The sequence below is a fragment of the Haloarchaeobius amylolyticus genome, from assembly GCF_042678045.1.
In the GTDB taxonomy this organism is placed as follows: Archaea; Halobacteriota; Halobacteria; order Halobacteriales; family Natrialbaceae; genus Natrinema; species Natrinema amylolyticus_A.
In genome coordinates, this window is record NZ_JBHUDI010000003.1 from 183023 (window position 1) to 294490 (window position 111468).

Genomic DNA, 111468 nt, shown 5'->3' on the forward strand with positions numbered 1-111468 from the left:
TGGAGACGCATTCGATCGTGAACGGTTTTGAGTACGTCCAGTGGCGGTACGACGAGCGACACGTACTGTTCGAATTCGTCCCGATACTTCGCGAATACGTAGGGATCCTCCGGTCGCGTCGGGATAATCGTTCGAACGTTCGGACGGGCGGCAATTCCTTTCAGCGAATCTTTGTAGGCGAACAGGTCATCGCTAGGTGCCGGAATTCGGACCCGTTCGTCACAGAATCGGGAGGTACCGGCCGGGACGCTCCTGTGCTCCGATGCGACGATCGTACGAACGCCGTGACGGCCCAGCGAACGCACGCACGGGTAACTCCAGGGAGTGAACCCTGTCGGAATAAGAACTGATACCCGATCAGCTGTTTTTTCGGCCATAGAGATCTGAATGATTCTATTGTCCAGTCAATACCGCGAAAAGGTATAGGAATGTGCTTCAGATAAACCAGACATTGTCAGATAAAAAGGAGTGCCATGTCGATGTAATTCTTTACGCATCGATGAACGTCGTCGGATCGACGCCGTCGGCGTAATTACAGCTCTATTTATAAATGAACGCCCATGTAACCATCAGTTATTCCTAACGGATCGACAAGAGATTTACGGTCATTGCCGTCGTTAGCACCGTATATGACGACGCGTCACCGGGTTCAGGTCGTGCGGAGACAAATCGGGTTGATGGGTGCAGTAATACTCATGCTGACCGCCCTAGAGGCGCTGTCGTACGGGCTATTTTTTGGCGTTTCACTGCTCGGGTTCTTGATCGTAACGGAGCTGTCAAGCTCGCAGGTCGTAACTGTACCATGGCGATCACGACTCCGGCGGCTCGGAGCGCTCGGTCTTTTTGTCTACGCGGTTATCGCGACTCTTCGGCTCTCCGACCTCCTTTCAGCCGTAACGCTTCCGTAGCAACGGCCGCCCGAATGGCCATCATTCTCGACGCGAACCCCAGTAACAGATCAGCTGCCAATCGCCTTCGTCGGCTCCTGGAGCGACCTCGAGATTGACGGGCTGATCTAGTCCGACTGCGAAGCCGACGGCGAGGAACGACGCAATGGGGTGATCGAATCGGTCGAGGTCGCCGAGGACACTTCCGGAGACGGTAACAGTAACAGATTCTTCCCCGATGTGATACGGCTCGATGGCGTCTGCGAGTTCGAAGACCTCCACGAGACCGCCGGCGAGCTGGGCTGTGAGTGGCTGCGGGTCGGTTGCCAGTTCGTCTTCGAGCACACGCTCGAAGTACCGAAAGAGGCGTCCGGCAGTTGGTTCGAACGTCAATTCGCGACCATGCCCGCTGGTGGTCGGACCATCGAGGTTTAAATTGGTAGATCTCGACAGCTGCAGGCGTGCCGACACGGCGCCGTCACTCGGTACATACGTCGGTTCAGTTCGCAGTCCGAGCTCGTCGGCAATCGTGACTTGGTTGGCGGCGGCTGCCGCAGAGATGTGATCAGCGACCGTTGCATCGACGACACGATCAAGTGAGAGGGTGTATGCAAGCAGCCCTCCGAACAGCCCCGTTCCAGCCAGCGCGAACAGAACTCGACGTGCATCGGGGAAGACGACGCCGGCGCCGGCGGCGATGAACCCAACGACGGCTAGTCCGAGCGTCGTCCGTTGGTAGCGAGACCAGGAAGATGATTCGTATTCGATCCAGTCTCGTTCGTCTCGAGACGGGACCCCGAATTGGTCGTCTCTTACCTCTCCTTCCTGAGGATCTGTTGTGGCTTCCGTCGAAACGGCGTTGTTGGAGTTTTTGCCGCTCATCTGTAGGTGATATCTCGGAACTGACCGAGAGAGCAAGCGAAAAGAACGACGTGAGGACACACCGACCGCTCTGTCGTGACATAGGGAAGAGACGAGGTGACTCGAGCGCTTTCCGATGGTGGCCACACAGCTCGGGCGCGCTCAGCAATCGATGTATACTGCATATCCGCGTAATATACTTGATTCGATTTGAAACCCACTGATGATCAAAACGAGTAAATCAGTATTAATTCGGCCGAGCGTAGCCTGTGACTAGCTCGCACCTCGAGATATTCGGCTGGTTTGACCTCCTCCACGCTCTGAAGGACGTGGAATCCGACCATCGGATTTCCGCCGAGTGTGGCGTTCAAGGTTCCAACCCGCACTCAAGGGGAACCAGCAACATACTGGGGGGAACTCTCGTTTCCTCCCCTGTCTAGGGCTGTGACCCGGTCAAACAGGCCCCATCGAATACCCTGTCATCGCCGTACGAACCACCGCTGGTTCGCTTCCCCTTGTGGTTCGGGGACGGCATCTCACGGTATTCGTAGCACTTTCTGCTACGGCGAGCCACATCAAAACGATCACGGTGGAAATCCTGTTCAGCCATCGATAGCGGTTGGAGAGTCGAGCCGATCGCTCGACCTCTGCCTGAAGACGGAGGTATGCGCTCAAAATTCATATCACGGACCCCGCGTGAAGTACCGCGGGGGCAAGCCCCGCGGCTTCACCGTTTTGACCGCACGTCCCGAAACGGGCCGTGCGGTCGCAGGCGAGTTTAATTCCCCTCGGACTTCCCATGACGAGTCGTCTGGAATTAATACCCGAACGCTCGGTGCGTCCGTGAGGGTCGGCCGCTCCACCACGGCCCGACAACTCCCGTCTCACCACGCCAAAGACGCGGGTTTTGAGAGGAGTCGCATTCCTCGCAACTGCCGGCAGTTGCTTCGGATTAAGGTCTTTAATCCATGTCGCAACTGTACTCTCCAATACGGTGGTATCCATCATATAGCTTACGCGATTCACCCTCGGGGTCAAGCCCCGAGGCACTCTCGCTGTATCTCTGTAGACTCTGTCATCTGTCGACCAATGATCGGCCGGGTCGAGCGCACTCTAGGCCGTGAAGGTGGGTTCCGACCAATCCCGTCAGATTCTCTTCGCGATAGGAACCACTGCACCATTCATTCACAGTGGCTGACTGACCAAACTTAAGCGTCGGACGTTGAATTACTGGTGATGGCCGACGCTCGTCCGTCGACGGTCTCCCGACTACGAGACATACAAGTCCCCCCAGCGGACCTCACAGCAGTGGTCGCGATAGTGGCCCTTGCTAACTTCATCGTATTCGCCCCCGTAATTCGAGAGACGCCGCTTCGGGTTCCGATCGGCATTGTGTTCGTACTCTTCGCTCCAGGATACGCCCTCGTCGCCGCGTTCTTTCCCGAACGTGGCGAGAGGGGTGCTGAGACGACTGCATTCGAGACGGACGCCAGATCCGAGAGTAACCGTCTCGACCCCCGGTTCTGGAATGCGCCGTGGCCCACGAGAATCGACGGGATCGAGCGTGTCGCCTACGCGGTCGGGACGAGCCTCGTAGTCGTTCCCCTCATTGCCGTCTCACTCGATCTCACACCGTGGGGGATTCGGCTGGTCCCATTTATGACCGCGGTCTCTATGTTCACGCTGATCACGACAGCCGTTGCCACCGCTCGTCGATGGACCGTTCCGGCAGCGGAACGGTTTCGGGTTCCGTACCGATCGTGGCTGGCAACGGGGCGCGCTACGCTGTTCGATACGCGCGCGGATGCGACATTGAACCTCCTGCTGATCGGGGCCGTCGTCCTCGCGATTGGAAGCGTTGGCTACGCCGCCACGGTTCTCCCGCAGGACGATGAGTTCTCGGCGATTTACCTCCTCTCGGAAGACGGCGAATTCGAGGCCGACGACTACCCGACCGACCTCGAAGCCGGTGAAAACGCTGAAGTTACCGTCGGTATCGACAACCGCGAGGACCGAACGGTAAACTACACCGTGGTCGTCGTGGAACAAGACATTGAGTCGAACGGAAACGACACAATAGTCGCCGACCAGTTGGAACTCGATCGATTCGACGTACGCATTGCTGCCGGCGAGAGCGCCGAGTTCGGATACGAACTCGAGCCGACGATGACGGGCGAGAACGTTCGAATCATCTGGTTACTTTATCTTGACGAACCGCCGGACGACCCGTCGATATCGAACGCAAACCGGTACGTCTCACTCACGATGGACGGGGAGGCGACCGCCGAGAACACAACGGAATCCGTTGCCGGATAAGAAACTATTTCTCACATCGCAGTTGCGACGGCGACAACATTCCAATTTATATCTGATATTGAACTCTGATACCGTCTTCTATTTAAAAGGAAGTCCACCCCGAGAGGGAGAGGTATGTCTGGCTACTCTGCTATCGTCCTCGCGGCCGGCGAAGGAAACCGACTGCGCCCGCTCACTCGGAACCGCCCAAAACCGATGCTGCCCGCGGCGACGAGACCAATTCTCGAGCACGTCTTCGATCAGCTCATCGACGCCGGCGTCTCGGAAATCGTCGTCGTTGTCGGGTACAGGCGCGACCGGGTCCAATCGTACTTCGGACCGACGTATCGGAACGTCCCCCTCACGTATGTTTCCCAGGAGAAACAGCTCGGAACCGGCCACGCCCTGCTCGCGGCCGAATCCGTCGTCGACGGGACATGTCTCGCGATCAACGGAGATCAGATCGTCGACAGTCGAATTATCCAAGATTCAATAGCGGGACACGAATCCGACTCCGCTGCGACTCTCGCGTTGCTCCAGCGCGCCGATATCAGCGAATACGGCGGCGTAACCGTCGACAACGGACGCGTCACGAGTATCGTCGAGAACCCAAGCGACGGTCGGGAGTATTATCTTAACGCCGGCGTCTACGTGCTTGAGCCGGCGGTGTTCGACGCCGTGCGAGCGGCGGAGCCGAGCGCCGGGGAACACCACCTAGTCGACGGACTGTCGACGCTCATCGATATCGGTGAGATCGTCCGCGGGGTCGTCTCCGACGGCATCTGGGTTGACGCGACCTATCCGTGGGACCTGCTTGACGTTTCGTTCGAACTGTTCGACGAAGGAATCATTGATGGAACACGATCGTCAGACAGCCATGAGGAGTCGGCTGTCCACGAGTCCGCAGCGATCCGAGAGCCGGTCGTGATCGATCAAGACTGTGTGATCGAATCGGGCGCAGTCGTAGGACCGTACGTGTGTCTCGGAGAAAACGTGACCGTCGGGCCGAATGCGGTCGTCGAACGGAGCGTCGTCGACGCCGATACGCGAATCGGGACCAACGCGATTGCGATCGAGTGTGTTACCGGGACCGGCGTTACGCTCGGAGCCGGCTCAATCGTTCCCGGCGGGCCAAGCGACGTTCGCGTCGGGGATCGGGTCTTCGAGGACGAATCACTCGGTGCGCTGCTGGCCGACCGCGTCAATGACCGAGGTGGAGTCACGTACGTCCCCGGAACGATCGTCGGATCCAACGCCACCGTCCACGCCGGTTCGACCGTTCGCGGGACGATCGCCGAAGACACGGAGGTGCAAGCATAATGTGTGGAATCATCGGCTACGCGCCGGCGGAGTCCAACCAAGACGTCATCAACGTGATACTCGATGGGCTGTCCGGGCTCGAGTATCGGGGCTACGACTCGGCAGGCGTGGCCATCACGGACCCGTCGGTCTCGGTGTTCAAACGAGAGGGTGAGCTGTCAGCACTCGAGTCGGCGGTTCCCCGAGACTCCCTCGATGGCGACGCCGGTATCGGGCATACACGCTGGAGCACGCACGGCCCGCCAACGGACGAGAACGCGCATCCGCACACCGACTGCAGCGGAGCTGTCGCGGTCGTCCACAACGGGATCATCGAAAACTATCGGCCGCTCCGTGACGAACTCGAAGCCACCGGTCACGAGTTCAAGAGCGACACCGACACGGAGGTCATCCCGCACTTGATCGAGACCGCCCTCGAGCAAGGAGCCGACGTCGAAACGGCGTTTCGGCGCGCGATCGGACGACTGGAGGGAAGCTACGCCGTCGCAGCGGTGTTCTCCGGCCACGAGGGTGTCTTCGCTGCTCGCCATCAGTCGCCGCTGGTCATCGGCATCGGCGACGATGGCTATCACTTGGCCAGCGACGTTCCCGCGTTTCTCGAGTACACCGACCGTGTCATATACCTGCAGGACGGGCAGTTCACGACGATCCGTCCGTCGGGTGTCAAGGTGACTGACGAGCGCGGATCGATCATCGACACGTCCGTCGAGACGATCAGTTGGGAACCGGAAGATGCCGGAAAGAGCGGCTACGACCACTACATGCAAAAGGAGATCAACGAACAGCCGCGGGCGATTCGTGACTGTATCCGTGGCCGACTGTCCGAACTGGACCGGACCGTCTCAGTTGACGAGCTCGCCGACGTCGATCGCCCGTCGACCGTTCATTTCATCGCCTGTGGAACGTCGTACCACGCGTCCCTGTACGCCGCACGGCTCTTTCGCGACCGCGGCGTTCCGGCGATGGCGTTCCACGCGAGCGAATACAACGCCGATGAGGTACCACTCGGCGACGAGACGCTCGTTGTCGCCGTCACTCAGAGCGGCGAAACAGCCGATACGCTGAACGCGCTTCGGGAGGCGAACCGGGCCGGTGCGGGAACGCTTGCGGTGACAAATGTAGTCGGCAGCTCGGCCTCGCGCGAAGCGGACCACGTGCTGTACATCCGCGCGGGCCCCGAGATCAGCGTGGCCGCGACGAAGACGTTTGCCTCCCAGCAAGTGGCACTGTCGATGCTCTCTATCGCTCTCACTGACACCTCCTCACGAGCATCCGTAGAGGCTCTCCGGGCGTTGCCGGATCAGATACAGTCAATCCTGGATGAGTCGCGTGCAAAAGAGATCGCCGAGTCGTACGCGGACGCAGAGGCGTATTTCTTTATTGGCCGCGGATACGGCGCACCGGTCGCGCTCGAGGGCGCACTGAAAATGAAGGAGATCACGTACAAACACGCGGAAGGGTTCCCCGGCGGTGAGTTGAAACATGGCCCGCTGGCGCTCGTGGGCGATCAGACGCCGGTGATCGCGATCGTCAACGGGAAATCGAAAGCCGAGAAGATGCTCGGGAACATAAAGGAGGTCGAAGCCCGCAGCGCGCCTGTGATCGCGGTGACCGATTCGGTAGACGAGGTCGAAAGCTACGTCGATCACGTCTTGCGGGTACCCCGGACGAAACCGCGTTTCATGCCTGTTCTGGCGAACGTACAACTCCAACTGTTGTCCTACTGGGTCGCTCACCGGCTCGGTCGATCGATCGATAAACCGAGAAACCTCGCCAAGAGCGTAACAGTCGAGTGACGTCCGTCCGATAAGGTCCGAATAGGTCTGCTATCCCTCCAACACATTTCAATAGTACGTCACCTGATCATCTGCTTCCGTATTGTCAGAGGTTAGTAACTGCGCATCCTCGCGATCGCTGCGTTCGTCGTATTCGTCGTCTCCGTCTCGTCCGTCGTGTTCGTCGTATTCGTCGTGTTCGTCGTCTCCGTCTCGTCCGTCGTGTTCGTCGTATTCGTCGTCTCCGTCTCGTCGATTACATCGACAGTTGGCTCGTTGTCGACATCAGCGGAGATGTTGCCTGCCGCGACGTGGTCGTCGCTCAACAGCGCGCCAGTTCCCGGCCCACCTACAACTGCAGCGCAGACCAGCGCCACACAGACGAGCAAGGTCGTGAGCCGCAGCGCCGAGGACATTTACTCCACCTCCTCGACGGAACCGCCGTCGGGTGCCGGATCGGGCGAGGCATCGTCGTCGGCTTCCGTCTCACTGTCCGGGTTTGGTTGCGATCGGTCATCCTTGGGGAACCGTTCGGCGAGCAACCGGCCACCCGTAGCGAGCGCCAGAAAGAGACTCGCGAACACGATCGAAAACGTCAGCGCGGTTCGTAACTGGAAGGCCACGTAGGCCGCATACGGCGTGACAAGAACCAGCACGATGGTCGTCATAGCCAGGTCAGTCGGATGAATCGCGAGCAGCGGTGGGCTGTCAGCCTGATCGGGTTCCGACTGGCTGTCTTCAGAAGATCGGTTAGTAAGCAACAGGCCACCTGTGGTGAGCGCCGTAAAGAGGCTCGCGAACGCGATTGAAAACGTCAGCGCGGTTCGTAACTGGAAGGCCACGTAGGCCGCATACGGCGTGACCAGCGCCAGCGCGATGGTCGTTATAGCCAGGTCAGTCGGGTGTATTGCGAGCGTCGGTGACGCGTCAGCTGGGTTGCGTTCGGCCGATCCGTCTTCGACTTCCTCTAGTGAAGAATCGTCAGTGCTGGCTCCTGCTTTATTGCGGTATCGCTTCGCGAACTGCCAGGCCTCGGACACCGCGAGCGCGCCCATTGGGAGGCCCACGAGCAGTACGAATCCAAGCGTGGTGTTCGCGAACTGGATTACGTACCCGATATAGGGGATCGTAAACAGTACGGTCCCAAGCACGTTCGACGACGGCACCGGCGCTGGGTCCGGCTCCTCGTTCGCATCACCTTTCGTCTCGAAGGCGACCTGCCCATCCCGGTGCTGGACGTCGACCACGCGGTGCGTTGTCGGGGTTTCGCCATCGGACTGGGCGAACGTGATGACATCTCCCTCCTGAATCGTCGCCGGGTCGGTCTCGTCAACGATAACGACGTCGCCGGTCTCGATCGTCGGTGACATACTCCCGGACAGGACGACGAAGCTATGATCGGCTCCAACTGCGCCTGGGACGGCGTAGATCACGAACGGGACGATGAGCACGAGCAGTGCGAGCAGCGCTACCGTCTTCGCACCCGTCCGCTTATCCATCGGCACTCACCTCGTTGCCACAGACGAATACTGTGAGGTTGCTTGTCCCCGGCCGTTGGCCGTCCGACTCCTCGCCTGGATCGTCCGTGTCAGTTGCAGCACACACCTCTCCGCGCGTCCGCGTCAGCGGCGGCTCGACGTCATAGTAGATAGTCTGGTTCCCACCCTTGACCGCCACCGTGCACAGTGGTGGTGCGGTCGGTTCACTTCCCTCCTTCAGCAGCCGCACGCTCGCACAGACAGTCTCGCGTTCGTCCTCGTCGATCTTGTCGGTCACCGTGAGCACCTCGAGTTGATACGTGCCATCTCTCTCGTCGTCGGTGTATAGCTCGTCAAAATCGTAGATGCCAGGTTTGAGCCGGTCTTCTTTCACCTCGAGCTTACCGAGTCTGACACAGTCCGAACACGTGATGGTCGGACAGTCTTCGTCCGAGAATGGGCTGGACCTGACCGCGTCCTCGGAGACGTGCCGGCACTGCTGGGCAAATAGTTCGAGAACGAGATCTGTCTCGGCATCGACAACCCAGGTCGCATCTGTGGGGAGACGATACTCGAGGTCGAGACACAGCTGCGTTCCCCCTGCCAGACAGGGGTCATCGGGATCGTCGAGCCGTATCCCGTCGTGCAACGCCCGTCGAAGCTCCGTGAACGATGCCCACTCGTCTGAGTCCCTGGGCAGGAGATGCCGCTTGTCCTCGTTACAGTCCGGACTAACGGAGAGACGAGTCTCGAGGGCCTCACCGAGCGGATCCGCGACCGGAGGACACCCGGTTCGAGACCACAGCCGAACCGAATTGGACCCGTCCGGGACGGTGAGTCGGACGGTCTTCGTCTTCCGCTCTCCGGGTGCGACTGATTCAAGCGCCAGTTGCAAGCGATCATCTACGACGTTGCAGCCGTCGCAATCTACATCGAGTTCAACGCGGCCGGCCTGCAAGCTGCCGGCGACCCCCGCCTCGCCGGAGAACGAGGCAACCGTCCTCGCACCAGCAGCGGCCGCGAGCCCGCCGACAGTTCCGAGGGCCGCGAGGAGCCGACGTCTGGTCGGCACCGAGTCGTCCGTCACGGTGCCAAACCCCCGGTTTCGGCCGGTCGATTACGACTCCCCTGGGTATTGACTCCGTCATGATAGGGCACAATCGGTTGACGGGCTTGCTCGAGGCAGTCCTCGTCGTCGATACCCCCTATTTCGCTTCGTGTGATGTCAATCATCATCGAATTCCCCTCCCGATCGCCCGGCTAGGACGACCCGGTTTCACGAATTCAGCACAACAGATACCGTTATGATAATTAGTCGCATAACAAACAGTCACAATTCCATACTGGTCAGTAACGACTGCATTCCGAGTGAAATCGGAAAACGATCGCCGAGAGCTGGCGTGACGAGGCGGGTCGCGTTCGTTCGTCGTTGTCCCGGACGACCGCTCCGCTAGCCGTCTCGAGTGTAAAGTAGATCGATGTGTAAACCGTACGCCGACGTCAGTGAGGTCAAGTGACCGTATCAGTCCAACCGATCTCGCCCGCTCAGAAGTTCTTCGACAATGAGGGAGCCACCGTCGAAATGAAGCCGGCGCACCGCGTCGATTCCTCGCCCTCGATTCCAGCCATCGAGAAACTCTCTTTTAGACCGATACATGTCAATTGAAACTAACGGCTCCGTCGTAGTTAGCTACCACTGGATGGGCCGGTTGGGTCCGGATTATGTCGACATTGCTCGGTGTAGAACCCGAGATCAAAACTCACCGAAGTGTTTTGGAGGTCGTTGACACTATCGACGACCCGACTCGCATCCGTCGGGAGACACCACTCGAACCCGATACAGAACGTCTCGTTTCCGGGGAAACAGAGGCCGGGCTCTCCTTCGCCGTAACAGTACCAGAATTCGGTGTAGCTGATCCCCCTATTGTCTTCATCCGGCGTCATGAAGTCGTCTTGACCGGTCGTACATGCTCCGTTTCGGAGGTCGAACTGTTGGATCGTCTCACCAGCTTTGACTTCTAACTGACACATTCCGAGATCGTGCGATTCGTACGTCGTTTCGCCTACCGTGTACTCCTCGAGAATCTCCCAGTCGAATTCTACGACGTCTAATTCGGCGAAATCATCCTCAGATTGTAACGTTTCCGTGGTACCGTTGGTTTTCTGTTCCAGTTCAAAGATCCTGAGGATTATCTGCGCCCCAGTCTCCGAATCTTCCATCTGGAAGACGTACGCCAGCGTGTCCTCCTCGACCGCCAAGAGTTCCCCATCATCCTCATCGTCTAAAGCGAGACCGTCGTTTGTCCACTCGATTTTTCCGAGGTTCAGACACTGGCTACCGGAACTCACGCCGTCGTCCCCGCCGACACCCGCGATTCCGTACGCCCCCGGGTTCAGCATATACCCGTCGTACCCTTCAAGCTCCTCGAGCCAGTTCGCGAGACTCGTCCGTTGATTAACGATGATCCGGTCCTCGTCGTCCTCATCCAGGTCGTTGTCACAGTCGAGGTCGTACCACGCCTGTACAAGAATCTCTTCTGCGAGTTCGTCGTCTATTTCCCCGGCTTCACCGAAGAACCAGACGTAACCCGGGTTGTCACACAGGTGGAAGCTGAATGTTACCTCACCACAGTCGCCGGGTTTGATGTCCTCGAGTTCGATGAGACTGTCCTGTGTCCGAACACCATTGTAGAAATCATCCGGGACCTCGTAGTTCTCGAGGGTTTCGCAGGTCAGGTACTCCTGGATGTTTGCACCCTCGTCGGAGTACGCGACGACGCCTTCGTTGGCGAACTCATCCAGCTCGTCAGTATCTAACGACTGTTCGCCGTTCGGTTCGTGATCCGGGTGTGCGTTGACGAACGGGTAGCCCGCGTCACCGTACGGTGCGTATCGATCGGTGTTCTCCTCCGGCCCGTAGTACAGCTGTTGCCAGTCGAGCCGGAGATCCAGTTCGCCAGCCGTCAGTGAGTTGTCGTCAAACGTCTCGCGATCGTTGAAGTACGCACTCGTCCCGAATCCGGCGCCCGCGGAGGCGATACCAATCGCTCCCAGGCTGCCGAGGATCTTCCGTCGTGACAGTCTATTTTCGTCGTCTGACATATTCGTTCACCCCCCTCCGGGGGAAGACCCACTGGCGGAATCGAACCGCCGTGCTCCAAGTGGGTCAGTTGATCGTCAACTGTGCTACTGGAGCGCGACGTCTACATAGGTGCTAGCGTCGTCGAACCCATCCGGTCCAAAACAGAACTCGGGTGTCAGATTGACAACGATGTTTCCGCTACCGCTCGGAGGCGTTTCGCTCGCAAAGCCGACCTTTCCGCCAACTGAGAAGTTGGTTCCCAAGCGACTCCGTGGGATCTCGATCGTGTACCGCCCATTCCCGTCGGCTGAACCGTTAATATCGCCGGGAAGACTGGAAATGGATCCCGAAGCAACTGGTTCTTCATATTCGAAGCCCGTGCCGGAAGTATACATGATCTGGAAGTCTCCTACATCGTCATCGTCAGTATCGAATGCGATTCCGAAGTTGTCCGGATACTGCCCTCCGACAAGTTCTTTCGCCAGATCGATACTGATCGCGACCGGATCGCCGTTCAGTGCGATATCCATCGTCTGTTCGGATCCGAGGCCTCCATAGGGCAGTTCGATCGGATCGCTGAAGTCACAGTTCTCGGAATCAGTGCCGCTGAATCCTCGTTCTATCCTGAACGTTTCGCTACAGGGATTCCGTGTACCGTCGTTGTGCCGGCACTGTTCCGCGTAGAACTGGAGATTGAACTCGAGGGAGTCTCCCTGGATCTCGTTACCGACCGACTTCGGAACTTCCCAGTCGAGACAGATGCACGGATTTTTCTTTTCCGTCTTGTCGCCGGTCCCGTCGAAGCACTCCTGACTGCCGGGTGCGAAAAACCCACCGTCAGGGTTGGGAGCCCCACTGTTGCCGTCGAGTGGGACGCCGTACCGAACCTTGGCCAGCAGGTCGGCGAGCGTCCCTTTCCAGATTTCAGTTTGGCTATCGACATCTTTGGGGTCAAAGCTGTCTCCAATATCGTTCAGGGTACAGTAGCTGACAGTGACGTCGATGTTCTCCTCCAATTCACCCTCGCCGTTATTGTCCTCCGGTTCGGGCTCGGTGTATCCATTCTCACTAGAATCAGTAAGTTCACCACATAACCACAGGTACGCAGGATTGGTTTCGATACGGGGACAGAACGCAATAATACCGCTGTCGCCTGGCTTCACGTCTGAAAGATCGCTGCTGACCGCTTCTCCATCAGCGGTTCCTGACACGTAGTCAGAGCCAGCTGACCCCTGATTCCAGTAAGAGTAGTAGTCGACCAGCAGGTCGAGTGTCCCTGCCGTCATGATGTTGTCGTCGAACGTTTCCTCGTCGTTGAAGTACGCACTCGTGCCGAACCCAGCACCCGCGGAGGCGACGCCGATGGCGCCGAGACTCCCGAGCACCTTGCGACGCGAGAGGTCGATGTGTGTATCGTCGGTCATTGTTTCCCCCCGGACGGGCTCTAATCGCCCCATCCGGTTGTTCCAGTCATGTCGAGAGTCCCGTATTGTTATACATCGACACGACAGGATCGAACAGAGCAATAGAGGACTCAAATGGGCCAAATAAGCGTTCGAACGGCCCATTTGACCGGGCACACAACCATCGAATCGATCGTTAGAAGTCTATAAGCACATATGAAAGATTAGTAATATTTACTTTCAGCCAAACAGAACACGTTCCGCAGCGCGTGAGTTACGGAACACGTTCTGTTCATGATCGTTCACGCGATGAGGATTGTCGAGAACGGAGACCAAAAACCTCGATCGCTCCTCTAGGGAGATGATATTAATAAAGAGATACTTGTGATATCTTTTCGGGGAAACCGTATGGGGATGTTCCGCAGAAATTCGTTACCGGAGGGAGAGATATACGAGATACTCGCCAATCAACGGCGCCGAGAGACCATCAGACATCTATCAGTCACTCCAGAGGGCGGCCCGATTTCGCTGCGAGAGCTCTCGGAAACGATCGCCACGCGGGAGACCGGCGAATCGCCGCCGCCCCGAACCACTCGTGAAAGCGTCTACAACTCACTACACCAGACACACCTCCCGAAGCTCGAGGAACTCGGCGTTGTCACCTACGACCGTGATACACGCGAAGTGAGGATTCGTGAGCGTGCTCGAGATGTGAATCGCTATATGGAGGTGCTCACCGAACACGGCCTTACATGGGGTGAGATTTACAGGTCTATCGGCGTCAGCGGGCTGACAGTCGTCGTTCTTGCGCTCGCAGGAGTTCCACCCTTTGGTTGGATCGCCCCTCTGCTGTGGGCGACAGGATTTCTCGTCGTGTTCGTCATTGCCACGTCCTACCAGCTATGGATGAATCGGTGGCTCGTCGTTCAGGCACTGCGAACGTGAATTACCCCGCCCTACTCGCTCGCGGCTAACGCCGTTCGCTCCTTGAGGACGGGGGCTTAGCGCCCCTCTCTTTCAGCTAACGACCCGCCGCCCGGTTCCGGAGGACGAGCTATAGGAACAGCTGAAACGATTTACACACCGATCACACAGCAGTCGTACGATCGAGTATGTCTTGACCTTCAGTGGCTACTATAGCCCTCGAGACCGGTAAGCACGTCCGCTACTCGAGCACGATGTAGGTGTTATCCGGGGCCGTACTGACCGTATTCGGCGTCGATTACGGCCACAGAGTCGGTGATCTCGATGAATCCAGCGAACACGTCCTTGGCGTCGAAGTTACCCGACAGCATCTCGAAGAAGCAGAAGCGTACGCAGAGGACCCCCAATCGGAGGTCACCGAAGTCATTCCGTATTACGAACTCAACGATCAACATCGACTCGACCTCGCAGGTGTGGATGCTGATGGCGAGATCATCGTCACAGCCGAGGTTGAACGTATCAACCACGACGTCCGGCGCGCAGTACCCGTCGACTTCGACAAAATGGCTGCGTGTGAACCCGAGGCTGCAATCTGGGTCGTCATGAAACAGGCCGATGGTCACAAAATACTCTCTGCGCTCAACGACCCACTCGAGGGGCCACCTCGAGTCGAGAAAACGTATGCAAAGACCACGCCACCCCAACAGTTCCGGATCGACACACCTAGCATGACGGCTGTCTATCCTGCAGAGTGGCTCCGGGATCGATCACCATATCTCCCGTAGCGTACCGGGCTGGGTAGTTCTCCTCTGCGGTGTCTCTCTATCGGAGTTCGGATTGTATTCTCGCTTCTTCCAGCGTTCCGTGTCTGTTCCGCTCTCGAGACGCTCTGTACATATCACAGGAACGTGATCCAATCGTCATAATCGGCTCTGCCCTCCGCAAGTGTTGCTGTGGGGGTCTCTCGAGTGAGAATCTAGGACGGTGATTGCTCGAGCGATGGATTGGCTGTTGAGGTCGTAGCTCGCACAAATCGGGCTTTCGTACTCGAGTCGAGATTGAAATCGGCTAATGGCTGTACAGACTCACACCCCAATCGCATGAAAACCAGTTGAATAGGCCTCTTCCTCGGGATTCTTTGTCTGGGTTTTCTCGAGTCGCTCTACGTATTGGGAGACCGCAGTCGCTCGCTGAGTGGGGGCACTCCCACTGGCTTCTCGAGTTGATGGTAGACATCGGCAGTTCAAAACCGATAGACGGGGGCCGGTTATGAGTTTTTAGCCACCCCGTTTCCGATCGTGTTTGCTGGCGCGACTACGCTTCTGGGATGCTCGCTTCGCTACACGACACGCGTTTCAGGGGATCTACTCGAGTTGGGAAATGATCTCGAGTCCTTCTTTTTTCTATTCCTAGAATTGCGTTCTATTGCCGCACAACACCACCTTGCGGTGGCTAGAGCTGATTATGACGACGGTTGGAGGCGTGACTCATCAATAGTCTCTATCTCCCTATCACACGACAATAGAGACGACCCCACCACCGACGATCGCGAGCCCACCGAGGCCGAAACAGACGACCCAGAACGGGATGCGGTCGACGATCCGCATGAGGGCATCGATGGTGAGATAGCCGATAAAGGAACTAACGCCGAGTGCTGCCAGCGCAGGCACAGGCTCAATACCGGGAAGACCACCAGCACCCGTGACGGTGAGGACAGCCGCACCGAGACTGGCAGGGATTGACAACAGAAAAGAGAGTCGGAACGCCGCCGGCGGCTCGTAACTCCGGAATAGCAACGCACTCGTCGTCACACCTGACCGGGAGATCCCAGGCAGGATCGCAACGCCCTGTACGGCCCCGACCAGAACTGAGTCCGGCAGCGTCGGCGCGTCGCGGATCCCCATCGACACCGACTCTGAGGCGAGCTGAAGGATACCCGTGAGCACCAGGAGGACACCGATAGCCGCGATGAAGATGCCGCCAGTGAGTTGGCCGGCAAAGTCGACTGCGTATACGTACAGTGGAATTCCCACGACGCCGGTCATCAGCGTGGCAACGACGACGTACGACGCGATGGCGTTCTCCCCAGTGTACGCACTGTCGGGTCGCCAGCCGGGCACTGCGAGGATAGCCGCCGCAATATCGTCGCGGTAGTAGACCGCCGCCGAGAGCGTCGTACCGACCTGCAAGAATAACGCCAGTTGCACCGCAACTGCAGGGTCGGTTCCCGCGATCGTCAGGAACAGTGCAAGGTTGCCCTGACTCGAGACGGGCAACCACTCGACGATTCCCTGGACGATCCCGGCGAGGATTGCGACGACGAGGTCGATTCGGCTCACTGATGATGATGCGACAGTGCGGCAACTTAAATGAAGCCGATTCGAGTCAGTGATCGAGCGGGAAAACGAATTATTCGACCGTCACGCTCTTGGCCAGATTGCGCGGTTTATCGATTGAACGTCCAAGCAGGTTCGCAACCCAGTAGGCGACCAGTTGTAACTGAACGTTCGCGAGCACGGATCCACCGAGATCGCTGACTGCGGGAATCTCGAGGACGTGATCGGCATACCGCGTCACGTCGGACTCGCCGTCGGTGATCGCCACGACAGGCGCGTCGCGAGCCTCGACTTCTTTGACGTTCCCGATGGTCTTCCGGGCGGTCTCATCGTCGCCGGTGACAACCGCGAACACGGGCGTGTCTTCGGTCACGAGCGCGAGCGGCCCGTGTTTCAGCTCGCCAGCCGCGAACCCTTCTGCATGCCGGTAGGTGATCTCTTTCATCTTCAGCGCGCCCTCGAGTGCGACCGGGTAATGGTATCCACGGCCGATGAAGAAGTACGCATCAGCGTCGACGTATTCCTCGGCGACTGCTCGTGCCTCCGTTGTCTCGAGGACAGTCCTGACCTGACCGGGAATATCCCGGAGTGCCTCGAGTTCCTCGCGAGTCGGCCCATCACTGAGTGTGAACGCAAGGAGAGCAAGTGCGAGTTGCTGGCTTGCGAACGTCTTCGTTGCGGCGACGCCGATCTCGGGACCGGCTCTGATATAGAGGGCGTGATCACACTCTCGTGCAGCCGAACTGGCGACCGTATTGGTCACCGCAAGCGTCGTCGCCCCGGCGCGGGCTGCCTCTCGAAGCGCGCGGAGTGTATCTGCTGTTTCACCACTCTGAGTGACGCCGACGACGAGGGTCTCGTCGTCGACGGGGACGCGATCGCTCGCGTACTCGCTGGCAAGAAATGCCTGTGCGCGTACCCCCGCTCTCTGGAGTCGCTCAGCACCGAACAACGCCGCGTGATACGACGTTCCGCAGGCGACGAACTGAATGGGCCCCTCGTGGTCGAGGTCAGCCAGATCCTCGAGATCGACCGTGCCGTCGAGGTCGTCGATTCGGCCCCGTAGGCATTGCCGCAGAGCTTTCGGCTGCTCGTGGATCTCTTTGAGCATATAGTGATCGTAGCCGCTCTTTTCCGCATCTTCGGGGTCCCACGCGACCGTTTCCGTTGGACGGTCGACGGGGTGGCCTTCCGCATCGGTGACGACAGCACCGTCGGCGGTCAGCCGAACGAAATCACCGTCCTCGAGATAGCAGACGCGGTCCGTGTGTTCGACGAACGCAGGGACGTCACTCGCGAGATACGTACCAGTTTCGCCGAGGCCGACAACGAGTGGGGAGTCCTGTCGGGTCGCATATACCGTCTCGGATCCGTCGAAGACAGCGGCGATCGCGTAACTGCCCTCGAGTTGGTCGATCGCCAGCCGGAATGCCTCCTCGGGGGCCGCACCGCGGTCGAGATAGTGACCGATCAGTTGCGGGATGACTTCGGTGTCAGTCTCACTCTGGAACGCGATGCCAGAGTCGGCGAGATCGTCACGCAGTCGCTGGTAATTCTCGATGATGCCGTTGTGAACGACGGCAACGCGACCCGCTTCGTCGCGGTGCGGATGGGCGTTAACATCGGATGGAGGACCATGCGTGCTCCAGCGTGTATGGCCGATTCCAGTCAGTGCACCCTCGAGGTCAGTCCTCGGAACCGTGTTCTCGAGTGCTGAGAGCTCACCTTCTGTCTTGTGGACCGTTATTGACGGTGTTGGCACAGCAAGGCCGGCAGAGTCATAGCCGCGATACTCGAGCCGGGACAGGCCGTCGAGGATGACGTCCACGGCATCAACACCAGTAGTCTTCCCAACGTACCCGACGATGCCACACATCGTCACTGCACCTCCGTTCCATCGTCGACTGTCCCGCTGACGGCTGTGCCGGCGGTAATAACAGCATCGGAGCCAACGACCGTTCCCGGTGCGTAGGTTACACCGCCCCCATCACGAACACGATCCGCGAGCACGGCTCCCAGCCGTTCGTTCTCGTGGATTCGATCGCCGACGCGGACATCGCCGGGGCCGCCGACGATGGTCGAGCCAGCGCCGATCTGGACGCCATGGCCGGTCACGCCATCGATGACCGTCGCGTTTTCACCCACACGTGTGTCTGCATCGATGACACTGTTCTCGACGACTGCGTTCGCTCCTACCGTCACGTTCTCGCCAAGCGCGACGTTCGGACCGACGACGCTCCCCGGACCGACGACGCAGTCTGCCGAAATCACGACCGGTTCGACGATCGTCGCAGAGTCATGAATCTGGGCATCAGCCGAGACCGTGCTTTCGACGCCGTCTGTACTCCCGAGGAGCGTCTCAGTCACCTCGAGTAAGTCCCATGGATACGTCGCGTCGTACCAGAACCCGTCGGAGGCGACACTACGGACGGTTTCACCAGCGTCGATCGCGTTTGCGATACCATCGACGAGCGAGTACTCGTTGAACTGCGGCTCTGGGCCGCGGAGATACTCGAATATCTCGGGTTCGAACGCGTAGACTCCCGCATTGAGATGGTAACTGCGATCGTCATGGGGCCGTTCGACGATCTCCGAGACATGCTCACCGTCCTCGACGATCACACCACCGTAGTTGGTGATGTCACCGTCTCGAACGAGCCCAAGCGTTGCGATGGCGTCGCTGTTGTGGATCTCACAAACATCCTCGATGATACCGCGTTCAACGATTTGGTCACCGTTGAGAACGAGCTGAGGCCCCGAAATCTCGGGTTCGGCTTCCAGAAGTGCGTGGCCAGTTCCAAGCTGCTTGTCTTGCACTACGTAGTCGATAGACGCACCACGGTACGTCGATCCAAAGTGTGACTGCACATGCGTCCGGCCATAGCCGACGACGACGGTAATTTCCGTAATATCAGCGTCGACAAGCGAATCGAAGACGTGCTCGAGAATGGGCTTGGTCGCCGCAGGAAGCATCGGTTTCGGCCGGTGGTTTGTAAGCGGCCGAAGACGGGCCCCCTCCCCTGCCGCGAGGACCACCGCGGAACGGATTTCCATGTCGATATTGACAGTAACGAACGCTTATTGTTCTTGCGGACTAGAGTTTTTCCATCACAAACATACTTATTAAATTATATTTAAATACATGAGAGAAAAGCCAGATGGCTGGATCACCGTTTTGCTTTCAGAATGATAGGTTTCTAACCTACTTCTGCTGCGGTTACCGCGTTCTGAAACAAGATATGGTTTCAAGAGCGTTCTCAACTGGGGTGACTACGTTTCAGGCTCTGCGAGTGTTGGCTCTTGGCCAGTAAGTCGTTCCTCAGCTCTGTCTCGATCTTCAGGATACCCTACGTCAATCCGCCAGCCATCCATCCGCAGTGCGTCAATGGTTCGTCCGGACTGGATAAGGAGGTCAATTGCGTCGGGCAGTTCGTACTCACCCCGGTCAGAGGGCTGGACGAGGTGGCACGCATGGAAAATCTCGGGCGTAAACGTATAGAATCCAGTCATAACGAGATTCGAGGGTGGATCGTCGGGTTTCTCCATTACTTCGACGATTTCGCCGTACTCGTTCGTGTCGAGGACGCCGTATCTCGAGGCCTCCTCATAGGGGACTTCCTCAACGAGGAATGCGGCATCGGCTCGTTCCTCTTGTTGGCGGTTGATCACATCACCGAGATTCGCCCGGAAGACGTTGTCTCCGAGCATAAGCATGAAGTCGTCGTCGATATGCGGTTCTGCTTGGAGGATAGCGTGGGCGAGTCCGAGCTGTTCACGTTGGTGGGCGTACGTGATTGGGATGCCCTCATACTCGTCGCCATAGCGCTCAATGATCTTCTCTTTCATGTAACCGACGACGAGGACGAACTCGGTCGCACCGACCTCGATGAGATTATCCATGACGTCCTCGAGGAGGGGTTTTCCGTCAACTTCGACTAGGACCTTTGGCTTATCTTCAGTAAGTGGCCGGAGGCGAGTTCCCTTGCCGGCTGCTAAAATGACTGCTTGCATGTTCCACATGGCTTTGCCGGGACATTATATACTTTGTGAGCGACCAGATCGCTAGGAAGTTGTTCGCGCCCCAGAAACGACGCCTATCGGTTATTTGCGCAAGCAGACCGTCTCGGAAGGCGCTCGAATAACGATCTCGGGAAGCACCGCAAATCAGTATCGATGTCGGCATCAAAAGTATCAGATATTATTGTCTCTGTACGGGCACTTGTGGCTGTCTTGCTATCTCGGGGGCTGAGCAAGGAGGGTATTCAGAACCGCCGAATGTAACGGCCAATCGCTTGCGGCGACGGAGTTTGCGGTGTCTAGAGTGATGTAGTCTCTCTCCGAGATGGATCATACAACCCCATCTGCGGAGGCCGAGAACGACAGTCGTCTTTGGGGCGCACTCACTTCGCTTGAGTCCGTTCTGCTGGTTCGCCTGGGGCTACCACTTCGGAATTACTCGAGCAAGTCTTTGGCTGAGAATCTCGGCGTCGGTCGGAAGAACGCTTGCGTTCGGTTTATTCAAAGCCGTTCTTGTGCTGATTCGTTTGCGAATCGCGAGACGATTGGACGTCATAGAGAGAGGGTCACTCGAAGCGTCGTCAGAGGTAACTCGTAGAAAGTTATTATGTTTGACTATCGATATCCGAGGTCCCGGAGATGTTCTTCGATTCCCATCTCGGTAGACGGATCGACCTCGATGTCGGGTTTTCGCGTGTGTTCATCGCGTGCTGTTGTCTCCACCCAAGGGACTTTCCGGATGACCGGATGTGGGAACCCTTCGGGATGACCGTAGGCTTTCCACTCGCCGAACGCTTCGCCGTGGTCGGAGGTGATGACGACCTTCTCGGCGTCGATGTTCTCTAGGAGGTCTTCGACGTCATCAAGCACCCAACGGAGTGTCTCCGCGTAAGCCTCATACACCTCTTCGGTGGACCCGCGGCCCTCTTCAAGGATTTCGTAACCACGATCTTCCAGTTCGGTGGCTTCCCGCCCCTCGCGGTACGCGGTTCCGATGTATGGGAGGTGTGGCTGAGTGTAGTGCGCGATGATACGGTTGGCGTCGCCGTTTCGCCCTTCCTCAATGGTGTGATCAGTCATCGGTTCGGGGAGCACTGATCCGTACGTCTTGTCGTGGTTCGTTTCCCATACCTCTACATGAGAGTTGAGTACAGATTCGTCGACAGTTGACCACGACGAGAAATCGACAGGAATTGTGTTGTTCGCCGGTGGGCGTTTCTCATGTTTCAGCACTCCACCACTAAATCCGTTCCCGGAGATATACGTCGTTCCCTTGATCTCGTCTTGCCACGACTCCGTAAACGTATTCGCCATCCATTCAGCGGACTGGCTGCCGACGGACCATATGCTGTCTACATCCTCAATAAAGTCGTATTCGTCGGCGACCTCGCGGAGCGTGTCCACGCGGCACGCGTCAAGGATGACGAGGAGGTCCCAGTCGGACTCGTAGACATTCCTGCCGAACGGCCAGCGAGACGTCAAGGTGTACCAGACGGTGAGATAAAGTGTGAACACGACGTACAGAGGCGCACGTTTCGGGTGCTCGCGGACATGCTCCCGTATTTCCGAGAGCCATGCACAGAGATTGGTCTCCATCACATCCTCGTAGCGAGCATCAAAATAAGAAGACAATGATATTCGCGTCTGAGAGTGACCTCAGAGGTATCCTAGCTCTTCAAGTTTCGACTCAACGGCGGCGTCAACATATGTAGTTTTCTCCTCAGTTCTAGCATCCTCAATGTCCGTCATGAACGGTGCGGTTGCGTTTGGGGGAACGAGTTCAGGGCCTCCTTCGCGTTCGAGCACGTATTCACCGTTTACTTGTCCGTAGTGGCGTGCGGTGCCCATGGAGTCCCAGACATACTTATCGGCGCCGTTGTTGAGGTAGACACACCGGGACACGCGGTTCCAGTAGTCGAAGTCCTCGTGGTCGGTCGGCGGATGCGCAACGCCAAGGCCAGCGACTTCGGCGGCGAGTGGCTGACATTTCTCGAACTCGGTTTCGGTGGCGATGGCCGTGACGAGATTCCCGAGGTCGAGGTGGGATATTGGCTCAGATTCATCCACGGCTAGGTCGGCGTTGACGACCGCGAGTGGCACATGTAGAAGCGCCTCTGCAGCGTCCGGCGTGACGTGACCGAAGCGGCGCTCACCAGTGCCGTCGTCCAACTGTTCACCGTGGTCTGCGGTGATGACAACAGCTGTGTCATCGTCTACTCGCCTGCAGAACTCGGCGACTCGTCGAGTGGTGTACTCTACGGCAGCAGCGTAGAGGTCTCGATAGGCAGCGATGTTCTCCTCATATTCGTCGAACGTTTCGTCCATATTCATTGCCAATGCATCGATATCCGGACTGCAGTTGCGATGTTCCTCCGCAATCAGTGACTGGTCGTAGCTGCGGACGTTCGTCAGCGGGCCGTGCGCGTCCATGACGTTCACGAACACGAACGTCGGCTGCTCGGATTCGTCCAGTATGCGCCGTGTACGCGACAAGATTCGCTTGCAACCGTCGTCGAAGGGCTTCGCCATCGGGAGTTTCTGGAACAATTTTTCCGTCTGGGATGCAACCCCGTTTGCGAGGCTCTTCATCGGATGGTTATGTCGAACACATGCCTCGAGGAACTCTATATAACGGGTCCAATCTTCAGTCGAGGACTCATGCCAGAACTTCGACGGTGACAGGCCCTCGGCGTACGGCATCGAGGATTCGGCGTGATAGAAGTTGTCGAAAAGCCTGTCGAAGCCGAATACCGGGCTCGCGTACGGGTTCGCACTTACGCCAATAAACTGGAATCTATCGAGGTCCGAGAGGAACGTGTCCTCCCGGTCAAGGTCACCAAACGTAGGCGTGGCTGAGTGAAATCCGTGCTCGTGCGGCAGGACTCCCGTGAACATGCTCGCGTGGCTCGGAACGCTCCACGTACTTGCAGTCCGGCACTCTTCGAAGGTATGATCGGCGATTGCTTGTAAGTCGTCAGCGTGTCGCTCGAAGTAACCGTAGCGGACGGTGTCTAGACAGAGGAGAACGACGTTTCGAGCCATCGCATTAGTGCTTCGCAGAGAGCATTAAGAATATAGCGGTGTGTGGACAACTGGACTTAAGAGTGCGGACTCGTTGGCTTGCGTTCGTTCAGTCGGAGACTTGTGTCTCTGACATTCTGTCCTTCTATCTCGTCGTTTCGACCACAACAGGTACAGATCCGACATGTTCGTCGCGCGATCCAAGCAAGTGAAACGCCGAATGGTCACTACTGGAGGATTCCTGAAAAGAAGATTATCATGGTCTATCTGCCAGTGAATACGGACGCTCGCTCGGTGACGCCGAAACCAGCGACTACTACCCATGTTCTCCTGGTTGGGTTGGTACAATAGTATCGACTACATCGTGTGGACCTCAACGCGGAACCAGTGATTGCCGGTGATGGCCCGAAATGCGACGAACTTGAACGCATTGCCGTTGAGAACGTCAAGTTTGCTAGCTACGTCAAGCAAAATAAAAAAGAAACTAATCACCGACGCGAAGAAATTCATGCTCAACGGATGGTATAAGGACTTCTCGTCGGTCGAAGTTCTCACTCTCGAGGAGGGAATGATGCAGTTTCAGGTGGTCGATGGCAAGAACGGGTGCCTATTTTATCAATGATCAAGATGGTGAAACAACCTAGGAGGAGATTCGATGATTTGAGGCCGACGGTGTAGACTGGGATGACACGGAGATCGGAATCTTCGCGAGCCCCTTCTCCGTGCAGGCATTCCATGTCGTGTTCAACGGATCTGCATACATGAACCGATCCAACGTGTAGTCGAAAAGACGGACGTAACTCCTGACTGGTACTCGGATACCAAAGGAGCGTTGGCAAACTTATGCCGAAAGTGGGAAGGACTAACGCGCTCTGGGAATCATCGAATGAACTGCTTGGCGAACGTCAATAGTCGTCCGTTCCTGTCGATGCCGAACAGCGCGATGACGAACATTACGTACGAGATGGGTCTGAACGGATAGCGGAGGATGGCGAGCCCAAGATGCTTCAATGCCTGCCAACGGTCGCCGTTCGATTCGTAGTCCCGGCCGATAACATGGTGGTGGTACGAAAAGATTCGACTACGGGTCGTGAAGTCAAGGTTCGACGCTCGTTTCCTGACCTTTTCGAAGACCTCGAGATCGCCTTCGATTCTGCTATCGAAGTCCTTCGAAATACTGTCCGGTTGCTCGCGTTTGTCCACAAGGATTTCGTCCACGTAATCGACCTTGTAGTGCTCCGTGATGCGAATCCAGAGGTCGTAGTCTTGACGACTCGGCAGTGACGGGTCAAACCCGCCGACATCCTCTAGAACGTCCCTCCGCACCATCACTGTGGAGGTCGGATGCACTCGGTCACGTTCAAGTTCATCTAAATAGATATTGCCAGACGCCTCCGGGTATCGGATCCACTCATTGCCGTCTGTCTCATATTGTACGAACCCCGTATAGACGAGTCCGAGGTCCTCACCACCACGTTCGAACGCATCAAGTTGTTTCTTGATTTTCGTGGGTTCCCAGGTATCGTCGGCGTCGAGAAATGCAATATAATCACCACTTGCGGCTTTGATACCGGTATTCCTTGCTTCGGCTGCACCACGGTTATGTTCGTGTTCGATCAGCCGGATCCAGTCGCCGAATCCGTCAATAACTTGGGTTAAGTCGACCTCTGACGCGTCGTCTACAACGACTACTTCCAGATTTTCAGCCGTCTGTTTTCGGACACCCTCGAGTGCCTCTGTCAAGAGTTCAGGTTGATTATATACAGGTATGACGACGCTTATCATGTGATAGTACCGATTTGTTCGAGCATCCGTGTAGATTCTTTGGATGAACGCTGCCTGTTTGAGGGAGGGGGATGAATCATCAACTCCCAAATCCGGTTCCAGTTGGCAGGGCTTTCCAAGCAATTATTTTGATCAGCAATAACAAACGAAACCCACAATGGATAACGCACCAGATATTCTTTGGCTGAGTTTGGAGAGCGTTCGTGCAGATCATACGCCTATGTATGGCTACAAACGCAATACGACGCCATCGCTTGACCGGTTTGCGAGTCAGCCGGCCACTACGGTGTTTGACAATGGGATCGCACAGTCTCTTTGGACTCCTGCCTCTTCAGCCTCAATGCTGACTGGGACGTACCTTTCTACTCATCGCGTCGGGCAAGACGGACGTGCAGAAAAAAAACTTCCTGCTGCTATCGACACGCTCCCGGAACTACTCAGTGATATAGGATACGAGACTGCACTCTTTTCTCCGAACCCATATATAAGTAAAGCAACAGGACTTGACAGAGGATTTAATCATACCACCTCTGTGAAGGCTGTCCCAGAAAGCTATTCACCGTTCCAGTCAGATGCGAGAATCTATTGGTCGGAAGGCCTGCGAAGGATTCTACGATCCAGAAAACCGAACCTTGCGCGTATCAAACACGAATTGAAGACCACAGAGAACGAGGTACTTGAACACCATGCGAAACAGTGGCTAAATTCAACGGGTGCAGGCGCTGATCAATTTTTTGCGTATATGCACATTCCCGGCCCACACCACCCATACTTCCCAAATACCGACTACTTGAACTGTTTTACCGACGAGATCTCGTTCTCCGCAGAAGAAGCGTACAATCTCGTAAAAGACATCTACTACGGAGGTTCGGTAGCAATTAAACGGGGTATGGCTGAAGGACTTGACCTGTCCGCCAATGAGTGGGAGGCGATTGAGGCAATGTATGACGCGACACTTCGACACATGGACGCCACCGTTGATGCCCTAATTTCAAAGGCGCGGTCCGTTTCGGATTCTCTCGTAGTTGTCATTGTCGGTGATCACGGTGAACTTTTTGGAGATCACGGCCTTATCGGTCACAATTTGGTTCTACATGACAGTTTGATTGAGGTTCCAATGCTCATTTCGGGAATACCAGACGCTGTCACAGATGAAACTACATTAACACAGCAAATTGACCTAACATACACTCTGGCAGAAATTACTGGTGTAACAACGGATCAATTTGAGGGACGAGATATTCGAGATACCAGCCGAAAGCATGCAATTAGTCAACGAGGTCAGGCAAATCTAAAATCCTATACTCAATATGATGATTCTTTCGACACCGAACGATTTTTTAAGGATCCGTACACTGTAGTCCGGAGTGAAGAATACAAATTGGCATCTAACCAGAATCAAACCGAACTCTATCGACTTCCAGATGAAGAGACAGATGTTCAGAAAAACTGTGACGATGTAATGGCGGAACTCAGTTCTGTCATTGACCGAGAGGGGATTGAATGGACAGGTGAAGACCAACAGCGAGGATCGCACTTTGACGATTCGCAACTGGAACAGTTGAAAGATTTGGGGTACTTGTCCTAACATGGTGGATGCGGTCACGACGCAGTATGCGGGCTGTGCGGAATCAGAGATCGCCGCCGGCACCGAATGCGCCTGTTGGTTGGCCCGTGACCGACTCACGCCGGCCATCAACGGGGCCAGACATTCGAATGTGATCCTTAGCGGTGCCGAAGTGATCGGCCTGAATGATAGATAATCGATAAAATAAACATCTCCCGTTACTATTTTTCTTTTATGAAGGTTACACGGCGCATGATTTCTGCCATTTTAGGGATCATAATTCTGTTAGGAGTAATTCGAACGGCACTCAGAATATTGGTATCTGGCCCATCATCCCTCTTTTTTGATTTTGGTGTATACTATCAAGCGGCTGAGTACGTCTTCAACGGAAAGTCGCTGTTTGCCGCAGATTACTCCAATATACCAAATACAGGTAGCCGGTGGCTCTATCTACCGATTTATGTAGTTCTGTTTATCCCGTTTACTGTGTTTCCATTTCCAGTTGCGGCAACCCTGTGGGTCGCAGCTACCGCACTTGTACTCGTTGTTTCAGTATCACATATGACAAATCGATTTTTCCCGTTTCTCACGACGTTGGAGACTGTTGTTCTCGGCGTTGCCGTACTATTATTTCCGCCGATCCTCTCTGCTCTCTTTTTAGGGCAGGTGACGCCCTTGATTGCTGCTGCATTGTGCCTCTATGCTGGCTCTCTCGCAACAGACCATGAAAACGACGCCGTGACTGGTGTGATTGCCACATTAGCGGCGATAACCAAACCGATCTACCTCCCAATCGGAGCACCACTACTACGGAAGCCAAGACGACTTGTAGGCGCAGTCATTGCTGGTTCACTCGTGTTACTCGTCGGAGTGCTGGTTTTCGACATTGACCAACATATTGCCTATCTCGAGGTCCTGCAAAACGGAAAAGGATGGGGCGCAGAGGCCTACCTCCCTCCGGGAGAATGGCGAGTGACCACATATATGCCTTGGTATTATCTCTACCCACACCATCTGTTCGCGAACGCTGCAGTTATCCTTACAACCCTCCTCACGACGGCCCTCACATGGACGCAACGGGACCGCGAAACAGATTTATATATATTTTCCCTCGGGCTTTTTGCAGTTCCATTAGCAACACCATCGCCGGGTATTTTAGATCTCTCGGTAGCGGTACCTGGTGTTCTCGTTCTGACGGCTCTTGAGAGTCGACAAGCAGGTGGACAACCAATCGTCCCAATTGCTGCTGCGACGCTGATTGCCGCTCACCCATTTGTCGTCGAATTTTTCACTGGCGATATCACGGGTGAGTTACCTATCGTGGGGACGATCGCAGAGATATTTCTACCCACACTGCCGGCACTATCGCCTGCAGTATGGGGATCTCTTCTTCTCTTTGCCCTCCCACTTTGGCGACTGCTCCGTGGTGAATCACGAACTGATGAATCTCAAACACGCCACGTAAAAAGCGATTCAGCGACGTAATTAAGCACCATTCCCGCACCAATCCCAATCATATTTGCGACTGTCGGCCAGAGATCAACATTACCGATCACAAGTGAAATGTCTAGCAGACTTGTCAGTAGGAACAGAACAGCAAATGAGACCGATAACCCACCGATTCGGACGAGGTGGGACCTCCCCCACCGCCGCAGGGTAGCAAGGAACTTCGCGTTCCCGTGGGCCACGAACGTCCATCGGTCATTGATCGTAAACATCGTCGAGATCGATACCTCGGAACCGACCGCTTTCGCGACGAGTGGACTAATCCCCAGTAGAGCGGTTAAAATCGCGACGATAGACGTCTCGATGATTGCCCCGATAACACCGACAGAAACGAACTGCCCAATCCGAGCTGTCTGAGTAAGCGCATCGATTCTTGATTCAGTCGCCATCGCTTCCAAGCACCCTGAGGTCTGATTCGTCCGTCGATTCCACATCGCGATACCGCGGACTCGTTGCAATCGCATCGGTTCGGCGTTTCACATCAACCAAGGCACTCGCTAACTCAACCGAGGTCGAAAGTGGGCTTACTGTAGAATCGGGATGGTCTTCCCACGTGACTGGTACCTCTGCAATTTCGTATCCGAGCGAGCCTGCGACTGATACGAACTCAAGGTCCCATGCGAAGCCTGGCTCATAACAGTGGTGTCCGATCGACGACCATGCGTCGGCTGTCACTGCTTTCGCACCGCACTGATAATCTTGGCACCGTGTTGGGAGCATATATTGGGCTCCGAGAGCGAAAATATCACCTAGAAATCGCCGAAGAACTGTCTGGTGAGTAATGATATCCGAAGTTGGATGCCGTCGCGATCCGATACTAACATCGCTTTCACTGGCTGCGATTGGCTGGATAATATCCACGAGTGAGGCCGCAGGAACTGATCCGTCGGCATCTGTGAATAGACGGATATTCGTTTCGAGAGCATCGAACCCAGCCATGATCGCAGCTCCTTTTCCTCGTCGTTGTCTGGATATACCAAGTTCAACATCTAATTCTGAAAGCCGATCGATATGATCTTGAGTAGGAACATCGATCTCGATTCGGACCTCCTTTGGCGAAATCTCTGATTTTATGTGTTTAATATAAGTTTCGAGAGCTGAGATATCTGGTTGGTATGCAGGGATAACTACTCCAATAGAATCAGCCATCGTCCAAATCACCCATTATATCCATATTTGAATACGCATACTAAAATATACCTAAAAAAGAGTGTTCTTGATCTTGGACCGGCGGAACTCATTTGATCAAAGCAAAGCATAGCCACTCCCGAAACCTGTCCCTGTCACGGGCACGAGCTCGCGTTTACTCCGTTTCGTTTTCGTCGTCGCGCTCGATCTAAATCGAGTTTCAACGTTGTCATCACCTTCGACAGCTCCTATGCCGTTGCTATGGGAACCATGCGCGTCTGCTGGCTGGCCCGTAGAACGCTCATAGCGGCCGTCGGTGGCGTGGGGCACTCGTGGAGCCATTAAGCGGTTCGGAGGTGATCGTCTGGACGATCTCTCATACTGGATATAAATCAGTGAATGATGACCAGAAAGACAATAATACAGAAAGGGTTAGAGTTGATAATAACACCTGAAAATACAGTTTCTCTATTTCGAGTCCGAAAATTGCATGCAGACGGTGATTTGTTAGAACTCTATCGTGGTATCAGGGGTTTTGTTATCATTCAGCTATATCGATTATGATGGACGATCCGCACGATCCTGAATCAGAGCCGGACAGTCCTTATCGACGGTCACGAAATAAACTTGAAGACTGATACACCAATCGAATATCGGCGTGCAACGACGCTAATGTATGAACAGGACGTGCTCGAGGATATCGTCACGAGCATCCAACCAGACGATGTGGTGTGGGATTTGGGTCGAATATTGGTCTGTGCGCTATTTTCGGCGCGACGGTTGCTGATAAAGTGGTAGCAGTCGAGCCCGTCCCGGCGAATATCTCCGCACTCCGAGCGGATCTCGCTCGCAGCGAGCTCACTATGACGACAACGGTCATTGAGGCCGCACTAGGCTCGTCTCCTATAGTAGTCATTAGAAGTAATCACTCATATTTGGCACAGAGATCCGATTAATAGCAGTATCAATCGCTGTTGTGAGATCGTCGAGTGAACCAAAGAAACGGTTGCTGAGTGCCGCTTGTAGTTGTCTCCAGCACTCTTCGACAGGATTTAGCTCTGGTGAGTACGCCGGCAACGTTACGAAGGCGAGGTCGTCACGGGCCGCTAGGTCCGTGACGGCCGACGCCCGGAAATATGGTGCTCCATCCAGGACAATAATTAGATCATCTTCGAACTCTTTGCATAACGCAAGAATGAAATGTTTTGCATGATCGGCGGTAACGTACTCTTCAAATCGAGAGAAAAAGCGATCACCGTCCTCGGTGATCGCGCCGAGCAGACACGTCCAGTCACGTTGTCCAGATAACTCGACGGACGGCCGCGTACCGCGTGGAAACCACGCGGCACGCGGCTCAACTTGGACTGATTTCTTGGTTTGATCGATGCAGACTACTGTGGCGTCCATTTCCCGCCGCTTTTTTTGAGCTCCTCACGGAACGTTTCTTGCTCATCAGCATCCGACTCAGCGGCTGTACGGCGAGGCTTTTGATAGCTTAATCCCGCTTCTTTGAGCAACCGCCGACAGCTCGGGATTGAGTACTCGACATCGTACGTCTCGTCAAGATACTGCTGGACGAGCGCCGGCGTCCACGCCGGCGCATCAACCCCCACATTCTCTGGTGATTCGTGGACAGCTTCTTCGAATTCTTTTTGCTCTTTTTCTGAAAGCTTCCGTTTTCTCCCAGAGCGATGAGCATCAGTAACGGCTTGCTCAAGCGACTCGTCGGTGTCGAGTCGCTTGAGCCAGCTATAGACTGTCCGTCGCTGAACGTCGTACCACTCGGCTAGTTCAGTCTGCGTGACACCGTTCTTGTATGCTATTGCTGCTAAGAGCCGTTGTGTCGGCTTCTTCCCCTCCACGTTGTCAAGGGCATATTGCAATTCCTCGACAGAGATCTCGTCGAGATGATCCACTACGTCTAGCACCAATTCCTGAGTAGAAAGTTCTAACGGCTACTATAGTACGGTCGATGTCCCTATGGCGCCGTCAGACGGTGAAAACCACACTCTAACTGGCGGCACCGACGACCCGGGTACTACCACGGCACCTGTCAAGCGCGGTGATAATCTCATCGACTCGGGAGCAGTTTCCGATCCAACAGTCCTCAAGATAGATATCGAAGCCGGCGAAGCGGATGAGCTCGATGGGCTCAAGTCGGTATTACAGAACGTCCGTCTCGCCTATATCGAGGTGCATGGTCAGCATCTCACCGATATCAGCCGGTCAATCGATGACGTGAAAACTTCGTTGTGAGCAGCCGGTCTCAAGTTGCATCCGCTGGATGGGCACTGCGACGACAACTATCATCTAAAAGCAACACGAGCGTAGCGCCCCTTCAAATCTGATTCAGACGGATGTCTTCTTTCGAGAACGCCTGGTATATAAATGTTGTTTATTTTATAACATCGCTTGGACAGCGCGTTTGATTGCGCCTCGACTGTTTTTAGCACACTATTTATCGAAATGAAGTCCTTTGAGGTACTATATCCACCTGTATTTAGTGGAGGGACTCTTCGATGGAACAAGAGGGAACAAGAGCCACCGTTGCGCCAGCGATGCGCGGCTATCGTAGGTGTTGATATAAATATCGTCATCAGCGCATTCTCCATCGTCGTGGACGATATATCCGCGGTTGAATGTGTTTCTTCATCCAGCGTTTCATACGCTCGAAAGCTGTCAGTATAGCCGGTGAGTAACTCCTGTTGGTGGTCGGCAAGTCGGAATCGAATTGTCGACTCGTTAGCGGTTTTCGCCGGGATAATATATCGCTGTCCAGTCCCTTGACCAGCGAGGATGAAAATAGATGGCTTGTCACCGTCTGCACGAACTACCACTGCGCGTTGACAGGCCACGCAAGCGCGACGGCTGGTCGCGCTCGCGGCCTTTCTTTTCGGTAGAGATGTACACTTCGTTGACTTCGACCGGCCCAACGAGATCGACAGAAGGTACATCAAGCGCTTCGCCAAGGCGTTCGATGTATCGAACTATCATATTTAAAATATTTATTGCGGGAATCGAATCCATGTCATTATACTAATCGTTACGGAGATTCGGCGGTCAGCAGCGACACGCTGACGGGAAGATTCTCTTCGACGGTGGCCCGGAACTCGCGAGAAAGGGCAAGTAAGACGGAAAAGTAGACCACTGCTCCGACACCCACAAGTGCCACTGCGACTGGCAACATGTCTCCGACGAGTAGCCGAAGGGCGTACACGACTGCAGCCATTGCTCCTGCTGCAACCCACTGCTTCCCAATTTCGGTCAGTGGAACGACGACGTTCATTACGTTCGACGCGTAATAGTAGCCGAGCGTCAGTCCAAGTGCGGCGGAGCCTGTGGTTGCTGCTGCCGCCCCGTACCAACCGAACTGCCACGTGAGGATAACATTCAACACTATATTTGTTGCGACGAATACCGCGTTGATCCGGAACGTGAGGTCGGGACGGTCGATCGCGTCGAGCGTGGTGAGGAACTGTCCCTGGTAACCGTACAGCAACCGCGCGGAAGTCAGCATGAGGAGAATGTAGTATCCAGTTTGGAACCCACGTCCGTAAATCTGCAACACGATGTCACCGACAGCCGCCCCGCCGACGAGGCCAGGAATGATGAACAGCCCAGAGTAGGTAAGGCTCACACGAAGAAGTCCCGTGATCTCGCCACTGATACCCTCCTCAGAAGAAAGTTTGCTGATCTCGGGAAACAGCGTTCGCTGAATGGAGGAGCCGAAGATAGCGAACAGCGACGCGAGATTCCAGGCAATTTCATAAACCGCGATCAGGCTATTCGATACAAATACCGCGAGCACAAGTGTGTCCATTGAGAGAAATGTTCGTCCTTTAATTGAGGCAAGCCACGAGAACTGCGCGTAGGATTTGAGCATTAAAAAGTCTCGTTTTGATGGGAGCGACAGCCTCCCCGAGACGAAGTACGCTCCGATAAGAACCCCAGCGACTGCACCGATGACATAGCCCGCTAGTGCTCCGACAACCCCAAATCCGGAGAGTACGAGGGTGACTTGAACGAGACTTCTGCTCGTCCACTCAATTGGTGTGAGAATGCTCGATACATGTACGAGATGTTGACCGTCCAAGACAGCCTGAACAAAGTTCGCCGCCAGTCGCGCCGCAAGAAGCACGATGAGGATTGACGCCGCTTCAAACCCGATGAACTCGTTCAACTGCGGGTGGAATATCCAGAGACAGACAGCGACGACCGCGTAGAGCCCAAACTGTGTGATCGCTCCGGCCATGATGTAGTTTCCACCGGTCGCTTCGCTAACCCGTTTCTTCACTGCCGGTCCCAGTCCGAGGTCTCCGGCAATCGCGACCCACGCTAGAACAGAAATAACTACCACGTACGTCCCGTATTGTTCCTGTCCGAGCGTGCGAGTGAGGACAATCGTCGCGACGAACCCCGAGAATGACATCACGAGCTGCGAGAGGAAATTCACCATCGATGTGTGGCCGTATCTCATACGTATTCACGCGGGATTCGCAAGTGAAGACTGGTTTCAACCACCGACGTATCAATATCCCGTTTCTCCGTTTCCCCGATCAAAGCTATATTATCCCTTTCTCACAAGCTATTTTTATCCACAAGAACATCCTCGTCATAAGCGCTGGGGATTTATCGGATTGAACTTTACGTACTGTCTCGTAGAGGATAAGAAGACAATCGCGGTCAACTACACCTACCTTGGTCTACCTGGGAATCTCGATGTAGGCCTCAATCTTCATAAAAGTCTATTGTAAAATTATAGTATTGATTATATTAGTGTATGTCACAAGAGCGTGTTGCTCGAACATACGTCTCGAAGCCTCTCTAGAGGCTATAGGAGTTGGGCTTAGGATATCGGGACTCTTGAGTCGTGAACGATATGCATCTGGAATCGAGAGTCATAGGAGATGACGGACAAATCCGGGGACCGATCCAATTGTTCCTCCTCAAACCTCGCCATTGCTCACTGGGGAGAGCATGCGAACGGTGGTGGTGATCGACTCGCGTGGGAACTCGCACGCGTATTTGACGACGCTCCGTTCTACGTCGGCTGGCACGACGAATCGATTGAGCCTGACGATATTGAGGCCGAGCAACTCATCCAAGGTCCGTTGATGAACCACGCGCTCGAACGCGGAGGACTTACTCGGAAGTTGGCCCATTTACTTGGCTGGCAGCTTGCTTCGCCGCTACGCGACTACGATATCTTGCTCACAAGTGGTAACGAACCACTGTTCTACGTCCCACCCGATGATCAGACGTGGATCGCCTATATTCACCACACGAATCGGCGACAGTCAGACCAACTCACGGAAGTCGAATCAAAGCGGCTCAAGGCTGTGCGACTTCTCGTCCACTACGCGATTCGTGTCGCTTTCGACCATAACACCCACAAACCGGATCTCTTCGTCGTAAACTCCGAAATCGTCAAGCGCCGTGTCGTCCGCTACTGGGGCATCCCCGAGGAAAAGATTCACGTCGTGTATCCACCTGTCGATACACACTCCTACTCCCCTGAGGGGAGCGATACAGATGACTACTACATTACGCTCTCCCGACTCGACTGGCACAAAGATATCGACGGGATCGTCCGAGCGTTCAACGACTTGGACGAACGGTTACTGATTGCAGGAGATGGCCCTGAGCGGGAGCGCTTAGAGAGCCTCGCTCAGGACAATATTGAGTTCCTTGGATTCGTCGATGAAACCGAAAAGCGGCGCCTGCTATCGAGCGCGAAGGCGTTCGTGTTCAATGGGCGAGATGAAGACTTTGGCATTGCGCCTGTCGAAGCTTTAGCGGCTGGAACGCCACTTCTCGGAGTCAAAGAAGGGATGACACAATTCCAGGTCATCGATGGGAAAAACGGCTATCGACATACCCGACCGGGGTCCTCCGGACCATCGCTCATAGACACTATACAACGGTTCGAAAGGGAGGGCGTCGAGTGGTCGGACTCCGAGATTGCATCGTTTGCTGACCGGTTTTCCGTCGAGGCCTTCCAGAACGGGATTCGAGATTCTGTTGCAGAAGCCATTTCGAAGGCAGATATCACGCCCGCATGGTACGAGAACTACCAGTCGGACAAGCCAGACATTCCACAAAAGTATCAATAATTCGGCATTCGAATATTCTCTTAAGCTGTGAGTAGTCGCCGCGTTAGCTCCCTACTGTAGCATCATGACCAGCGGTGAGTTGAGACCGATCAACATCGACCAAGCCGTAGAGATAGCCAAAGCCGACAGCAGCGGTAAAGACGAAGATAGTCACGAGCTGTTTCATTTTCGGTACTGAGGGGTCTGCCATGAGGCGTTTCAGCCGCAGCAGGACAAACCCGAGTATAAGCTGCCTTAGATACTCGTTTTTATCCCCGGAAGCCTCGGGCAACAGCAGGTCCATAATCCGCTTCGAGTAGCCCTGCCAGAACGACCGGAAGACGAGCCACTGGAAGTCACCGCGGTAGTCGAATAGCTTGTGGTGAACCACCGCATCCGTATTGTAGATCACACCCTTGCCGTACGCGTTCGCCATTCGAATGCAGACCGGCGCTTCGTGGGCCTGGATATGTCGGTCGCCCTGTCGGCCAGTGTTCTCGTCGTAGCCGCCGACGTTCAAGAAGACGTCACGCCGAAAGGAGATGTTCGAGCCGTACGTGTTCCGCAACTCCTCCATGTGCTCGCCCATCCCACGTTCGTCACAGCCGACGAGCCAGTAGAACTCCTCAGGGAAGAAGTCGGGTTTCTCGGTCACCCAGTCGGGGGCGACGTGGCCGCCGGCGGCGATCGCGTCGGTCTCCTCGTAGACGCGAGCCAGTTCGTCGACCCAGTCCGGTTCGGCGACGGCGTCGTCGTCGATGAATGCCACGACCTCACCCGTCGCGATCTCGGCCCCGCGTGTCCGACTGTACGAGATCCCCTGGTTCTCGTCGTTACAGTGGAGGACGACATCCTCGAGACCGCCGTAATCGTCTTGCACACGCTCGAAAACTTGCTCATTACCGTCGACGACGATCACGATCTCGAGCGGGTCGTAGGTCTGTGCGAGGACGCTATCGACGCACTCCGAAAAGACGTCGTAGCGGTCCATCGCGTAGGTACAGATGACGACGGAGACCTTCATTGGGGACGCGTTTCGGTGACGCCTGAATAAGCCTTTTCGTTCACGTGAACCCGACTAACACGTCGATAACGAGGCGGAGATGACTGTCGGATCAACGCTGTCCAAACATCGGACACCAATTCGTCATGAGTATATAACAAGACTTATTCTTGGCTTGGGTCTGGTGGGACCTAATGAGTACCGACACTGAACGCGTCGAGGAGGGAACCGAAACCTCCGTCCTCGAGTCGTTCCGAGACTGGTATCATCTCCCCGTACTCGGGGTCGTGATACTGTTCATGCTCTGGGTGCGTACCCAGGCGTACGAAAAGTTCGTCACCGATGACGGCACGCCTGCGCTCGCAGGCATCGACTCGTGGTATCACTGGCGGACGATCAACTGGACGGCGGAGAACTATCCGCACACGATGCCCTACGAGGTCTGGACGGGCTTCCCGACTGGGAACCACGTCGGCCAGTTCGGGACGCTGTACGACCAGCTCATCGTCACTGCGGCGATGATCGTCGGCCTCGGCAATCCGTCGGCTGAGACGCTGTATACGGTCTCGCTGCTCGCAATCCCGGTCATGGCGGCACTCGTCGCGATCCCCGTCTTCTACGCGGGTCGGCGACTCGGCGGGACGCTCGGCGGACTCGTTTCTATACTCGTCATCGCGCTCGCAAAGGGGCAGTTCCTCTCTCGATCGACAGTCGGCCAGCTCGACCACCACACCGGAGAGGTGCTGTTCATGGCGATCGCGGTCGTCGCGATGATGGCCGCCGTCACCGTCGGCGAACGTGAGAAACCGATCTACGAACTCGTCACCGCAAAAGATTGGGCCGCCCTCCGTACGCCGGCAATCTACAGCGCGCTCGCCGGCCTCGCGGTCACACTGTACATCTGGGTCTGGCCATCTGGTGTCCTGCTGGTCGGGATCTTCGGCGCCTTTTTCGTCGTCCAACTTACGCTCGACTACGCCCGTGGCATCTCGCCGGACCACCTCGCTTTCGTTGGCGCGGTCAGTCTGGGCGTCACCACCGTACTGACGACCCTGCTGATTGAGCAACCTGGCAATATGGGGTCGACGAGCTTCGGGCTACTCCAGCCGTTGCTCGCCCTCCTCGTCGCCGTTGGCTGTGTCTTCATGGCCTGGCTCGCCCGTGAGTGGAGTGCTCGCGGCCTCGAGCGCCGGTACTACCCCGCTGCCATCGGCGGCCTGATCGTCGCAACGCTACTGGTGATGTGGCTAGCCCTCCCCGACCTCTACAATTCGACTGTGGGCAATGCAGTGCGGCGGATGCTGCCCATCGGCGGGACGGCGACGGATCTCACGATCGTCGAGGCTCAGCCGCCGGACGATTTCTTCAACCGCGTCTTCCAGGAGTTCGGCAGCGCGTTCTACACGATGCTCGCCGGTCTCGCCTTCCTCGCGATCCGGCCGCTGTTCGGCCGTAAGTTCCGCGCCGAACATACCCTCGTCATCGTCTGGTCGCTGTTCCTGATCAGCATGGCCGCGACACAGGTGCGGTTCATGTACTACCTCGTGCTCGCGGTCGCGATCGTCAACGCGGCGTTCGTCGCTGAACTCGTCCAGCTGTTCAACCTGAACCTCGAGCGCGGCCTCAACTCCATTCGATCCCTCGAGACCTACCAAGTGATCGCTATCGCGCTCGTCGTCTTGCTCCTCTTTGCGCCGCTCCTGCCGCCACTCGCCCAGGCAACAGCCTGGGAACGCGGCGAAGCGACCCAACCAAACTCGGACGCGATCGTCTGGGAGAACTCGAACCACTGGCTCAAGGAGAACACGCCCGCGCCGGGGAACTACGGCGGGGCGGACAACGCCGACCAGCTCGACTACTACGGCACGTACAATCCGGGTGACGGCGACTACGAGTATCCGGAGGGTGCCTACGGGGTCATGTCGTGGTGGGACTACGGCCACCTGATAACGACACAGGGCGAGCGGATCCCCCACTCGAACCCGTTCCAGCAGAACGCACAGTCGTCCTCGGCGTTCCTAACTGCCGAGTCCGAAGAACGCGGCGAACTGATTATGGATGGGATCGCCGCGGGCGAACCCGTCGCCGATCGCTCGACCGACGAGCTTCGACAGGCAGTGTCGGACGCCGAGACGACCGAGGAGATGCGATACGTGATGATCGACTACCAGATGGCTGGCGGGAAGTTCGGCGCGATCACGCAGTGGACTGGTCCGGACTATAGCCACTACGTGACGCCGGAGGACTACAACGGCGGGCCGATCAACGCGTCTGAGCTCGGCCAGGTCTACGGCGACCTGGCGTACGACGACACGATGCTCTCGAGTCTGTACTTCGACGACGCCGCGGACATGGAACACTACCGGCTCGTCCACGAGAACGCCGATGCTGGGACGGTATATTACGCCAGTTACGCGTACGTCAGCGACGGCCAGGTCATGCACGTCGACGAAAACAATCAGCCGGTCTCACCCGGGCAGGGCCAGCCTGCAGTCGTCGTCAATCAGCAGGTCTCCCGCGAGCAGCTGCTGCAGATTCAGAACGATCCGAACCGACAGCTCTTCGATGCGAAAAGTGGAGCCGCCGTGAAGACGTACGAGCGCGTCGACGGCGCGACCATCACTGGCACCGCCGACTCGGTCTCTGACACGGAGAACGCCACTGCCACGGCCACGGTCGAGCTCGAGACGAATTCCGGTCGGACGTTCAACTACACGCAACGTGGCGACCTCGCGGACGACGGCAGCTTCGAACTGACCGTGCCCTATGCGACGAACGACGAACTCGGCGTCGAGGACGGTTACACCAACAGCAGCGTCGAGGCGACCGGCAACTACACCGTCACTGTCGCTGAAACCGGCGGAGCGGAACCGAGCTATTACAGCGGCGAGACGACCGTCCCCGAGCCTGCCGTAGTGGACGGTGACAGCGCCGATGTGACGCTCGAGGAAGTCACGACGCCGCCGGACAACGTAACGGATGGCAACGAAACCGACGACGGAACGACTGACACGGACGGCTCCGAGGCGTCGGGTAACGGAACGGAGACCGAGTCCACGAACGCGCTCGCGCCGGTCGAAGCTGAACCGGCACCCTGAGTGGACCCGGCGACTGGCGGTTTGTATTGCGGGTCGCTTTCTGAGAGCGTGCAGCCTGTTTTGACCGAGCGGATCGGCAGTCGTTCGTCCCACTGATCGCAGGTAGTCGAACGGGCGGGGAACCCACTATCGGAGCCACTGAACGTCGCTGCACGTCCGATCGCACGAGGGATGTGCGGGGCGGAGCGAGCACCGTGAGCGAGAACCGCAGACTGTGCGATCGGTGTGGAAATCGTTGCAGTTGCCCCTAGAATTCGTTGTGCCGAACTCGGAGTCTTCCTTTATAATAAACCATATATGTAAGTATAAGATAACTTTATTTCGATTGGTGACAACCATTGGAATGTAATGTCCGCGAAAGACAGTATGAAAGACTACCTCGCACAGCACCCCCGAATGATCGGCGCCCTGTTTACCCTGTTCGTCCTGCTCAGCCAGGCAGGGTCGGCAGCGGCTGGCGGCATGTCCCAGGTTGGCCCGTAAGACTAAGGCACGGATCCGCTGGACCGTTCGCCTGCGATCAGAAACCGAACTGACAGTCGATCAGTAGGAACAGAGCGCTCTTTCTCACTCGAGCAGCGGCGTCCCGATGCCGTCGTTCCAGTGTAGCTCCGCCCCGGAGACGATGGGAAAATCGATCCAGGTCAGGTACTCCTGGAGTGTTGCCTCCTCGACCGGCGCGGTCGGCGTGTGTCCCGGAGTGAGATGGCAGTCGGAGACCGAGTCGAGCGACGATGCCGTGACGGTTCCCAGCGTAAACTCCTTTGTCGAGTACGACGTGACCGAGAAATCGAACGCGTCGTCGTCACGGGGGTCGACCTCGACGAGCATCGGCGCACAGCCGTCCGACTGGGCGATGTCGGTCGACCCGTCGCCGACGATGAGATACTGATCGCCGAGCATCGAGTTCTCGCGGGCGATCTCGAGTGCACCGCGGAGCGGGAAGCCGCGGTTGAGCAGTCTGGCCATGGTTTCGCCGGCCGTCACCGCCTGTTCGTTGATGACGTCGGCGTACGTGCTGACGCCGCCGAACGCACCCCGGCGGGTGAGTGCGAGCCCCTGTTCGTAGGAGCGACAGGCGTTCAGGAAGAAGACGCCCACGTCGACCGACTCGAGGGTGCGGACGTCGAGCTCGCCGTCGGGACAGCGCAGGCCGTCTTCGGTCGCGTGGCCGATGAAGTGAAAGAAGTCGTAGCCGCCGTCGGTCAGCAGGGCTGCCAGCCGATCGGTGTCGACGCCGAACTCCGAGTCGATCTCGAAGGGGAGATCCGACCGATTGCCGTAGCTGCCGTCGAGCAGGTCGTGTTCGTCCATCATGCGCGCATCGTTGCAGACGAGCAAGAGCTCGATCGACTCGACGGGCTCTCTGTGCTGGAGTTGGTTGCGGTAGGCCTCGAGCGTCGCTTTCGAGGCCTGCTGGGGAACGCCGTCCCCGAACCAAGCGTGCTCGACGGCCTCCCCGGTCACGGCGGGAACGACGAACTGCGGCTCGTTGGGTCCCGGCGTGGACGATCGCGCCGTCGTCGAGCGAACGAGCTGTGAGGTCGTCGACTCGGTGTTCGGAATCGACGCCAGCGTCCGACTCCGCGTGTCACGGACGATCCCGAGTTCGTTGACGATAAACGGGAGGAGCGTGGCGCTTTCCGGCTCGGCTGGAACGTGGGCCGTCAGCGGCCACCGCGGGATGTGTGGCTCGAGAACGTCGAACGGAACCTCGAGATAGCGCTCGAGCCGGTCGGCAAGCGGCAAGTCGTAGGTCGTCGCGACGTCGAAGGGGAGGTCGGCCTCGAGTGCCGACCGCTCGAGGAGGTCGTACTGGAAGACGCCCTCGGTTCGAACGAGGCAATCGAGGAAGAAAAACCGTTTCAGGAGGTCGGCGACCTCGTCTTCGAACGCACGGCCGGTCGAGAGCGGCTGCTCGAACCGGGGCGTCTCGAGGGCCGGTTCCTCGCCGGGCTGGATCGTCGCGCCGAGAAAAAACGCGAGCGGCGCGACCTGGTACAGCGACGAGTACTCCCGGGGAACGGTAACCGAGATGTCGCTGTCCGGCCGGTCGACGGTGTCAGGGATATCGAGCTGATTGCCGAGTTCGATCAGCGGCGGGTGGCCACGCAGCGTGGGCCACGTCCGTTCTGGCGAGGTGGTCTGCAGTGCGGACGGGAGCGCGGAGACGGCGTCCATCATCGAGTCGATATCGGGAGGGGTGGTGATCGTTCCCCGCGGTTGGTCGTGCAGCGATCTGGCACCGAGCTCGATCGTCGTCTCGCGATCGGTCGTGATCGTGATCGACGTCAGCCCGATGTCGATCGTCCCGGGTGCGTCGATGCGACAGTACAGTTTGATCGGACCACTCAATCCGACGAACTGGGGCCGATCCTCGAGCCGGCTCGTTTCGCTGGCGTCGAAACTCGCTTCCGTTCGCCCGGTTTCGTCGTGGACGGTGACGGAGTACAGCTGGTTGAACGCGAGTTCGTCGGTCTCGAGTCGACAGGTCCGATCGACCGGGAAACAAAACTGTGCCGGCTCGCTGGAATCGAACGACACGGAGCCAGGGGTCTCGATCTGCAGGCGGCGTTGCTCGATCGAGTCGGACACCTCGAGCCCGGTCGGGGCAGTCGTTTCCGCAAACGAGATCGTCATAGCTCAGCCGTTACTGAGTGCACCCTCTCGCCCCACGGTCAAAAAGAATTGTATCGGCCGGTCGGCTACACGCTGTCGTTCCCGTCGGCGGCCGGGATCGATGTCGCCGCGAGCGCTCGAAACGCGATCGTCGGAAACAGCGGCCTGACGGTACTCGGCTGACGGCCGCTGCCGCGATCAGGTGTCGAGAGCGGTACCCGGTCGATGACGCCACGATCCGCGAGTTCGTACAGAAACCGTTTGACCGTGCCGGCAGTCAGTGACGAGCGATCCGCGATCGCGGCCGCAATCTCTCGGATCGGGCGTTCGGCCGCATCGAGTTCGGTCAGCGTCAACAGCACCTGCTGACGGGTCTCCGAAAGTGCCAACGCACGGCCGACGTGGACGCCAGTGTCGGGTACGTCGGCCCGTGCGGTCTCGAGATGGCTGCGTTCGAGTCGATCCGCATCCGCCTCGCTCGCGAGAACGGCAGCCCCGAACAGGGCCGCGAGCGCGTCGTGGGCGTTTCCGTTCGCCCAGGCGGCCAGGTCACGCACGGCATCGTGATCGAGCGCGCCCGCCGCGAGTCCCGTCGAGGCGCGGTCGGTGATCACGTCGACGAGTTCGTGATCGCGATAGGCCGGTACGGTGACGGTCGTTCCGTCCCAGCCGTCGGGTTCGTGCTGGCCGACCGGGACGATCGTGACGTGTGCGTCGACCGGGGACAGGAGGTCGCGAGCGCGCCCGGCGTCGAGCGTCTCGGGTTCGTCGTGGTGGTCGACCGCGACGATCACGCGCCGATCGGGACGGTCGAGCCTGTCTCGCAGCCGCGTGCGCAACTCGTCGGTTCCGATGCCGCTCTCGGGGACCGGCTCGCTCGAGATCAACGACAGGACGGCCCGGTAAAACGAGAACGGGCTCTCGATACGACGGCCATCGACGGTCCCGAACCACGTGATCGGGCCGGCAGCCCCGGCCCGCGTCGTCGTGCCGATCGACCGCGTCGAGCCGCTGAACTGGTCGTTGAGTGAATCGAACAGGGCGGTTACGATCGCAGACGTGCCCGATCCTGGCGGGCCGACAACCGCGACCGGCGGTGGCAACTCACCGTCGAAGACCGGCTCGAGCGCATCGAGCAGTTGCTCCAGGACGGGACCGCGGCCCACCGGCTCTGGCCGGTGGACGACGGGACTGAGCGGGTCGCGGTCGACGACGACGTGCCCGCCCTGTCGCGCCGACCGCCGGCGAGCGATTCGCTCCTGTAACTCCATTACTGGGCGTCTGCCTCCGACGGCGTTCCGACGAGCGCTGCCTCGAGCACCTCGAGCGTGTGTGTGATCTCGTAGCCGGTCCCGTGTTCCATCTGCATCGAGCAAGTCGGACACTCCGTGAGCCCCGTGGTTGCCTCCGCGTCTTCCATATGCTCGAACATTTCTGCCCCGATTTTCATGGAGGTTTCGTAATTCTCCTCCTTCCAGCCGTACGTTCCGGAGATCCCCGAGCAGGAGTCGCCGACGTCGTGGGCCGCGACGCCGTCGATGGCGTCGAGCACTTCAACCGTCTGGCCGTCGAGTCCCTGATTCCGGGCGTGACACGGCGCGTGATACGCGAAGTCGTCGAACTCGTCGCCGACCGAGGTCCCCTCGAGTTCGGCCTCGAGGTCCTCGTGGACCCGGAGGTACTCGACGGCGTCCCAGGTGTTTGCGGCGACCGCTTCCGTGCCCTCGAAGTCGAACAGTTCGGGGTACTCCTGGCGGATCGACATCGAACACGAACTGCAGGAGGCGATGATGTCCGCGCCGTCTGCGAGAGCCGCGGCGAGTTCGCGGACGTTCGTCTCGGCCGATCGGCGTGCGTCCTCGAGCATGCCGTTCGCGAACATCGGCGTCCCCGAGCAGTGCTGGTCGGGGACCATGATCTCGTAACCGAAGTGTTCGTAGACCCGCACCAGCGCCTTCGCGACCTCGGGAGTGTTGTAGTTCGCGTAGCAGCCGTGGAAGTAGGCGATGCGCTTCTCGTCGTTTTCGACCTTCGCACCGCCTCTCGCCGTCCACCACTCCCGGAAGGTCTCGGTCGCGAACTCGGGGAACTCTCGTTCGCCCGTGATCCCAAGGACCTTTTCGCCGAGCCACTGCGTCGCCGAGAGCCCCATCACGAAGTTCGTCGTCCGCGGGAACATCGAGCCCAGCGGCGCGAGTCGGCGGTAGTTCGCGAGCATGCGGTTTCGCCAGTACTCCCGCGAGAACTTGCTCATGTTCTCTTCGACGTACTCGGCGCGGGCGGTGTTGTGCATCTGCGACAGCGGCACCTCCGAGGGGCAGGCACTATCGCAGCGCATGCAGTTCGAACACTTCATCACCGAGTCGTCGATGTCGTGGTCGTCCTGGCGCTTGAGCCGCCACTGTTCGGGGCCCTGGAACTTCGGGCCAGGGAACTCGTCGTCGACCTCCGCGACGGGGCAGTTGGTGTCGCAGGTCGAGCACTTGTAACAGTTGTCCGCCCCCGGTCGAAGGTCCATCTCCTCGGCCTCTGGAAAGACCTGAATGGGCTCGAAGTCGTCGTCTCCCGGTACGTGATCGTCGGTCGGCTGTTCTGCATCACTCATCGAATCACCTGAGTCGGTCGGTCGCTATCGGTCGCATCGCTCGTTCGTTCGTTTTCGCCCCTCGAGTCGCGCAGTTCGCCCGGTCTCGTCATCGTCCCGCCTCCGTCCCCGCGCGCTGGCCCGCGACGTAGCCCGTCGCAAGCGAGACGCCGCTGCCGGATTTCTCGGCGGCGAAGTCGTAGCCGCCCAGCACTGCTCCCGCTGCACGGAGATTTTCGAATTCGGGCTCGTCCCCGACGTCGAGCGGTCGGAGCTCGCGGTCGACAGGCAGGCCGAACCGCGCGTAGGGCTGGTCGCCGAAGACGTCGTCGACGAACCAGTCGTAGCGGTCCGCCGGATGGGGAACGTGACAGTCGAAGATCGGTTCGAACACCCGCTCGCGCTCCGATCGCACGCCTTTGCCGACCAGCCCGCCCGTCGCCAGTACGTACTCGTCGGCACGGTGGGGAATCTCGGTCCCGTTTCGGTCGACGACGACGTGATCGATTCGCCCGTCGGCTGCGGTCTCGTACTCGACCACCGGCACACCCGTCGTTACCCGGACGCCGGCGTCCTCGAGCGCTTCGTAGAGCATGTCCTCGAGTCGCAGCCCGGGCAGGCTCGGCGGCCCCATCGGGACCTCGAAGACGTCGACGCCGAGTCGATCCGCGAGGTCGGCCCTGACCGCGTCGGCGTGGTCGTCGCCGAGGATCGCGGGGAAGCCGACGCGGGTCTCGTCCTCGAGCTGGGACCGAACGATGTCAGCGAGGGCTTCGCGGGCAGTCGTCTCGCCTGCTGCCGTCTCCACGGCTTCGTCGTGGTCGAGCAGGTGTGCGTATCGCGTGACCTTCGCGTCGTCTCGGACGATGCCGGGGAACCGGACCGTGATCCCGCGGGCCGCAAAGGGTGCGCCGGCGGCCTCGAGATGCGCGGCCGCAAGCGGTGCCTCAAAGTCCGGCAGCGTCTCGAAGCCGACGAGCAGGGTATCGCGGTCGTCGCTCGCGACCCCGGCGGCGGTCGATGTCGGGTATCTGGCGGTCGGCTTGACCGTCCCGCCGTGGGTTGGGACGAGTGCGTTCGCGTCCGTATGGTCACCGTCGTATGCATCGCCCGCGATCTCGTCGAAAAACGAGAGCCCCTCGCGGACCGCCTCGCTCCCCACGCGCTCGTAGGGGTGGCCCTCGGGGAGGTCGGCGAGCGCTGCGAACGGGTCCACGATCGGGCCCTCACCCGCCGGCGTGTAGCCGAGGATATCGATCAAGCCGCTGGCGTGGCGCAGCGTGCTTTGTTTGTGCGAAACGAGTCGCACCTGCGCGCCTTCGTCTGCCGCGGCGAGTGCAGCAGTTGCGCCTGCGAGTCCACCGCCGATGACGAGGACGTCGTCTTCGATCGCCATCTAGCGGCCCCCCTGAAGACCGTCGATCCGGTCTTCTTCGGCGCGGCCGTCGTCGAAGGCCGCGAAATCGACGCTCGATGTCGTGCTCGCTGGATCGCGGTCCCGGTTCATCGTCGTCGCGTGCAGTGCGTAGTTGAGCATCGCTTGCGAGAGCTGTTCGCCCCACAGCGCGTGGCGCTCCCCTTTCCAGCGTTCCTGAAAGACCTCGTCGAGCGCCTCGCGAACCGTCTCCTCGTCGTATTCGGGGTGGAGTTCGTTGGCCATCGGTTGACAGCAAAAGCCGCCCTGGCAGTTCCCCATCGAGGCTCGCGTCCGGATGCGAACCGCGTTCAGGTCCGTCCCGGACTGGGCGATGGCGTCGTTGATCTCCGCGCGCGTGACGCCCTCACACTGGCAGATCACCGGGTTCGGCTCGTCGGTCTCGAGCACCTCGCGGGTCCGACTGCCCAGCCGCTGTCTGCTGCGGCGGGCTACCGGCGAGCGCAGGCCGAAGTCGTCCATGCCGGCCTCGAGCGTTGCGATGTTCTCGCTGCCGGGTAGTGGTTCGTCGGCGGTCGTACAGGTGGCGGTCACGCCCAGTTTCTCGCAGACGTGATCCGAGATCTTCTCCGCCATCATCCGATAGGTGGTGAACTTGCCGCCGACGATGCTGGACATGCCCGCGACGCCGTCGCGGTCGGCGTGATCGAGCAGGAAGAAGTCCCGGGTAATGTCGGTCGGGTCCTGTGTGCCGGTGCCCGGCGGCTCGTAGAGCGGCCGGACGCCCCAGAACGAGCGGATGGTTCGGGCCTCCGTGAGGATCGGCACCAGTTCCGAGAGGGTGTCGATCATCTGGTCGACCTCCCACCGTTCTTCGGGATAGTCGTCCGGATCGTCGACCTCCTCGTCGGTCGTCCCGAGGATGGCGGTCGTCTCGTGGGGGACGATGATGTCGGCGTCACCTTTCGGATGGCAGCGGTTGATGACGGTGTCGACTTGCCGGACGTTCATGATCGTCATCACGCCCTTGGAAGGCCGGACCGCGATCTCGAGGTCGGCCATCGCACCGATCTGGCCGGCCCACGCGCCGGTCGCGTTGACGACGTACTCGGCGGTGATTTCCTCGGTGGTCCCGGGCGTGGCATGCGTGCGTTTCCCGGGGCCCGAGTCGTGGCGGACCTCGACCCCGTAAATGTCGTCGCCGTCGCGCAGGAGGTCGATCACCTCGGCGTGGGTCTCGACGCGCGCGCCGTGGGTCTCGGCGTCGATCGCGTTCGCGACGCAGAGTCGGAAGGGGTCGACCGCGCCGTCGGGGACCTCGATCGCCCGTTTGATATCGTCCGCGAGGTAGGGTTCGACCTCGCGGGCTTCCGCCCCCGAGAGCACGCGCGCAGGGATTCCACACTCCCGACAGCCCTGGAGTTTCTCCTGGAAGTAGTCGTCCGAGTCCTCGGGTCGCTGGACGAACAGGCCGCCGGTCTCCTCGACGCAGTGGCCGGCGATCTCCCGAAGGACCTCGTTTTCCTCGATACACTCCGTCGCGCTGGCCTGGTCGGAGACGGCGTATCGCCCGCCGCTGTGTAACAGACCGTGCATCCGACCGGTCGTTCCGTCTGTGAGGTTGCCTCGTTCGACGAGTGTGACATCGAGGCCGCGCATCGCCAGGTCGCGGGCGATACCACAGCCGGTCGAGCCGCCGCCGAGGACGAGAACCTCTGTGTCACGAGCCATTCCTTGACAAGCCTCTACGGACAGCCACACCTTTATTTTATCGACAGCCCCCACAACGCCCATAACAATTGATCGTCAGCGGGACTATCGCTCTGTGGAACGGATTTCGATCACCTGGCCCCGAACACTCTCTAAGCTTGAAATCACGCGTGTCCACAGGCTAGAGGCGCCAATCTCGTTCACCCGAACTTATGATAGGTGGATTATGGGTTTGGTAACGTTTATAATGATTGTAGGATTTGTTTACTGGTAGCACGCGGTCACCAGTAAAGACATCGCGTGAGAGTGTGGGAGATTACCTATGACAGCCAACACATACGTCGGTGCGGTAGACCAGGGGACGACTGGCACCCGCTTTATCGTGTTCGATCACGAGGGGCAGGTCGTCGCGAACGCCTACGAGAAACACGAACAGATCTATCCAGAACCCGGCTGGGTCGAGCACGACCCGATCGAGATCTGGGAGAACACCAAAGCCGTCATCAGACAGGCCCTCGGCCAGGCGGGTATCAGTCCCGACCAACTCGAGGCCATCGGGGTAACCAACCAGCGAGAGACGACGCTGCTGTGGGACGCCGACACCGGCAACCCCGTCCACAACGCCATCGTCTGGCAAGACCGTCGGACGACCGACCGCGTCGAAGCCCTCGAGGAAAACGGAATGGTCGAGATCATCCGTGACAAGACCGGTCTCGAGGCCGATGCCTACTTCTCGGCGACGAAAGCCGAGTGGCTGCTCGACAACGCTGATCCGATCAAACTCGAGCGCTCCCGGCCCGAGGATATCCGCGACCGGGCAGAGCATGGAGAGGTCCTGTTCGGGACGATCGATACGTGGTTGATCTACAACCTCACGGGCAACCACATCACCGAAGTCACGAACGCCTCGCGGACGATGCTTTACAACATCCATGACCTCGAATGGGACGACGACCTGCTTTCTGAGTTTTCGATTCCCGAAGCGATGCTTCCCGAGGTTCGTCCCTCGAGCGACGACGCCACCTACGGGACGACCGACCGCGACGGCTTTCTCGAGGCTGAGGTCCCGGTCGCGGGCGCGCTCGGCGACCAGCAGGCGGCCCTGTTCGGCCAGACCTGTTTCGACGCCGGCGACGCGAAGAACACCTACGGCACCGGCTCGTTTTTCCTGATGAACACCGGCAACGAGGCTGTCGAATCCGACCACGGCCTGTTGACGACGGTCGGCTTCCAGCGCTCGGGCGAGGACGTCCAGTACGCACTCGAGGGGTCGATCTTCGTCACCGGCGCGGCGATCGAGTGGCTCGAGGACATGTCGCTGATCGACAACCCTGCCCAGACGGCGGAACTCGCTCGCAGCGTCGACACGACCGATGGCGTCTACGTCGTGCCCGCCTTCACCGGATTGGGAGCGCCCCACTGGGACCAGCGCGCACGCGGCACCATCGTCGGGATGACGCGGGGCACCCGCAAAGAACACGTCGTCCGCGCGACCCTCGAGTCGATCGCCTACCAGACCCGCGACGTCGCGGAGGCGATGGAGGCCGACTCGGGCATCGAGATGACGTCACTGAAAGTCGACGGCGGCGCGGTCAAGAACAACTTCCTCTGTCAACTCCAGTCGGACATCATCGGTTCGAAGATCGTCCGCCCGGTGGTCGACGAGACGACGGCACTGGGGTCGGCCTACGCCGCCGGCCTCGCGGTCGGCTACTGGAGCGACCTCGACGAACTGCGGAGCAACTGGCAGGTCGACGCCGAGTTCGAATCCGAAATGAAGCCAGCTGAGGCCGACCGGCGCTACGACCGCTGGAGCGACGCCGTCGACCGATCACTCGACTGGGCACGGGACAGCGAGGAATAATCTATGCATCCACCGCTCCTCCAGCTCCCGATCATCGGTATGGAGACCGACGCGTTCGTCCTCCTGCTCATCGCCGCCCTCGCCGGCGGTGCGTTCGGTGCGGCACTCGGCGCGCTGCCGTCGTTCATCTTTACGGGATTCGTCGTCTTCCTCGGCGAAGGTATCGCGATTCTCCAGCGCGAAGTCGGTGCGGTCGAGGGCATCCCGGCTAGTGAACTCGGTGCTGGCATCACCGGAACGATCGGCTTCGGTGCCGTGACCGGTCCCCACATCGCCTTCGCTGGCGGTGTCGCCGCGACGGCCTACGCCGGCAGGCGGTATCCCGAGATGGAACCCGCCGGCTGGGACTACCACTTCGGAAAGAACATCCTGTACGCGTTCGGCACCAAACCTGACATCCTCGCGGTCGGGGCGATCTTCGGCGCAATCGGGATGCTCATCACCCAGGTCATGACCGGGATCGGGTTCCCGACGGACAACATTGCGCTCTCCGTCGTGGCAACGGCGTTCCTGGCGCGACTCGCCTTTGGCTACCCGCTCGTGGGCAAAGTCGGTGGCTCGAGTATCCTCGACATGTCGCCGTTCGAGCGCGAGGAAAAACGCATGGCGACCGACGGCGGCACTGAGACCGAGCGGCTGGCGACCGAGCCGTGGCTCCCCCACCAGTACAAGTGGCCCGGCGTGGCGACTATCGGCATCGTCGGCGGGATCCTCGGGGGCTACATCTGGCTCGAGACCGGGAGCATCTTCCTGGGCTATGCGATCTCCGCGATCAGCCTGCTGTTTCTCAATCTCGGCGTCGAGAAGATTCCGGTTACCCACCACATCACGCTCCTGGGCGCGGTGGGTGCGATCATCGCGATGCCGGCTATCGGGAGCGAACCCGTCGCGTTGCTCGTTGCCGGTGTGTTCGGCGCGATCAGCGGGCTCCTCGCCGAGGTGACACAGCGGATCTTCTACTCGCATTCCGGGACGCACGTTGACCCGCCGGCGATGGCGATCGCGATCTTCATGTTCGTGCTCGGCGTGCTCTATCTGGCTGGCCTCCTCCCCAACGCGGGCTATCTTGGACTCTGACCGCCGTGTACACACCATCCGGTGGTCTGTTTTTGGAGGGTCTGTCGGATGGTCCGACACACGGTACTGTTGTCGCCCACAGCAAGTGATCGAGTGATCGGTTTATGCTCGGCAGCCCGACCACCGCGTCGTCGTCCCTCCCTGAGCCACCGTCACTACTAGTTTATTCTCCCATGTGATGTGCTATCTAGGTATGGGTACACAGACAAGTCCAGAATCGACGCCGACTGTGATGAGTGCGACCGATGGGAAGGCGCTGTGGTCCGTCGGTGTGCTGATGGTCTTCAAGGCCGATGCCGGGCTGACAGACGGTGCGTTCACCCTGCTCGAGCACACCGCCCCTGCCGGGTACGAAACGCCGTACCACGTCCACCACGGCGAGGATGAACTGTTCTACGTCCTCGACGGTGCGATCGACTGCTACTACGGCGATGACGGCGAGAACGTGAGCCGAGTCGGTCCGGGAGAGACGGTTTTCCTCCCTCGAGACGTCCCCCACGGATTCCGTGTCGTGAGCGATGATGCCTGTCGGATGCTCGTACAGGTGACGCCGGCAGGCCTCGAGGAGCTCTTCAGGGAGGTCGGTACGCCGGCGAAACGACTGGAGACGCCGCCGCAAGCCGAACCGGACGTGGCGGCACTGACCGGAGCCGCCGCAGAGTATCAACTCGACATCCTCGGGCCGCTTCCGGATTGAACCGACCGCTTTAGGTCACCCAACCTTGAGTCACGGGTATGACCGCCGATCCACCGCTCGTGCTCGACGTCGACGGCACCCTGACCCGTCCCGAGGGATGGGGTATCGATCCCCGCGTCTTCGATCCGCTCCGCGAGTGGGATGCACCCGTCGTGATCGCCACCGGGAAGGCCTTTCCCTATCCCGTCGCCCTCTGTCACTTCATCGGGATTCCCGAGCTCGTCGTCGCCGAAAACGGCGGTGTCGTCTACACCGGCGACGACGTCTTCTTCACCGCCGACCGCGAGGCTGCCCAGGCCGTCACCGAGGAGTACCGGGCCGCGGGCTACGATCTCGGCTGGGGCGAGGAAGACACCGTCAACCGCTGGCGCGAAACCGAGATTGCTGTCAACTTGGACCAACCACTCGAGCCACTGCGTGAAATCGCCGCGCGTCACGGCCTCGAGGTCATCGACACCGGATACGCCTACCACGTCAAGGATACCGACCCGAACAAGGGCGCAGGACTCGAGCGGATCGCCGAGCACATCAATATCGACCTCAAGGAGTGCGTCGCCGTCGGCGATTCGGTCAACGATGTCTCGACGTTCGAGGCCGTCGGTCGCGGGTTCGCCGTCGCCAACGCCGACGAGATGGCGAAAGCGGCCGCCGACGAGGTTCTCGACGAGATCCACGCCGATGGGACGCTCGCGGTGCTCGAGCGGGTTCGCGGGACGCGCTGATCGGTTCAGACGCGAAAGATACCAGTCCCGGGAAATCACCTGGAACGAGCCAGGCGCGACAGGTCAAAGAAACGCGGTCGCTCGAGTTTAGCTTCCGCCGCCGTTCGAGTCACCGTCCGCTGACGTGTCGGTGACCTCGTCGGTCTCCTCTTCTGCAGACGACTGGACATCGTCCATGTCGAGGGGGGAGCCGAGTTTGTCCTCGTCGACCGCTTGCTCGAGGGTCCCCTTATCGGCCACCGCGCCCAGTCCTTGCTCTTTGACCGCGGACTGGATTGTCCCGGCGTCGATCGCTGAGTCGACGGTCCCGTCGTTCGTCGACGATTTCAGGGCCCGTCGAACGATCAGATATCCTGCCAGCGCCGCCCCGCCCGAGGCGACCGCGCCCGGAATCCCGTAGCGTTTGTAGCCGAACGTGACCGCCTTCTTGCCGATCGTGTACGCTCCAATCATGTCCTGTTGTTCGGCTGGATCCCGGAAGAGGGCGCGGCTTTCGTACGGAAGGAGACGGATAGTAACGACCTGCCCAATCTATATAGTATCCCGATATGAACGAGAGTTAGACGTGTGAGACAGATACGGCATCGAAAGGCGCTTCTACCGATCCGTTTCCTCGAGCGGTGCGTACTGACTGGCGACACTCTATAGATTTGCCCATATTTATGTTCGAGCGGTCGAATCCCCGTACATGGAGACGCGCAAGGTTCAGGTCACGGGCGGGTCGACCTACACCGTCTCGCTGCCGAAGACGTGGGCGACCGAAAACGACGTCGGCGCCGGCACGACTGTCGAGTTTTACCCCGAAGACGACGCACTGTTGCTGACGCCTCAGAGCGACACCGAACGCCAGGAAGGCACCCTCGACATCTCCCAGCTCGAGGGCGAGCGCCTGACGCGGGCCGTGATGACGATGTACGTCAGCGGCTTCGATATCATCAGACTCGAGGCGGGCCGAATCACGACTGACCAGCGCCGGGCGATTCGCAGCGCGACGCAGGGGCTGGTCGGCGTCGAAGTGTTAGAGGAGACGACCGACAGCGTGGTCATTCAGGACCTGCTCGATTCCTCGGAGCTGTCGATCGTCAACGCGGTCACGCGGATGCGCCTGATCTCCCAGTCGATGCTCGAGGATGCCGTCCGGGCGTTGATCGAGAACGACGACGACATCGCACACGACGTCATCGAGCGCGACGACGACGTCGACCGACTCTGGCTCGTCGTTTCGCGGATCTTCCGGGCAACGCTTCGCTCCCCGCGGGCGGCCGAGGAACTCGGCGTTCCCCGCGAGGACTGTTTCGACCTCCACTCGAGTGCCCGCCAGCTCGAACGCGTCGCCGACCACGCCGCCAAGATCAGCAACCTCGCGCTCAAACTCGATGAGATCCCCGCGGACGTCGCCGCGGCGCTCGAGGAACTGCAAACGGACGCGTCGATGATTCTGGAGAAAGCGATGGACGCGCTGTTCGCCGAGGCGGCCGACGAGGCGAACCGGCTCGGCCACGACGCCCGCGAGGCCGTCCTCGAGATCGACCAACATACGCGCCAGATCGACGATATGCTCCGGGATCTCGATCCGGTGCAGGCCCAGTCGCTGGGATTGATCGTCGACTCGCTGTCCCGAAGTGCCGACTACGGTGGCAATATCGCCGAGACGGCGCTGCAGAAGGCCGCACCGCGGCCCTGACGTCTGCAGCGCGATTTCACACCGCCAGCTCGGCGCCGTTCACTTTCACCCTCCTGCGGGAACGCTTTTTAAGCCCCACTCCGAAAGGCAAACGATGGAACTCGACGACCGTGCCGAGGATCTCGCCTCCGACCTCGGTGTCGACAAAGAGGAGGTCAAAGCTGACCTGCAGAACTTAGTGGAGTACAGCGTTCCGATCGACGAGGCAGTCCAGAGCCTCCGACGGAAGTACGGCGATGGATCCAGTGGCGGTGGTGGGACACCATCGTCGAAAGACGTTGCGGAGATCACGCCCGACGATAGTTCGGTCACCGTCACTGGCGTCGTCTTGACGGCCGGCAAGCGGTCGATCCGCTATCAGGGCACCGACCACGTCATCGTCGAAGGCCGGCTGGCTGACGAGACCGGCGTCATCGACTACACCGCGTGGGAGGACTTCGGCCTCTCGCCGGGCGATACGATCACCGCGGGCAACGCAGGCGTCCGCGAGTGGGACGGCGAGCCCGAACTCAACCTCGGCGAGAGTACCTCGCTTTCCTTCCTCGAGGAGTCGCTCGCCGTCCCCTACGAGATCGGCGGCGACGCCCAGCTGGCCGACCTGCAGACGGGCGACCGCGCCGTCACTATCGAGGTCTCCGTCCTCGAATGCGAGCGCAAGACGATCGACGGCCGCGACGGCGAGACGGACATTCTGAGCGGCGTCTTCGGCGACGAAAGCGGCCGGCTTCCGTTTACGAACTGGGACCCAGCCCCCGAAATCGAGGAGGGTGGCTCGGTTCGTATCGAGAACGCCTACGTCCAGGAGTTCCGCGGTGTCCCCGAAGTCAACGTCTCCGAGTTCTCGACGGTCACCACACTCGAGCGTGAGATCGACGTCGGCAGCGACACTGCGACGATGGATATCGGTGAGGCCGTCGCAACCGGCGGGGTCTACGACGTCGAAGTCGTTGGCAACTTGCTGGCGGTCCGTGACGGCTCCGGCCTGATCCAGCGCTGTCCGGAGTGTTACCGGGTCATCCAGAAAGGGCAGTGTCGAACCCACGGTGACGTCGACGGCATCGACGACATGCGCGTCAAGGCGATCCTCGACGACGGCACCGGTGCCGTCACGGTCGTCCTCGACGACGAGTTGACCGAGCGGGTGTACGGTGGGACCCTCGAGGACGCCTTAGAACAGGCCCGCGAGGCGATGGATCAGGAGGTCGTCGCCGATACGATCCGCGATCGCATCGTCGGCCGCGAGTACCGCGTGCGTGGACACCTTTCGGTCGACGAATACGGCGCGAACCTCGATGCCGAGACGTTCGAAGAGAGCGACGACGATCCGGCCGCACGTGCGACGGCCTTCCTCGAGGAGGTGGACGCATGAGCGCGAACGGCAACGAGAACGGCGACGAGATCCCTGGAAGGGAGATCGCCTATCGGCTCTTCGCGGCCGAGTACGACGATGCCTCGCTGTCCTATGCCGAAAGCGACGAAGAACGCGCGCCGAACTACGTGATTACGCCGACCGGCGCGCGGCTCAACCGCGTGTTCGTCGTCGGGACGCTCACCGAGGTCACGTCGGTCAACGACGAGATGGTCCGTGCCCGCGTCGTGGATCCCACCGGTGCGTTCGTCGTCTACGCCGGCCAGTACCAGCCCGACGAACTGGCCTTCCTCGAGGGAGCCGAGCCCCCTGCCTTCGTCGCGGTGACGGGCAAAGCTCGGACATTCCAGCCCGACGATTCGGATCAGGTCTACACCTCGATCCGCCCCGAGAGCATCGCGGCGGTCGACGCCGACACCCGTGATCGCTGGGTCGTCAGCGCGGCCGAACGAACGCTCGAGCGTATCGGCAACTACGCCGCAGCGACCGAACTGGACGGTCAGGGCGATGCCCTGACTGACGCTCTCCGCGATGCTGGCGTCGAAGCCGGTCTCGCGGCGGGGATCCCGCTCGCACAGGACCACTACGGCACGACGCCGTCGTACCTCGCGGCGCTGCGCGACTGTGCGCTCGAGGCGGTCGAAGTCGTCGCGGGCGAGCGCGATCAGGTGAGCGGCCTCGATCTCACCCCTGACGCGACGAGCCCGGACTTCGACGCGACGGCTGCGTCGCTTGCCGACCTCGCCGATCTCGAGCTCGACGCGCTCGAGGCCAGCGTCGAACCCGAGCCTGAACCCGGCGCTGCGCCCGACGAACAGTCGACGGAGCCGGTTGCGGCGACAGCCGGCGGTGACACAGCGAACGCAGGCTCCGGTTCCGCGGCCGGCACGGCGACGAGTACGCCGTCGGAGACGGCAGAGCTCGACGACGATCTCGAGACGGAGACAGCCGAAATCGACCACGAAACCGAGACGGTCGACGCCGACCTCGAGACGGAGACAGCCGAAATCGACCACGAAACCGAGACGGTCGACGCCGACCTCGAGGCAGATATCGACGATACCGCCGAGCCGGAAACCGAGTCCGAGCCGGCAGCCAGTGAGCCAGCGGCGATCGATGCCGCAGCCGATGCCGACACGCTCGAGACCGAGGACGAGGACGACACGACGGACGACCTCGGCGACTTCGACGCTGGCGACGTCGACGACGGGATGTACGAGATGGACGAGGAGGAACGCGAACAGCTCGAAGCAGAGTTCGGCGCGGAGTTTACGACCGGCAGCGAGGTCGACGACCCCGGCGAGGCCGATATCGAGGTGCCCGACCCAGACGAGGGCGACGACGCGCTCGCGGGAGAATCGGCAGAGGACGCCACCGAACAGGACAGCGATCTCGGCGCACCGCCCGAGTCCGGACTCGAGGCAGCGGCGTCCGACGAATCGGAACCGGCGACCGAAGAACCGGAACCCGACGCGGACACCGACGGCGCTGCAAGCGACGACGAGCCGGCCGCCGACGTCGACCTCGAGGACTACGTCGTCGAGACGATGGAGAAACTCGACGACGGCGACGGTGCCAACCGAACCGCGGTGATCGAGACGGTCGCCGACGACACCGGCGTCTCCCCCGACGAGGTCGAAGACGCGATCCAAGACGCGCTGATGGGCGGCCAGTGTTACGAACCCGACGACGAGACGCTGAAAGCGATCTGATCGGCCGCGATGCGAGATGATCCGAACCGTCCCAGCCCCGGGGGCACGTCGCCGTCGGCACACGTCGAGCCAGTCCCCGGCGAACCCGCCGCCACTGCCACGATAGTAGGCGAGCGGCTGCTCCTCATCGCCGACTACCACGCCGGCTACGAGGCCGGTTTGCGATACGAACGCGGCGTCGAGGTACCAAGCCACGCGCCCGACCGCCGGGAGCGACTGCTGGCGCTGTGTGAGCGCACCCAGCCCGATCGGCTGGTGGTTCTCGGTGACCTCATGCATTCGATCGGCGATCCGGGCGGGGCCGAACGCGGCGAACTCGAGGTGCTGTTCGAATCGTTCTCGGCCGACCTCGCAGTGACGGTCGTCAAGGGAAACCACGACGGTCGCATCGAAACCTGGCTCGAGGATAGCCACGACATCGACGCGACGGTCGACATCGTCTCCGGCAGGGGAATCGCCTTCAGCGACATCGGCGTCTGTCACGGCCACACGTGGCCCGATCCGGCAGTCCTCGAGCGCGACGTGGTCTGTCTGGGCCACGAACACCCCTGCGTGCGGCTCACGGACGAAGTCGGCGGGAGCCGCGCCGAACGCGCGTGGCTTCGCGGCCGGCTCGCGCCCGCGCCGTTTCGCGAGCGGTCCGACTACGAGGGCGTGTCGTGGCTCGAGCATGCCGACGAATCGCCGCCACGCGTCGTAGTGATGCCGGCGTTCAACGACCTCGTCGGCGGGACGTGGATCAACGTGGCCGGCCAGTCGTTTCTCTCGCCGTTTCTCCCCGACGGGCTGACCGACGGTGAGGCCTATCTGCTCGATGGGACACGACTCGGGCCGTACGAGTCGGTCTGATGGCGCGTCGGTGAGCGAACCCGGTTACTGTTGTACCGTTTTCGATCGGATCTCGTCGCCCTCGCGCCACTGATAATAGTAGTACTCGGTCCCGGCGATCTCCGTCACCGAGACCGTCGCCCGTTCCGGGACGCCGTCGGGATACGTCTCCGGGTCGGCCGCGTCCGTACTGTCGTGTTGGTCCTTCCATGCGGCCAGCTTCTCGAGGTAGTCGCTTACGGCACGCAACGTCGCGGCGTCGTGTGCCGTGAGCTCGTCGCGTGTCGCCTCGCTGATGTCGCTCAGTTCCGGCGGCGGCGTCGGTCGCTCGTCCGGGGCCATAGCTGGCGTTGAGATCGGCGGACCCCTAAAACGTCGCTTTTGTGCTGCACTCGTCTCTCCTGAGGCGAATGTGACACGTTGTCTCGTCACATTTAGTATCCTAATAGTCACTAGTACCCCAACTACGTGTAGATTTATATACGTGAACGTGGCCCCTTCTGCCGACAATGACGTCACAAACACACCGCCCTGCGACGCAGATCGGTCCGGTTCCGGACGACCTCGAGTCAGCCCGCGCCAAACTCGTCTACATTTATCTCGAGGCGAGCGGCGGGGCCACGGCCGACGAACTCGGCGAGTTCCTGTCGATGAAGCAGATCAACATCCTGAGCGTGCTGAACTCGCTGTCGAGTAGCGGCTACGTCGAGCAGTCAGGATCGGAGTACGTCGTCGCGAACTGATCGTCGGGGCGTAGCGTGGGAGATGCGGAGGTCGTCGCTCGTTCTGTCGTCGTGTCGTCACCACTCCTCGTGAGACGTATCTCCGCTCGAGGCCAAAACCGCGGTCGGTCTCAGAAGGTCTCGAGGTAGCGGTCGAGTTCCCACTGGGAGACGTCGACGAGGTACTCCTCGAATTCCTGGCGTTTGGCCTCGACGAACTTGGAGCCGACGTGGTCTCCGAGTGCGTTGTAGATGACCTCGTCGTCTTCGAGCGCGTCGACGGCTTCGCCGAGGTTGCTCGGCAGCGTCTCGATGCCGTACTCCTCGCGCTTCTGTTCGTCGAACTCGTAGATGTTCTCGCGAACCGGGTCGGGACACTCGAGGCCCTGCTCGATGCCGTCGAGACCGGCGTGGATCATGACGGCAAGTGCGAGGTAGGGGTTACACGACGGGTCGGGCGAGCGCAGTTCGACGCGCGAGGCGGCAGGGACGCGGGCTGCAGGCTTGCGGATCAGTGCCGAGCGGTTGCGGTCGGACCAGGCGACGTAGACGGGTGCTTCGTAGCCCGGCACCAGCCGCTTGTAGCTGTTCACGGTGGGGTTCGCGACCGCCGTGATCGCCGGTGCGTGCTCTAAGATGCCGGCGATGAAGGCGTGAGCGGTCTCCGAGAGATCGAACTCGTCGTCCCCGTCGTGGAAGGCATTCTCGCCGTCTTCGGTGAACAGCGAGAGGTGGGTGTGCATGCCCGAGCCGTTGATCTTCGGGATCGGTTTGGGCATGAACGTCGCGTGCTGGTCGTGCTGGGCGGCGATCGCGCGGACGACCGTGCGGAAGGTACCGACGTTGTCGGCCGTCGTCAGCGCGTCGTCGTATTCGAAGTTGATCTCGTGTTGGCCGCGGGCGACCTCGTGATGGCTGGCTTCGATCTCGAAGCCCATGTCCTCGAGGCCGTAGATGATATCCCGGCGGACGTCGGAGGCGAGGTCTTTCGGCGCGAGGTCGAAGTAGCCGCCGTAGTCGCCAGTTTCTGTCGTCGCACGGCCCTCCTCGTCTTCTTCGAAGAGGAAGAACTCCGGTTCGGGCGCGGCGTTGACCGTATAGCCCATCTCGTCGGCGCGCTCTAAGGCGTTTTTGAGGACGCGACGCGGGTCACCTTCGAAGGGTTCACCTGTCGAGGTGTCGATGACGTCACAGATCATGCGAGCCGACGCGCCATCCTCGCGGTTTTGCCACGGGAGGATGGCAAACGTATCGGGATCAGGCTTGAGCCGCATGTCAGACTCCTGAATGCGAACGAAGCCTTCGATCGAGGAGCCGTCGAAGTAAATCCCCTCAGTAAACGCCTTCTCGGCCTGTCGCGCCGGGACAGAGACGTTCTTGACCGTCCCCAGAATGTCGGTAAACTGCAACCGAAGGAAGTCGATGTCTTTCTCTTCGATCTCGTCTAGCACGTCCGTTTCTGCAGCGGTGAGGTTTCCGTTCGTCATCTTCTACTCGAGTCAAACAATGGATTCTACTATTAAAGCTCTACTGTTGTGGGCGAATATACGTAAATCGACTAAAAAGTGGCCGTACGTAGTTTATAATATGGTATAGTCAAAGTATGGTTGACAGCGGCCGAAAAACATCGTCGAAACTGGATGATCGTGTAGTACTCTGTCGGAGAGGTGGTGTATCGGTCACTCACCGCCGCTCAGAGCGAACTTCGAGCGGCGGATTTCGGCGCCGGTCACCATCGTCCTAACTGGAATTCAGTGACTACTATCTTTAAGTAGCGAGAGAATCCCGCCGTTCACGGCGGGCGTGAATCACGTCACTCAACTTCGCAATCCACGTGCGACAGCACTCCGAATACCCCACGCCAATACGAACTTTTAACGTACGAGGAAACGTACTGAAAAACGGATGCGAGTTGACATCGCCATCGAACGTGGAAGCGACCTCCACGAACGAGTGAAAGAGTACTCCCGTGAGAACGGTCTGCGAATGGACTTCGCCTACGCCGAACTCGTGGAACAAGGCCTCGACGCTACCGAAGAATGAGTGAGGAGTGCAAGACGCTCGAAGCGTATCTTGCCCCACCCACTCAGCACAAACAGCGCAAGCTCCACGACGAAAACGAGCGATACGAGACTCTCCTACGCGAGAGTTTCAACGGCGAGTGCGACACGATGAGTGCCGTCAATGAGGTCGTCAGCGGCGAAGACCTCAACTGGCACTCGAAAAACGCACTCAAACAGTACGTCCCAAACCTCCTCGACGAAGACACGTATGATGCGAAGCAACTCGCAGACGACCACCCAATCCGCTACGCCAACACCGCAGCCGTCTTTGACCATGATGAAGACCGCCACCACTCCATTTGATGGGAGGTACCACTCCCCGGTCGCGGGACGAACTTCTGGATTCCGCTCCAGTTGAACCCGGAACAAGAAGACTGGTGGAACGCACTCATCGACGAAGACGACGAGAGCGTGTGGGCGGGTGAAATCCGCCTGCAACGCGACGGCAGTCGGTGGGTGTTGCACGTCACTGCGAACTACGAAGTCAAATCAGACCACTCGTGTTCGTGTGACAGTGACGACGTGACGCCCGTCGGGTTCGATGTGGGCGAGTCGAAACTCTTGGTGGGCTGTGCCCTCCGAGACAACACGCCCGTTGACCCGTTGTTCGTGGATGGTGGTCGCGTCCGACACCTCCGACAGAAACAAGCCTCTACTGAAGACCGGCTGAAACAGCGGTACGCCTCGAACCTCGTGGACGACCTCGTGTGGGGCCGGTGGCAAGACGCCATCGAAGACGAAGTAGAGAAAGCCTCCACACGGGCCGTCAAATACGCTTCCCAATTCGAGAACCCGGTCATCGTCCTCGAATACCTCGACGGTATCACGGACGAAGACATCGGGAAGTACTGGAATCGACGGCTCGGTAAATGGCTGTTCTCCCGATTACAGTCACGCATCGAGGACAAAGCTGCGGAGCGCGGGATTCCTGTGGAATACGTGTATCCGCACTACACGTCGAAGACGTGCCATGCGTGCCAGCACATCGGGTACAGGCCCCATCAGGGAACGTTCCGATGTACGAATGAGGTGTGTTGGGTGTCGGAGTATCAAGCGGACTTGAACGCAGCAGCGAACATAGTCAATCGGCTAAATCCGTGGGGAGAGAGCCTGCCAGTGAAATCGGCAGGCAATGACTCGCCACGGTGTGGGGGTCAGTGGCAGGCCCGCCAAGACACGTCATCGACCGAGGAACTCCCGTCCGAGAGGCGGGCTTCCGATGACAAGGTTTCGTCTAGCTCACCAGCAGTGGGAGCGGGGACAGAGCCGGAGACCGGTGACACGTACACGTCTTGAAACCTCAATCCAGCGCTTCGCTGGTATTCCACCTGCGGTGGAAGCCCCGGCGTTCACGCCGGGTGAGGATGTCACAGCGCTGTGAGCGGGACCGCGAGCCGGCGGCTGCGAGTTCGGTCAGTGCCGTCAGACTCGAGAGACCGACTGCGATCGACGCCCGCCAGGCGCTCGCCGAGGCGTGAACTGTGTGCTGCCACGCGATGAACGGCCCCGACATCGCGCTCGCACGGGATGGTGCGGGCTCGGTCGATCGCGGACGCGTGGTAATCGTGGTTTCGCATTCGGGGCAGACGTATGCGAGCGACCGCTTCCGTGGTTGCAACTGCCAGTCGCCGTCGACGGGACTCGAGTGCTCACATTCCCAGCAGAACAGCGTCGCTTTCCGCCGGGTCGATGTTGCGTCATCGTGGTCAGTTGCGGACGGAATCATCGAAGGTGGATAGCGTAGCCAGGCATAAAGGTAGGGCCGTTGCGTAGTGCACATACGAGTCGGTTGTCGTGAATATTCACTACGAGACCAGCACTCGATCTGAAGCGTGGATTGGAACATCGTGCGATACGATCATAGCAGCTATTACTGGGCTCGTCACCGCTGCTTGGCGTCACAAGTATCCGTGGGGGGCCCGTACTCGTCTCTATGTCCACACCCACTAAGCCACGCCAACTCGAGACCGGCGACGAACTCGACGAGTTCGTCGAGACACACGACGTTGCACTCGTCGAGTTTTATACCAGCGGGTGTGCGATGTGTCAGGCGATGGAACCGGTACTGGGTAACGTCGCGCGTGCAACGGACGTCGCGATCGGGATGATCAATCCCCGCGATGACGCCGACCTCGTCGGCCGCTTCAACGTTCAGTCGGTACCACTGTTGATCCTATTCGAGGACGGAACTGAAACTGCGCGACTGGCGGACGGATTCCAGGGCGGTGACGCCGTCACCGAGTTCCTGTCGGCGAACGTTCCGGACACCGTCGACGCGAGCTAACGGTACTGCTCGGAAGTCTCACTCTCTCGGTGGGCGTCCTCAGACGGCGCTGGATTCGCAAGAACACAGCACGAGACGGTAGCACAAACGCCTTCGGAGATCTCTGCCCGCAGGGCAACTGTGACGGTCGCTCTCGTGTTCGTGTGTCGAATATTTCTCCGGTCTCACTCACTCGTCAGGCTCGAGTTCGCTTGGATCGAGCTCGCCGTCGAGATACTGTTCGCCCAGGTCGGACACTTCGTAGACGCCGGTAATGGGATTGTTCAGGAGGCCATATTTAGTCAGCTCTCGACACCGGTAGGCGCCGAAGTTGCCCGGACAGAGTCCGGCCTCGTCGAGCTGGGCGGGTTCGAAGGCGTCTTCGGACTGCAGGAACTCGAGGATCGGTTTGTCTACGGGCTCCATCCACTCGGCGTCCGTTTCCTGCTCCGCTTCGGTCTCGGATTCGGTCTCGGTCTCGGCTGCCGGTTCGTCCGAAGCGTCGGTCGTGGACTCGTCCATAGAGTACCTATCCATCTCCTCGGAGGAATGTGTTTCTGAAACAGCCGCGGTCAGAGCACGGGAACCACCGCCACGAAGCGGGCACCACCACCGACAGTCACTGCACAGCCGAACGGCAAGCCGTCGATCGATGTGGCTCTCAGCTTAGTTGGGGCGGGGAGGGACCACGGCCGGTCCGTCTCCCCGTGTAGCGATGGCGAGTGGCGGCGCGGCACTGGCACCTACTGTGTCGATGCAGCGTAATCGACGTGCACGTTCGGGGTCGTCGCCGGTTCCTGACCCGTAATGCCGCGGTCGACGAACGTGACATCGGTCAGGTCGCCGGTAAATCGGAACGTCACCGTTCCAGACTCGATCGTCCCTTCGACGGTGGTACCCGAGCGGACGGCTACGTCCGCTACCGAATCGTCTGCGGTGGGTTCGATCGCTCCGTCGACGGTCAGTTCGAAACTCGAGGGTGCCCCCTGCCCGATAATCGTCAGCGCGCTGGGCCAGTCGCCTGCGCGGGCCTCCGACGGCCGTCTCGTTGCCGCGATCGTCGCGGGCGGGCGGGTACTGCTCGATGTACCGTTTTGGTCCCCGAAGTCACTACGGTCACGACTCTCGTCGCGACCGTCCGTTCCGTTCGTCTGTGCCATATAGTGAACACAATCGAGTATAGACGTATAGATCTCCCTATTGAACTAACGATATCTTTTGGTGAAATATAACTACTCGAGCGGAACAACGGCGGAATTTTGCGCGAACCTGTCGGATCCCGATCCTGGGACCGGCGTCACGGACTCGCCCGGGTGGGAATCGACACGACCGAGAGCGAGTATCAGGTGGCCGTGTCGCGATAGTAACAACTGAAACGATTTACACACTGATCGCACAGCACTCGTGCGGTCAGGTGTGTATTGATGTTCAGTGGCTACTATCGCCGTCGTCCTCGAGAAGGCCGAGGTCGCTAGCGGCGAGATCCGCGATCCGATCGGCGATGTCGGGATCGACTGCGGCGACGTCGTCACCGTCGTGGAGTTGCTCGTTGTGCCGGTCGATCGCGTCGGCCACGTCGGCCAGTGGGATGCGGGAGGTCGTCTCGCAGGCAGGGCAGACGATCGGGACGCGCGGGCCGTCCTCGTCCGCGTCGGTCGTGTTCGCCATTTGGCGAGTGTCTCGCGCCGATCGTCAAAACTGAATTGATTCGACGCTCGCGGGTCGACTGTAGCATCGAGACGTTGCTCTCCCGAACCAGCCACCTCAATGGCATGACAGGTCATGTGATACTTATAATCTCGTGTGCCGACCAATTTCGTCGCTCTCTGGTGATTTCGGCCAGCAGTATTATAGTGATCCGATCGAATCATCAGGTAGACGGGGGTACGACAGTCTGTTGGTGGGATATCCTGCCTGATCCGTTCGCCCCGTCACCGCATGCGAGGAGCTCCATGGTTCCCGGCTACAGCTGTGTAGCCGTTCCCTGTCTTTCGTTCCAGTACCGCACTCGTGAGTGAGCCGTCACAGCGCCTCGAGCCGGCTGGGAGTCCGGCGTTAGCTGCGATAGCGTGCGAGGACGGCAACTGACAGTGCAACGATGGCCGTGAGCACGCCGAATCCGGGCATCATATCGTCCGTGCTGGATGGCTCATCGTCGTCGTCGGTCGTCTGTGACTCGGTCGACTCGGTCGAGTTCGACTCGGTGGGATCGAACCGCTCGTCAGCCGGCGCATCGAGTTGCAAGACGACGACGGCCTGCGCGTGCGTTGCGTTCTCGGCCGCGTTGTAGGTCCAGCCACCGCCCGCTTCGTCGTACGGTTCCGCGGCGTCGATCGGATCGATATCCGTATCCCAGCCGTCTCCCTCGGGGACCTGCTGGATGTAGCCGACGACGTCGATCCGGTCGGCGTACTCGCCGCTGAGCTGGGCTTCGCCGTACGTGAGCGTCGCGTCCTCAGGGTTGCCGTGGAGTTCGATACAGTGCGAGTCCATGTAGCCGTCCCCCTGTGCGACGTCCGGACTCGTCCCGAACTGGTCGCCGTCGAGCGGGAACTCGTGGTGTTCGTTCATCGGAAACTCGACGGTCATCGGATCGGCCTCGGAGTGCCACGTCGTCGCACCGCCGGTCGGGATCGTCACCGTCGTGTTCGGTACCGACTCACCGATGACCGGATCGCCGTTCTCGTTGAGCAACGTGACGCAGATCTTCCCGGAACCATCACCGAGGTACGGGCTTCGATACTCGTCGCGCGGGTTCTCGTAGCTGACCCAGCTTCCGTCGTCGGCTGCTGCCTCGAAGTACGGATCGCCCGGCTCCGGCGCAGGTTGGCGGTACGCTTCCTCCGACACCGTTTCGTTCCCATCAGGCGGGGCACCGACAGCCCCCGTCGCAGCGAGCCCGACGATTACGGCCAGCCCAACTCCGAGTGCGAGCAGTCGTCGGCTGGCGGAGATTCCTCGAGGCCCATCTACTCCCGCCATGGTCACGCCTCGTCTCCAGCGATACCTGCCGCGAAATCGATCACACAACTGTTCGACCGCGCTGACTGTCTGAATGTCACACGGGTCATCGAACTGACGTACCTGATACCCTATTCTATATATGAGTGTGCTACCTCGCAGGTAGACGGCTGCTACCGACAGTAGAGGGCAGTTAAACGACGAGCTCAGAGAGATCAGCGCTCGACGAGCGAACGCGGTGTTCTCACCACGGACGGGTGCAACACGATGGGACGGGGCAGAACGGTCGGTCCCACGCGAGCGCTGGCCGGCCGCTTTTCTGACCGGTCACGATACCACCACCGATGAGCAACGAGCAACCGGATCGCGACCGCGTGCAGGATCGTGCCGAACAGCGTCAGTCCGAGCGAGCCGACCACACCGAATCGATCTTCGACGCCGTCGAGCGCGACCTCGGCGAGCTCGAGTATCCAGTCACCAGCGAAGAACTCGCCACAGAGTACGCCACCGAGCCGATCGACATGCCAAACGAGACGGAGTCGCTGGGCAGCGTCTTCGACCGACTGGCCGGCGAACAGTACGACTCACCGGAAGAGGTCCGCGAGGCTGCCTACGGCGAGGTCACCGGCGAGGCCGGCAGTCCCAACGAGGCCAACCTCGAGCGAGATCTCGACGAACTGGACGACGAGAACGGAGGATCGATCAGCGAGCGCGGAGGCGGCACGAACTAGTCCTGCCGGGCCACCAGCCCGGTGTCTCCGCGTGACGATCGATCGCCACACTGGGGGCTGATCGTGATAGCAGAACGGATTTACGTCCCCGTCACCACCTCTCGTGTATGGATTACGAATCGAGTCTCGACCGAGCGATGGAGGACGTCCCCGACATCGGGGGCGACGAAGAGCGACTCCAGATCCCCGATCCGGAGACACAGAAAGACGGCGCGTTCACGCGCGTGAAGAACCTGGACGAGATCGCCGACGTACTCTCGCGGGAAACTGAGCATCTCCACCGGTTCATCCAGCGCGAACTCGGGACCAGCGGCAAACTCGAGAACGGCCGCGGCCGGTACAACGGGACCTTCTCCCAGCAGGACTTCGACGCGGCGATCGACGCCTACGTCGACGAGTACGTCCTCTGTTCGGAGTGTGGCCTGCCGGACACCCGTCTGGTCCGCGAGGACCGGACGCCGATGCTGCGCTGTGATGCCTGTGGGGCGTTCCGCCCGGTCACCAAGCGCTCGACCAGCAGCCAGCAGCAACAACAGCAAGACGCCGTCGAGGAAGGTCAGACCTACACGGTCGAGATCACCGGCACCGGCCGCAAAGGCGACGGTGTCGCCGAGAAGGGCAACTACACGATCTTCGTCCCCGGCGCCGAGGAAGGCGACGTCGTGGACATCTACATCAAGAACATCTCGGGCAACCTGGCGTTCGCCCGCCTCGACTGAGACGGATCCCTGTCCCGAGTGACCGGCGTCGTCCGCGCTTCGAATCGTTATCGTCGACGCTGTCACGCCGTCGTCCGCGGACCGCGAAATTAAAGTCAGGTTGTGCTAGTCACATTACTGTGGGAGTATCGTTCGACCTCTTCGGGACGCTCGTGACCGCCGACCGGCCGGCCGATCCGGCCGCAGCCGTCGCGACCGAACTCGAGAAACGCGATGTTACGGTTCCCGACGACTGGGCCGACGCCTATGCCGAGGCCCACGTCGATGCACCCGACGGCGCGGAAGTGCCGCTGCCGGCACACGTCTCGCGTGCGCTCGCGAGCCGCGGCGTCGACTACGAACACAACGCGGCCAGACGCGCGGTCGTGGCAGCGTTCGATCCGACAGTCGAGACCAGACCGGGGGCGCTCGAGGCTCTCGAGGCCGCTCGAGAGTACGGACCGGTCGCGATCTGTTCGAACTGTAGCGTCCCCGAACTGGTCGGCCGGACGCTCGTCCGCTCGGACTTCGAGCGCGACGACTTCGACGCGATCGTCACGAGCGTCGGCTGTGGCTGGCGCAAGCCCGCCCCCAAAATCTTCGAACTGACGGCCGAGGAACTCGACGCTGCCCCCGACGAACTGGTTCACGTCGGTGACGATCCCAAGGCTGACGGCGGCATCGAAGCCGTCGGCGGGATAGCGCTGCTCCTTGAGGAGACCCCGCTCGCGGACGTGCCGTCGCGACTGGCGACGCTTGCAGCGCAGTCATGAGCACGCGAGCACGAGCCGTCGGTACTCCGGAGGTGACAGTGGCGTGCTGACGGCGCTTGCGGTCATCGGACTGGCGGTCAGCCTCGATCTCCTGTTCGGCGAGCCGCCGACCGCTGCCCATCCTGTGGCGTGGTTCGGCCGACTCGTCGGCGCGCTCGACCGGGACTGGAGCGAGACCGAACGCGGCCAGCGACTGGCCGGCGTCGGCATCGCCGTCCTCGCACCGCTCGTCCCCGCCGCCGTCGCCGGCGGTGTCGTTCTCGGTTCGACAGCGGTTCATCCGCTAGTCGGTGGTATCGTCGCCGCCGTCGTCCTCTTTTTGACGACCAGCATCCGCTCGCTGCTCGAGCTGACCCGGACCGTCGTCGCGGCAACCGACGGCGAACTCGCGGACGCTCGCACGCAGGTCCGGGGATTGGTCGGCCGTGACGCCTCGACGCTCTCGGCCGCCGAACTTCGCAGCGCCGCCGTCGAGAGCGCCGCCGAGAACCTCGCCGACGGGCTGGTCGCGGCGTTGCTCCCGTTTGCCGTCCTCGCACCGGTTTCGCTGCCGGCTGCCGCAGCGGTTGCTGCGTGGGTCAAAGGTGTCAACACGCTCGACTCGATGCTTGGCTATCCCTCCAAGCCCGTCGGCACCGCGAGCGCGCGTCTAGACGACCTCGTGATGTACCTGCCCGCTCGGATCTCGGCGGCCGCGATCGCCGTCGCCGCAGTCGATCCGACTGCGCTCGTCAGCGCTCGAGCGTGGGCACAGGTACCACCCTCGCCCAACTCCGGCTGGCCGATGGCGACGCTGGCCTGTGCGCTCGCGAGCCGCCTCGAGAAGCCGGGCGTCTACACCCTCAACCCCGACGCAGAGCTGCCGACGCTGGCCGACGGCGAGCGAGCCGTCTCGCTCGTCGGCCGGGCGGCCGGCATCTCGATCGTCATCGCTGCTAGCCTCGTCGTGCTCGTGTCGGCAGGGCTGGGGCTCGAGTCGAGTCCGTTCGCGGAGGTGTTGCTGCCGTAGTATGATCAGCCGCTCGCTCGGCGCGGTCCGCGGAGCACTCGGTTTTCTCACGCGGCTCCCGGTCGGCTACCGCGAGGGTGACTGGGACGCGTTTCGAACGACGCCGGCGGCGTTTCCGATCGCCGGCTTCGTCGCGGGCACGCTGGCGGCGGTTCCGTTGCTCGCTGCGGAAACGCTAGCGGCCCCGACTGTCGCATTCGGCTACCTGCTGTCGGTGTACGCCGTCGCGGGAATCCACCATCTCGATGGCGTCGCGGACCTGGGGGACGCGTTAGTCGTCCACGGCGACAGCGAGCGCCGCCGCGAGGTGCTCAAGGACACGACGACCGGCGTCGGCGCGCTGCTTTCGGTGTCGATCGCCGTCGTCGCGCTGGGGCTCGGCGGCCTCGGACTGGCCGACCTCCCCGTCCGTGCAGCGATCGTCGTCGCGGTCAGCGCCGAGGTCGGAACCAAACTCGGGATGGCCGCGCTGGCTTGCTTTGGCGACGCGATCGCCGAGGGAATGGGAAAGCAGTTCACCGACGGTGCCACCGCTGGGTCGTTTCTCGCACCCGCAGCAATCGCCCTCGCCGTGGTTGCCCTCGTCCGGCCACCGCTCGCCGCGGTCGCGCTCTGTGGGGCCGTCGCTGGCGTCGGCCTCCCCTGGTACTGGGCGAACCGCTATCTTGGAGGGATCAACGGCGATATCTTCGGCGCGGCCAACGAGATCGGCCGCATCGCCGGCGTCCATCTGGGGGTGATCGCGTGGACGCTCTCGTGATGTGCGGCGGGAAAGGCACGCGCCTCGAGAGCAGCCACGAAAAGCCGCTGCACCCGATCGCCGGGACGCCGATGGTCGACCACGTCCTGTCGGGCCTTGCGGCCAGCCGGCTCGAGACGATCTATACCGCCGTCTCGCCGAACGCGCCGGAGACGCGGGCGCATCTCGAGGAGACCGATGGCGTGACGACGATCGAGACGGCCGGCGACGGCTACGTGGCCGATCTGATGGGCCTCCTCGAGCGACCCGACCTCTCACCACCGATGCTGACGGTCGCAGCGGATCTGCCGCTGCTCGAGGCTCCAGTCGTCGACCGCGTACTCGCAGCACATGGCGACAGCGATGCTTCGCGGACCGTCTGCGTCCCCGTGGCACTCAAACGACGGCTCGGCGTCAGTATCGATACCCGACTCGAGTCAGCCGACCACCTCGCGCCGACCGGGGTCAACGTCGTCGGCACCGCATCCGATTCCACATCCATGATCGACGTACACTACGACTCGCGACTTGCAGTGAACGTGAACCGGCTCGAAGACGCACGGATCGCAGCCGATCGGCTGTCCCGGTCGGCGGAGGGCCGCTAGATGCGAGTCCTGCTTGCCGCCGGAACGACCGAGACGGCACTGATCGACGGCATCAGCGCTGCCGGGGCCGCCCCCGAGCTGATGGCACACACGCCCTCGGCGGACGTCGAAATCCTCACCTACGGCGAGCCGACCGCGTCGCCGGTGACACCGGTGAGTCCGACTGGCTGTCCGACGCCCGCGGCCGTGACCCGCGCGGTCCGTGAGGTCGTCGACTTCGAACTGGCAGTGATCGACGCGGGACTCACCCAGTCGACGGCCGCGCCGACGGTCGACCTCGGCGTCCAGCCGGGTGTCGATGTCCGCGAACAGGCGGCCGTCCCGGACGCGAGCGCTGCGTTCGACCGCGCCTACGACTTCGGCGCGAGCCTGCCGGACGACGAGGTCATGATCGGCGAGACGGTCCCCGGCGGGACGACCACCGCACTCGGCGTCCTCACCGCGCTCGGCGAGCCGGCTGGCGTCTCCTCGTCGCTGCCCGAGAACCCGATCGAGCGCAAGCGCCAGGTCGTCGACGAGGCGCTGGCCGAAAGCAACCTCGAGCCGGGCGACTGCGACGGCGCGCCGCTCGAGGCGATCGAAGCGGTCGGCGACCCCGTCCAGCCGACGGTGACCGGGATCGCCGCCGGCGCGCTCGAAAGCGGCACTGACGTGACGCTCGCCGGCGGCACGCAGATGGTCGCCGTCGCGGCCCTGTTGCGCCATGCCGGGATCGACGCGGACCTGTCGATCGCGACCACCTCGTTCGTCGCCGACGAGCAGGGCGACCGACTCGCCGAGACCTGCGATCGGCTCGACTGCGAGCTGACCGTGACCGATCCCGGCTTCGACGCGGGCGACCACGTCGCCATGGAGCGCTACTGCGCCGGCGAGGCCAAGGAGGGCGTCGGGATGGGTGGCGCGCTCTCGCTGGTCCCCGACGGCCGGATGGGCGAGGTCCGCGAGCGACTCGAGACTGTCTGTGACCGCCTCGGCATCGAAGCCGACGCCGCAGAGGGCAACAGTGAACCCTGACGCGATCCGCGCCGGCTCGCGAGTGCCCCACGGCGGCGAGACAGACCGCGACGTGCTGGACTTCTCGGCCAATACCAATCCCCGGACGCCGGACGGGGTCACAGACGTGTATACGGCCGCACTCGAGGAGTCCCGTCGCTACCCGGACGACGACTACCCCGCCTACCGGGACGCGGCGGCGTCGTTCGTCGGCTGCGAGCCCGAGCAGGTGATCCCGACGCCCGGCGGCCTCGCCGCGATCCGGCTGGCGATGGAGAGTACCCTCGAGCCCGGCGACGAGGCGCTGGTGCCCTACCCGAGCTTCGGCGAGTACGCCCGCGAGGTCCGGCTGCAGGGGGCGACGCCACGGTTCGTGCGCTACGACGACTTGCACGAACTCGGCCCCTCGGTGCTCGAGCCGTGTGCGCTGGCGGTGGTCTGTACGCCGAACAACCCGACCGGTGACGCGATCGATCGGGACGCGCTCGAGACGCTTGTCGATCGATGTGCGGACGCCGACACGACACTGCTGGTCGACGAGGCGTTTCTCGGCTTCACCGACCGGCCGTCCGCGGCCGAACTGGGCCGCGACCACGTTATCGTCGCACGTTCGCTGACCAAGCTGTTCGGCCTACCGGGGCTCCGTGCGGGCTTCGCCGTCGCACGCGGCGAGCGGCGAGACGCGCTCGCGACTGCCCGCCGCGCGTGGTCGCTCGGCACGCCGGCCGCGCGCGTCGGCGCACACTGCCTCCGACAGGACGAATTCGTCCGCGAGACTCGCGAGCGCGTCGAACGCGAGCGCGAGCGGATGTCCGCAGCGCTCGAGCAACGATTCGACGTGCACGAATCGGACGCGCCCTACCTCCTCTGTGACGTCGGCGACCGCGACGTGGCGACGGTGATCGCCGACGCGCGAGCCGCCGGCGTGGCGATTCGGGACGCGACGACGTTCCGCGCGCTCGACTCGCACGTCCGCGTCGCGATCAAGGATCAGCCGGCGAACGACCGGCTGCTGGGCGCACTGGGCGTGGGTGTCGCTGACGACGGGGCAGTCGAGCCCCACGACGATGACTGACGCCGAGTCGGCTTACCGCGCGATCCGACGGGACGGCGTCCTGCAGGTCAGTCGCCCGGACACCGAGTGGCTCTCGACCGGCTGGAACGGCGGCCGCTGTACGGCGGACTGCGCGTACAACGTCTCGGTCCCCGAGGGTTGGGAGCGGACCGACCTCGGTGCGTACGTCGACGAGCGCCTCGAGCGCGCGGAGTTCGAACCAACTGCAGCTGACGCGACCGGGCCGGCGCTGCTGACCGGCGTCGACATCGACGACGCTCGTGGTGCGCGCTGTGGCCCGGTCACGGCCTACGCGACTGCCGGGGTGTCGAACCCTGCCGCGTTGCCGATGGAGCCCGAACCCGGCAACGACGCGGACAGCGACATGGATGACACCGATGTGTCGGGACTCGAGCCCGGCCGCGGCACCGTCAACGTCATCGTCGGGACGACGCGGGCGCTCGCGCCCGGCGCGCTGGCGAACCTGATCGCGGTCGCCGCGGAGGCGAAGGCGGCAACGCTGCTGTCCGAAACCGGCTTTCCGGGGACGACCACGGACGCAGTCGTTGTCGGTCACGACCCGGCGGGCCAGCCGGTCGACTTCTCCGGCAGCGGAACCGCGGTCGGCGCGGCGACGCGTGCCTGCGTCCGGGATGCCGTTCGGGCGTCGCTTCGCGCTCATTACACGGATACTGAGATGACCCCGCCGGCGTCGGTCGCCGACGCAACGTACGGCGTTTCGACCGACGCTCGAGCCGCGGTCTTTCGCCCACCAGCCGCAGACGAAGCCGTCGAACCGGAGTCTTAAACCGCCCCGATTCGTATCAGCGTTCGATGGCCGCAGACGACGATCCGACAGCGATCCGCTCGCTCGCGCTGTCGCCAGCGGACGCCGCGGACGCCTACGTCTACAGTCAGGAGAATCCCGGCGAAGCCGTCCTCCGAGCGACGCCGCCGTTTCACGGCCGGATGCGTGCCCGTATCCACGTCTACCACGTCGACGACACCGAGCTAACCGGCGCGGTCCACGTCTCACCCGCGACCATCATCGAAGACGATGTCGTTGCCGACTATCCCGACCTCGAGTCGGCGCTTGCCGACGTGGACGACCCGGACGCGGCCGACGAACTCCGCGAGCGCCACGCCGAGGCTGTCGAAGAGTGGCAACAACGCGCTCGCGAGTCGATCGTCGACAGCGTCACGCTCGAGACCGAAGACGGCCCCCACCGCGTCGAGGTCAAGACGCTCGGATAGGGCTTGAGCCAACCGGAAACCGGTATCACTAATTCTCCGGACTCGAGAGCGCCGATAATGAAACTCGCGCGGATCGCGACGGACGATGGACCGGTCGCCGGACGGTACGAGGACGGCGTCGTGCACACGGACGATGGCGTCTACGAGGTTGGAACGGACGCGGACTTCCTGCCGCCTTGCGAGCCGTCGGCGCTGTACTGTGTCGGACGGAACTTCGCGGCGACGATCGACCAGATGGAGTACGAACGGCCCGACGAGCCGGACTTCTTCATCAAGCCACCGGCGTCGCTCGTCGGTCACGAGGACCCGATTCCGTATCCGTCGTTCAGTGACGAGGTGACCTACGCCGGCGAGCTCGCAGCCGTGATCGATGAACCCTGTCGCGATCTCTCCGAAGACGAGGTCCCGGAGGTCGTCCGTGGCTACACGATCATGAACGACATGGACGCGCTCGACCAGGGCGGGCGCACGCCCCGCAAAGCCTTCGACGCCTCCGGCCCGCTCGGCCCGTGGATCGAAACCGCCGTCGATCCGACCGAGATCGACATGTACACCGACGTGGCCGGCGAGCGCCGCCAGGAAGCCAACACTGAACTAATGTTGTTCGATCCATACGAGATCATCTCGCACCTCTCCCGGCGCGTCACCTTCCGCCCCGGCGACGTGGTTTCGTTCGGCAGTCCAGCGAATCCCGGCCTCGTCGAACCCGGCGACACCGTCGAGATCACCTACGAGGGCGTCGGCACGCTCCGGAATACCGTCGTCGACTCGAGCGAGCGCGAACGGCTGGCGCTCGAGGGCGAGACGGTTCGGTCGTAGCGTCTCGATCAGACGACAGTTGGGTGCGCTCTGGCTTATTTGGTATTCGCTGTGGATAATACCTGCCTACTCGTTCGCTTTGCCTCGGCTTGCAGGCACCGACTCTACGACCCAGCTCACGAGGCTCAGTAGGTTGGTTTCTTGCCTTCGATGGTCGCAGAGACGATGTAGTCGCTGACATCCCGTTCCTCGTCCCAGTCGCGGATGAACGCCTCACTCTCCTCTTTGGGGTCGATCGATATCGCAGTGAAGCCCACGTCGTCCAGTATCGATTCGAGTTCGGAGATCGGTGACGCGCCTGCGACACACCCGGCTACGGAAGCTGGATTCTGCTGGACCGCTTCCGGGAACTGTGTGGTTTGCACGACGTCAGAGATAGCGAGCCGTCCCCCTGGTCGAAGCACACGAAATGCTTCGCTGAACACTTGTGACTTGTCCGGCGAGAGGTTCACAACGCAGTTCGATAGAATCACGTCGACGGATTCATCAGCGACTGGGAGGTGTTCGATCTCACCGAGTCGAAATTCCACGTTCGTCGCGCCGTTCTTTGTGACGTTCTCGCGAGCCTTCTCGACCATCTCCGGCGTCATATCGACCCCAGTGACGAGACCGTCCGAACCGACTTCTCGAGCGGCGAGGAAACAATCGAACCCCGCTCCGGAACCGAGGTCGAGAACGGTCGCGCCGTCTTCGAGACTCGCAATCGCGGTCGGGTTGCCACAGCCAAGACCCAAGTTGGCACCGGATTCGACGGCATCGAGCTCCTCGTCGCCATAGCCGAGCAAGCGCGACTGATCCTCGTACTCCTCGCTGTCAGAGCTGTTACTGCTACAGCAGGAACTCGCTCCCGTATCGCCACAGCAGGACGATGAACTGGCGGCGATCTCGCCGTATCGGTCTCGCACGATACGCCGCTGTTCCGCTGGGCTCAGCTCGTCGGTGTCGACGTCCGTCGACGATGTCTCGTTAGTCATCGGTAGTCGTTCTCGTTTCATCGAGTACATTCAGCAGTCGTTCGGCCCGTGATGTCGCACTGTAGTATCGCCATCGTCCGTCCTTGCGCCGCGTGACGAGTCCTGCAGCATACAGCCGTGAGAGGGCTTGACTGACCGCTCCCTGACTGACACCAAGGGCGGGCTCCAATTCACAACCGCAGGCACCGTCATCAGCCGCCGCAATAAGCCGAAGTGCCTCGTACCTGGTCTCGTTCCCAATCGCAGCGAGCGTCTGGATGTCGGCTGCCAGTTCCTGCTCGGTCAGGGAGTGGGCAGCGTCACGACAGCAAGACGGCTGTTGAGACGAGAATCGAGTCGAGTCATCGTTCGGTTTCTGTTCCCCCATTTTAGCAACTACTAATATTAGCTCGAGCTAATATACTTGTTGCGGTCGCGTGCTGTCATATCGATTGCTTGTCCGTCTCGAGCGTGACTGCGGGAGTGGCCACTCTCGGCTGTGAATCCGTACGCGCTATCTCGTTGATCCGCGATAAACGATCCAGTGGAGAGCAGCCCGAGCGGTGGTGTCTTGTTCGGTGACAGGCTGGTCGAGAACGCAATCCGAAACGACGTGTAGAAAGGCACTTGGCGACGACCACCCACCCACGACACGTGAGCGCTGACGCCCCGCGACACGTCGAAGTCTACCCCGGCCGCGAGGCCGTCGTCGAGTTCGATCCCGAGCTCACCTTCGAGTGCGTCGACGACTGCACGTGGTGTTGCCATCACGGCGTGCTCCTCTACGATCGGGACCTCCTCGAGTTAGCCAAGCGAGCCAATCTCGCCGAGACCACGACCGAGTTCCGCGGCGAGAAGTTCGTCACCCGCGAGGGCAAAGACCGCGACGACCACATCGCCGAGGACGGCTCGGCCTGTGCGTTCCTGCGCGAGGACGGACTCTGTTCGCTGCATCTCGAGGAAGACTGGAAACCGACCCGGTGTTCGGTCTTTCCGCTCGGCGTCTGGCTCGAGGACGGCGACCTCCACGTCGACATTCGTGACTCGGCCCACGACCACTGTGAGGGCTTGAACGTCAGCGAGCGGCGGGTTATCGACAACCTCGAGGCCTTTTTGCCGGAGTTGCTGTGGGACCTTGAGAACCCCGATTCGGACCGCGAACTGTAGGTGCGTCGGGAGCGGTCAGTACAGAAGCTTATTGAGAAGATAGTTCCACACAGCGGTATGGTCAGCACAGATGTCTTCGTGTGCGTATCGACGGTTGGGTTTCAGAAGAGGGACGATAACTCGTGACCGATGACGACGCGTTCGACGTGGATCGCCGGACTGTCCTCGGCACACTCGCCGGCATCGGTGGGACCGCGCTGGCCGGTTGTTCGGCGTTCGAACGCGAGAGCGACGGCCAGACGAGCCAGGTCGACGACGAACGAGCTCGAGAGTTGGCGACGGAATTCGCCCCGACACTGTACTTCGACGTTCACGAACCGTGGTTTCCGACGGACCCACGGCCCTACGCCAGTGAGCTCGACGGCGAGACGATCGTCGACGGATTCGATGCCTTCGACGGGTACCACGAACAATACAGCGAGGGACAGCCACCGGATCCGACGGTGTTCTACAACGCCGTCGAGTACGAGGAGTCGCCCCTTGCCGTGGTCCAGTTCTGGTTCTACTCGGTGTTCGACCAGTTTACGACCAACTTCCACTGGCACGACTGGGAAGTATTGCACGTCTTCGTCGACACGGAGACCGGCGAGCCACAACTGTACGTCGCCAGTTCCCACTCCCGGAAGGTGCCGAACAACGAGTTCCTAGATCCGGATCCGGCGATGGTGCCGCGCATCCTCTCGGAACTCGGCTCACACTCGAGTACGCTTTCGGTCAACGACGTCCCGGATCGCTTCCAGCGGGTCGCCATCGAGGACTTACTGGCGGACATCACGAACACGGCGATCGAGGGTATCGCGGACCTCGCGGACCTCGAGATCCCGCTCGCGTACGGACTGCCGCGAGACGAGGGATCACGGCTTCCCTACCTCGTCCCGGAGTACGAGGGCGTCCCGATCTACGAGCACGAACGCTTGCCCGCCGTCACCCGCGAGTCGCTGGTCGACGACGACTTGACGGTCCGATCGTACGATGCGCTGACGTCGCCGCCGACAGGGCTGCCGACGCGCGAGACGGGGCTCGTCTTCCGACACCGCGATCGGGAGGCTGACGCCGATGTCGAATACGACCTCGTTCCGAGCAGGGAAATCGAACATATCGCGGCCTTCACTGGACCGCAGTTGAGCTTCGAGTTCGCCGTCCCCGACGTGGTCGAAGACGCCATCGCCGGCCACATCACGACGACGGGGACGCCGTGGACTCAGCCACGCTACGACAATCCGGCGGCCGACATCTCCGTTCCCAACCACCGGACGGCACTGGCCGGCCGCTACGACGCCATCGGCGAGGCGGCGCCGATAAACAGCGTGATCACCCGCGTTACGGAGGCGGTCACAACTGACGATGCGCCGGAGAACGAAGGACTGACCACGACGGAGACGTCGCTCGAGTCGGTCGTCTTGCTGGAGAGCGATCCCGAGGCTGTCCCGACGTTCGGTGGTATTGCGGTCGTACAGGACGTTCCGGCCGGCGATCATCGGCTGACAGTCAACGGTGCGGGCCGCACACCACACAGCGAACACGTCGCCGTGTCGGACGACGGAACACCGACAGCAGCCGGCGTCGACGGCGAGATTCCGCTGGTTGCCCGCGATCGTGCGACGAAACTCGAGATCGGCGGCGAGAAGACCGCAACCGATCTCTCGGCGGTCGCCGTCGAAGACGATTTCGCCGGTCGGCTGTACGAGTCGTCGGTAGACGGAACCGACGCCGTCTACGTCCACACTGGCGGGGCCTATACGACAGAGGTTCGAGACAGCGACGACGCCATCGGCGCCTACCGGGTCAACCCGACTCCTGAGAACGAGTCAGCGGTCCGTATCGAGCGCCCCGAGACGGGCAAAGCATCGCTTGCGACGTTCGTGGCGGATATCGCCGAGGAAACACGAGCGGCAGTTGCGGCGCATCGCGACGATATCGATGATGATGATGACCAGGACAGCGGGTCGTCGAACGCCGTCGAGGGACTCGAACGCGCCCTCGCAGCCGTCGTCGAGGCCGCACGAAAGGCCGCCGAGCGGGCACGCGACAGCGAGCGAGACACTGCCGACAAGCAGCTTACCACCGTTGCTGAGCGCCTCCAGAGGGTCGAGCAGCGTCTCACAGAGGCACGTAGTGACTTGTCGGAGCCCCTCTCGAACGCGGCGCAAAACCGGATAGAGCAAGCTGATCGACGCACGGAACAGGCTCGGAACGCCGACAAACTCTCCTCCGTCAGGTGAACGTCCGCAGTACGAGTCACGATACCATGACTCTCCAATCCTTTAAACGTCTGCCCCACGTAGATAAGCTGTGACAGAAGACTCCGGGCGACGGAACCTCCGTATGCCCAACAGCGATGAAGTATTCGCCGTCGTAACCGAACACCTCGGTGGCAATCACGTTCAGCTCCGGTGTGAGGACGGCAAGGAACGGCTCGGCCGCATTCCCGGGCGCATGAAATACCGCACCTGGATCGAGCAAGACGACATCGTCGTCGCCGAGCCTTGGGACTGGCAAGACGAGAAGGCCACCATCGAGTGGCGCTACACCGGCCAGGACGCAGATCAACTGCGTCGCGAAGGCCACATCGATTGAACCTCGGTAGCGGATCTGATTACTACTAGATTTCTGCGTCGTGATCGATTACCTATAGTAGCCACTGAACGTCATTGCACACCTGATCGCACAGCCCTCGTGCGATCAGTGTGTAAACCGTTTCAGTTGTTACTATAGAGCGACTGCGTTCACTCGTCTATCACTCCGGCGAGGCCAAAAATCGGCCGTCCGAGGTGCTCGAGGACTAACAGAAGTATACCCAGTAGGTATGACCGTCCGAGCACGTGACCGTCGTGTGTTCGCCGAACGCCGCGACCGAGTGCCGTACTTTCAGCTCCGTCTCCTCACTGGGGAGTGAAACGCTCGCTTCGTCTCCGCAGTGGGGGCAGGTGACTGCTTTCGTTGCGACTGTTTGCATCTTCGATCAGTATGGTACCATACGGCACAGCGAGGCATAACCGTTGGTAACGATCGAGCCGACAGTCACGAACGTGGTCCGAAAACCATGCGCGGTCGTTATTCCCGACTGCCGAGGCGCGCGTCGACGCGCATCTCGACGTAGCGGTCCGCCCACGTCTCGCTATGAGTCCAAAGCGCCTCGAGTACGGTCGCGATGAGTCCGTCCGTCGGGGCGTGGTCGACTGCGTCAGCGCCGTCATCTGTCGCAGACTGCTCACCCGGTTTGCGGGGCCCTTCTGGAAAACTCATTGTGAGAGAAGATAGCATGGGTGGCGTAATAAATATTGAGGAAATTTTCGCCGAGGCAGTCGAATCGAGCCCCGGCGCGTGCCGGCTGTTTTCGAGCCGACTGACACGGAACCGCCCGCTGTCGCCACACGAACGGTTCACAGGGAGCGGCTAGACGAAAATACTCTTATTTCACCCTTCCAAAAGCAGCGCTCACGGCTCAATGACAGCCTCATCGGTTTCGCGGATTCAGAAGACGTTCCTGAAGTATCAGCACCTGTTCGTATTCCTCGCACCACTGGCGTTCATCGTCGGCGTTTACCTCTTTGCACCCACGCCGGCAGATGCTGGCGCCGGTTACTGGCTCGAGTACTGGTGGCTATTCATCGCGTTCGTCATCGGCGCGACGATCGTCAACACCGTCGGGATCAGCGGCTCCGCGCTGTTCGTCCCGTTTCTCATCTTCGTCTTCCCGCTGGTTGCGTATCCTCTGGAACCGAATACGCTGGTGAAGATCGGTCTCATCAGCGAATCCTTCGGCCTCTCGAGTTCTGCACTCGCTTTCATCCAGTACGGTCTGGTCGACCGGCGACTCGGCACGGCGCTCGTTCTCGGTGGCATTCCGTTCGTCGTCGGCGGGGCACTGCTTTCGTTTGTCATCCCCGAACCGCTGTTCCACGCGCTGCTCGGGCTCGCGCTGCTCGCGGCGTCGTACCTCCTGTTCCGGGCTGATCTCGGCCACGAGGAACCCGGCGGCGGCTCCGGCGGCGAGACGGTCGCAGCCGACGGCGGCACCACTGGTAACCTGCCGAACGACGCCGCCAAACTCGGCCCGGCAGGTGTCGAAACGGACGAAACTGGCACCGTCACTCGAGTCGACCGCGACGGGAACGACTACAGATACTCCCGATCGGGGTATCTCGAGCGATTCGCAAACTACAGCGTCGGCGGCGTCTTTCAGGGGCTGGCTGGCTTCGGAATCGGCGAACTCGGCATCATCTCGATGCTCCGGACGGAGGTGCCCGTCCGCGTCGCCATCGGAACGAACCACATCGTCGTCGCGACGACAGCCGTGCTGGCCTCGATCGTCCACGTCTTCGGCGGCGGGCTGGTTCCCGGCGGCCACACGATGGACCTCGCGTCGACGCCCTGGAACATGGTCGTCTGGACGGTCCCCGCGACGACGCTCGGTGGACAGATCGCACCCTACGTCTCGGCGACGCTGGATACGGGGACGATCAAGAAAGGCGTCGGCTGTCTGTTCGCGATCATCGCCGTCGCGCTGTTCCTGATGGCTTTCGGCGGGTTCTGAGAGCGCAGGCTCCACGTCAAGGGCCGATTCGCCAACCATCGCGACGGCGTGACTGCCGTTCAGCGAGTCGCCTTTTTCCACGCACCCAGTCCGACGACGTCGCCGTCCAGCATTGCGGGATCCGCTTCGGTCGCCGCCCAGACGAACATCGGCGCGACCGATTCCGGATCGCGGCCGTGCCCGCCGGTGAGTTCCGTCGCGACGATGCCAGGATCCAGACACCCTACGACGTACTCGGTATCGGCGGCGAAACCACGAACGACCGCTTCCGCCGTCGCCTTCGAGATGGCGTAGGAGCCGTAGCCCGCTGTACCGTCACTGGCGACCGACCCGGTCGGAACGAGAACCCGTGCACCATCGTTCAGATGCGGAATCGACTCGCTGATCGTCGCGTACACGCCGCGGCCGTTCGTCCGTACGTGGTCGTCGAACGCGGCATAGGATTCGTCGTCGGTCGGTGTGTGACCGGCCTCGCCGTGATAGACGCCCGCCGCAGCAACGACGATATCGATGCCGGCCGTCTCACCTGCCTTCGAAGCGATACCGGCCAGCCGTTCCACGTCGTATTCGTCCCGGACGTCGGTTCGGCAGCCGTCAGCAGTCGCACCCGTCGCCTCGAGTGCGTCAATAGTCGCCCCGACTTCGTCGGCGTCTCGGGCGCCGACGGCGACGGTTGCCCCGTCGGCCGCGAACGCGTCGGCGACGGCGCGTCCGATGCCACGCGTCCCGCCGGTCACAACAGCTGTCAGTCCATCCATACGTCCTCTACGGGGCCAACGCACAGGAATACACCGGTCGGTTCATTCATGCTTGACGATACGAACGGCGCGTCCCGGTCCGGCACCCTCACTGATAACCGGTCGAATTCCCTACCTATGTATGACACACGTTTAACATCGATCGTACACTCATATCGGGCATGGAATCGCTGGCCGGCGTGTCGGTTGTCGTGGTTGGAGGGGGAATCGGTGGGCTCTCGACAGCCTGTTATCTCGCCGATGCGGGAGCGGACGTGCGTGTCATTGAGAAGAACGAACAGGTGGGCGGTCGGGCGAGCCGCCTCGAGAAAGACGGCTTTACGTTCGATATGGGTCCCTCGTGGTATCTGATGCCCGATGTCTTCGAGCGGTTTTTCTCCTATTTCGATCGGACGCCAAGTGACTACTACGAACTCACGCAGCTCGATCCGCACTATCGGATCTTCTTCAAGGACGGTGATCGGGTGGATATCACGCCCGACCTCGAGCGAACGAAGACCGTCTTCGAGGAGTACGAGACGGGTGCGGGCGACACGCTAGAGCGGTATCTCGAGAAATCCAGGGAGAACTACGAGGTCGGGATGAAACACTTCGTCTACGAAGACCGCGAACGCCTGCGGGACTACATCGATCTCGACGTAGCCCGGCAGGCGCGTGGCCTCTCCCTGCTCGGGTCGATGCAGGGCCACGTCGAGGGCTACTTCGATCATCCAAAACTCCAGCAGATCATGCAGTATACGCTGGTGTTTCTGGGTGGCTCGCCGACGAACACGCCGGCGCTCTATAATCTGATGAGCCACGTCGATTTCAACCTCGGGGTCTGGTACCCGGACGGTGGGATCGGCGCGGTCGTCGACGGGATCACCGACCTCGGCCGCGAGCTGGGTGTCGAGTACGAAACTGGCCGGCCAGCAACCGAGATCAAGGGCCGCACGGGCGGGTTCGAGATCGAAACGCCAGCGGGACCAGTCCGGTCGGATCTGGTTGTGAGCAACACCGATTATGCCCACGCCGAGCAGGAACTGCTCACGCCCGAACGCCGCGGCTACGACGCCGACTACTGGGACGAACGGACCTACGCACCATCCGCATTCTTACTCTATCTCGGCGTCGAGGGCGACGTCGACGAGTTGGCCCACCACACGCTCGTGTTGCCGACCGACTGGAACCAGCACTTCGAGCACATCTTCGAGGACCCACGCTGGCCCGACGACCCCGCCTACTACTTGTGTGTCTCCTCGAAGACCGACGACAGCGTCGCCCCCGAGGGCCACAGCGCCCTGTTCGTTCTCGTACCGATCGCGCCCGGCCTCGAGGACACGCCACAGCTCCGCGAGCAGTACCGTGATATGATCCTCGAGGATATCGCCACGAACACCGGCACCGACCTGCGCGATCGGATCGTCCTCGAGGAACGGTTCTGCATCGAGGACTTCGCAAGCCGGTACAACAGCTACGAGGGAACGGCGCTCGGGTTGGCTCACACACTCCGGCAGACCTCGCTATTCAGACCGCCCCATCGTTCGAAAGAAGTCGATGGCCTCTACTTCGTGGGGGGAGATACCACGCCTGGGATCGGCGTTCCGATGTGTCTCATCAGCGGCGACCTGACCGCGGAGAAGGTACTCGAAGACCACGGCGGCGGCCTCCAGCCGTGATCGGGCCGGCGATCGATGCCTGGGGAGCACGACCGCGCGCTCGCGGCGACGGTGTCTCTGGACACTTCGTGAACACGAGCGATCACCGATGAATTCGGACACGAGGGCGATCGGCGACGGCATCGGCGAACGGCTCTCGTACCTGCTGGTCCTCTCGCGGCCACGGTTCTGGCTGTATCTGGCGGGTCCGGTGCTGGTAGGGGCAGTCTACGCCGCACGCACCGCCGACGACCTGTTCGCACTCGCGCCGGTCGCCCTGTTCGGCTACTTCCTCCTGCCCGCGAACGTCTTCCTCTATGGGATCAACGATGTCTACGACCGGGAAATCGACGCGGCGAACCCGAAAAAGGACGACCGCGAGGCGCGCTATCGCGGGCAGGGATACGTCCCCGCCGTCGTCGGGCTCTGTGCAGCTCTGCCGTTGCTGTTCGTCCCACTGCTCTCGACCGCCGCGATCCCCTGGCTGATCGCCTTCCTCGTCCTCGGGGCGGCCTACAGCGCTCCACCGGCCAGATTCAAGACGACGCCGTTCGTGGATTCGCTCTCGAACGGGCTGTACATCACGCCGGGCGCGGCCGCCTATGCCGCCGTTGCTGGCACGCAGCCACCCGCCCTCGCCGTCGTCGGCGGCTGGCTGTGGGCGATGGGAATGCATACGTTCTCGGCGATTCCCGACATCGAACCGGACCGCGAGACTGGTATTCGGACGACTGCGACGGTGCTGGGCGAGCGCCGGACGTACGCCTACTGTGGCGCCTGCTGGCTTGCCAGCGCGGCCGCCTTCGGCGCGCTCGACGTGCGGCTGGGCGCACTCATGCTCGTCTACCCGCTCCTCGTCGGCGCGATTGCTACGGCGAGCGTCGCCGTCGACCGCGCGTACTGGTGGTTCCCGGCGATCAACACAGTCGTCGGCGCTGTACTGACGATGGGCGGGCTCTGGGGGGTGCTTTATGGATAGCGGCGAGTCGAATCCGTCGACCTCGAGTGCCGGGACGGACAGCAGTGTCAGCCACCCGCCGTCGGTCCACGACGGCGACGCAGACGAACCGACGCGGGCCGCCGTGCAGCGGCGACTCGAGGCCCTCATCCGCGAAAACCGGTTTACGATCGCGGTCGTCTTCCCGGTCGTTGGCGCGGTGACGCTGGTGGCGAGCGCGGAAGGGCTCTTGCCGCCGCTGCTGTCGTACAACCCGCTGTTGATCCTGTTCGGGACGCTGGTGATGCGCTCGCCGCTGGTCGTGGCTTTGCTCCCCGAACTCGACCGTCGGGCGCTCGGCTCGCTCGCCGTTTTGACGGCGTACACGTACGCGATCGAACTCGTCGGCTTGCGGACGGGCTGGCCCTACGGGACCTTCGAGTACGGGATCCGGCTCGGCCCGATGCTGGGCGGTGAGATCCCGCTCGCGCTCCCGCTGTTTTTCGTCCCGCTGGTTCTGAACGGCTACCTGCTCACGCTGTTGGCCCTCGGCGAGCGGGCCGCCCGAGTCGTCCCGCGCCTCCTCGCGGCGCTTGCCGCCGTCCTCGCGATCGATCTCGTGCTCGATCCCGCAGCCGTCGCCATCGGCTTCTGGTCGTATCTCCCGCCCGGAGGGTACTACGGCGTCCCGGCGTCGAACTACCGGGGGTGGCTCCTTTCGGGGGCGATCGCCGTCGTCCTCGTCGACCGCGCGTTCGATCGGACGGCCATCCTCGAGCGCGTCCGAACCTGTGAGTTCGCGCTGGACGATCTGGTGAGTTTCGTCCTCCTCTGGGGGACGATCAACGCACTCTACGGGCAGTGGCTGGCCGCCGGCGTCGCCGGGCTGTTCTGTCTCGTTCTCCTTCGGACCGAGCGCTACGACCTGTCGGTACGCAGGCTCGTCCGAAACTAATTCGGCGCACCCGTATGACTGGTCCCGGGTGCGCCGGCACCCACTGACAGGAGTCCATATGAGAGTTCCAGCAGGAGTCTTTTGATTACGGCTAGTCGATCACTAACATGGCACGGAAAGCACCGATCGAATGTCCGGTCTGTCGCGAATCGCCGTCCGCCGGCGAGCAACTCGAGGAGCACCTCCTCACGGCCCACACCAAACGTAAACTGGCGACGTTTATCGTCGCCGAGGCGGCGCTCCTAATCGACGACGACGCCAAGTGAACAGGCAAGTGCCGAGAACGGACCACATTCCGACGGTCTCATACGGTCTGCTATACCGCTGTCCCGGCGCACCCGCAGGACGGGTCGCGGATGCGCCGGCACCCACTGCCAGGAGTCCGTATTAGAGAATGAGGCTTGCGAGTACGTCACCGAACAGTAACAACAGTATGACGGCGGCGACTGTGATGGCGAGCCACGCGCCCAGGCTGATCGCGGCCATGCGTGACAACTCCTGTTCCTCATCGATGATATCGGAACGCTGGTTGACGGACATGGGAAACCCATTCTCGTCCGGGACAACGAAACGAGCGCCACCATATCGAGGGGTTTGATAATCGTACTAGCGAGTCGGGACGCTGTCCCCAGGTTCGGGACCGCGATGGTCGGGCTCGCGCGAGGGGATCGCCGACACCCGCTGGAACACGGCCTCGGGGTCGCGGTTCCAGTGCCAGTGCCAGCGCGTCTTCGCGAGACACCACAGTTTGCGCGTCGTCGACAGTGACGGTTCCTGGGTGAGCACGTCGTACCCCTGGGATCGGATGACGGTGTGGTGTTCCGCGTACAGAACTGCAGCCAACAGGACCGGCAGCTGGCAGTCCTCGGGAAGATAGCGGATGCCGGCGACCCCTTCGCGGTAGAGTTCTTCGGTTCGCTGGAGTTCGGCGGCCATCGCCGACGCGAACGACTCGTCGAACTCGAGGCGCTCGATCTGTACCGGGTCGACGTCGTGTTCCCGGAGCGTCTCCTGGGGAATGTAGATCCGATCCCGCTCGAGGATGTCCTCGCGGACGTCCCGCAGGAAGTTCGTCAACTGGAAGGCCTCACCGAGCTTGACCGCGTGTGGCAGCGCGGTCGCTTCGTCGTCGGGCTCCATGATCGCAGTCATCATCACGCCGACCGATGCGGCCGACCCCCGCATGTAGGACTCGAGGTCGGCGTAGGTCTCGTAGCGCTCCGTCTCGATGTCGGTGGCCATCGCGTCGATGAACTCGTTGATCTCCTCGTCGGTGATGCCGTACTCCGTCCGAAGTTCTTGGAAGGCCTCGAGGACCGGGTCGTCAGGCGTGCGGTCACCGAGGGCCTGGGCGCGAAGGGCCTCGAGTCGGGCGCGTTGCTCCTCGGGGGGTGTCCCGTCGGCGTCGTCGACGACCTCGTCGGCGATCCGAAAGAACGCATAGAGGACGTGCGTGGCGTGTCGCACGCGCTTGGGGAGAAACCGCGTCGCGAGATAGAACGTTTTCCCGGTTCGTTTCTGTATCGCCTTGCCTGCGTCGATGTGTTCCTGTTGCATCCTCTGCCTCGTTGACCCTGACCGATAGTGTTCGGATGTATCTGCTACGACATGTACATATAAAGTATCATCCCCTCACTATGTGTACTGACACGAAAACCGACAGGCGCCGAGGCCGTCACTCCAACAGTTCGGCGAGGACTTTCCGCTGGGCGGCGCGCAGATGCTGGTGGAACGTCGACCGGGAGATATCCATCGACTCGGCCAGTTCTTCCCCCGAGATGTCCCGGGGCCACTCGAAGTAGTTCGCGTAGTAGGCCTTGCGCAGCGCCTGCAGTTGGCGGTCAGTCAGGGACGACTCGAGACGTGCCGTCACGTCGTGTGGCGTCTGTGCAGGCTCGTCCCGCTCGTGGTAGCTGAGCAGTTCGACCTGATCGTATCGGCGCTCGAGGAAGTCGTAGGCCGACCGTGCGGAGCGGCCGTCCGGAAAGTCGACCGCGAGATCGGCGATGCCGTCGGCCGCGGCCAGTTCGCGAATCACCCCACCGTGCTCGCTCAGCGCTGTCACGATTCCATCCGTGATGGCGGCCTCGAGCAGCGTGCCGTCGTCGGTCGTCGAGAGGGGCGTCACGTCGTGTCCGATCCCGGCCGTCTCGACCGCAACGTCCTCAAGCACGCGATCGACGTGGAGGACGACCAGCGGCGTGCCGTCGTCGTCCTCGGTCGGTCCGCGGTAGCTGACTGTGGCGTCGAACGTCTCCGACAGCGCCGTGACGAACAGCGAGGGGTCCTCGATCGCGACCTCGACGGAGACGACGGCCTCGGTCGTCAGCATCCGCCTGACCTCGAGTGCGTTCATCGCGGTCGCGATCGTCCCGGATAGCGACTCGAGGACGAGCAGTTCCCGCTCGTCGAAGGCGTCGGGCTCGGCGGCGAACACGACCAGGACGCCGTAGGTAACGTCGCCGTACGTAAGCGGCAGGGCAGCAACCGACTGGAAGTGGTCGCCGGCCCCCGTTGGCCACAACCGGTCGGCGTCGTCGTGTGCTGTTACGTCCTCGATCACCTGCGTGTCGCCACGTTCGAACGCCTGCACGGCGGGATGCGCGTCGTCGGCACCGAGAACGAGTTCGTCGTCCTCGAGCGGAACGTCGTCGTCACTGGCCCACTCGTGGGGCGAAAGCCGGCGATTCGTCACATCGACGCGGCCGATCCAGGCGAGGACGTAGGGGTCGGTCGCGGCGAGTCGCTGACAGACCTCGCGCTCGATCTCTGCTCGCGTCTCCGCGCTGACGGCCGCGTCGGTGACCTCGCGGACGAGCCCGTCGACGCGTTCGAGGACGTGCTCGACGGTTTGCCGTTCCTCGCGGAGTTGCTGGGCGTGTTCTTCGGCGGCGAGTTCGGCCAGTTTCCGTTCGGTGATTTCGAGGTGGACGAGTGACGCCAGCCGCTGGCCGTTGTGGGAAAACCGGGTGACCCGCATCAGGAACCAGCGCTTTTCATCGGGCGAGTGACAGGGATACTCCATCGAAAACGAGTCCCGATCGCCGGCGAGCACGGCCTCGATCCCCGCAACTGCTTGCTCGGCGTACTCGTCATCTGCCGTCACGGCAGCCGCGAGGTAGTTTGCGCCGACGTGTTCGTCGTCCTCCGCTGTCGCGAACTCACGCCACGAGCGATTCGTCAGCAGGATCTTACCCTCATCGTCGATGATCGCGACGGTGATCGGGAGCGTGTCGAGCGCCGTTGCGGCGAGTTCGTGCCCGGAACCCATCAGGCTCCGATTCGGCTGGAGTACCCTTAACCCAACTGGATCCACAGTGACAAGTCAGACTGGCTGGCGGTCCGGTGCGATCGAACCCACGGGACTGGCGATACCGAGCCAGCCAAGTGAACTTCCCAACAACATTTTTATAATTGTTTGTGGATACTTTCTACGGAGATCGGGTACGGTGGGAGATAGCTCCCGGAGACGACGCGAGCGCTGGACCCGGATGGGGTCGGTAACCCGACGGCACCATCCGAAAACGGGCGTTCGATGGCGATGGTCGCATCGACGAGGCGATCTCCGATCGATCCACGCGAACGGATGGGGTGCTTCGGTGACGCGTGTCGTCGGAGTCGACCCCGCCAAGTAGCGCCGTCCACGCTCCACTCCCTGTCATCCGCGGCCGACGTCGGTTGCCCGTCGGTCGCACAACCCGTCGTAATCGACGAGAGTCACTGCGAACGGAACCAACAACTATGACACCGTCCGACATACGTCGGAACATGGCAAGCGAACTCTCAGCACACGAACGGTCACGGTGCCGAAATTGTGGTTTCGAAGCGCCCGGTGGGGACGACGCATGGCGACGGATCGAAGTCCCCAAGCTGGGCCGCATGACCCAGTGTCCGAGCTGTGGGAGTACGGACATCATCACCAGTCGGTGACCGGACACTGCGGGTGGCTCGAGCGCGCCGTGGCGGCATCGAGTGATCGGCTTGGAGACAGACTCTTGAGCCTCTCGGCCGTATGACTGTCCATGAGTAACGAGGGCGACCACGCGACGAGCGACGAGGAGTGGCGTAGTCGACTGAGCGATGAGGAGTATCGAGTCCTCCGCGAGGCGGGCACCGAACCACCGTTTAGCGGCGAGTACGTCGAGCATACCGACGACGGAACGTACGTCTGTGCCGGCTGTGGAGCCGAGTTGTTCGACTCCGAGACGAAGTTCGAGTCGGGCTGTGGCTGGCCCAGTTTCTACGATACCGACGACGACCGGGTCGAGACACGACTCGACACCAGCCACGGCATGCGCCGTACCGAGGTCCTGTGTGCCTCCTGTGGCGGCCATCTCGGCCACGTCTTCGACGACGGCCCCGATCCGACCGGCAAGCGCTACTGTATCAACTCCGTCGCCCTCGAGTTCGACGAGGAGTGACCGAAGCCGGACGGTCGGGTCGTCGTATCGAGTAGACGGCTCGTATCGCGGTCACGATACTCACGGCTGAGTCCGACGATCCGACCGTCGCAACTGCAGGCAGTGTTCTTTTTGAGCTACTCGCTGCCTCTTCGCCTATGTCAGCCGACCGTCCGACCGCTGACGAACTGCGACAGGGATTGACCTCCTCCCGCGCCTAAAGTCGCGGGAATCCCACCATGGGATTTCAGGCCGTGCGTGGCCCTCAGGTTTCAAGACGCATACGCTCCAAGCGTCAATTGCTGGGCTTCAGCATCAGCTTGGCTGTCTTGTGGGCCGATCAAACGGCCCCCTTCCTCAGCCGAGTCATCGCCATCCGTGTGTTCTCTTGAATGGCTCTCTCCGCTGAGGTAGCGGTCTGCAATATTGAGCGCGGCGTTGATGTCCGCGTGGTACTCCGAGACCCAACACTCCGAGTTGGAACACTTGAACGTCGCTTGGTCGGGGCGGTAGCCCTGCTCTCCGCAACAGTGGCACGTCTTCGAGGTGTACGCAGGGTTTACTGTCTCCACGCGAATCCCTTTTTCGGCGGCCTTGTACCGAATCTGAGCGTGCATCTTTGCGAAGCTCCACCCGTGAAGCCGTCGGTTCATGAACGCACCGTAGTCCATGTTCTCACGGATGTGCGTCAGGTCTTCGAGGACCAATACAGGGTTCTCGAATTGGTCGGCGTAGGCGACGACCTCCGACGTGACCGTGTGGAGAATGTCGTCTATCTGTCGCCAGAGTGAATCGCCGTAGGACTCGGTGATACGTTCGCTTCCGCGTTTCTGAAGGCGTCGGGTCGCCGTGAAGTACGTCTCACGGAGTTGTCGGACTCGCTTACCTTCGTCGTTCCAGAGGTTGGGTATAGCCGGGGAGCCGCGCTCGTCACGGTGACACACCGTTAACAAAGAGGCTTCCCCGATGTCTACCCCAATCGGCGTTTCGGACGCCGAACTGGGCCGTTCCTCCACGTCTCGCGTTGCGACGATGTGCAAGTACCACTCACCGTTTCGGTCGAACAACCGACACTCGCCCATCGTCGCGTCTCCCGCGTGCAACGCTTCCAGCCACTCCCGTTGTTCAGGATTCAGTTGCGCGGGGAGCCACAGGTTGTAGTCGTCGTGATGCGGGATTTTCACGTACCACTCGATGGCGTTCTGTGGCTTGTGGTCGAGCTTCGGGCCTTCGTTCGTGAACCGGACAGGGTGGTCGTCATGAAGCTCTTTTGCGTCGTAGCTTCCGCCGCAGAGTTGTGGGACGTACTTCTTGAGGGCGTTCTTCGCGTAGCCGCTCAGGTTGTAGTCAACCACCACGTCGTTCGCTTCGGTCTGGGTGGTACAGTTAGCGTTGAACGCGGCTTCGAGAGCGTCTTGGTACGCCTGTTTCGTCTCACAGAGCTTCCGGTGCTTGTGGACGTTCGGCTCCACAAGCTTGAGTTCCAGCGTCTCGGTGAGTTCAGTCACTGTTCCTCCTCGTGGCGCTGAATGTAGTCTTGGACCGTTTCGCTTGAGACGTGTCCCGCTGTTCCTGCGTAGTAGCCGCGTGACCACTTGATTTTCTCGTTGTCGTGGTCGGCGTAGCGGTGATTGTACTTCCGCGAACTAATGCCCTTGAACCAGTTGGCGAGAAGAGACGGAGCGTGCTTCGGAGGACTACTCACGAACAAGTGAACGTGGTCGGATTGGACCGTGAGGTCGATAATCTCTAAGTCTTTCTCGTCGGCGATTTCGTGGAGGATTCGACGCACACGGTCTTCGACCTCATTAACCAGTACCGAGTTGCGGTACTTCGGCAACCACACTATGTGGTAGTTGAGGTTGTAAGTCGCGTGTCGTGTGGTCTTCATCCGTACTACACACTATGATGAGTGACGATCTTAAAACTACCGAGTGACGTGGGAAATCCAGCCGTTCGTAGCAATGTGTCTGGACGCACTATGCCTACCGCTCGACCCGTGCCTGAAGACGCGGGTATGCGCTCACACTATGTATCACCGTCGAGGTCGTCCAGGAAGACGCAGACCCTCGGTCCGAGGACACCGAACCGCTCATCGGCGAGATCGCGACGATCTACGGTGACGATCCCGACGGGCCACATGTCAAATTAAAAAGTGGCGTGGTCGGACATGTCCAGTCAGTAGTCGCAGATGAATCTCATTCGAGTACATAACAGTTCCGACTGTTACTTGATCCTGGTTATAACATCCTGGTTTATACGAAATGAAGGAAATTTCTTCGATATTCAACCATATATCGAGTGAGTTTCGGAACGTTCATGACTACTGTCGGTATACGATCGAATATGACGCCCGAAGCGACGTCGACTGGACAGCAGGTGGATGCGTCGAGCGACATCGTGGCAGCGATCGACGAGATCGACGGTCGATCACATCTCGTCATCGCTGATATCGCTCGAGACGACGCCTGGGTTGCGATGTCCACGGACAGGACTGTGACCCTGGACGACTGTCGGTGATTCGCTTCGGTCACAGTGAGAAGACACGCGATCGGTCTCCGATCGCAACTCGGCCCCGGTACCGACAGCCGGGCTCGCTCTTTTTGAACTGATACGGACTACTGTCAGTCGGTTCCGGCGCGACTGCGATCCGTCCTGCGATCGCGCCGGGAATCAGTGACAGCAGACCGTATGAACGTCGACAGGACGGCCGCAACCGATTGCCTCGAGCGATGCTTTGTAGCCGCGGGAGTCCCTATGGGTGACGAATGGATTCCGTACGGACGCTCGACGACGCCCGTCTCCTCGTCGCCGAGCCACCCGACTCGAATCGCGTCCTCTCGAGTACGTTCGCGGACGACGCACGCGCGGTGACCGCCGTCTCAACCGTCGGCGAGGCGCTCGACCGCCTCGAGACCGCATCCGTCGACTGTCTGCTGACCGCACAGTCGCTTGCGGACGAGGAGACCGGGCTCGAGCTCTGCGAGCGGATGCGCGAGCGCGACCTCGACCTCCCGATCGTGTTCGCGCCGGCCGGCGGCGATCAGGCGCTGGCCAGCGCAGCGGTCGCGGCGGACGTCTCGGCGTACGTGCCCCGCGAGAGCACGACCGATCCGGCGGCGACGGACTGCCGGTCGGCGGTCGAGCAAGCGCTCGCGGACGGACGCGAGCGCCGCCGGCTGCGGGAGCGTACCCGCCAGTTCGACGCCATCTTCGAAGGTCCGGAGACGTACGCGTGGGTGCTCGAGCCGGACGGTACCGTTCGGCGGGCCAACGAGCGCGCGCTCACGGCGATCGACGCGACCGCAAGCGACGTTCGTGGCCGGCCGTTGGCGGCCCTTCCCTGGTGGCAGTCGACCGCGGACGGACGCGCGCAGATTCAGAATGCGATCGAGCGGGCAGCGAGTGGCGAGATCGCACATCAGGAGGTGACACACGTCCGCGCCGACGGTACCGGGGCGAACGCGAATCACACGCGCGGCGAGCCCGATGCGAGCGATAAGCCCACGACGTTCGAGGTGACCGTCCGACCGGTCCGCGACGAATCCGGCACCGTCGTCTCGCTGCTCGTTCGGGCGACCGACGTCACCGATCGCGCTCGACTCGAGCACGAACTCCGCGAGTCCGAGGAACTCCATCGGGTGACGCTCAACAACATGACCGACACCGTCCTCATCACGGACGACAACGGCGCGTTCACCTACGTCTGCCCGAACGTCCACTTCATCTTCGGCTATACCGACGACGAGATCCACGAGATGGGGACGATCGACGAACTGCTGGGGCCGGACCTCTTCGACCGCGAGGAACTCGAAGAAGCCGGCGTGCTGACGAACATCGAGTGTACGGCCACCGACAGGGCAGGCCGCGAACACACGCTGCTGGTCAACGTCCGCGAGGTCTCGATTCAGGACGGGACGGTCCTCTATAGCTGTCGGGACATCACGACGCGCAAGCGCCGCGAAGAGGCGCTGACGGCGTTACACCGGACCACGCGACAACTCCTGTACGCCGAAACGGATCACGAGATCGCCGAGATCGTCGTCGACGACGCGACGGACGTGCTCGATCTCGAGGCCAGCGCTGCCTACCTGTTCGACATCGACGAGAACGTGTTACGGCCGGCTGCGTCCTCGTCAGGGATGGAGCGGATACACGGGCCGGTTCGCGACCACCGGGCGTCCGACGACAGCCTTCCCGGCCGCGTCTTCGTCGACGGGGAAACGCGGTTCTTCGCGGACGTTCACGATTCCTCGTTGCTCTCGAATCCCGAGACGGACCTGCGAAGCGCCGCGTACGTTCCCCTCGGCGACCACGGCGTCTTCGTGGCGGGATCGCCCGAGTCGGGGACGTTCGACGATGTCTCCCGGGAGCTAACCGACTTGCTGGCGGCGACCGCAGAAGCGGCACTCGACCGGCTCGAGCGCGAGCGAACGCTACGCGAGCGAGATCGCGAGCTCAAGCGGCAAAACCGGCAGCTTACGCGCTTCAATCGCATCAACGAGATCATCAGGGACCTCGATCAGGCGCTGGTCCGAGCGGAAACCCGCGAAGAGATCGAACACGCCGTCTGCGATCGGCTCACGACCGCCGACCGCTTCTCTTTTGCCTGGATCGGCGCCGTCGGGGACGGCGGCGCTCGTCTCGAGTCACGTGCCCAGAGCGGGACGAGAGAGGGGCAGGAGTACATCGACAGCGTCTCGCTTGCGTGTACGGATGCGAGCGAACCGGCAGTCAGGACGGCGACCGATCGCGAGGCGACCGTCGTCTCGAACGTCGCCGATGGGCTCCGTGACGAACCGTGGCGGTCGACCGCCCTCGCTTGCGGCTACCAGTCCGCGATGAGTGTGCCTCTGGCCTACGACGAGGTCTCCTACGGCGTACTGACCGTCTACGCGGATCGAGCCGACGCGTTCGACGACATGATCCGCGCCGTCCTCGCGGAACTCGGCGAGACGATCGCGGCGGCGATCGCGGCGGTCGAGCGCAAACACGCGCTGCTGTCGGATGCGAGTACGCGACTCGAGTTCGACGTGACCGACGAGACGTTCCTGTTCGCCCGACTCGCCCGAGAGGCTGAGTGTACCGTCTCGTTCGACGGGGGCGTTCGCCAGCACGACGACGGTGCGTCGGTGTTCGTGACAGTCACCGGCGCACCGCCCGAGGCCGTCGCGGCTACCGCTGTAGAGTTCCTCGGCGTCGAGCGCGCACAGGTCATCAGCAGTGAGGGACGCACAGGCGGAGACGACAGCGAGTCGGCCCCCTCTAGCACTGACGCAGACGGGATCGGCGGGACGATTCACTTACACCTCTCACGGCCCGTGTTCGCCCTCCAGCTCGCGGATCACGGCATCGTCTTGCGAGGCGTCGAGGCGACGCCGTCGGCCGTTCGCGTCGTCGTCGACATTCCACAATCCGCCGACGTCCGGGAGAGTGCCAATATCGTCTCGAAGACGTTCTCGGACGCCGAACTCCGATCGAAACGGACCGTCGAACGAACGTCGCCACGGGATTTCCGTTCGACGCTGCGCGAGCGACTCACCGACCGCCAACTCGAGGTCGTGCAACTCGCCTACTACGGCGGCTACTTCGAGTCGCCACGCGAACAGTCGGGCGAAGACGTCGCCGCAGCCCTCGAGATCTCCCCGGCAGCGTTCTACCGACACGTCCGGACCGTCCAGCGGAAACTCTTCGACATCGTCTTCGACGAACTCGAGGTTCCGGCACCGCCGTCCGATGGTGGTTGAATAATGAACTGCTAGCTGCTACCGACGCTAGATAGTTGACGGATACGTTCATCCTAATATCCCTATTATTCCTAAATGCGACGCTCGCCGGAATCCAACCGTCACCACTGCTCCCATGAAAGACATCAAACTCGACCCCAAGTCGGAATCGACCTACGAGTGCTTCAACTGTGGAACCGTCGTCCGTGCGACCGCGCCTGATTCCTGCCCGAACTGCGGTGCAGAGATGCGGAATCGCCGGACACCGATCGAATAATTACAGTAATTGCGACTGTTCTTCGCCGCTGCACCGATAGCGACGGCTGTCGCGGCCGTCACAGGAAGCGGGTCGAAACGACCTCGTCGAGAGCTGGCCTCAGCTGCCTTGATCGAGATATTCGATCGCTTCTTCGTCGGTTACCTGCCCAAAATTCCGGTAGTACTGGCCGACAGCGCGGAAATCCGCGGGCGTCTGCAAGGCGATCACCTCGTCAGTCTCCTGCTCGAGTTCGGTGACCGATTGCGGTGAGCCGACGGGCACGGCCAGTCCGACCCACTCCGCGCCGCTCTCCTGAACCTGCCGGAGGCAGGCGGTCGCGGTCGCACCGGTCGCGACACCGTCGTCGACGACCACGACTCGCTTGCCCTCGAGGTCCGGCAACCCGGCCGTCTCACGGTAGCGATCCGCCTTGTTGCGTGCGTTCTCCGCTTCCTCGGTTCGGACCTCCTCGAGGTACTCCTCGGAGACGTCCAACCGGGCGATCAGATCGTCGTTGTACCAGACGCTGCCGTCGCTGGCGACCGCACCCAGGGCGAGCTCGGGGTTCCCCGGGGCACCCAGCTTGCGAGCGACGACGACGTCTAAGTCGGCGTCGAGTGCGTCCGCGACCGGGCGTGCAACGGGTAAGGCACCGCGTGGAATCCCGAGGACGACATCGATATCGAGGTCGCGGGCCTCGAGTTCTGCGGCGAGGCGTTCACCGGCATCGGTTCTATCGTCGAACATGATCCGTCATGGTCTACGGTAGCAGCATACTATGTGTTTGCGTCGCACACTGTGGGCGGGACGAACCGAACCGGAAGACGCCTGCCGAACGCCTACACGGCGAGCCTCGAGAGGGTGCGTATGGCACGGCTCCAGCGAACGCTTTCGAACGTCTCGGACGTGTCCGGACACGACAACGGCCGCGTCGGGGTCGTCGCCGGCAGCGTCGAGTTCCCGAACCAACCCGCACTCGTCGGCCGCGCGGCGCTCCGGACGGGCTCGGATCACGTTCGAGCGCTCGTCGCCGATCCGATCTACGACATCGTCGCGGGCCACTCGCCGAACCTGCTCGTCGACACCTACGGTCAGCGGGGGTTTGCCGACGGTGCGATCGACCGTACGTTCGAGCTGGCCGACTGGGCCGACGCCGTCGTGATCGGCCCCGGCCTCGTCGACGCGGACCCGAGCGCGATGCGCGAGGCGGTCGACGGGATCGACGTGCCGATCGTCGTCGACGCGCTGGCGATCGAACCCGCGCTGGATGCGGACCTCTCGAACGCGATCGTGACACCGAGTAGCTCCGAGAACGGCCCGCTATACGAGTCCGCCGGCTCGCTCGAGACCTTCTCCGAGGAGACGGGTGCGGTCATCACGCTCACGGGTGACGTCGACGTAATCATCGCTAACGGCGAGCGGCTCGAAAACGAGACGGGAACGTCGGCCATGTCCGTCGCCGGCACCGGGGACACGCTGGCCGGCATCATCGGCTCGCTGCTCGGCCAAGGAATGGATCGCCGTGACGCCGCCGAACTCGGCGCATGGATCCTCGGCAAAACCGGCGAACTGGCGACAGCCGAGTACGGGCCAGGAGTCGTCGCCACGGACGTCATCGAACGGATCCCGAAGACGATTCGATAGCGGGAGTCGGTAACACGATTTCTTTATTCAAAGTTAGGCATGTAACTCGCGGCAAGCACAGGACAAGCAGGTAACGGGGTCGCAGTCAAACCGACTACAATACGTCGAAAGTGTCGTGCAAGATAGAGAGTGTGAAGTCAGCACGAGCGATCTGAGAGTGTTCCATCTCGTGTGCTGAACCAGCCGATCTATAGATGCCTGCTCTCAACAGGGTTAACCATCTCCGGTGCGAATAAGTGTCATGATTGATCAACCAGTAGGGGATGTGATGACACGCTCGGTGCGCACCATCAGTAGAGAGACACCGGCGTGTGATGTTGCCGTCCTCTTCGCGGAGCATAATATCGGTTCTACGGTAGTGGTTGCGCCCGAGACGGGCGAGGTCACTGGTATCGTAACCGAATCAGATATTATGCAGCAAGTTGCGGCAGGCGCTGATATCGAATCCGTCCGTGTCGACTCGTTTCTGTCTGCGCCGGTCATCACTATCGACAGTTCGGAAAGTATCCACACAGCAGCCGACGTGATGAAAGAGCACTCAATCCGGCGGCTCCCTGTCGTTGACGATGGCGACCTCGTCGGCATCCTCACAACGACTAACCTCACCCATTATCTGCCACGCTTACGCAATACGATCCTTCGTGATCGAAACGAACATTCCGGGCAGTGATGGTTCTTTTCGCAGTGACTGTCATCGCTCTCTGACTGTCGAAGTGTGCTGAAGACGCGCTGTATATTTCGCATAATCTACCCGGACCTTGTCGGAACGAACGTGCCGAGTACAGAGTTTATATCATTTCACGGATCAGTGAGGATTGTGTGGATAGACCTAGAGATGGCGGATTTTGACCCAGTGTTTCTCGCAGTCGTTCGGCGACTGCGGTGAACACTGGCTGATCTGCAGCACAGAGGATGCCGATTCGGTCGGTCACGTCGTGCGTCATATAACTGCCCGAACGGGATGGGGCTTAGTCACCAGGTCCGAAGGCACGGGCAACCATCGATGGCCGTGGTCAGTTAGCGGTGGCAGTGAGGGTTCCAAGCCCTCGCCCTCAAGGAGCCGCCGAAGGCGGCGAGTAGGGCGGGATCGTTCACGCATACTTCTGAATACAGAAACCGTGCTGCTATCTACTGATAATCACTCGAAGTGCCCGCCCGGTTCCCACTCAGTCACTGTTCGTGGACGACGATCACTGTCATTGGCGCGCGGCGGACGACCGTCTCGGAGACGCTGCCGAGCATCACTCGATCGACGCCGTGGCGGCCGTGGCTACCGATGACGATCTGTCCGAACTCCTTGTCGACGGCGTAGTCGACGATCTCTCGGGACGGCTTGCCCGTTTGGATGACAGTCTCGAGCTCATGACCCTCGTCAGCCGCCGTTTGCACAGCCGAGTCCAGTAGCTTCTCACCGCTTGCCACTGCCTCGTCGTATCCCGGAAATTTCGTCGTCGAATCGGCAAACGACGTCCAGTACCCCTCCGGCAACTGCACGACGTGGATCGCCGTGATCGCCGACTCGGGAAACTCCTCGAGCGCGTACGCGAGCGCCGCCTCGGCCTGCGGGGAGCCGTCGATCGCGACCAGTGTCTTCCGAGCCATATGATCTGATACCACAGGAACGGACTTAACGACGATTCCCCGACTTCCTGTCAGTCAGTCGCTCGTGAAAGTCGAGAGGAGCGACCGATCCGTCGGCTGTCGCCGTCGAAGCCGCCCGCGGACGATCGGCGTCGCCGGAAAGATCCCAACGTTAGCCCGTTCGACCTCGAGGACCTCGAAGGCATCGTGGCAGACGAAGCGAGCGACCGTCTCGCGGTTCAACTGACAGCCGCCGGCCGCACGCGACCACAGCGGCGTCAGCGCGTCCTGTGCTCGCGCGCGCCAGCCATCGTTGCGAACGTGCTCGAGAAATCGGAGTTCCCCATCCGGCCGGAGGACACGGGCGACCTCATCGAGGGCTGTCTCGAACGACGGAATGGTACAGAAGACCAGACTCGAGAGCACGACGTCGAAGCTGTCGTCGGCGTAGGGAAGCGACTCGCCGCGCGCATCACGGAGGTGCACCTGCAGGTCGGCCGTGTCGGCCTTGCGGGCGGCCCGACGCCGCATCTTCGGATCCGGCTCGATCGCGTGATACTCGAGGTCGCCATCAGCGACGTCGTCGACGTAGGGCACCATCGCGCCGGTGCCGGCCCCGAGATCGAGGACGCGCCCGGAGAGATCGGCCGCGAGGTACTCGCGGTGGGGACCGACCAGAAAGCGGTCGGGCAGCCGATCGTACAGCGCCGCGAACAGGTCGCTGTCGGTCGTGTGCCGTGGGTCGCAGTCAGCCATATGGGTATGCGATGCGACTACGATTGCCCGACTGATATACTGTCCGGCGATTGTGGGTGAAGTACCTCGGGGACAAGCCCCGAGGCTTCACTGTTTTGTCCGAGCACCCAGAAACGGGCGGACGGACGCAGGCGAATTTAATTCCCCTCGACTTTCCCCGTTGAGGTCGGTTGGAATTAACACCCGAACACCTCACTGGTGTCCGTGAGGGTCGGTCGCTCCACCACGACCCGACAACTCCCGTCTCACCTGCCGTAGCAGGGTGTTGAGAGGAGTCGCATTCCTCGCAACTGCCGGCAGTTGCTTCGGATTAAGGTCTTTAATCCATGTCGCAACTGTACTCTCCAATAGGGTGGTACCCATCATATATCTTACTCGATTCTCCCTCGGGGTCAAGCCCCGAGGCGCTCTCGCTGTATCTCTGTAGACAGGCTTCCGGTTAGCCCAGTCGCTGCTCCCACTCGGTGGCCGGCAGCGACTCGCCGGTGACGCCATCGGGCCCCTGTGCGAGCAAGCGTGTGGCCGCGTCGTTCATCACGTCTGGCTCGAGGATCTCGTTCCGTTCCGATTCGGGCAGGTGATCCCAGAACCCGGTCTCGACGCGGCCACCGGGGTCGACCGCGTTGACCCTGATGCCGTGGTCCTCGAGTTCGGCGGCCTGTGTCCGGGTCATGCCCTCGAGTGCCCACTTCGAGGCGACGTACGGGCCCCACTTGGCTGCACCGCGCCGTCCCAGCCCGGACGAGACGTTGACGACGTTCCCGCGTCCGTTGTCGATCATCTCGCGCACGGCGTATTTCGAGAACAGGAAGACGCCGGTTACGTTCACGTCCAGAATCTGCCGGAAGTCGTCGACGTTGACCTCGTGGAGCACGCGCTGTTCGTCGTACATGTTCAACAGCCCGATGCCAGCGTTGTTCACGAGGCCGGTCACCGTGCCGTACTCCTCGACCGTGGTGTCGACGACGGCACGTACCGCGTTCTCGTCGGTGACGTCCGCGGGCGCGACGAGCGTGTTGCCGGCCGCGTCGGCCGCGTCGGCGGCGACCGCCTCGAGGTCGGCTTCACTGCGAGCAGTCACCACGACGTTCGCCCCCTCGCGAGCGAACCGGTTTGCCATCGACGCGCCGAGTCCCCGGCTCGCACCAGTGACGATGATCGTCTCCCCGTCGAGTGTCGTCATAGACAAAAGTATCGCCGCGGGGGACTTAAAGCGGCCCGTCCCGAGACGGCCCTACGGACACTACGCACGCATCCGGGACCTGTGACCCCGTGTCTTCTCGAGTGGTTTTATTGCCGGACGCACCGCTAACCTCCGTATGACCGACAATCAACTCCGCATGACCCCGGGTCCGACCGAGGTGCCTGCAACCGTCCGCGAGCGGATGAGCGAGCCGACGCCGAACCCCGACGTCGAACCCGAGTTCTTCGCGTTCTACCGCGACCTGCTCGAGAAACTCGAGGCGATCTACGGTGACGACGATATCGCCATCCTTGGCGGCGAAGGGATTCTCGGACTCGAGGCCGCCATCGCGTCGCTGGTCGAACCGGGCGACCGCGTCCTCTGTATCGCGAACGGCCTCTACGGGGAGGGCTTTGCCGACTTCGTCGAGATGGCCGGTGGCGAGGCCGTCGTCTGTGACGCGTCGTGGCGCGAGCCACTCGATCTCGAGGCGATCGAGGACCACCTCGCGGCGGAGTCGTTCGACGTCGCGACGATGGTTCACTGCGAGACGCCGACGGGCGTGCTCAACGACATCGAACCGATTCTCGAGACTCTCGACGACCACGACGTCATCAGCGTCGTCGACGCCGTCTCCTCGCTGAGCGGGACGTCGGTCCCCACCGACCGGATCGATGTCTGTCTCGGTGCCTCCCAGAAGTGTTTCAGCGCGCCCCCGGGGCTGACCGTCTGTTCGATCAGCGACCGTGCGTGGGCCAAAATCGAATCCTTCGAGACGCCGAGTCTCTACACCAACCTCGAGCCATGGCGCGACGCCGCCGACGAGGAGTGGTTCCCCTACACCCACCTCGCGTCGAACCTCTACGGGCTCGATACCGCCGTCGACCTGCTGCTCGAGGAGGGCCTCGAGGCGGTCTTCGAGCGCCACGAGACGGCCGCAGCGCGCTGTCGCGACCGGGCGGCCGATCTCGGGCTGTCGCTGTATCCGGACGAGGCACAGCCGTCGCCGACCGTAACGGCACTCGAGATTCCGGGACGAGCGGAAGCGATTCAGTCAGCGATGGCCGACGACCACGACATCGTCCTCGCGACCGGCCTTGGCGATCTCGCCGACGACGTGCTCCGGATCGGCCACATGGGCCACAATGCGCGCGTCGACCGCGTCGACCGGACGATGGACGCGCTGGCAGCAGTCCTCGAGTAGGGTCGCGGCTGCGAGCGCGCGTCGTCCCGTACAACTTCTAGACAGAAATACATTTTTTCGCAGAATAACGAAGACGAGTGACACATATGATCACCATTTCCCGACTGCGACAAACAACAATTAAGGTTATCCGCCACCCTCCATTTGTGTGGGGCTACCATGACACAAGTCATATGGATCATCGCGGCAGTACTGGTGACGTTTACCGCCGGTTACGTGGGGTACTCGAGATATCTCACACAGTTCGTCGAACTCGACGAGGAGACGGAAACACCGGCACACAAATACGAGGACGGACAGGAGTACGTCCCCTCGAAAAAACCGGTGTTGTTGGGGCATCACTACTCGAGTATCGCAGGTGGGGCTCCGATCGTCGGCCCGATCACGGCCGGTGCTATCTGGGGATGGGTGCCCGCATTGCTGTGGATCGCCATCGGTAACCCGCTGATGGGTGCGGTTCACGACTTCGTCTCGCTGTCAGGGAGTCTCCGCCACGAGGGGAAGTCGATCGGTTACATGATCGGCGAGTACGTCGGGGAGAGCGGCAAGAACATGTTGCTGTGGTTCGCGTTCCTGACGATCGTCCTCGTCGTCGCAGTGTTCGCACTGGTCGTCGGGATCGTCTTCAACGCGTACCCCCAGGTCGTTACGGCATCGTTGCTTTACATCGGGCTGGCACTGGTATTCGGCGTCTACCTCTACCAGTTCAACGGCCCGTTCATTCCGGGGACGATCCTGTTCGTCGCAGGCGTCTTCGCCTCCGTCTGGGTCGGCCTCCAGTACCCGCTGGCGTTGTTCGCCGGTGATTATCCGGCCGGGACGATCGTGTTGTTCGGTGGCGCCGGCAACTGGGTGCCCGGCGCGGGTGCCCTCGGCGGCAACACCGCGGCGTGGATTCCCTTCGTCATGATCTACGCCGCGATCGCGAGCGCACTACCCGTGTGGGTGTTGCTCCAGCCGCGTGACTACCTGTCGTCGTTCCTGCTATACACTGGGGTCGGCGGCGCGACCGTCGCGATTATCGTGGGAACGTTCCTCGGGACGTCGGCCGAGCCGCTCGTCATCGACGAGACCATCGGCGCGTTCGAGGGCTTCTGGGGCGTCGACGCCGCGGGATTAGCGCCGCTGTTCCCGCTGCTGTTCATTACGATCGCCTGCGGGACGATCAGCGGGTTCCACTCGCTGGTCTCGTCGGGGACGACCGCTAAACAACTCGACAAGGAAACCGACGCCCGGCTGATCGGCTACGGTGGCATGCTGGGAGAGGGGCTGCTCGCTGCAGTCGCACTCTCGACGCTCGCCGTGTGGGGCTTTGCCGATCCGGCTGGCGGTATCGGTGCCGCGCTGCCGAACTTCGCGTCCGGTGGTGGGCTCATCCTCACCAGCCTCGGCGTTCCCCAGACCGTCGGCGCCGTGTTCATGGCGCTGGTGCTCTGTAGCTTCCTGCTGACCTCGACGGACACGGCCGTTCGTCTGGGTCGGTACATGATGGAAGAGATCGTCGGCACGCCCGCCGGACGGACTGACACGGGGCTGAACGCTGATCCCGCGTCGTTCGCACGTGGCCGGTACACGAATCCGATCATTCAGATCGTTCCCGCGTACCTGCTGGTCGTCTCCGGACAGTGGGTCGTCCTCTGGCAGCTCTTCGGTGGGGCAAACCAGCTGCTCGCGGCACTGGCGCTGCTGACCGCGACCGTGTGGCTGGCAAACTGGGACGACAGCAAACAACTCGTCTCCACCGGCGTCCCGATGGCGATCATGGTGACGATCACCATCCTCGGGCTGTCGATCCTGGTGTTCTACGAGAATCTCTACCTAAACCTGCTGCAGGGTGGGGCTGGCTCAACCGAAGCGATGCTCTCCTCGGCCGTCCAGATGGTTATCGGGCTCGTGCTCATTGTCCTGGCGCTCGCACTCGTCAGGCTCGGGTACAGAAACATTAGCAGCGTTCGCCGCGGTCCCGAAACGCCCGCCGCCGAACCGGGCGACGACTAACGACTCGCGGGCCGTCCGTTCTTCGCAGCCATTTTTTGCTCATCGCTGAACGCTGCTACTGCCAGAACGAGAGCGTCGACTTCGCGGCTGCTCTGTTGCCCGATCTTCACTGCCAGAATCGTTTCGCGAACCGCGAGAGAAAGCCCTCCTCGGGCGTCGTCACGTCGTCCCAGAGGGTAAACGCTTCCGCGACGTCGGCAGCCTCGCTGGCGACGTGCTCCTCGCGCTCGGGGACGACGACGACCAGATTGACGTCGTAGTGGCCGTGATAGCCGAACTTCAGTAACGTCCGGTCGCGAAAACCATCGACGAACTCGCGGACATCGTCGGACAACTCGTCAGCGACGAGGACGAACGTGATGTCCGTCCCGAAGTGTTCCTCGTCAGCGACGACGTGTTCGTCAGCCAGTTCGTGGCCAAGGTCGACGAGGCGCTCGAGTTGCGCCACCGTCGGCCGCGACTCGCGTCTGGCGAAGAGGTACTCCTCGGCCTCGTGATCCGCGTAACTCAACGCCGGGTGGAAGAACTGCTTCTGACTGCGCACGCGCATCTCGCCGTAGAGATCCCACCGCTGGCCGCCGGCACGATGATCTTTCTCGAGGTCGTAGTTGTACATCAGCCGGTCGGCGACCCGGTCTATATACTCGTCGTCCCAGTCGGGGACGGCCTCGCGGATCTCCGCCGGGAGCTCCGCTGGCGTCGCTTTGTCGCTCATCGTGTTCCAGTAGAGAGTGACGGCAGCCGTTCACAACCCGGCGCTCGAGTTGCTCCATCCAGTTTCGTGACCTGTTCTCCCATACCACCGGTTGCCGTCGGAATGGCAAATACTCGTCGGTGGTGGGCCCGATGCGGTGGCTGATCGACGCCGCTCGCCGATCCGCTCGAAAAACTCGTCGGGCCGGTCGGCAGATTTTAGCCGTCGGAGCCGTACTATCGTGCAAGGGAAACTCATGGGAGGAAAGAAAACCGAAGCCTGTGGCCGCTGTTCCATGTCGACGGTCGTCGACGTCGCGTCCTCCGGCGACGAAGACGGCGATGCCGAGGGGACTGGAAACCGGGACCCGTTCGGCGACGCCGCCATCGAAGTCGACGACGAGACGCTCCGGCGCGTGTCGCCGGGTGCCTGGATGGGCCGTCTAACCGAACGGCTCGACGACCTCGGTCGACGGCTTATTTACGGCCGGTAGGCGGATCGTCGAACCATCAGGACAGACACATACTGTCGGCAGGCAGTCAGTTCCAACCGGCGCCATTACGACATCGTCACGAGATACGTCATCGCAAACAGGAGTATCGCCGCCGTTGCGACGTTGACGAGTCCGAACTCGAGAAAGCCCAGATACGACAGCCCCCAGACAATCGTCCATCCAAAGAGCGTCGACAGGACCGCGTTCATCACGAGCAGGACGCGAGGGTCGCCCTCCGAGGACGCCACGCCGGCCTCGAACCCGTCCGCGTCGGCATCGCCATCGCTCATACAGGGAGACGTTGGCACCGCTACTTAACTGTTCGCCGTCAGAATTTCGCAGGTTCGCCGACTGAGTCGGCTGTTCTGTCCGGAACCTGAGAAGACACGGTATAGCTCTTTGCCCCTCGAGAGCGAACGGCGCGTATGCACCTTCGCAATCGTCACGGAACACCCGTCGACCCGGTGCCGTTCGTCGTGGTCGTCGGGCTCACGTTTATGGTCGTGCTGTCGTTCGGCCCGCTGTACGGACTGGAACTGGGACTGGCCCTCGAGACGGCGATCGTACTCTCGGCTGCGCTGTTCGCCGTCGCCGCCGTCGCCGCCTTCTATCGGCAGGTCTGGACGTTTCGGCCGGAGGTTGCCGGCAGCGTTCCGTCGGCGATCCGCGCCGAGCGACTGTTTTATCTCATTCCGATTCTCGCGGCGCTCATCGTTGCGCTATCAGTGCCGTTAGTAGTCGGGTAGTGACGGGACGACGATCGCGTTCCGCGTCCGTCACGACACCACCATCGCCCAAGTATGAGGTGTGGTCACATCCCTTATTGGCCTTGCCCACGAACGGACGAGTATGGGACTCATCGAGTCGGTGAAAACAGCCCTCGCCTCACCCACTCCGAAGAATCGGCCCGATGACGGCTCCGACGGGGCCTACTGGTGTGACGACTGCGGCGTCCGGATCAGGGACGTCGACCTCGAGGGAGAGCCGGTCTGTCCGGACTGCGGTGCCGAGATGCGCTTCGAGCGGTCGACCGGCCGGAGCTGTGCGTGCTGATCACGGCTCGCGGACGACGACCTCGTCGCCCTGCTCGTCGGGGAAGGGGCCCTCGAGCGACGCGTCCCACTCCTCGTCGGTGACCAGTGTGTCCTCGAGCGCATCCCGCAGTGCTGATTCGTCGTAGTCGGTGCCGATGAACACGAGTTCGGTCCGTCGGTCACCGTGCTCGTCGTGCCACTGGAGGTCGGGCCGGTTCGACCGGTACATATCACGTTCGATCTCGGGGAGGCTCGCGATCCAGGGGCCCTGCGCGGTGGCGCGGATCGACGGCCCGGCCTGGGCGACCGCGACTCGCATGTCGTTGTCGGCGATCCAGGCGGTTCCCTTCGAGCGGACGATAGCCGGCGGGAGGTCTTCGAGGAACGCGGCGAATCGCTCGGGATGGAACGGCCGTCGGCGGCGGTAGACGAACGAGGTGACGCCGTAGACCTCGTCGGGATGGTGATGGTCGTGGTGGCCGTCATCGTCGTCCGCGTGCCCGTGGTGGTCACCAGAACTCTCGTGCCCGTGGTCGTCGGCCGACTCGAGCGCGCGTTTCCAGCCCGGGAGGTCGTTTACGCGGCCGGGGTCGAACAGCGCCGCGCCGAGCAGCCGGTCGGGATCGACCGCGGCGAACTCGGTGCGGATCGTCTCGGCGTCCGGTTGGAGTGCGTTGACGAGTTCTTCGGCCTCGGCGAGCTGTTCGTCGGTACACAGGTCGGCCTTGTTGAGCAAGACGATATTCGATACCTCGACCTGCTCGACGAGCAGATCCGAGAGCGGGCGGTCGTCCTCGTTCCCCCGGCGCTGTGGCGTCCCCTCCCCCGCGAAGGCCTCGAGAAAGGCGGGCGTGTCGAGGACGGTCACCAGCGTGTCGACGTCGTACAGCGCCGCGACGCGGGATTCGGTCGTGAACAGCCGCGCGACGGGGGCGGGCTCGGAGATGCCCGACGACTCGACGATGAGGTGGTCGAACGAGCGGTCGCGAGCCAGCCGGACCACGGCGGTCTCGAGATCGTCCTGCAGTTCACAGCAGATACAGCCGTTCGAGAGTTCGGCGACGCCATCATCGAGTTCGAGTTCCGATCCCTCGGCGACGAGTTCGGCGTCGACGTTGACTTCGCCCATGTCGTTGACGAGGACGGCCAGCGTCCGGTCGCCCGCGTGCGACAGCAGGTGATTGAGTAACGTCGTCTTGCCGGCGCCCAGACTGCCCGAGAGGATCGTTACCGGAATCCCCTCGTCCGTGTTCGTCTCCATGTCCGGCCACAGGGACCCCAGCGCCTTGAAACCGAGCCACGAGGGTTTTTAGCGTGCAGCACGGATGGACGAACATGAATCTGGCCGACCGGATCGACGCGTTTCGTGAGACGCTCGAGGAGTGGCTGCGGGGGCTCTATCACGGCATGATCTCGCATCCGGCCTACGAGAAGATCGAGAAGGAAGCCGAAGACGTCGAGGACGCGTTCATTCTGGCGTGTTTCCCGGACGCCTTCGGCATTCCGTCGCCCGTTTCGTACTACACGGCAGAGCTGCTTCCCTACCTCGAAGACGAGTTCGAGGCCTGGGAGCGGCGGCTGTGGGACCGTGGCACGTACCTCGAACGAAAGGGTCAGCAGTACCACTTCTAGTGACATCCTATCCGCCGTACACGGAGAGGGACATTCGGTCCCTCAGGCGGTCGGGCGTAGCCCGACGACGACGGGACTTTCCCTACAAGGGGAATCCAATCTGCCAGGTTTCAGTCCGTGTCGGACGCGAGCGTCATCTGTGAGGATTTCTCACTCGTCTCGCGGTGGGCTGTGGCGCTGTCACAGGCGCTCCCATTCCGTGGCGAGTCATCGCATTCCGGTTCCCAAGGAACGCTCTCTCCCCACGGATCGGCGCGAGCAGCGATGTTCGCTGCTGCGTTGATATCTGCTTGGAACTTAGTTACGTGGCAGTCGTCATGTGGACACACAAACTCTGCTTGCTTGTCTCGGCGACCGAGTCGGTTACAGGCGTGACACGTCTGCGACGTATACGCTGCATCGATGTACTTGACCGGGATGCCCATCTCAGTCGCCTTGTCCTCGATTCTCCCTTGAAGCCGGGCGAATGCCCATGCGTGAAGGCGACGGTTCATGCGTTTTCCGTAGTCGAGGTTCTCACGGATGTACGTCAGGTCCTCGAGTACGATCACTGAATCGTCGAACTTCGTGGCGTACTCGACGGCTTCTCGAGACGCCTTCTCGACGATATCAGTGAGCGCGTTTTGGTAGTGATCGAACCGCTCGTCAATCCGCCACTCGGCAGCGTCACGTTCTTGTAGGCGCGTCAGTGTCGTGTGCATCTCTTTTCTGAGATGTCGCGCTCGACTGCCACTGGCGACTATCGGTTTCCGTGGTACGTCGCATTTGAGGGCACAGCCCGTAATCAATGCGCTCTCGCCGATATCAAGACCAATATACGTTGGGTCGTCCGAACTGGTCGGTTCGTCGACTGAGTACTTGACGGGGCACTGTCTAGTTGAGCCAGTTTGAGAAGTGAGCAGGTCGTAATGTTGAGTTGGTTGATGCTCGCAGACCTGCTCAACGAGAGCTATGAGACGGATTTAGAAGAATCTTGGGAGAACGAGCGGACGGCGACGCCTATCAGGGCGTTCGCCGTCCGCCTCCATCAGACGGGTTGTTCGCTTCGGGAGACAACAACGATTCTCGCCGAATTAGGCATTGAACGCTCTCACGGAGCGGTCTGGAACTGGGTTCATCGGCTAGCTGACAGCGGACGCGACCCGCCGACGGCATCGCCGTCGCGGGTCGCTGTCGACGAAACTGCTGTCAAGATCAACGGCGAGTGGTCTTGGCTGTACGCTGCAATAGACATCGAGACAAAAGTGATTCTTGGCGTTGCATTGTTTAGTCGACATGGCACTGATCCGGCGGCTGCGTTTCTGCAGAAACTCCGCGAGAAACACGATCTCTCCGAGGCTGAGTTTCTCGTCGATCAATTTGGCTATCGGACTGCCCTCTCTCGAGTCGGACTGAGCGGTCGGGTCAACTATACCGACCGAAACCTCATCGAAAAGTGGTTTCACACCCTCAAAATGCGTATCGACCGCTTCCATAATTCATGGGTGGGCAGTCGGGCGAGCGTCCGAGAGTGGATTGAACAGTTCGTACATTACTACAACCACCAAAGACCGCATCAAACTCTCGACGGAAACGTGCCAGTCGAGGAGGTGCAGAACTAGACAGTGCCCTTGACGGTAACGTGTAATTCCCACGACACCCGGTGACGCTGAAGGCGGAGTTCACCCGCGTTCGCCTCGTCATTTAGTAAGTCAAACCACAAGGATTCCTGCTTAGGATTGATTCGAAGCGGAATCCAGAAGTTCGTCCCTCGTCCGGGCATCGGTACCTGCCAGACAAAGCCGTATTCGCGCTCGTCGGAGTAGTCGAACTTCGCAGCACGGTTGACGAGTCGGAGCGGATGTTCGTCATCGAGTTCACATGCGTTGTACGTCTTCCGAAGCTTTGGGACGTAGGACTTGAGCGCGTCCTTGGCTTGGTACGGCAGATTGTAGGGGGTAACGATATCGTTGACGGCAGACATCGTATTCGCCCTTGCGTCGAATGCGTCATGAAGTGCGTCTCGGTAAGTGTCCAAGAGTCTCTGAAGGCGTTGCTCTTTGCCCTTCGTGGGCGTAGCGAGTGTGGCCTGTAACGTTTTCGTCACCGTCTCGGACACACATTTCAATACACCTTGATCAAACTTAATAATATCGGATGTCATGGAAAGGAAGTATGGTTTACGCGCAAGAACAGTTGGGATCCAAAAGGGGCGACTGATCGGTGGACAGCATAGCCAAGCGACGCGATTCCCACTAGGCCTTTAGGCTGGGGTTCCTTTGCTGTGTAAAGATGGAACCGTTCGTCTTCTTCGGCGGCAAGGGCGGCGTCGGCAAGACGACGGTGTCGTGTGCCTACGGGCTCAAGTGCGCCCGCGACGGCCACCGCACCCTCGTCGTCTCGACCGACCCGGCCCACTCCGTCACGGATGTCTTCGACCAGCCGTTCGACGACTCGCCGCGGCCGGTCGAGGGAATCGAGGGGTTAGAGGCCATGCAGATCGATCCCGAGGACGAGGTCACCCGGCACCTAAACGAGATTCGGCAGGACCTCTCCGAGCAGGTGTCGGCGTCGATGGTCAACGAGATCAATCGGCAACTCGAGATGGCCCACGGGACGCCGGGAGCATACGAATCGGCACTGTTCGACCGGTTCGTCGACGTGATGCGCAACGCCGAGCCCTACGACCGCGTCGTCTTCGACACCTCGCCGACGGGCAGCACGCTTCGACTGCTCGGCCTACCTGAGCTGCTCGAGGGGTGGATCGACCGGCTGATGTACAAGCGCCGGACGAGTATCGACCTCTTCGAGAAGGCCGCAGTCGGTAACAACGAACCACGCCGCGTGATGGAGGGCGATCCCGTCCTCGCGCGCCTCCAGGAGCGCAAGGAGTTCTTCGAGTTCGCCGGCGCAGCGCTGCACGACGACGCAGCCTTTTTCCTCGTCCTGAACCCGGACGAACTCTCGCTCAACGAGACCGAGCGCGCGATCGACGACTTACGGGAGAAAGACCTCGAGGTTCGCGGCCTCGTCGCCAACAAACTCACGCCGTCGCCCGACCCCGACGAGAACGGCCGCGGCGCACGCTACCTCCGCGAGCGCGTCGCGACGGAGGAGGAACGCCTCGAGACGATCCGATCCGAGTTCGAGCCGCCGCTGGTCGCCGAGATCGGCTGGCGAAGTTCGGAGGTCAAAGGCGACCTGTTAGACGACGTCGCCGCGGAACTCGATATCGAGACGGCAGTCGAACCGCCGACGCACGTCTAGAGCGAGTCGCATCGGCCACGGGCCAGTTTTCGGTTCTTTTGCTACGGCTTCTCGTACCACTCCGCCGGCGGACAGAAACCCGTTTCGGCGGTCCGCACCACGGACGAACAATGAGTACGAGTTACCGGATCGGACTCGTCGGCAAACCCTCCGTCGGCAAGTCCTCTTTCT

At 61.0% G+C, this 111468-nt stretch carries 106 protein-coding genes and 5 pseudogenes; 59 read left to right on the forward strand and 52 right to left on the reverse strand.

The window, feature by feature from the left end; all coding sequences use genetic code 11:
• A pseudogene (locus tag ACFR99_RS04715) lies at positions 1-305 on the reverse strand (carboxylate--amine ligase); the annotation flags it as partial.
• Positions 306-629: 324 nt separating this feature from the next.
• Here ACFR99_RS04715 and ACFR99_RS20345 point away from each other — a divergent pair.
• On the forward strand, positions 630-908 hold the full coding sequence (locus ACFR99_RS20345; protein WP_465260890.1) for a DUF8044 family membrane protein: 279 nt from the start codon (positions 630-632) through the stop codon (positions 906-908).
• Positions 909-929: 21 nt separating this feature from the next.
• Here ACFR99_RS20345 and ACFR99_RS04720 read toward each other — a convergent pair whose 3' ends face one another.
• Complete coding sequence (locus tag ACFR99_RS04720) at positions 930-1769, reverse strand: DUF7982 domain-containing protein (RefSeq protein ID WP_390284846.1); 840 nt, start codon at positions 1767-1769, stop codon at positions 930-932.
• A gap of 1287 nt (positions 1770-3056) precedes the next feature.
• On the opposite strand from ACFR99_RS04720, the gene ACFR99_RS04725 reads away from it, so the two are divergent.
• The 3 genes from ACFR99_RS04725 to glmS (ACFR99_RS04735) all read left to right on the forward strand — a co-directional run bounded on the left by ACFR99_RS04725 (position 3057) and on the right by glmS (ACFR99_RS04735) (position 7159).
• On the forward strand, positions 3057-4064 hold the full coding sequence (locus tag ACFR99_RS04725) for a DUF1616 domain-containing protein (protein ID WP_390284848.1): 1008 nt from the start codon (positions 3057-3059) through the stop codon (positions 4062-4064).
• A 114-nt stretch (positions 4065-4178) separates the two neighbouring features.
• The gene (locus tag ACFR99_RS04730) at positions 4179-5363 is read left to right on the forward strand and encodes a sugar phosphate nucleotidyltransferase (RefSeq protein ID WP_390284850.1); all 1185 of its coding nucleotides are present in this window, start codon (positions 4179-4181) and stop codon (positions 5361-5363) included.
• Complete coding sequence (gene glmS / locus ACFR99_RS04735; protein WP_390284852.1) at positions 5363-7159, forward strand: glutamine--fructose-6-phosphate transaminase (isomerizing); 1797 nt, start codon at positions 5363-5365, stop codon at positions 7157-7159. The genes ACFR99_RS04730 and glmS (ACFR99_RS04735) overlap by 1 nt, the downstream gene beginning before the upstream one ends.
• Positions 7160-7251: 92 nt before the next feature.
• Here glmS (ACFR99_RS04735) and ACFR99_RS04740 read toward each other — a convergent pair whose 3' ends face one another.
• The 5 genes from ACFR99_RS04740 to ACFR99_RS04760 all read right to left on the reverse strand — a co-directional run bounded on the left by ACFR99_RS04740 (position 7252) and on the right by ACFR99_RS04760 (position 13266).
• Positions 7252-7554, reverse strand: coding sequence for a hypothetical protein (locus ACFR99_RS04740; protein ID WP_390284854.1), 303 nt, complete (start codon positions 7552-7554; stop codon positions 7252-7254).
• Positions 7555-8637 carry a signal peptidase I gene (locus ACFR99_RS04745; RefSeq protein WP_390284856.1) on the reverse strand — a complete coding sequence of 361 codons (1083 nt, stop codon included), beginning with the start codon at positions 8635-8637 and terminating at the stop codon, positions 7555-7557.
• Positions 8630-9703: a hypothetical protein gene (locus tag ACFR99_RS04750; protein ID WP_390284858.1), complete on the reverse strand. Its 1074-nt coding sequence runs from the start codon at positions 9701-9703 to the stop codon at positions 8630-8632. The genes ACFR99_RS04745 and ACFR99_RS04750 overlap by 8 nt, the downstream gene beginning before the upstream one ends.
• Positions 9704-10302: 599 nt before the next feature.
• Positions 10303-11718, reverse strand: coding sequence for a SipW-dependent-type signal peptide-containing protein (locus ACFR99_RS04755; protein ID WP_390284860.1), 1416 nt, complete (start codon positions 11716-11718; stop codon positions 10303-10305).
• Between the two features lie 84 nt (positions 11719-11802).
• Positions 11803-13266 (reverse strand): SipW-dependent-type signal peptide-containing protein, encoded by a 1464-nt coding sequence (locus tag ACFR99_RS04760; RefSeq protein ID WP_390284862.1) that lies wholly within the window; start codon positions 13264-13266, stop codon positions 11803-11805.
• A gap of 243 nt (positions 13267-13509) precedes the next feature.
• On the opposite strand from ACFR99_RS04760, the gene ACFR99_RS04765 reads away from it, so the two are divergent.
• Both ACFR99_RS04765 and ACFR99_RS04770 read left to right on the forward strand, forming a co-directional pair.
• Complete coding sequence (locus ACFR99_RS04765) at positions 13510-14046, forward strand: DUF7344 domain-containing protein (protein ID WP_390284864.1); 537 nt, start codon at positions 13510-13512, stop codon at positions 14044-14046.
• 239 nt (positions 14047-14285) lie between these two features.
• The gene (locus ACFR99_RS04770) at positions 14286-14810 is read left to right on the forward strand and encodes a hypothetical protein (RefSeq protein WP_390284866.1); all 525 of its coding nucleotides are present in this window, start codon (positions 14286-14288) and stop codon (positions 14808-14810) included.
• Between the two features lie 726 nt (positions 14811-15536).
• On the opposite strand, the gene ACFR99_RS04775 is transcribed toward ACFR99_RS04770, so the two are convergent.
• From ACFR99_RS04775 to ACFR99_RS04800, 6 genes are all read right to left on the reverse strand, one after another.
• Positions 15537-16364, reverse strand: coding sequence for an undecaprenyl-diphosphate phosphatase (locus ACFR99_RS04775; RefSeq protein WP_390284868.1), 828 nt, complete (start codon positions 16362-16364; stop codon positions 15537-15539).
• 70 nt (positions 16365-16434) lie between these two features.
• Positions 16435-18237 carry a glutamine--fructose-6-phosphate transaminase (isomerizing) gene (glmS, locus tag ACFR99_RS04780; protein ID WP_390284870.1) on the reverse strand — a complete coding sequence of 601 codons (1803 nt, stop codon included), beginning with the start codon at positions 18235-18237 and terminating at the stop codon, positions 16435-16437.
• Positions 18238-18239: 2 nt separating this feature from the next.
• A complete protein-coding gene (locus ACFR99_RS04785; protein ID WP_390284872.1) occupies positions 18240-19415 on the reverse strand; it encodes a sugar phosphate nucleotidyltransferase in 1176 nt (391 codons plus the stop codon).
• Between the two features lie 216 nt (positions 19416-19631).
• Positions 19632-20372 carry a UTP--glucose-1-phosphate uridylyltransferase AglF gene (aglF, locus tag ACFR99_RS04790; protein WP_390284874.1) on the reverse strand — a complete coding sequence of 247 codons (741 nt, stop codon included), beginning with the start codon at positions 20370-20372 and terminating at the stop codon, positions 19632-19634.
• Positions 20373-20993: 621 nt separating this feature from the next.
• Positions 20994-21974, reverse strand: a complete 981-nt coding sequence (locus tag ACFR99_RS04795) for a hypothetical protein (protein ID WP_390284876.1) — start codon at positions 21972-21974, stop codon at positions 20994-20996.
• Positions 21975-22034: 60 nt separating this feature from the next.
• Complete coding sequence (locus ACFR99_RS04800) at positions 22035-23420, reverse strand: sulfatase-like hydrolase/transferase (RefSeq protein WP_390284878.1); 1386 nt, start codon at positions 23418-23420, stop codon at positions 22035-22037.
• A gap of 345 nt (positions 23421-23765) precedes the next feature.
• Between ACFR99_RS04800 and ACFR99_RS04805 the strand changes: the two genes are divergently transcribed.
• Entirely contained in the window at positions 23766-23927 is a 162-nt protein-coding gene (locus ACFR99_RS04805) for a hypothetical protein (protein ID WP_390284880.1), read from the forward strand.
• A gap of 351 nt (positions 23928-24278) precedes the next feature.
• Here the strand turns inward: ACFR99_RS04805 and ACFR99_RS04810 are convergent, their stop codons facing one another.
• A complete protein-coding gene (locus tag ACFR99_RS04810; protein WP_390284882.1) occupies positions 24279-25184 on the reverse strand; it encodes a glycosyltransferase family 2 protein in 906 nt (301 codons plus the stop codon).
• A gap of 157 nt (positions 25185-25341) precedes the next feature.
• On the opposite strand from ACFR99_RS04810, the gene ACFR99_RS04815 reads away from it, so the two are divergent.
• Together ACFR99_RS04815 and ACFR99_RS04820 are read left to right on the forward strand one after the other, a co-directional pair.
• A complete protein-coding gene (locus ACFR99_RS04815) occupies positions 25342-26772 on the forward strand; it encodes a sulfatase (RefSeq protein ID WP_390284884.1) in 1431 nt (476 codons plus the stop codon).
• Between the two features lie 231 nt (positions 26773-27003).
• Positions 27004-28236 (forward strand): glycosyltransferase family 87 protein, encoded by a 1233-nt coding sequence (locus ACFR99_RS04820; RefSeq protein ID WP_390284886.1) that lies wholly within the window; start codon positions 27004-27006, stop codon positions 28234-28236.
• Here the strand turns inward: ACFR99_RS04820 and ACFR99_RS04825 are convergent.
• The 3 genes from ACFR99_RS04825 to ACFR99_RS04835 form a co-directional block, all read right to left on the reverse strand.
• Entirely contained in the window at positions 28200-28721 is a 522-nt protein-coding gene (locus tag ACFR99_RS04825; RefSeq protein ID WP_390284888.1) for a GtrA family protein, read from the reverse strand. The two genes, ACFR99_RS04820 and ACFR99_RS04825, sit on opposite strands and share 37 nt — an antisense overlap.
• Positions 28636-29406, reverse strand: a complete 771-nt coding sequence (locus ACFR99_RS04830) for a glycosyltransferase (RefSeq protein WP_390284890.1) — start codon at positions 29404-29406, stop codon at positions 28636-28638. Before ACFR99_RS04830 ends, ACFR99_RS04825 begins: the two co-directional genes overlap by 86 nt.
• 894 nt (positions 29407-30300) lie before the next feature.
• Positions 30301-31301, reverse strand: a protein-coding gene (locus ACFR99_RS04835) for an IS630 family transposase (RefSeq protein ID WP_390284892.1) whose coding sequence is annotated in 2 segments (ribosomal slippage) — positions 30301-30809 and positions 30809-31301 — 1002 coding nt in all. Because the reading frame shifts where the segments join, the coding sequence is not laid out codon by codon here.
• Positions 31302-31365: 64 nt separating this feature from the next.
• Between ACFR99_RS04835 and ACFR99_RS04840 the strand changes: the two genes are divergently transcribed.
• On the forward strand, positions 31366-31641 hold the full coding sequence (locus tag ACFR99_RS04840; RefSeq protein WP_390284894.1) for an FkbM family methyltransferase: 276 nt from the start codon (positions 31366-31368) through the stop codon (positions 31639-31641).
• Positions 31642-31881: 240 nt separating this feature from the next.
• Here the strand turns inward: ACFR99_RS04840 and ACFR99_RS04845 are convergent.
• Both ACFR99_RS04845 and ACFR99_RS04850 read right to left on the reverse strand, forming a co-directional pair.
• Positions 31882-32376: pseudogene (locus ACFR99_RS04845) on the reverse strand (IS1595 family transposase); the annotation flags it as partial.
• Positions 32377-32428: 52 nt separating this feature from the next.
• The gene (locus tag ACFR99_RS04850; protein ID WP_390284896.1) at positions 32429-33862 is read right to left on the reverse strand and encodes an oligosaccharide flippase family protein; all 1434 of its coding nucleotides are present in this window, start codon (positions 33860-33862) and stop codon (positions 32429-32431) included.
• A 430-nt stretch (positions 33863-34292) separates the two neighbouring features.
• Here ACFR99_RS04850 and ACFR99_RS04855 point away from each other — a divergent pair, with 430 nt between their 5' ends.
• Entirely contained in the window at positions 34293-35498 is a 1206-nt protein-coding gene (locus ACFR99_RS04855; protein ID WP_390284898.1) for a glycosyltransferase, read from the forward strand.
• A 43-nt stretch (positions 35499-35541) separates the two neighbouring features.
• Here the strand turns inward: ACFR99_RS04855 and aglG are convergent, their stop codons facing one another.
• Positions 35542-36501 (reverse strand): glucosyl-dolichyl phosphate glucuronosyltransferase, encoded by a 960-nt coding sequence (aglG, locus tag ACFR99_RS04860; RefSeq protein ID WP_390284900.1) that lies wholly within the window; start codon positions 36499-36501, stop codon positions 35542-35544.
• 173 nt (positions 36502-36674) lie between these two features.
• Between aglG and ACFR99_RS04865 the strand changes: the two genes are divergently transcribed.
• Together ACFR99_RS04865 and ACFR99_RS04870 are read left to right on the forward strand one after the other, a co-directional pair.
• Complete coding sequence (locus ACFR99_RS04865) at positions 36675-39578, forward strand: oligosaccharyl transferase, archaeosortase A system-associated (protein WP_390284902.1); 2904 nt, start codon at positions 36675-36677, stop codon at positions 39576-39578.
• A 348-nt stretch (positions 39579-39926) separates the two neighbouring features.
• Positions 39927-40061, forward strand: a complete 135-nt coding sequence (locus tag ACFR99_RS04870) for a DUF7503 family protein (protein ID WP_390284904.1) — start codon at positions 39927-39929, stop codon at positions 40059-40061.
• 84 nt (positions 40062-40145) lie between these two features.
• Here ACFR99_RS04870 and ACFR99_RS04875 read toward each other — a convergent pair whose 3' ends face one another.
• From ACFR99_RS04875 to glpA, 5 genes are all read right to left on the reverse strand, one after another.
• The gene (locus ACFR99_RS04875; RefSeq protein ID WP_390284906.1) at positions 40146-42218 is read right to left on the reverse strand and encodes a hypothetical protein; all 2073 of its coding nucleotides are present in this window, start codon (positions 42216-42218) and stop codon (positions 40146-40148) included.
• Positions 42219-42283: 65 nt separating this feature from the next.
• Positions 42284-43468: an AAA family ATPase gene (locus ACFR99_RS04880; RefSeq protein ID WP_390284908.1), complete on the reverse strand. Its 1185-nt coding sequence runs from the start codon at positions 43466-43468 to the stop codon at positions 42284-42286.
• Positions 43468-44802, reverse strand: coding sequence for an anaerobic glycerol-3-phosphate dehydrogenase subunit C (locus ACFR99_RS04885; RefSeq protein ID WP_390284910.1), 1335 nt, complete (start codon positions 44800-44802; stop codon positions 43468-43470). Before ACFR99_RS04885 ends, ACFR99_RS04880 begins: the two co-directional genes overlap by 1 nt.
• A gap of 88 nt (positions 44803-44890) precedes the next feature.
• Entirely contained in the window at positions 44891-46177 is a 1287-nt protein-coding gene (gene glpB / locus ACFR99_RS04890; protein ID WP_390284912.1) for a glycerol-3-phosphate dehydrogenase subunit GlpB, read from the reverse strand.
• Complete coding sequence (gene glpA, locus ACFR99_RS04895; RefSeq protein ID WP_390284914.1) at positions 46178-47887, reverse strand: anaerobic glycerol-3-phosphate dehydrogenase subunit GlpA; 1710 nt, start codon at positions 47885-47887, stop codon at positions 46178-46180.
• Between the two features lie 301 nt (positions 47888-48188).
• Between glpA and glpK the strand changes: the two genes are divergently transcribed.
• From glpK to ACFR99_RS04915, 4 genes are all read left to right on the forward strand, one after another.
• On the forward strand, positions 48189-49730 hold the full coding sequence (gene glpK, locus ACFR99_RS04900) for a glycerol kinase GlpK (protein ID WP_390284916.1): 1542 nt from the start codon (positions 48189-48191) through the stop codon (positions 49728-49730).
• A gap of 3 nt (positions 49731-49733) precedes the next feature.
• Positions 49734-50807, forward strand: a complete 1074-nt coding sequence (locus ACFR99_RS04905) for a DUF7973 family transport facilitator (protein WP_390284918.1) — start codon at positions 49734-49736, stop codon at positions 50805-50807.
• 193 nt (positions 50808-51000) lie between these two features.
• The gene (locus ACFR99_RS04910; protein WP_390284920.1) at positions 51001-51504 is read left to right on the forward strand and encodes a cupin domain-containing protein; all 504 of its coding nucleotides are present in this window, start codon (positions 51001-51003) and stop codon (positions 51502-51504) included.
• A 38-nt stretch (positions 51505-51542) separates the two neighbouring features.
• Complete coding sequence (locus ACFR99_RS04915) at positions 51543-52226, forward strand: HAD-IIB family hydrolase (RefSeq protein ID WP_390284922.1); 684 nt, start codon at positions 51543-51545, stop codon at positions 52224-52226.
• An 87-nt stretch (positions 52227-52313) separates the two neighbouring features.
• Here the strand turns inward: ACFR99_RS04915 and ACFR99_RS04920 are convergent, their stop codons facing one another.
• Entirely contained in the window at positions 52314-52679 is a 366-nt protein-coding gene (locus tag ACFR99_RS04920) for a hypothetical protein (RefSeq protein ID WP_390284924.1), read from the reverse strand.
• Between the two features lie 235 nt (positions 52680-52914).
• Here ACFR99_RS04920 and ACFR99_RS04925 point away from each other — a divergent pair, with 235 nt between their 5' ends.
• The 4 genes from ACFR99_RS04925 to ACFR99_RS04940 all read left to right on the forward strand — a co-directional run bounded on the left by ACFR99_RS04925 (position 52915) and on the right by ACFR99_RS04940 (position 57840).
• The gene (locus ACFR99_RS04925) at positions 52915-53910 is read left to right on the forward strand and encodes a PhoU domain-containing protein (protein ID WP_390284926.1); all 996 of its coding nucleotides are present in this window, start codon (positions 52915-52917) and stop codon (positions 53908-53910) included.
• A 94-nt stretch (positions 53911-54004) separates the two neighbouring features.
• Positions 54005-55279 carry a Single-stranded DNA binding protein gene (locus tag ACFR99_RS04930; protein ID WP_390284928.1) on the forward strand — a complete coding sequence of 425 codons (1275 nt, stop codon included), beginning with the start codon at positions 54005-54007 and terminating at the stop codon, positions 55277-55279.
• Positions 55276-56991 carry a hypothetical protein gene (locus tag ACFR99_RS04935; protein ID WP_390284930.1) on the forward strand — a complete coding sequence of 572 codons (1716 nt, stop codon included), beginning with the start codon at positions 55276-55278 and terminating at the stop codon, positions 56989-56991. Before ACFR99_RS04930 ends, ACFR99_RS04935 begins: the two co-directional genes overlap by 4 nt.
• 9 nt (positions 56992-57000) lie before the next feature.
• A complete protein-coding gene (locus ACFR99_RS04940) occupies positions 57001-57840 on the forward strand; it encodes a metallophosphoesterase (RefSeq protein WP_390284932.1) in 840 nt (279 codons plus the stop codon).
• A gap of 24 nt (positions 57841-57864) precedes the next feature.
• Here ACFR99_RS04940 and ACFR99_RS04945 read toward each other — a convergent pair whose 3' ends face one another.
• A complete protein-coding gene (locus tag ACFR99_RS04945; protein ID WP_390284934.1) occupies positions 57865-58161 on the reverse strand; it encodes a hypothetical protein in 297 nt (98 codons plus the stop codon).
• A 167-nt stretch (positions 58162-58328) separates the two neighbouring features.
• Between ACFR99_RS04945 and ACFR99_RS04950 the strand changes: the two genes are divergently transcribed.
• Entirely contained in the window at positions 58329-58562 is a 234-nt protein-coding gene (locus ACFR99_RS04950) for a MarR family transcriptional regulator (RefSeq protein ID WP_390284936.1), read from the forward strand.
• 110 nt (positions 58563-58672) lie between these two features.
• Here ACFR99_RS04950 and glnA read toward each other — a convergent pair whose 3' ends face one another.
• On the reverse strand, positions 58673-60028 hold the full coding sequence (glnA, locus tag ACFR99_RS04955; RefSeq protein WP_390284938.1) for a type I glutamate--ammonia ligase: 1356 nt from the start codon (positions 60026-60028) through the stop codon (positions 58673-58675).
• A 418-nt stretch (positions 60029-60446) separates the two neighbouring features.
• Between glnA and ACFR99_RS04960 the strand changes: the two genes are divergently transcribed.
• Complete coding sequence (locus tag ACFR99_RS04960) at positions 60447-60584, forward strand: hypothetical protein (protein ID WP_011572435.1); 138 nt, start codon at positions 60447-60449, stop codon at positions 60582-60584.
• Positions 60581-61900, forward strand: a pseudogene (locus tag ACFR99_RS04965) (IS200/IS605 family accessory protein TnpB-related protein). The gene ACFR99_RS04960 and the pseudogene ACFR99_RS04965 overlap by 4 nt, the downstream one beginning before the upstream one ends.
• Before the next feature lie 4 nt (positions 61901-61904).
• Here the strand turns inward: ACFR99_RS04965 and ACFR99_RS04970 are convergent.
• Positions 61905-62330 carry a DUF8106 domain-containing protein gene (locus ACFR99_RS04970; RefSeq protein ID WP_390284940.1) on the reverse strand — a complete coding sequence of 142 codons (426 nt, stop codon included), beginning with the start codon at positions 62328-62330 and terminating at the stop codon, positions 61905-61907.
• Positions 62331-62537: 207 nt separating this feature from the next.
• Between ACFR99_RS04970 and ACFR99_RS04975 the strand changes: the two genes are divergently transcribed.
• The gene (locus ACFR99_RS04975; protein ID WP_390284942.1) at positions 62538-62888 is read left to right on the forward strand and encodes a thioredoxin family protein; all 351 of its coding nucleotides are present in this window, start codon (positions 62538-62540) and stop codon (positions 62886-62888) included.
• Positions 62889-63056: 168 nt separating this feature from the next.
• Here the strand turns inward: ACFR99_RS04975 and ACFR99_RS04980 are convergent, their stop codons facing one another.
• The 4 genes from ACFR99_RS04980 to ACFR99_RS04995 form a co-directional block, all read right to left on the reverse strand.
• The gene (locus tag ACFR99_RS04980) at positions 63057-63389 is read right to left on the reverse strand and encodes a hypothetical protein (protein WP_390284944.1); all 333 of its coding nucleotides are present in this window, start codon (positions 63387-63389) and stop codon (positions 63057-63059) included.
• Between the two features lie 221 nt (positions 63390-63610).
• Entirely contained in the window at positions 63611-64027 is a 417-nt protein-coding gene (locus ACFR99_RS04985; protein ID WP_390284946.1) for a hypothetical protein, read from the reverse strand.
• A 268-nt stretch (positions 64028-64295) separates the two neighbouring features.
• The gene (locus ACFR99_RS04990; protein ID WP_390284948.1) at positions 64296-64535 is read right to left on the reverse strand and encodes a hypothetical protein; all 240 of its coding nucleotides are present in this window, start codon (positions 64533-64535) and stop codon (positions 64296-64298) included.
• Between the two features lie 387 nt (positions 64536-64922).
• Positions 64923-65849, reverse strand: coding sequence for a PGF-CTERM sorting domain-containing protein (locus ACFR99_RS04995; protein ID WP_390284950.1), 927 nt, complete (start codon positions 65847-65849; stop codon positions 64923-64925).
• A gap of 323 nt (positions 65850-66172) precedes the next feature.
• Between ACFR99_RS04995 and ACFR99_RS05000 the strand changes: the two genes are divergently transcribed.
• The 11 genes from ACFR99_RS05000 (at position 66173) to ACFR99_RS05050 (ending at position 74503) form a co-directional block, all read left to right on the forward strand.
• Positions 66173-66559 (forward strand): DUF5789 family protein, encoded by a 387-nt coding sequence (locus ACFR99_RS05000; protein ID WP_390284952.1) that lies wholly within the window; start codon positions 66173-66175, stop codon positions 66557-66559.
• A 107-nt stretch (positions 66560-66666) separates the two neighbouring features.
• Complete coding sequence (locus tag ACFR99_RS05005; RefSeq protein ID WP_390284954.1) at positions 66667-67278, forward strand: translation initiation factor IF-2 subunit beta; 612 nt, start codon at positions 66667-66669, stop codon at positions 67276-67278.
• Between the two features lie 119 nt (positions 67279-67397).
• Positions 67398-68030, forward strand: coding sequence for an HAD family hydrolase (locus tag ACFR99_RS05010; protein WP_390284956.1), 633 nt, complete (start codon positions 67398-67400; stop codon positions 68028-68030).
• A gap of 43 nt (positions 68031-68073) precedes the next feature.
• Positions 68074-69039, forward strand: coding sequence for an adenosylcobinamide-phosphate synthase CbiB (cbiB, locus tag ACFR99_RS05015; RefSeq protein ID WP_390284958.1), 966 nt, complete (start codon positions 68074-68076; stop codon positions 69037-69039).
• 1 nt (position 69040) lies between these two features.
• A complete protein-coding gene (gene cobS / locus ACFR99_RS05020; RefSeq protein WP_390284960.1) occupies positions 69041-69799 on the forward strand; it encodes an adenosylcobinamide-GDP ribazoletransferase in 759 nt (252 codons plus the stop codon).
• Positions 69799-70383 carry an NTP transferase domain-containing protein gene (locus tag ACFR99_RS05025; protein ID WP_390285393.1) on the forward strand — a complete coding sequence of 195 codons (585 nt, stop codon included), beginning with the start codon at positions 69799-69801 and terminating at the stop codon, positions 70381-70383. The genes cobS and ACFR99_RS05025 overlap by 1 nt, the downstream gene beginning before the upstream one ends.
• The gene (gene cobT / locus ACFR99_RS05030) at positions 70384-71397 is read left to right on the forward strand and encodes a nicotinate mononucleotide-dependent phosphoribosyltransferase CobT (RefSeq protein WP_390284962.1); all 1014 of its coding nucleotides are present in this window, start codon (positions 70384-70386) and stop codon (positions 71395-71397) included.
• Positions 71387-72451, forward strand: coding sequence for a pyridoxal phosphate-dependent aminotransferase (locus ACFR99_RS05035; RefSeq protein ID WP_390284964.1), 1065 nt, complete (start codon positions 71387-71389; stop codon positions 72449-72451). Before cobT ends, ACFR99_RS05035 begins: the two co-directional genes overlap by 11 nt.
• A complete protein-coding gene (locus ACFR99_RS05040; protein WP_390284966.1) occupies positions 72444-73238 on the forward strand; it encodes an adenosylcobinamide amidohydrolase in 795 nt (264 codons plus the stop codon). Before ACFR99_RS05035 ends, ACFR99_RS05040 begins: the two co-directional genes overlap by 8 nt.
• 26 nt (positions 73239-73264) lie before the next feature.
• The gene (locus ACFR99_RS05045) at positions 73265-73684 is read left to right on the forward strand and encodes a DUF8009 family protein (RefSeq protein ID WP_390284968.1); all 420 of its coding nucleotides are present in this window, start codon (positions 73265-73267) and stop codon (positions 73682-73684) included.
• A gap of 57 nt (positions 73685-73741) precedes the next feature.
• Positions 73742-74503, forward strand: a complete 762-nt coding sequence (locus tag ACFR99_RS05050; protein ID WP_390284970.1) for a fumarylacetoacetate hydrolase family protein — start codon at positions 73742-73744, stop codon at positions 74501-74503.
• 125 nt (positions 74504-74628) lie between these two features.
• On the opposite strand, the gene ACFR99_RS05055 is transcribed toward ACFR99_RS05050, so the two are convergent.
• On the reverse strand, positions 74629-75477 hold the full coding sequence (locus tag ACFR99_RS05055; protein WP_390284971.1) for an arsenite methyltransferase: 849 nt from the start codon (positions 75475-75477) through the stop codon (positions 74629-74631).
• Complete coding sequence (locus ACFR99_RS05060) at positions 75470-75844, reverse strand: ArsR/SmtB family transcription factor (protein WP_390284973.1); 375 nt, start codon at positions 75842-75844, stop codon at positions 75470-75472. The genes ACFR99_RS05055 and ACFR99_RS05060 overlap by 8 nt, the downstream gene beginning before the upstream one ends.
• A gap of 266 nt (positions 75845-76110) precedes the next feature.
• On the opposite strand from ACFR99_RS05060, the gene ACFR99_RS05065 reads away from it, so the two are divergent.
• From ACFR99_RS05065 to ACFR99_RS05075, 3 genes are all read left to right on the forward strand, one after another.
• On the forward strand, positions 76111-76623 hold the full coding sequence (locus ACFR99_RS05065) for a YkgJ family cysteine cluster protein (RefSeq protein WP_390284975.1): 513 nt from the start codon (positions 76111-76113) through the stop codon (positions 76621-76623).
• Positions 76624-76745: 122 nt separating this feature from the next.
• Positions 76746-78845: a hypothetical protein gene (locus ACFR99_RS05070; RefSeq protein WP_390284977.1), complete on the forward strand. Its 2100-nt coding sequence runs from the start codon at positions 76746-76748 to the stop codon at positions 78843-78845.
• Positions 78846-78915: 70 nt separating this feature from the next.
• On the forward strand, positions 78916-79200 hold the full coding sequence (locus ACFR99_RS05075; protein ID WP_076580984.1) for a translation initiation factor eIF-1A: 285 nt from the start codon (positions 78916-78918) through the stop codon (positions 79198-79200).
• 205 nt (positions 79201-79405) lie between these two features.
• Here the strand turns inward: ACFR99_RS05075 and ACFR99_RS20350 are convergent, their stop codons facing one another.
• Positions 79406-79579 (reverse strand): hypothetical protein, encoded by a 174-nt coding sequence (locus ACFR99_RS20350; protein WP_465260891.1) that lies wholly within the window; start codon positions 79577-79579, stop codon positions 79406-79408.
• A gap of 98 nt (positions 79580-79677) precedes the next feature.
• Entirely contained in the window at positions 79678-79869 is a 192-nt protein-coding gene (locus ACFR99_RS05080) for a hypothetical protein (RefSeq protein WP_390284979.1), read from the reverse strand.
• Positions 79870-80071: 202 nt separating this feature from the next.
• Between ACFR99_RS05080 and ACFR99_RS05085 the strand changes: the two genes are divergently transcribed.
• Positions 80072-81160: a TSUP family transporter gene (locus ACFR99_RS05085; RefSeq protein WP_390284981.1), complete on the forward strand. Its 1089-nt coding sequence runs from the start codon at positions 80072-80074 to the stop codon at positions 81158-81160.
• A 59-nt stretch (positions 81161-81219) separates the two neighbouring features.
• Here the strand turns inward: ACFR99_RS05085 and ACFR99_RS05090 are convergent, their stop codons facing one another.
• Complete coding sequence (locus ACFR99_RS05090) at positions 81220-81918, reverse strand: SDR family NAD(P)-dependent oxidoreductase (protein WP_390284983.1); 699 nt, start codon at positions 81916-81918, stop codon at positions 81220-81222.
• A 161-nt stretch (positions 81919-82079) separates the two neighbouring features.
• Here ACFR99_RS05090 and ACFR99_RS05095 point away from each other — a divergent pair, with 161 nt between their 5' ends.
• The 4 genes from ACFR99_RS05095 (at position 82080) to ACFR99_RS05110 (ending at position 85713) form a co-directional block, all read left to right on the forward strand.
• The gene (locus ACFR99_RS05095; RefSeq protein ID WP_390284985.1) at positions 82080-83576 is read left to right on the forward strand and encodes a phytoene desaturase family protein; all 1497 of its coding nucleotides are present in this window, start codon (positions 82080-82082) and stop codon (positions 83574-83576) included.
• Between the two features lie 88 nt (positions 83577-83664).
• Entirely contained in the window at positions 83665-84534 is an 870-nt protein-coding gene (locus ACFR99_RS05100; protein ID WP_390284987.1) for a prenyltransferase, read from the forward strand.
• A complete protein-coding gene (cruF, locus tag ACFR99_RS05105; RefSeq protein WP_390284989.1) occupies positions 84527-85447 on the forward strand; it encodes a bisanhydrobacterioruberin hydratase in 921 nt (306 codons plus the stop codon). The genes ACFR99_RS05100 and cruF overlap by 8 nt, the downstream gene beginning before the upstream one ends.
• A 107-nt stretch (positions 85448-85554) precedes the next feature.
• Positions 85555-85713 carry a hypothetical protein gene (locus ACFR99_RS05110; protein WP_390284991.1) on the forward strand — a complete coding sequence of 53 codons (159 nt, stop codon included), beginning with the start codon at positions 85555-85557 and terminating at the stop codon, positions 85711-85713.
• Between the two features lie 121 nt (positions 85714-85834).
• Here the strand turns inward: ACFR99_RS05110 and ACFR99_RS05115 are convergent, their stop codons facing one another.
• The 3 genes from ACFR99_RS05115 to ACFR99_RS05125 all read right to left on the reverse strand — a co-directional run bounded on the left by ACFR99_RS05115 (position 85835) and on the right by ACFR99_RS05125 (position 88718).
• Positions 85835-85987 (reverse strand): hypothetical protein, encoded by a 153-nt coding sequence (locus ACFR99_RS05115; RefSeq protein WP_390284993.1) that lies wholly within the window; start codon positions 85985-85987, stop codon positions 85835-85837.
• A 66-nt stretch (positions 85988-86053) separates the two neighbouring features.
• On the reverse strand, positions 86054-87004 hold the full coding sequence (locus ACFR99_RS05120; RefSeq protein WP_390284995.1) for a phytoene/squalene synthase family protein: 951 nt from the start codon (positions 87002-87004) through the stop codon (positions 86054-86056).
• A 118-nt stretch (positions 87005-87122) separates the two neighbouring features.
• Positions 87123-88718, reverse strand: coding sequence for a bacterio-opsin activator domain-containing protein (locus ACFR99_RS05125; protein WP_390284997.1), 1596 nt, complete (start codon positions 88716-88718; stop codon positions 87123-87125).
• Positions 88719-89469: 751 nt separating this feature from the next.
• Between ACFR99_RS05125 and msrB the strand changes: the two genes are divergently transcribed.
• Positions 89470-89868: a peptide-methionine (R)-S-oxide reductase MsrB gene (gene msrB, locus ACFR99_RS05130; protein ID WP_390285000.1), complete on the forward strand. Its 399-nt coding sequence runs from the start codon at positions 89470-89472 to the stop codon at positions 89866-89868.
• A gap of 251 nt (positions 89869-90119) precedes the next feature.
• Here msrB and ACFR99_RS05135 read toward each other — a convergent pair whose 3' ends face one another.
• Positions 90120-91355, reverse strand: a complete 1236-nt coding sequence (locus ACFR99_RS05135; RefSeq protein WP_390285002.1) for an RNA-guided endonuclease InsQ/TnpB family protein — start codon at positions 91353-91355, stop codon at positions 90120-90122.
• Positions 91352-91738 (reverse strand): IS200/IS605 family transposase, encoded by a 387-nt coding sequence (tnpA, locus tag ACFR99_RS05140; RefSeq protein WP_390285004.1) that lies wholly within the window; start codon positions 91736-91738, stop codon positions 91352-91354. The genes ACFR99_RS05135 and tnpA overlap by 4 nt, the downstream gene beginning before the upstream one ends.
• Positions 91739-91881: 143 nt before the next feature.
• On the opposite strand from tnpA, the gene ACFR99_RS05145 reads away from it, so the two are divergent.
• The 4 genes from ACFR99_RS05145 (at position 91882) to ACFR99_RS05160 (ending at position 95850) form a co-directional block, all read left to right on the forward strand.
• A complete protein-coding gene (locus ACFR99_RS05145; protein ID WP_390285395.1) occupies positions 91882-92061 on the forward strand; it encodes a DUF2196 domain-containing protein in 180 nt (59 codons plus the stop codon).
• 132 nt (positions 92062-92193) lie between these two features.
• Entirely contained in the window at positions 92194-92367 is a 174-nt protein-coding gene (locus ACFR99_RS05150; protein WP_390285006.1) for a DUF7556 family protein, read from the forward strand.
• 248 nt (positions 92368-92615) lie between these two features.
• Positions 92616-95594, forward strand: a complete 2979-nt coding sequence (locus ACFR99_RS05155; protein ID WP_390285007.1) for a bacterio-opsin activator domain-containing protein — start codon at positions 92616-92618, stop codon at positions 95592-95594.
• A gap of 115 nt (positions 95595-95709) precedes the next feature.
• Positions 95710-95850 carry a rubrerythrin-like domain-containing protein gene (locus ACFR99_RS05160; protein ID WP_390285009.1) on the forward strand — a complete coding sequence of 47 codons (141 nt, stop codon included), beginning with the start codon at positions 95710-95712 and terminating at the stop codon, positions 95848-95850.
• A 99-nt stretch (positions 95851-95949) separates the two neighbouring features.
• On the opposite strand, the gene ACFR99_RS05165 is transcribed toward ACFR99_RS05160, so the two are convergent.
• Entirely contained in the window at positions 95950-96579 is a 630-nt protein-coding gene (locus tag ACFR99_RS05165; protein ID WP_390285011.1) for a phosphoribosyltransferase, read from the reverse strand.
• Between the two features lie 120 nt (positions 96580-96699).
• Here ACFR99_RS05165 and ACFR99_RS05170 point away from each other — a divergent pair, with 120 nt between their 5' ends.
• Entirely contained in the window at positions 96700-97476 is a 777-nt protein-coding gene (locus ACFR99_RS05170) for an NAD(P)H-hydrate dehydratase (RefSeq protein ID WP_390285013.1), read from the forward strand.
• A gap of 241 nt (positions 97477-97717) precedes the next feature.
• Positions 97718-98146 carry a CBS domain-containing protein gene (locus ACFR99_RS05175; RefSeq protein ID WP_390285015.1) on the forward strand — a complete coding sequence of 143 codons (429 nt, stop codon included), beginning with the start codon at positions 97718-97720 and terminating at the stop codon, positions 98144-98146.
• Between the two features lie 500 nt (positions 98147-98646).
• Here ACFR99_RS05175 and ACFR99_RS05180 read toward each other — a convergent pair whose 3' ends face one another.
• The 3 genes from ACFR99_RS05180 to ACFR99_RS05190 form a co-directional block, all read right to left on the reverse strand.
• The gene (locus ACFR99_RS05180; RefSeq protein WP_390285017.1) at positions 98647-99078 is read right to left on the reverse strand and encodes a universal stress protein; all 432 of its coding nucleotides are present in this window, start codon (positions 99076-99078) and stop codon (positions 98647-98649) included.
• Between the two features lie 54 nt (positions 99079-99132).
• Positions 99133-99813: a class I SAM-dependent methyltransferase gene (locus ACFR99_RS05185; protein WP_390285019.1), complete on the reverse strand. Its 681-nt coding sequence runs from the start codon at positions 99811-99813 to the stop codon at positions 99133-99135.
• A 439-nt stretch (positions 99814-100252) separates the two neighbouring features.
• Positions 100253-100996: an SDR family NAD(P)-dependent oxidoreductase gene (locus ACFR99_RS05190; RefSeq protein WP_390285021.1), complete on the reverse strand. Its 744-nt coding sequence runs from the start codon at positions 100994-100996 to the stop codon at positions 100253-100255.
• 136 nt (positions 100997-101132) lie between these two features.
• Here ACFR99_RS05190 and ACFR99_RS05195 point away from each other — a divergent pair, with 136 nt between their 5' ends.
• Positions 101133-102200 (forward strand): pyridoxal-phosphate-dependent aminotransferase family protein, encoded by a 1068-nt coding sequence (locus tag ACFR99_RS05195; RefSeq protein WP_390285023.1) that lies wholly within the window; start codon positions 101133-101135, stop codon positions 102198-102200.
• A 159-nt stretch (positions 102201-102359) separates the two neighbouring features.
• Positions 102360-104198 (forward strand): carbon starvation CstA family protein, encoded by a 1839-nt coding sequence (locus ACFR99_RS05200; RefSeq protein WP_390285025.1) that lies wholly within the window; start codon positions 102360-102362, stop codon positions 104196-104198.
• Positions 104199-104304: 106 nt separating this feature from the next.
• Here ACFR99_RS05200 and ACFR99_RS05205 read toward each other — a convergent pair whose 3' ends face one another.
• Positions 104305-104913 carry a DUF8052 family protein gene (locus ACFR99_RS05205; RefSeq protein ID WP_390285027.1) on the reverse strand — a complete coding sequence of 203 codons (609 nt, stop codon included), beginning with the start codon at positions 104911-104913 and terminating at the stop codon, positions 104305-104307.
• Positions 104914-105148: 235 nt separating this feature from the next.
• Here ACFR99_RS05205 and ACFR99_RS05210 point away from each other — a divergent pair, with 235 nt between their 5' ends.
• A complete protein-coding gene (locus ACFR99_RS05210; RefSeq protein WP_390285029.1) occupies positions 105149-105385 on the forward strand; it encodes a hypothetical protein in 237 nt (78 codons plus the stop codon).
• Positions 105386-105450: 65 nt separating this feature from the next.
• On the opposite strand, the gene ACFR99_RS05215 is transcribed toward ACFR99_RS05210, so the two are convergent.
• Positions 105451-105675, reverse strand: coding sequence for a hypothetical protein (locus ACFR99_RS05215; RefSeq protein WP_390285031.1), 225 nt, complete (start codon positions 105673-105675; stop codon positions 105451-105453).
• 135 nt (positions 105676-105810) lie between these two features.
• Here ACFR99_RS05215 and ACFR99_RS05220 point away from each other — a divergent pair, with 135 nt between their 5' ends.
• Both ACFR99_RS05220 and ACFR99_RS05225 read left to right on the forward strand, forming a co-directional pair.
• Positions 105811-106131, forward strand: coding sequence for a hypothetical protein (locus ACFR99_RS05220; protein WP_390285033.1), 321 nt, complete (start codon positions 105811-105813; stop codon positions 106129-106131).
• A gap of 103 nt (positions 106132-106234) precedes the next feature.
• Complete coding sequence (locus ACFR99_RS05225) at positions 106235-106438, forward strand: hypothetical protein (RefSeq protein WP_138781617.1); 204 nt, start codon at positions 106235-106237, stop codon at positions 106436-106438.
• Here ACFR99_RS05225 and ACFR99_RS05230 read toward each other — a convergent pair whose 3' ends face one another.
• Positions 106439-107680 (reverse strand): CobW family GTP-binding protein, encoded by a 1242-nt coding sequence (locus ACFR99_RS05230; RefSeq protein ID WP_390285035.1) that lies wholly within the window; start codon positions 107678-107680, stop codon positions 106439-106441. It lies immediately after the preceding gene.
• Positions 107681-107754: 74 nt separating this feature from the next.
• Here ACFR99_RS05230 and ACFR99_RS05235 point away from each other — a divergent pair, with 74 nt between their 5' ends.
• Positions 107755-108051 carry a DUF7990 family protein gene (locus tag ACFR99_RS05235; protein ID WP_390285037.1) on the forward strand — a complete coding sequence of 99 codons (297 nt, stop codon included), beginning with the start codon at positions 107755-107757 and terminating at the stop codon, positions 108049-108051.
• A 110-nt stretch (positions 108052-108161) separates the two neighbouring features.
• Here the strand turns inward: ACFR99_RS05235 and ACFR99_RS05240 are convergent.
• Positions 108162-108911 (reverse strand): annotated as a pseudogene (locus ACFR99_RS05240) (RNA-guided endonuclease TnpB family protein); the annotation flags it as partial.
• A 63-nt stretch (positions 108912-108974) separates the two neighbouring features.
• Here ACFR99_RS05240 and ACFR99_RS05245 point away from each other — a divergent pair.
• Complete coding sequence (locus tag ACFR99_RS05245) at positions 108975-109652, forward strand: IS6 family transposase (protein ID WP_390285039.1); 678 nt, start codon at positions 108975-108977, stop codon at positions 109650-109652.
• An 8-nt stretch (positions 109653-109660) separates the two neighbouring features.
• Here the strand turns inward: ACFR99_RS05245 and ACFR99_RS05250 are convergent.
• Positions 109661-110149: pseudogene (locus tag ACFR99_RS05250) on the reverse strand (RNA-guided endonuclease TnpB family protein); the annotation flags it as partial.
• Positions 110150-110322: 173 nt separating this feature from the next.
• On the opposite strand from ACFR99_RS05250, the gene ACFR99_RS05255 reads away from it, so the two are divergent.
• Positions 110323-111297, forward strand: coding sequence for an ArsA family ATPase (locus ACFR99_RS05255; RefSeq protein ID WP_390285041.1), 975 nt, complete (start codon positions 110323-110325; stop codon positions 111295-111297).
• The last annotated feature ends 171 nt before the right edge of the window (positions 111298-111468 follow it).

What these genes read in the sequence shown, in the direction of transcription:
- ACFR99_RS04865 (WP_390284902.1), top strand. Translation starts at nt 36,675, where the DNA reads ATGAGTACCGACACTGAACGCGTCGAGGAGGGAACCGAAACCTCCGTC.
- ACFR99_RS05095 (WP_390284985.1), top strand. Translation starts at nt 82,080, where the DNA reads ATGGAATCGCTGGCCGGCGTGTCGGTTGTCGTGGTTGGAGGGGGAATC.
- ACFR99_RS05155 (WP_390285007.1), top strand. Translation starts at nt 92,616, where the DNA reads ATGGATTCCGTACGGACGCTCGACGACGCCCGTCTCCTCGTCGCCGAG.
- ACFR99_RS04855 (WP_390284898.1), top strand. Translation starts at nt 34,293, where the DNA reads ATGACGGACAAATCCGGGGACCGATCCAATTGTTCCTCCTCAAACCTC.
- ACFR99_RS05180 (WP_390285017.1), bottom strand. Translation starts at nt 99,078, where the DNA reads ATGGCTCGGAAGACACTGGTCGCGATCGACGGCTCCCCGCAGGCCGAG.
- ACFR99_RS04875 (WP_390284906.1), bottom strand. Translation starts at nt 42,218, where the DNA reads ATGACGATCTCGTTTGCGGAAACGACTGCCCCGACCGGGCTCGAGGTG.
- ACFR99_RS04995 (WP_390284950.1), bottom strand. Translation starts at nt 65,849, where the DNA reads ATGGCGGGAGTAGATGGGCCTCGAGGAATCTCCGCCAGCCGACGACTG.
- ACFR99_RS05215 (WP_390285031.1), bottom strand. Translation starts at nt 105,675, where the DNA reads ATGAGCGATGGCGATGCCGACGCGGACGGGTTCGAGGCCGGCGTGGCG.
- ACFR99_RS04730 (WP_390284850.1), top strand. Translation starts at nt 4,179, where the DNA reads ATGTCTGGCTACTCTGCTATCGTCCTCGCGGCCGGCGAAGGAAACCGA.
- ACFR99_RS04740 (WP_390284854.1), bottom strand. Translation starts at nt 7,554, where the DNA reads ATGTCCTCGGCGCTGCGGCTCACGACCTTGCTCGTCTGTGTGGCGCTG.
- ACFR99_RS04720 (WP_390284846.1), bottom strand. Translation starts at nt 1,769, where the DNA reads ATGAGCGGCAAAAACTCCAACAACGCCGTTTCGACGGAAGCCACAACA.
- ACFR99_RS04820 (WP_390284886.1), top strand. Translation starts at nt 27,004, where the DNA reads ATGATTTCTGCCATTTTAGGGATCATAATTCTGTTAGGAGTAATTCGA.
- ACFR99_RS04940 (WP_390284932.1), top strand. Translation starts at nt 57,001, where the DNA reads ATGCGAGATGATCCGAACCGTCCCAGCCCCGGGGGCACGTCGCCGTCG.
- ACFR99_RS05170 (WP_390285013.1), top strand. Translation starts at nt 96,700, where the DNA reads ATGGCACGGCTCCAGCGAACGCTTTCGAACGTCTCGGACGTGTCCGGA.
- ACFR99_RS05160 (WP_390285009.1), top strand. Translation starts at nt 95,710, where the DNA reads ATGAAAGACATCAAACTCGACCCCAAGTCGGAATCGACCTACGAGTGC.
- cobT (WP_390284962.1), top strand. Translation starts at nt 70,384, where the DNA reads ATGCGAGTCCTGCTTGCCGCCGGAACGACCGAGACGGCACTGATCGAC.
- ACFR99_RS04800 (WP_390284878.1), bottom strand. Translation starts at nt 23,420, where the DNA reads ATGGCTCGAAACGTCGTTCTCCTCTGTCTAGACACCGTCCGCTACGGT.
- ACFR99_RS05000 (WP_390284952.1), top strand. Translation starts at nt 66,173, where the DNA reads ATGAGCAACGAGCAACCGGATCGCGACCGCGTGCAGGATCGTGCCGAA.
- ACFR99_RS04920 (WP_390284924.1), bottom strand. Translation starts at nt 52,679, where the DNA reads ATGATTGGAGCGTACACGATCGGCAAGAAGGCGGTCACGTTCGGCTAC.
- glpB (WP_390284912.1), bottom strand. Translation starts at nt 46,177, where the DNA reads ATGGCGATCGAAGACGACGTCCTCGTCATCGGCGGTGGACTCGCAGGC.
- ACFR99_RS05175 (WP_390285015.1), top strand. Translation starts at nt 97,718, where the DNA reads ATGATTGATCAACCAGTAGGGGATGTGATGACACGCTCGGTGCGCACC.
- ACFR99_RS04765 (WP_390284864.1), top strand. Translation starts at nt 13,510, where the DNA reads ATGGGGATGTTCCGCAGAAATTCGTTACCGGAGGGAGAGATATACGAG.
- ACFR99_RS05080 (WP_390284979.1), bottom strand. Translation starts at nt 79,869, where the DNA reads ATGAGTTTTCCAGAAGGGCCCCGCAAACCGGGTGAGCAGTCTGCGACA.
- ACFR99_RS04960 (WP_011572435.1), top strand. Translation starts at nt 60,447, where the DNA reads ATGCGAGTTGACATCGCCATCGAACGTGGAAGCGACCTCCACGAACGA.
- ACFR99_RS05235 (WP_390285037.1), top strand. Translation starts at nt 107,755, where the DNA reads ATGAATCTGGCCGACCGGATCGACGCGTTTCGTGAGACGCTCGAGGAG.
- ACFR99_RS05200 (WP_390285025.1), top strand. Translation starts at nt 102,360, where the DNA reads ATGACACAAGTCATATGGATCATCGCGGCAGTACTGGTGACGTTTACC.
- aglF (WP_390284874.1), bottom strand. Translation starts at nt 20,372, where the DNA reads ATGCAAGCAGTCATTTTAGCAGCCGGCAAGGGAACTCGCCTCCGGCCA.
- ACFR99_RS05060 (WP_390284973.1), bottom strand. Translation starts at nt 75,844, where the DNA reads ATGGGGGAACAGAAACCGAACGATGACTCGACTCGATTCTCGTCTCAA.
- ACFR99_RS05025 (WP_390285393.1), top strand. Translation starts at nt 69,799, where the DNA reads ATGTGCGGCGGGAAAGGCACGCGCCTCGAGAGCAGCCACGAAAAGCCG.
- ACFR99_RS05220 (WP_390285033.1), top strand. Translation starts at nt 105,811, where the DNA reads ATGCACCTTCGCAATCGTCACGGAACACCCGTCGACCCGGTGCCGTTC.
- ACFR99_RS04935 (WP_390284930.1), top strand. Translation starts at nt 55,276, where the DNA reads ATGAGCGCGAACGGCAACGAGAACGGCGACGAGATCCCTGGAAGGGAG.
- ACFR99_RS04970 (WP_390284940.1), bottom strand. Translation starts at nt 62,330, where the DNA reads ATGATTCCGTCCGCAACTGACCACGATGACGCAACATCGACCCGGCGG.
- ACFR99_RS05045 (WP_390284968.1), top strand. Translation starts at nt 73,265, where the DNA reads ATGGCCGCAGACGACGATCCGACAGCGATCCGCTCGCTCGCGCTGTCG.
- ACFR99_RS05090 (WP_390284983.1), bottom strand. Translation starts at nt 81,918, where the DNA reads ATGGATGGACTGACAGCTGTTGTGACCGGCGGGACGCGTGGCATCGGA.
- ACFR99_RS04755 (WP_390284860.1), bottom strand. Translation starts at nt 11,718, where the DNA reads ATGTCAGACGACGAAAATAGACTGTCACGACGGAAGATCCTCGGCAGC.
- ACFR99_RS05120 (WP_390284995.1), bottom strand. Translation starts at nt 87,004, where the DNA reads ATGCAACAGGAACACATCGACGCAGGCAAGGCGATACAGAAACGAACC.
- ACFR99_RS04930 (WP_390284928.1), top strand. Translation starts at nt 54,005, where the DNA reads ATGGAACTCGACGACCGTGCCGAGGATCTCGCCTCCGACCTCGGTGTC.
- ACFR99_RS04880 (WP_390284908.1), bottom strand. Translation starts at nt 43,468, where the DNA reads ATGGAGTTACAGGAGCGAATCGCTCGCCGGCGGTCGGCGCGACAGGGC.
- ACFR99_RS04745 (WP_390284856.1), bottom strand. Translation starts at nt 8,637, where the DNA reads ATGGATAAGCGGACGGGTGCGAAGACGGTAGCGCTGCTCGCACTGCTC.
- ACFR99_RS04815 (WP_390284884.1), top strand. Translation starts at nt 25,342, where the DNA reads ATGGATAACGCACCAGATATTCTTTGGCTGAGTTTGGAGAGCGTTCGT.
- ACFR99_RS05110 (WP_390284991.1), top strand. Translation starts at nt 85,555, where the DNA reads ATGGCACGGAAAGCACCGATCGAATGTCCGGTCTGTCGCGAATCGCCG.
- ACFR99_RS05195 (WP_390285023.1), top strand. Translation starts at nt 101,133, where the DNA reads ATGACCGACAATCAACTCCGCATGACCCCGGGTCCGACCGAGGTGCCT.
- ACFR99_RS05050 (WP_390284970.1), top strand. Translation starts at nt 73,742, where the DNA reads ATGAAACTCGCGCGGATCGCGACGGACGATGGACCGGTCGCCGGACGG.
- aglG (WP_390284900.1), bottom strand. Translation starts at nt 36,501, where the DNA reads ATGAAGGTCTCCGTCGTCATCTGTACCTACGCGATGGACCGCTACGAC.
- ACFR99_RS05190 (WP_390285021.1), bottom strand. Translation starts at nt 100,996, where the DNA reads ATGACGACACTCGACGGGGAGACGATCATCGTCACTGGTGCGAGCCGG.
- glpA (WP_390284914.1), bottom strand. Translation starts at nt 47,887, where the DNA reads ATGGCTCGTGACACAGAGGTTCTCGTCCTCGGCGGCGGCTCGACCGGC.
- ACFR99_RS04795 (WP_390284876.1), bottom strand. Translation starts at nt 21,974, where the DNA reads ATGGAGACCAATCTCTGTGCATGGCTCTCGGAAATACGGGAGCATGTC.
- ACFR99_RS04910 (WP_390284920.1), top strand. Translation starts at nt 51,001, where the DNA reads ATGGGTACACAGACAAGTCCAGAATCGACGCCGACTGTGATGAGTGCG.
- glmS (WP_390284852.1), top strand. Translation starts at nt 5,363, where the DNA reads ATGTGTGGAATCATCGGCTACGCGCCGGCGGAGTCCAACCAAGACGTC.
- msrB (WP_390285000.1), top strand. Translation starts at nt 89,470, where the DNA reads ATGAGTAACGAGGGCGACCACGCGACGAGCGACGAGGAGTGGCGTAGT.
- ACFR99_RS05210 (WP_390285029.1), top strand. Translation starts at nt 105,149, where the DNA reads ATGGGAGGAAAGAAAACCGAAGCCTGTGGCCGCTGTTCCATGTCGACG.
- ACFR99_RS04985 (WP_390284946.1), bottom strand. Translation starts at nt 64,027, where the DNA reads ATGGCACAGACGAACGGAACGGACGGTCGCGACGAGAGTCGTGACCGT.
- ACFR99_RS05040 (WP_390284966.1), top strand. Translation starts at nt 72,444, where the DNA reads ATGACTGACGCCGAGTCGGCTTACCGCGCGATCCGACGGGACGGCGTC.
- ACFR99_RS05100 (WP_390284987.1), top strand. Translation starts at nt 83,665, where the DNA reads ATGAATTCGGACACGAGGGCGATCGGCGACGGCATCGGCGAACGGCTC.
- ACFR99_RS05055 (WP_390284971.1), bottom strand. Translation starts at nt 75,477, where the DNA reads ATGACTAACGAGACATCGTCGACGGACGTCGACACCGACGAGCTGAGC.
- ACFR99_RS04950 (WP_390284936.1), top strand. Translation starts at nt 58,329, where the DNA reads ATGACGTCACAAACACACCGCCCTGCGACGCAGATCGGTCCGGTTCCG.
- glnA (WP_390284938.1), bottom strand. Translation starts at nt 60,028, where the DNA reads ATGACGAACGGAAACCTCACCGCTGCAGAAACGGACGTGCTAGACGAG.
- ACFR99_RS04975 (WP_390284942.1), top strand. Translation starts at nt 62,538, where the DNA reads ATGTCCACACCCACTAAGCCACGCCAACTCGAGACCGGCGACGAACTC.
- ACFR99_RS04905 (WP_390284918.1), top strand. Translation starts at nt 49,734, where the DNA reads ATGCATCCACCGCTCCTCCAGCTCCCGATCATCGGTATGGAGACCGAC.
- ACFR99_RS04915 (WP_390284922.1), top strand. Translation starts at nt 51,543, where the DNA reads ATGACCGCCGATCCACCGCTCGTGCTCGACGTCGACGGCACCCTGACC.
- ACFR99_RS05125 (WP_390284997.1), bottom strand. Translation starts at nt 88,718, where the DNA reads ATGGGTTCCGGGCACGAACTCGCCGCAACGGCGCTCGACACGCTCCCG.
- ACFR99_RS05115 (WP_390284993.1), bottom strand. Translation starts at nt 85,987, where the DNA reads ATGTCCGTCAACCAGCGTTCCGATATCATCGATGAGGAACAGGAGTTG.
- tnpA (WP_390285004.1), bottom strand. Translation starts at nt 91,738, where the DNA reads ATGAAGACCACACGACACGCGACTTACAACCTCAACTACCACATAGTG.
- cruF (WP_390284989.1), top strand. Translation starts at nt 84,527, where the DNA reads ATGGATAGCGGCGAGTCGAATCCGTCGACCTCGAGTGCCGGGACGGAC.
- ACFR99_RS04980 (WP_390284944.1), bottom strand. Translation starts at nt 63,389, where the DNA reads ATGGACGAGTCCACGACCGACGCTTCGGACGAACCGGCAGCCGAGACC.
- ACFR99_RS05150 (WP_390285006.1), top strand. Translation starts at nt 92,194, where the DNA reads ATGACGCCCGAAGCGACGTCGACTGGACAGCAGGTGGATGCGTCGAGC.
- ACFR99_RS05205 (WP_390285027.1), bottom strand. Translation starts at nt 104,913, where the DNA reads ATGAGCGACAAAGCGACGCCAGCGGAGCTCCCGGCGGAGATCCGCGAG.
- ACFR99_RS04760 (WP_390284862.1), bottom strand. Translation starts at nt 13,266, where the DNA reads ATGGGCCGTTCGAACGCTTATTTGGCCCATTTGAGTCCTCTATTGCTC.
- ACFR99_RS04870 (WP_390284904.1), top strand. Translation starts at nt 39,927, where the DNA reads ATGTCCGCGAAAGACAGTATGAAAGACTACCTCGCACAGCACCCCCGA.
- ACFR99_RS20345 (WP_465260890.1), top strand. Translation starts at nt 630, where the DNA reads ATGACGACGCGTCACCGGGTTCAGGTCGTGCGGAGACAAATCGGGTTG.
- ACFR99_RS04885 (WP_390284910.1), bottom strand. Translation starts at nt 44,802, where the DNA reads ATGAGTGATGCAGAACAGCCGACCGACGATCACGTACCGGGAGACGAC.
- ACFR99_RS20350 (WP_465260891.1), bottom strand. Translation starts at nt 79,579, where the DNA reads ATGCAAACAGTCGCAACGAAAGCAGTCACCTGCCCCCACTGCGGAGAC.
- ACFR99_RS05245 (WP_390285039.1), top strand. Translation starts at nt 108,975, where the DNA reads ATGCTCGCAGACCTGCTCAACGAGAGCTATGAGACGGATTTAGAAGAA.
- ACFR99_RS04925 (WP_390284926.1), top strand. Translation starts at nt 52,915, where the DNA reads ATGGAGACGCGCAAGGTTCAGGTCACGGGCGGGTCGACCTACACCGTC.
- ACFR99_RS04850 (WP_390284896.1), bottom strand. Translation starts at nt 33,862, where the DNA reads ATGAGATACGGCCACACATCGATGGTGAATTTCCTCTCGCAGCTCGTG.
- glpK (WP_390284916.1), top strand. Translation starts at nt 48,189, where the DNA reads ATGACAGCCAACACATACGTCGGTGCGGTAGACCAGGGGACGACTGGC.
- ACFR99_RS04830 (WP_390284890.1), bottom strand. Translation starts at nt 29,406, where the DNA reads ATGGCTGATTCTATTGGAGTAGTTATCCCTGCATACCAACCAGATATC.
- ACFR99_RS04990 (WP_390284948.1), bottom strand. Translation starts at nt 64,535, where the DNA reads ATGGCGAACACGACCGACGCGGACGAGGACGGCCCGCGCGTCCCGATC.
- ACFR99_RS05165 (WP_390285011.1), bottom strand. Translation starts at nt 96,579, where the DNA reads ATGTTCGACGATAGAACCGATGCCGGTGAACGCCTCGCCGCAGAACTC.
- ACFR99_RS05005 (WP_390284954.1), top strand. Translation starts at nt 66,667, where the DNA reads ATGGATTACGAATCGAGTCTCGACCGAGCGATGGAGGACGTCCCCGAC.
- ACFR99_RS04785 (WP_390284872.1), bottom strand. Translation starts at nt 19,415, where the DNA reads ATGGAAATCCGTTCCGCGGTGGTCCTCGCGGCAGGGGAGGGGGCCCGT.
- ACFR99_RS05185 (WP_390285019.1), bottom strand. Translation starts at nt 99,813, where the DNA reads ATGGCTGACTGCGACCCACGGCACACGACCGACAGCGACCTGTTCGCG.
- ACFR99_RS05255 (WP_390285041.1), top strand. Translation starts at nt 110,323, where the DNA reads ATGGAACCGTTCGTCTTCTTCGGCGGCAAGGGCGGCGTCGGCAAGACG.
- ACFR99_RS04810 (WP_390284882.1), bottom strand. Translation starts at nt 25,184, where the DNA reads ATGATAAGCGTCGTCATACCTGTATATAATCAACCTGAACTCTTGACA.
- ACFR99_RS05225 (WP_138781617.1), top strand. Translation starts at nt 106,235, where the DNA reads ATGGGACTCATCGAGTCGGTGAAAACAGCCCTCGCCTCACCCACTCCG.
- ACFR99_RS04840 (WP_390284894.1), top strand. Translation starts at nt 31,366, where the DNA reads ATGGCGCCGTCAGACGGTGAAAACCACACTCTAACTGGCGGCACCGAC.
- ACFR99_RS05230 (WP_390285035.1), bottom strand. Translation starts at nt 107,680, where the DNA reads ATGGAGACGAACACGGACGAGGGGATTCCGGTAACGATCCTCTCGGGC.
- ACFR99_RS05085 (WP_390284981.1), top strand. Translation starts at nt 80,072, where the DNA reads ATGACAGCCTCATCGGTTTCGCGGATTCAGAAGACGTTCCTGAAGTAT.
- ACFR99_RS04825 (WP_390284888.1), bottom strand. Translation starts at nt 28,721, where the DNA reads ATGCGATTGCAACGAGTCCGCGGTATCGCGATGTGGAATCGACGGACG.
- cobS (WP_390284960.1), top strand. Translation starts at nt 69,041, where the DNA reads ATGATCAGCCGCTCGCTCGGCGCGGTCCGCGGAGCACTCGGTTTTCTC.
- ACFR99_RS04945 (WP_390284934.1), bottom strand. Translation starts at nt 58,161, where the DNA reads ATGGCCCCGGACGAGCGACCGACGCCGCCGCCGGAACTGAGCGACATC.
- glmS (WP_390284870.1), bottom strand. Translation starts at nt 18,237, where the DNA reads ATGTGTGGCATCGTCGGGTACGTTGGGAAGACTACTGGTGTTGATGCC.